Annotated in this window: 85 protein-coding genes, 2 pseudogenes and 1 riboswitch; of the genes and pseudogenes, 43 read left to right on the top strand and 44 right to left on the bottom strand. The window is 61.9% G+C overall.

The window, feature by feature from the left end; all coding sequences use genetic code 11:
- A partial coding sequence (locus tag BFP93_RS00785) for a DUF2868 domain-containing protein (RefSeq protein WP_065891598.1) occupies nucleotides 1-1,192 on the bottom strand: 1,192 nt, incomplete at its 3' end.
- Between the two features lie 69 nt (nucleotides 1,193-1,261).
- On the opposite strand from BFP93_RS00785, the gene BFP93_RS00780 reads away from it, so the two are divergent.
- A complete protein-coding gene (locus BFP93_RS00780) occupies nucleotides 1,262-1,774 on the top strand; it encodes a dihydrofolate reductase (RefSeq protein WP_065891597.1) in 513 nt (170 codons plus the stop codon).
- 95 nt (nucleotides 1,775-1,869) lie between these two features.
- On the opposite strand, the gene BFP93_RS00775 is transcribed toward BFP93_RS00780, so the two are convergent.
- The gene (locus BFP93_RS00775) at nucleotides 1,870-3,261 is read right to left on the bottom strand and encodes an L-cystine transporter (protein WP_065891596.1); all 1,392 of its coding nucleotides are present in this window, start codon (nucleotides 3,259-3,261) and stop codon (nucleotides 1,870-1,872) included.
- Between the two features lie 241 nt (nucleotides 3,262-3,502).
- Between BFP93_RS00775 and BFP93_RS00770 the strand changes: the two genes are divergently transcribed.
- Nucleotides 3,503-4,561, top strand: a complete 1,059-nt coding sequence (locus BFP93_RS00770; protein WP_065891595.1) for a phosphorylcholine phosphatase — start codon at nucleotides 3,503-3,505, stop codon at nucleotides 4,559-4,561.
- Between the two features lie 236 nt (nucleotides 4,562-4,797).
- On the opposite strand, the gene BFP93_RS00765 is transcribed toward BFP93_RS00770, so the two are convergent.
- Together BFP93_RS00765 and ilvD are read right to left on the bottom strand one after the other, a co-directional pair.
- Nucleotides 4,798-6,258 (bottom strand): hypothetical protein, encoded by a 1,461-nt coding sequence (locus BFP93_RS00765; RefSeq protein WP_141687920.1) that lies wholly within the window; start codon nucleotides 6,256-6,258, stop codon nucleotides 4,798-4,800.
- Nucleotides 6,259-6,420: 162 nt separating this feature from the next.
- On the bottom strand, nucleotides 6,421-8,262 hold the full coding sequence (ilvD, locus tag BFP93_RS00760) for a dihydroxy-acid dehydratase (protein WP_065891593.1): 1,842 nt from the start codon (nucleotides 8,260-8,262) through the stop codon (nucleotides 6,421-6,423).
- Between the two features lie 406 nt (nucleotides 8,263-8,668).
- Here ilvD and BFP93_RS00755 point away from each other — a divergent pair, with 406 nt between their 5' ends.
- A complete protein-coding gene (locus tag BFP93_RS00755; protein WP_065891592.1) occupies nucleotides 8,669-9,127 on the top strand; it encodes an REP-associated tyrosine transposase in 459 nt (152 codons plus the stop codon).
- A gap of 124 nt (nucleotides 9,128-9,251) precedes the next feature.
- Here BFP93_RS00755 and BFP93_RS00750 read toward each other — a convergent pair whose 3' ends face one another.
- Both BFP93_RS00750 and BFP93_RS00745 read right to left on the bottom strand, forming a co-directional pair.
- Nucleotides 9,252-10,412: an MFS transporter gene (locus tag BFP93_RS00750; RefSeq protein WP_065891591.1), complete on the bottom strand. Its 1,161-nt coding sequence runs from the start codon at nucleotides 10,410-10,412 to the stop codon at nucleotides 9,252-9,254.
- Nucleotides 10,413-10,630: 218 nt separating this feature from the next.
- Nucleotides 10,631-11,827 carry a class I SAM-dependent rRNA methyltransferase gene (locus BFP93_RS00745; RefSeq protein WP_015886370.1) on the bottom strand — a complete coding sequence of 399 codons (1,197 nt, stop codon included), beginning with the start codon at nucleotides 11,825-11,827 and terminating at the stop codon, nucleotides 10,631-10,633.
- Nucleotides 11,828-12,067: 240 nt separating this feature from the next.
- On the opposite strand from BFP93_RS00745, the gene BFP93_RS00740 reads away from it, so the two are divergent.
- Nucleotides 12,068-12,934, top strand: coding sequence for an HDOD domain-containing protein (locus BFP93_RS00740; RefSeq protein WP_065885330.1), 867 nt, complete (start codon nucleotides 12,068-12,070; stop codon nucleotides 12,932-12,934).
- A gap of 21 nt (nucleotides 12,935-12,955) precedes the next feature.
- Nucleotides 12,956-13,768: a bifunctional DNA-formamidopyrimidine glycosylase/DNA-(apurinic or apyrimidinic site) lyase gene (gene mutM / locus BFP93_RS00735; protein ID WP_065891590.1), complete on the top strand. Its 813-nt coding sequence runs from the start codon at nucleotides 12,956-12,958 to the stop codon at nucleotides 13,766-13,768.
- Between the two features lie 139 nt (nucleotides 13,769-13,907).
- Here mutM and BFP93_RS00730 read toward each other — a convergent pair whose 3' ends face one another.
- The 5 genes and pseudogenes from BFP93_RS00730 to BFP93_RS00710 all read right to left on the bottom strand — a co-directional run.
- Entirely contained in the window at nucleotides 13,908-14,159 is a 252-nt protein-coding gene (locus BFP93_RS00730) for a YfhL family 4Fe-4S dicluster ferredoxin (RefSeq protein WP_065885332.1), read from the bottom strand.
- A 101-nt stretch (nucleotides 14,160-14,260) separates the two neighbouring features.
- Nucleotides 14,261-14,740 carry a pantetheine-phosphate adenylyltransferase gene (gene coaD, locus BFP93_RS00725; protein ID WP_003234650.1) on the bottom strand — a complete coding sequence of 160 codons (480 nt, stop codon included), beginning with the start codon at nucleotides 14,738-14,740 and terminating at the stop codon, nucleotides 14,261-14,263.
- A gap of 103 nt (nucleotides 14,741-14,843) precedes the next feature.
- Nucleotides 14,844-16,439 (bottom strand): GMC family oxidoreductase, encoded by a 1,596-nt coding sequence (locus tag BFP93_RS00720; RefSeq protein WP_065891589.1) that lies wholly within the window; start codon nucleotides 16,437-16,439, stop codon nucleotides 14,844-14,846.
- 35 nt (nucleotides 16,440-16,474) lie between these two features.
- Complete coding sequence (locus tag BFP93_RS00715; protein WP_065891588.1) at nucleotides 16,475-17,020, bottom strand: twin-arginine translocation pathway signal protein; 546 nt, start codon at nucleotides 17,018-17,020, stop codon at nucleotides 16,475-16,477.
- A gap of 28 nt (nucleotides 17,021-17,048) precedes the next feature.
- A pseudogene (locus BFP93_RS00710) lies at nucleotides 17,049-18,488 on the bottom strand (coniferyl aldehyde dehydrogenase); the annotation flags it as partial.
- Between the two features lie 133 nt (nucleotides 18,489-18,621).
- Here BFP93_RS00710 and BFP93_RS00705 point away from each other — a divergent pair.
- Together BFP93_RS00705 and BFP93_RS00700 are read left to right on the top strand one after the other, a co-directional pair.
- On the top strand, nucleotides 18,622-19,293 hold the full coding sequence (locus tag BFP93_RS00705) for a TetR/AcrR family transcriptional regulator (RefSeq protein WP_065891586.1): 672 nt from the start codon (nucleotides 18,622-18,624) through the stop codon (nucleotides 19,291-19,293).
- Nucleotides 19,294-19,326: 33 nt separating this feature from the next.
- Nucleotides 19,327-20,181, top strand: coding sequence for a sulfurtransferase (locus tag BFP93_RS00700; RefSeq protein WP_065891585.1), 855 nt, complete (start codon nucleotides 19,327-19,329; stop codon nucleotides 20,179-20,181).
- A 119-nt stretch (nucleotides 20,182-20,300) separates the two neighbouring features.
- Here BFP93_RS00700 and BFP93_RS00695 read toward each other — a convergent pair whose 3' ends face one another.
- The 4 genes from BFP93_RS00695 to BFP93_RS00680 all read right to left on the bottom strand — a co-directional run bounded on the left by BFP93_RS00695 (nucleotide 20,301) and on the right by BFP93_RS00680 (nucleotide 24,872).
- Nucleotides 20,301-21,296 carry a hydrolase gene (locus BFP93_RS00695; RefSeq protein ID WP_065891584.1) on the bottom strand — a complete coding sequence of 332 codons (996 nt, stop codon included), beginning with the start codon at nucleotides 21,294-21,296 and terminating at the stop codon, nucleotides 20,301-20,303.
- Between the two features lie 132 nt (nucleotides 21,297-21,428).
- Nucleotides 21,429-22,034: a 16S rRNA (guanine(966)-N(2))-methyltransferase RsmD gene (gene rsmD / locus BFP93_RS00690; protein ID WP_057723500.1), complete on the bottom strand. Its 606-nt coding sequence runs from the start codon at nucleotides 22,032-22,034 to the stop codon at nucleotides 21,429-21,431.
- Complete coding sequence (locus BFP93_RS00685; RefSeq protein WP_065891583.1) at nucleotides 22,034-23,524, bottom strand: M16 family metallopeptidase; 1,491 nt, start codon at nucleotides 23,522-23,524, stop codon at nucleotides 22,034-22,036. The genes rsmD and BFP93_RS00685 overlap by 1 nt, the downstream gene beginning before the upstream one ends.
- Complete coding sequence (locus tag BFP93_RS00680) at nucleotides 23,517-24,872, bottom strand: M16 family metallopeptidase (protein ID WP_065885340.1); 1,356 nt, start codon at nucleotides 24,870-24,872, stop codon at nucleotides 23,517-23,519. Before BFP93_RS00680 ends, BFP93_RS00685 begins: the two co-directional genes overlap by 8 nt.
- A gap of 231 nt (nucleotides 24,873-25,103) precedes the next feature.
- Here BFP93_RS00680 and ftsY point away from each other — a divergent pair, with 231 nt between their 5' ends.
- From ftsY to rpoH, 4 genes are all read left to right on the top strand, one after another.
- Nucleotides 25,104-26,510, top strand: coding sequence for a signal recognition particle-docking protein FtsY (gene ftsY / locus BFP93_RS00675; protein WP_065891582.1), 1,407 nt, complete (start codon nucleotides 25,104-25,106; stop codon nucleotides 26,508-26,510).
- Entirely contained in the window at nucleotides 26,507-27,178 is a 672-nt protein-coding gene (gene ftsE / locus BFP93_RS00670) for a cell division ATP-binding protein FtsE (RefSeq protein WP_003234627.1), read from the top strand. Before ftsY ends, ftsE begins: the two co-directional genes overlap by 4 nt.
- Nucleotides 27,175-28,197 carry a permease-like cell division protein FtsX gene (ftsX, locus tag BFP93_RS00665; protein WP_065885342.1) on the top strand — a complete coding sequence of 341 codons (1,023 nt, stop codon included), beginning with the start codon at nucleotides 27,175-27,177 and terminating at the stop codon, nucleotides 28,195-28,197. Before ftsE ends, ftsX begins: the two co-directional genes overlap by 4 nt.
- A 130-nt stretch (nucleotides 28,198-28,327) precedes the next feature.
- The gene (rpoH, locus tag BFP93_RS00660) at nucleotides 28,328-29,182 is read left to right on the top strand and encodes an RNA polymerase sigma factor RpoH (RefSeq protein WP_003176698.1); all 855 of its coding nucleotides are present in this window, start codon (nucleotides 28,328-28,330) and stop codon (nucleotides 29,180-29,182) included.
- Nucleotides 29,183-29,313: 131 nt separating this feature from the next.
- Here the strand turns inward: rpoH and mtgA are convergent, their stop codons facing one another.
- On the bottom strand, nucleotides 29,314-30,036 hold the full coding sequence (mtgA, locus tag BFP93_RS00655; protein ID WP_065891581.1) for a monofunctional biosynthetic peptidoglycan transglycosylase: 723 nt from the start codon (nucleotides 30,034-30,036) through the stop codon (nucleotides 29,314-29,316).
- Between the two features lie 74 nt (nucleotides 30,037-30,110).
- On the opposite strand from mtgA, the gene BFP93_RS00650 reads away from it, so the two are divergent.
- The 4 genes from BFP93_RS00650 to trmB all read left to right on the top strand — a co-directional run bounded on the left by BFP93_RS00650 (nucleotide 30,111) and on the right by trmB (nucleotide 32,349).
- Nucleotides 30,111-30,485, top strand: coding sequence for a DUF423 domain-containing protein (locus BFP93_RS00650; protein ID WP_065891580.1), 375 nt, complete (start codon nucleotides 30,111-30,113; stop codon nucleotides 30,483-30,485).
- Nucleotides 30,486-30,564: 79 nt separating this feature from the next.
- Nucleotides 30,565-30,765 carry a sulfur carrier protein ThiS gene (thiS, locus tag BFP93_RS00645; protein WP_065885539.1) on the top strand — a complete coding sequence of 67 codons (201 nt, stop codon included), beginning with the start codon at nucleotides 30,565-30,567 and terminating at the stop codon, nucleotides 30,763-30,765.
- A gap of 54 nt (nucleotides 30,766-30,819) precedes the next feature.
- Nucleotides 30,820-31,614 carry a thiazole synthase gene (locus BFP93_RS00640; protein ID WP_065891579.1) on the top strand — a complete coding sequence of 265 codons (795 nt, stop codon included), beginning with the start codon at nucleotides 30,820-30,822 and terminating at the stop codon, nucleotides 31,612-31,614.
- Between the two features lie 9 nt (nucleotides 31,615-31,623).
- Nucleotides 31,624-32,349 (top strand): tRNA (guanosine(46)-N7)-methyltransferase TrmB, encoded by a 726-nt coding sequence (trmB, locus tag BFP93_RS00635; RefSeq protein ID WP_065885346.1) that lies wholly within the window; start codon nucleotides 31,624-31,626, stop codon nucleotides 32,347-32,349.
- A 141-nt stretch (nucleotides 32,350-32,490) separates the two neighbouring features.
- Here trmB and BFP93_RS00630 read toward each other — a convergent pair whose 3' ends face one another.
- The 9 genes from BFP93_RS00630 to BFP93_RS00590 all read right to left on the bottom strand — a co-directional run bounded on the left by BFP93_RS00630 (nucleotide 32,491) and on the right by BFP93_RS00590 (nucleotide 39,219).
- On the bottom strand, nucleotides 32,491-32,814 hold the full coding sequence (locus BFP93_RS00630; protein WP_003176691.1) for a DUF3392 domain-containing protein: 324 nt from the start codon (nucleotides 32,812-32,814) through the stop codon (nucleotides 32,491-32,493).
- Nucleotides 32,815-32,833: 19 nt separating this feature from the next.
- Nucleotides 32,834-34,036, bottom strand: coding sequence for a radical SAM family heme chaperone HemW (gene hemW, locus BFP93_RS00625; protein WP_065891578.1), 1,203 nt, complete (start codon nucleotides 34,034-34,036; stop codon nucleotides 32,834-32,836).
- Nucleotides 34,033-34,629: an RdgB/HAM1 family non-canonical purine NTP pyrophosphatase gene (gene rdgB / locus BFP93_RS00620; protein WP_065891577.1), complete on the bottom strand. Its 597-nt coding sequence runs from the start codon at nucleotides 34,627-34,629 to the stop codon at nucleotides 34,033-34,035. Before rdgB ends, hemW begins: the two co-directional genes overlap by 4 nt.
- Nucleotides 34,626-35,060 (bottom strand): DUF4426 domain-containing protein, encoded by a 435-nt coding sequence (locus BFP93_RS00615; protein ID WP_065891576.1) that lies wholly within the window; start codon nucleotides 35,058-35,060, stop codon nucleotides 34,626-34,628. Before BFP93_RS00615 ends, rdgB begins: the two co-directional genes overlap by 4 nt.
- Before the next feature lie 21 nt (nucleotides 35,061-35,081).
- Nucleotides 35,082-35,702 (bottom strand): methionine biosynthesis protein MetW, encoded by a 621-nt coding sequence (metW, locus tag BFP93_RS00610; RefSeq protein WP_016972957.1) that lies wholly within the window; start codon nucleotides 35,700-35,702, stop codon nucleotides 35,082-35,084.
- A gap of 25 nt (nucleotides 35,703-35,727) precedes the next feature.
- Entirely contained in the window at nucleotides 35,728-36,870 is a 1,143-nt protein-coding gene (locus BFP93_RS00605; protein WP_065891575.1) for a homoserine O-succinyltransferase MetX, read from the bottom strand.
- A gap of 197 nt (nucleotides 36,871-37,067) precedes the next feature.
- A complete protein-coding gene (locus BFP93_RS00600) occupies nucleotides 37,068-37,655 on the bottom strand; it encodes a YggT family protein (protein WP_057723513.1) in 588 nt (195 codons plus the stop codon).
- Nucleotides 37,656-37,680: 25 nt separating this feature from the next.
- On the bottom strand, nucleotides 37,681-38,499 hold the full coding sequence (gene proC, locus BFP93_RS00595) for a pyrroline-5-carboxylate reductase (RefSeq protein ID WP_065885350.1): 819 nt from the start codon (nucleotides 38,497-38,499) through the stop codon (nucleotides 37,681-37,683).
- Between the two features lie 33 nt (nucleotides 38,500-38,532).
- Nucleotides 38,533-39,219: a YggS family pyridoxal phosphate-dependent enzyme gene (locus BFP93_RS00590; RefSeq protein ID WP_065891574.1), complete on the bottom strand. Its 687-nt coding sequence runs from the start codon at nucleotides 39,217-39,219 to the stop codon at nucleotides 38,533-38,535.
- Nucleotides 39,220-39,276: 57 nt separating this feature from the next.
- Here BFP93_RS00590 and BFP93_RS00585 point away from each other — a divergent pair, with 57 nt between their 5' ends.
- Nucleotides 39,277-40,311, top strand: coding sequence for a type IV pilus twitching motility protein PilT (locus tag BFP93_RS00585; RefSeq protein ID WP_065891573.1), 1,035 nt, complete (start codon nucleotides 39,277-39,279; stop codon nucleotides 40,309-40,311).
- 150 nt (nucleotides 40,312-40,461) lie between these two features.
- Here BFP93_RS00585 and BFP93_RS00580 read toward each other — a convergent pair whose 3' ends face one another.
- Complete coding sequence (locus BFP93_RS00580) at nucleotides 40,462-41,100, bottom strand: C40 family peptidase (RefSeq protein ID WP_065885353.1); 639 nt, start codon at nucleotides 41,098-41,100, stop codon at nucleotides 40,462-40,464.
- 249 nt (nucleotides 41,101-41,349) lie between these two features.
- Here BFP93_RS00580 and BFP93_RS00575 point away from each other — a divergent pair, with 249 nt between their 5' ends.
- Nucleotides 41,350-41,778, top strand: a complete 429-nt coding sequence (locus tag BFP93_RS00575; RefSeq protein ID WP_065885354.1) for an NINE protein — start codon at nucleotides 41,350-41,352, stop codon at nucleotides 41,776-41,778.
- A gap of 141 nt (nucleotides 41,779-41,919) precedes the next feature.
- Here BFP93_RS00575 and BFP93_RS00570 read toward each other — a convergent pair whose 3' ends face one another.
- The 7 genes from BFP93_RS00570 to gshB all read right to left on the bottom strand — a co-directional run bounded on the left by BFP93_RS00570 (nucleotide 41,920) and on the right by gshB (nucleotide 48,007).
- Nucleotides 41,920-43,191, bottom strand: coding sequence for a dihydroorotase (locus tag BFP93_RS00570; RefSeq protein ID WP_065891572.1), 1,272 nt, complete (start codon nucleotides 43,189-43,191; stop codon nucleotides 41,920-41,922).
- Nucleotides 43,188-44,192 (bottom strand): aspartate carbamoyltransferase catalytic subunit, encoded by a 1,005-nt coding sequence (locus BFP93_RS00565; protein WP_057723520.1) that lies wholly within the window; start codon nucleotides 44,190-44,192, stop codon nucleotides 43,188-43,190. Before BFP93_RS00565 ends, BFP93_RS00570 begins: the two co-directional genes overlap by 4 nt.
- Nucleotides 44,193-44,216: 24 nt before the next feature.
- Entirely contained in the window at nucleotides 44,217-44,723 is a 507-nt protein-coding gene (gene pyrR, locus BFP93_RS00560; RefSeq protein WP_065891571.1) for a bifunctional pyr operon transcriptional regulator/uracil phosphoribosyltransferase PyrR, read from the bottom strand.
- Between the two features lie 147 nt (nucleotides 44,724-44,870).
- On the bottom strand, nucleotides 44,871-45,308 hold the full coding sequence (ruvX, locus tag BFP93_RS00555; protein ID WP_003195067.1) for a Holliday junction resolvase RuvX: 438 nt from the start codon (nucleotides 45,306-45,308) through the stop codon (nucleotides 44,871-44,873).
- Nucleotides 45,308-45,877, bottom strand: coding sequence for a YqgE/AlgH family protein (locus tag BFP93_RS00550; protein WP_065891570.1), 570 nt, complete (start codon nucleotides 45,875-45,877; stop codon nucleotides 45,308-45,310). The genes ruvX and BFP93_RS00550 overlap by 1 nt, the downstream gene beginning before the upstream one ends.
- Nucleotides 45,878-46,070: 193 nt before the next feature.
- Nucleotides 46,071-46,976, bottom strand: coding sequence for an energy transducer TonB (locus BFP93_RS00545; protein ID WP_065885359.1), 906 nt, complete (start codon nucleotides 46,974-46,976; stop codon nucleotides 46,071-46,073).
- A 77-nt stretch (nucleotides 46,977-47,053) separates the two neighbouring features.
- Entirely contained in the window at nucleotides 47,054-48,007 is a 954-nt protein-coding gene (gene gshB, locus BFP93_RS00540; RefSeq protein ID WP_065885360.1) for a glutathione synthase, read from the bottom strand.
- A gap of 238 nt (nucleotides 48,008-48,245) precedes the next feature.
- On the opposite strand from gshB, the gene pilG reads away from it, so the two are divergent.
- The 16 genes from pilG to madM all read left to right on the top strand — a co-directional run bounded on the left by pilG (nucleotide 48,246) and on the right by madM (nucleotide 66,193).
- The gene (pilG, locus tag BFP93_RS00535; protein ID WP_065885361.1) at nucleotides 48,246-48,653 is read left to right on the top strand and encodes a twitching motility response regulator PilG; all 408 of its coding nucleotides are present in this window, start codon (nucleotides 48,246-48,248) and stop codon (nucleotides 48,651-48,653) included.
- Between the two features lie 45 nt (nucleotides 48,654-48,698).
- Complete coding sequence (pilH, locus tag BFP93_RS00530; RefSeq protein ID WP_065891569.1) at nucleotides 48,699-49,064, top strand: twitching motility response regulator PilH; 366 nt, start codon at nucleotides 48,699-48,701, stop codon at nucleotides 49,062-49,064.
- Nucleotides 49,065-49,076: 12 nt separating this feature from the next.
- Nucleotides 49,077-49,601 carry a chemotaxis protein CheW gene (locus BFP93_RS00525; protein ID WP_065885362.1) on the top strand — a complete coding sequence of 175 codons (525 nt, stop codon included), beginning with the start codon at nucleotides 49,077-49,079 and terminating at the stop codon, nucleotides 49,599-49,601.
- Entirely contained in the window at nucleotides 49,598-51,649 is a 2,052-nt protein-coding gene (locus tag BFP93_RS00520) for a methyl-accepting chemotaxis protein (RefSeq protein WP_065891568.1), read from the top strand. The genes BFP93_RS00525 and BFP93_RS00520 overlap by 4 nt, the downstream gene beginning before the upstream one ends.
- A gap of 178 nt (nucleotides 51,650-51,827) precedes the next feature.
- The gene (locus BFP93_RS00515; RefSeq protein WP_065891567.1) at nucleotides 51,828-57,641 is read left to right on the top strand and encodes an Hpt domain-containing protein; all 5,814 of its coding nucleotides are present in this window, start codon (nucleotides 51,828-51,830) and stop codon (nucleotides 57,639-57,641) included.
- Nucleotides 57,634-58,089 (top strand): chemotaxis protein CheW, encoded by a 456-nt coding sequence (locus BFP93_RS00510; RefSeq protein ID WP_065891566.1) that lies wholly within the window; start codon nucleotides 57,634-57,636, stop codon nucleotides 58,087-58,089. Before BFP93_RS00515 ends, BFP93_RS00510 begins: the two co-directional genes overlap by 8 nt.
- A gap of 466 nt (nucleotides 58,090-58,555) precedes the next feature.
- Complete coding sequence (locus tag BFP93_RS00505; RefSeq protein ID WP_065885367.1) at nucleotides 58,556-58,795, top strand: DUF6124 family protein; 240 nt, start codon at nucleotides 58,556-58,558, stop codon at nucleotides 58,793-58,795.
- Nucleotides 58,796-59,063: 268 nt separating this feature from the next.
- Entirely contained in the window at nucleotides 59,064-60,734 is a 1,671-nt protein-coding gene (mdcA, locus tag BFP93_RS00500; protein ID WP_065885368.1) for a malonate decarboxylase subunit alpha, read from the top strand.
- On the top strand, nucleotides 60,735-61,568 hold the full coding sequence (locus BFP93_RS00495; protein WP_065891565.1) for a triphosphoribosyl-dephospho-CoA synthase: 834 nt from the start codon (nucleotides 60,735-60,737) through the stop codon (nucleotides 61,566-61,568). It begins immediately after the preceding gene.
- Nucleotides 61,568-61,867 (top strand): malonate decarboxylase subunit delta, encoded by a 300-nt coding sequence (locus BFP93_RS00490; protein ID WP_065891564.1) that lies wholly within the window; start codon nucleotides 61,568-61,570, stop codon nucleotides 61,865-61,867. The genes BFP93_RS00495 and BFP93_RS00490 overlap by 1 nt, the downstream gene beginning before the upstream one ends.
- Entirely contained in the window at nucleotides 61,860-62,702 is an 843-nt protein-coding gene (locus BFP93_RS00485; protein ID WP_065891563.1) for a biotin-independent malonate decarboxylase subunit beta, read from the top strand. The genes BFP93_RS00490 and BFP93_RS00485 overlap by 8 nt, the downstream gene beginning before the upstream one ends.
- A complete protein-coding gene (mdcE, locus tag BFP93_RS00480) occupies nucleotides 62,699-63,469 on the top strand; it encodes a biotin-independent malonate decarboxylase subunit gamma (RefSeq protein ID WP_065891562.1) in 771 nt (256 codons plus the stop codon). The genes BFP93_RS00485 and mdcE overlap by 4 nt, the downstream gene beginning before the upstream one ends.
- On the top strand, nucleotides 63,463-64,059 hold the full coding sequence (locus tag BFP93_RS00475) for a malonate decarboxylase holo-ACP synthase (protein ID WP_065891561.1): 597 nt from the start codon (nucleotides 63,463-63,465) through the stop codon (nucleotides 64,057-64,059). Before mdcE ends, BFP93_RS00475 begins: the two co-directional genes overlap by 7 nt.
- Nucleotides 64,056-64,955 (top strand): malonate decarboxylase subunit epsilon, encoded by a 900-nt coding sequence (gene mdcH, locus BFP93_RS00470; protein ID WP_065891560.1) that lies wholly within the window; start codon nucleotides 64,056-64,058, stop codon nucleotides 64,953-64,955. Before BFP93_RS00475 ends, mdcH begins: the two co-directional genes overlap by 4 nt.
- 67 nt (nucleotides 64,956-65,022) lie before the next feature.
- Entirely contained in the window at nucleotides 65,023-65,427 is a 405-nt protein-coding gene (madL, locus tag BFP93_RS00465) for a malonate transporter subunit MadL (protein WP_065891559.1), read from the top strand.
- Nucleotide 65,428: 1 nt separating this feature from the next.
- Nucleotides 65,429-66,193 (top strand): malonate transporter subunit MadM, encoded by a 765-nt coding sequence (gene madM, locus BFP93_RS00460; RefSeq protein WP_065891558.1) that lies wholly within the window; start codon nucleotides 65,429-65,431, stop codon nucleotides 66,191-66,193.
- Between the two features lie 121 nt (nucleotides 66,194-66,314).
- Here the strand turns inward: madM and BFP93_RS00455 are convergent, their stop codons facing one another.
- Entirely contained in the window at nucleotides 66,315-67,229 is a 915-nt protein-coding gene (locus BFP93_RS00455; protein ID WP_065891557.1) for a LysR family transcriptional regulator, read from the bottom strand.
- Nucleotides 67,230-67,370: 141 nt separating this feature from the next.
- On the opposite strand from BFP93_RS00455, the gene BFP93_RS00450 reads away from it, so the two are divergent.
- Nucleotides 67,371-67,988, top strand: coding sequence for a PAQR family membrane homeostasis protein TrhA (locus BFP93_RS00450; protein WP_065891556.1), 618 nt, complete (start codon nucleotides 67,371-67,373; stop codon nucleotides 67,986-67,988).
- A 46-nt stretch (nucleotides 67,989-68,034) separates the two neighbouring features.
- Here the strand turns inward: BFP93_RS00450 and BFP93_RS00445 are convergent, their stop codons facing one another.
- The gene (locus tag BFP93_RS00445; protein WP_065891555.1) at nucleotides 68,035-68,937 is read right to left on the bottom strand and encodes a LysR family transcriptional regulator; all 903 of its coding nucleotides are present in this window, start codon (nucleotides 68,935-68,937) and stop codon (nucleotides 68,035-68,037) included.
- A 108-nt stretch (nucleotides 68,938-69,045) separates the two neighbouring features.
- Here BFP93_RS00445 and BFP93_RS00440 point away from each other — a divergent pair, with 108 nt between their 5' ends.
- The 3 genes from BFP93_RS00440 to BFP93_RS00430 are packed head-to-tail and all read left to right on the top strand — an operon-like array spanning nucleotide 69,046 to nucleotide 71,557.
- Nucleotides 69,046-70,269, top strand: coding sequence for a D-amino acid dehydrogenase (locus BFP93_RS00440; RefSeq protein ID WP_065891554.1), 1,224 nt, complete (start codon nucleotides 69,046-69,048; stop codon nucleotides 70,267-70,269).
- 10 nt (nucleotides 70,270-70,279) lie between these two features.
- Nucleotides 70,280-70,630: a RidA family protein gene (locus BFP93_RS00435; protein WP_065891553.1), complete on the top strand. Its 351-nt coding sequence runs from the start codon at nucleotides 70,280-70,282 to the stop codon at nucleotides 70,628-70,630.
- Nucleotides 70,631-70,654: 24 nt separating this feature from the next.
- Nucleotides 70,655-71,557: a transporter substrate-binding domain-containing protein gene (locus BFP93_RS00430; RefSeq protein WP_065891552.1), complete on the top strand. Its 903-nt coding sequence runs from the start codon at nucleotides 70,655-70,657 to the stop codon at nucleotides 71,555-71,557.
- Nucleotides 71,558-71,694: 137 nt separating this feature from the next.
- On the opposite strand, the gene BFP93_RS00425 is transcribed toward BFP93_RS00430, so the two are convergent.
- Complete coding sequence (locus BFP93_RS00425) at nucleotides 71,695-72,414, bottom strand: 16S rRNA (uracil(1498)-N(3))-methyltransferase (protein ID WP_065891551.1); 720 nt, start codon at nucleotides 72,412-72,414, stop codon at nucleotides 71,695-71,697.
- Nucleotides 72,415-72,556: 142 nt separating this feature from the next.
- Nucleotides 72,557-73,963, bottom strand: coding sequence for an adenosylmethionine--8-amino-7-oxononanoate transaminase (locus BFP93_RS00420; protein WP_065891550.1), 1,407 nt, complete (start codon nucleotides 73,961-73,963; stop codon nucleotides 72,557-72,559).
- A gap of 272 nt (nucleotides 73,964-74,235) precedes the next feature.
- Here BFP93_RS00420 and BFP93_RS00415 point away from each other — a divergent pair, with 272 nt between their 5' ends.
- Both BFP93_RS00415 and BFP93_RS00410 read left to right on the top strand, forming a co-directional pair.
- Nucleotides 74,236-74,787: a cytochrome b gene (locus BFP93_RS00415; protein WP_065891549.1), complete on the top strand. Its 552-nt coding sequence runs from the start codon at nucleotides 74,236-74,238 to the stop codon at nucleotides 74,785-74,787.
- 32 nt (nucleotides 74,788-74,819) lie between these two features.
- Entirely contained in the window at nucleotides 74,820-75,398 is a 579-nt protein-coding gene (locus tag BFP93_RS00410; protein ID WP_065885385.1) for a YceI family protein, read from the top strand.
- A gap of 172 nt (nucleotides 75,399-75,570) precedes the next feature.
- On the opposite strand, the gene BFP93_RS00405 is transcribed toward BFP93_RS00410, so the two are convergent.
- From BFP93_RS00405 to ahcY, 6 genes and pseudogenes are all read right to left on the bottom strand, one after another.
- Complete coding sequence (locus BFP93_RS00405; RefSeq protein WP_065885386.1) at nucleotides 75,571-77,454, bottom strand: DEAD/DEAH box helicase; 1,884 nt, start codon at nucleotides 77,452-77,454, stop codon at nucleotides 75,571-75,573.
- 222 nt (nucleotides 77,455-77,676) lie between these two features.
- The gene (locus BFP93_RS00400; RefSeq protein ID WP_065891548.1) at nucleotides 77,677-78,480 is read right to left on the bottom strand and encodes a substrate-binding periplasmic protein; all 804 of its coding nucleotides are present in this window, start codon (nucleotides 78,478-78,480) and stop codon (nucleotides 77,677-77,679) included.
- 63 nt (nucleotides 78,481-78,543) lie between these two features.
- Nucleotides 78,544-79,626 (bottom strand): hypothetical protein, encoded by a 1,083-nt coding sequence (locus BFP93_RS00395; protein ID WP_065891547.1) that lies wholly within the window; start codon nucleotides 79,624-79,626, stop codon nucleotides 78,544-78,546.
- 93 nt (nucleotides 79,627-79,719) lie between these two features.
- Nucleotides 79,720-80,565 (bottom strand): methylenetetrahydrofolate reductase [NAD(P)H], encoded by an 846-nt coding sequence (gene metF / locus BFP93_RS00390; RefSeq protein WP_065891546.1) that lies wholly within the window; start codon nucleotides 80,563-80,565, stop codon nucleotides 79,720-79,722.
- A gap of 45 nt (nucleotides 80,566-80,610) precedes the next feature.
- Nucleotides 80,611-80,700: pseudogene (locus BFP93_RS29515) on the bottom strand (outer membrane lipoprotein carrier protein LolA); the annotation flags it as partial.
- Nucleotides 80,701-80,737: 37 nt separating this feature from the next.
- Nucleotides 80,738-82,147 carry an adenosylhomocysteinase gene (ahcY, locus tag BFP93_RS00385; protein ID WP_065885390.1) on the bottom strand — a complete coding sequence of 470 codons (1,410 nt, stop codon included), beginning with the start codon at nucleotides 82,145-82,147 and terminating at the stop codon, nucleotides 80,738-80,740.
- A 21-nt stretch (nucleotides 82,148-82,168) separates the two neighbouring features.
- Nucleotides 82,169-82,274, bottom strand: a riboswitch (S-adenosyl-L-homocysteine riboswitch).
- A 198-nt stretch (nucleotides 82,275-82,472) separates the two neighbouring features.
- Between ahcY and BFP93_RS00380 the strand changes: the two genes are divergently transcribed.
- The 3 genes from BFP93_RS00380 to BFP93_RS00370 all read left to right on the top strand — a co-directional run bounded on the left by BFP93_RS00380 (nucleotide 82,473) and on the right by BFP93_RS00370 (nucleotide 85,865).
- Nucleotides 82,473-82,877, top strand: a complete 405-nt coding sequence (locus tag BFP93_RS00380; RefSeq protein WP_065885391.1) for an acyl-CoA thioesterase — start codon at nucleotides 82,473-82,475, stop codon at nucleotides 82,875-82,877.
- Between the two features lie 178 nt (nucleotides 82,878-83,055).
- On the top strand, nucleotides 83,056-84,906 hold the full coding sequence (locus BFP93_RS00375; protein WP_370737766.1) for a patatin-like phospholipase family protein: 1,851 nt from the start codon (nucleotides 83,056-83,058) through the stop codon (nucleotides 84,904-84,906).
- Between the two features lie 71 nt (nucleotides 84,907-84,977).
- Nucleotides 84,978-85,865, top strand: coding sequence for a formate/nitrite transporter family protein (locus tag BFP93_RS00370; protein WP_065891544.1), 888 nt, complete (start codon nucleotides 84,978-84,980; stop codon nucleotides 85,863-85,865).
- Here BFP93_RS00370 and BFP93_RS00365 read toward each other — a convergent pair.
- Nucleotides 85,859-87,121: a cation:proton antiporter gene (locus tag BFP93_RS00365; RefSeq protein WP_065885394.1), complete on the bottom strand. Its 1,263-nt coding sequence runs from the start codon at nucleotides 87,119-87,121 to the stop codon at nucleotides 85,859-85,861. The two genes, BFP93_RS00370 and BFP93_RS00365, sit on opposite strands and share 7 nt — an antisense overlap.
- 203 nt (nucleotides 87,122-87,324) lie before the next feature.
- Here BFP93_RS00365 and BFP93_RS00360 point away from each other — a divergent pair, with 203 nt between their 5' ends.
- Nucleotides 87,325-87,711, top strand: coding sequence for an MAPEG family protein (locus BFP93_RS00360; protein WP_065891543.1), 387 nt, complete (start codon nucleotides 87,325-87,327; stop codon nucleotides 87,709-87,711).
- Nucleotides 87,712-88,010 lie beyond the last annotated feature (299 nt).

The following is an 88,010-nucleotide window of genomic DNA, read 5'->3' as shown; positions in this document are numbered from 1 at the left end:
CACGGTCGGGCGAGCGGCGCGGGTCGCAGACGATGGCCAGGCGCGCGGGCGGGAATCGGCTGAGTTGTTCCAACAGTTTGTTGCGCGATTCGCGGCTGTCGAGGATGCCGGCGTTCTTCACATTGGCGGGCAGTTTGGGCGGCCAAGGGTGCTGATCATCGAGTTCGACGGCCACCAGCAAGGCTCCATCGCTTTGCATCTCGCTGACGCCGCCGCTGACGTGATGCAACTGTTCGGGGGCGGCATCGTTGACCCCAAGCCGTTCGCTGCTGGGCATCAGGCGTTCGCGCAGTTGGGCGTAGCCGGGCAGGTTGAGGTCCAGGCGCAGAGCCGCACGTCCGATATTCCATCGCCACAGGCAGAACAGGGCAAGGACCGCACGGGGCAACAGGCCGTAGACCAGCAGCACGCCCACCAGCCAGGCGGCCCAGGCTTGGCGGGCGCTTTCGATATTCAGGGCGGAGTCGCCGCTGGCGCGGATCATGTCGACGGTCGGCACGTTGAAACCGAGCAAAGCGGGCAGGGTGCCGAGGGCCTGGGTGACAGCGATGAAGGTGTCGGCACCGAGGATGGTGGTTTCCCACACAAAGCCGTAACGCCGGGTGGCGAGCAGCATCAGCAACATCAGCATGGCGCTGAGCAACGCCAGTGACCACAGGCTGTTGACCAGGACGCCGACGGCCCAGCGATTGAGCTTCTGGCGCTGTAGCAACAGCAGCAGCGCCGGCGCCAGTTGTGCGGCCTTGGCGTCGCGGGCGAGTTTTTCACTGAGCCACAGCCACAAGCGCCCGAGGCTGGCGCTGTGTTCGCCGGCAAACACCAGGCCCAGGGCCCAGCTGAGCAGCAGGATCAGGTTCAGGCCGAGCAGGCTGCCCAGGGCCCAGAACACATTCACTGGGGTCAGGCCATTGCCCAAGGCGGCAAACGCCAGGCCGGCGCCGCTGAAAATCGCGACGATCGCCAGCAGCACCAGGGCCAGGCGTGCGCCTTGCTGCCAGCGTGTGAGGGCGCCGGTCAGGCCATCGCGTTCGGCCAGGTGCAGCGCGCGATGCACGATGCGCGTCGGCAGGTCGCCACCGGCCGTGCGGGCCAGGCGGTTGGCTTCGAGATCTTCCAGAGGGCCTGCGTGTTCTTCGCGCAGGCGCACGGTTTCGGTCAACCAGAGGTTGTGCAGCGGGTTTAGTGCAGTCACGCGCCATCCTGTTGTGTTCGTGAGGTTGGAGCATAACTGCTGACTCGCAGCTCTGGTATTCTCGTGACCATGAAAAAAACTCTCCCTTTAAGCCTGATCGCAGCCCTCGGTGAAAACCGCGTGATCGGCGTCGACAACAGCATGCCCTGGCATTTGCCGGGGGATTTCAAGTATTTCAAGGCCACCACCCTGGGCAAGCCGATCATCATGGGGCGCAAGACCTGGGATTCCCTGGGCCGACCGTTGCCGGGGCGGCTGAACATTGTGGTCAGTCGTCAGACCGACCTGGTGCTCGAAGGTGCGCAAGTGTTTGCGTCACTGGAGGCGGCGATAGCGCGCGCGGAGGAATGGGCCAAGGCCCAGGGCGCGGACGAGCTGATGCTGATCGGCGGCGCGCAGTTGTATGCCCAGGGGCTGGAGCAGGCGGATCGCCTGTATCTGACGCGGGTGGCGTTGAGCCCTGAAGGGGATGCGTGGTTTCCGGCGTTTGATGCGAACCAGTGGAAGCTGGTGTCGAATGTGGAGAACCCGGCCGAAGGGGATAAACCGGCTTACAACTTTGAAGTCTGGGAGAAAGCTTAAAAGCATCGGGGGCAAGCCCCCTCCCACATTGGACCGCATTCTTCTGTTGGAACTCGGTCAACTGTGGGAGGGGGCTTGCCCCCGATAGCGCTCTATCAGACCTGCGCTAACTCAGCATGCTCATCGGCATCGAGCAACGCCTTGTCCGTCTGCCCCATGATCTGGCTGGTAATCGCCCCCGCCGTCATCGAGCCATTCACGTTCAGCGCCGTACGGCCCATGTCGATCAGCGGCTCCACGGAAATCAGCAGCGCCACCAGTGACACCGGCAAGCCCATGGCCGGCAGCACGATCAATGCCGCGAAGGTCGCACCACCGCCCACGCCCGCCACACCGGCCGAGCTCAGGGTCACAATCGCTACCAGCGTCGCGATCCACAGCGGGTCCAGCGGGTTGATGCCGACGGTCGGCGCGACCATCACCGCCAACATCGCCGGATAGAGGCCTGCGCAGCCGTTCTGGCCAATGGTCGCCCCAAACGAAGCGGCGAAACCGGCAATGGACTGCGGGATTCCCAGGCGGCGTGTCTGCGCTTCAATGCTCAAGGGGATCGAGGCGGCGCTGGAGCGGCTGGTGAAGGCAAAGGTCAGTACCGGCCACACCTTGCGGAAGAAGCGCAGCGGATTGACCCCGGCCAGCGACAGCAACAGGCCATGCACCACAAACATCAGGCCCAGGGCCAGGTACGACACCACGACAAAGCTGCCGAGCTTGATGATGTCCTGCAGGTTGGAGCTGGCAACCACCTTGGTCATCAGCGCCAGAACACCGTACGGGGTCAGCTTCATGACCAGGCGCACCAGGCGCATCACCCAGGCTTGCAGGGTGTCGATGGCGTTGAGCACCTTCTGGCCTTTTTCCACGTCGTCCTTGAGCAGTTGCAGCGCGGCAACCCCCAGGAACGCGGCGAAAATCACCACGCTGATGATCGACGTCGGCTTGGCCCGGGCCAGGTCGGCGAACGGGTTGGCCGGCACGAACGACAGCAGCAATTGCGGGATATTCAGGTCGGCGACCTTGCCCGCGTAATCGTTCTGGATCACTTGCAGGCGCGCCATTTCCTGGGTGCCGGCGACCAGCCCTTCGGCGGTGAGGCCGAACAGGTTGGTCAGGCCGATACCGATCAGCGCCGCGATCGCGGTGGTGAACAGCAAAGTGCCGATGGTCAGGAAGCTGATCTTGCCCAGGGACGAGGCGTTGTGCAGGCGCGCCACGGCACTGAGGATCGAGGCGAACACCAGCGGGATCACGATCATTTGCAGCAGTTGCACATAGCCGTTGCCGACCAGGTCAAACCAGCCGATGGAGGCCTTGAGTACCGGGTGACCGGCCCCGTAGATGGCGTGCAGCACCACACCGAACACCACGCCAAGCACCAGGGCGAACAGGACCTTCTTGGCCAGGCTCCAGTTCGTACGGCCGGTTTGTGCCAGGCCCAGCAACAGGGCCACGAACACCAGTAAGTTGAGAATCAGGGGAAGATTCATTGAAGCTCCGTTGAGAAGGCAGCCAATCGCGTGAGCCTGCGATTGCGAACCGGGAAGCCTAACAGCTTGAAATATATTGATTTAATACCGATATGGAATGGTGACTGTCGTTTTTGGAATAAGCGCTTGACGCTCTGGCGTACGACCCTGGCGCGATCAGGATGCACACGGTCGGGCTCGACACGGGAACTGTCACAGGGATTTGTTAGCGTCGATGTTTTTCACTCAGGAAGAAACGCTTATGAAGCTCGCGCCGAAATTGCTTGCCGCCGCGCTTTGCCTCGGACTCGCCAGCCAGGTATTTGCCGCCACCGAGTTGAAACACTGGCCGGCGCCTGCCGCCAAACAGTTGAACGAGATGATCGCCGCCAACGCCAACAAGGGTAACTTCGCGGTGTTCGACATGGACAACACCAGCTACCGCTACGACCTTGAAGAGTCCTTGCTGCCGTACATGGAAAACAAGGGCCTGATCACCCGCGACAGCCTCGATCCGTCGCTCAAGCTGATGCCGTTCAAGGACACCGCCGATCATAAGGAAAGCCTGTTCAGTTACTACTATCGCCTCTGCGAAGTGGACGACATGGTGTGTTACCCGTGGGTGGCCCAGGTGTTTGCCGGGTTTACGCTCAAGGAACTCAAGGTCCAGGTCGACGAGTTGATGGCCTCCGGCAAACCCGTTCCCGTCAGCTATTTCGAAGGCGATACGGTGAAAAAGTCCGAGGTGCAGCCACCGAAAGTCTTCACCGGCCAGGCCGAGCTGTACAACAAGCTGATGGAAAACGGCATCGAGGTGTACGTGATGACCGCCGCCTCCGAGGAACTGGTGCGCATGGTCGCCGCCGATCCGAAGTACGGCTACAACGTCAAACCCGAGAATGTGATCGGCGTGACCACCCTGCTCAAGGACCGCAACACAGGCGAACTGACCACCGCGCGCAAACAGATTGCCGCCGGCAAGTATGACGAGAAGGCCAACCTCGGCCTGGAACTGACCCCGTATCTGTGGACCCCGGCCACCTGGATGGCCGGCAAGCACGCGGCGATCCTTACCTATATCGACGAATGGAAAAAACCGGTGATCGTCGGCGGCGACACGCCAACCAGCGATGGCTACATGCTGTTTCATGACGTGGATGTGGCCAAGGGCGGCATTCACTTGTGGATCAACCGCAAGGACAAATACATGACCCAGCTTAATGGCATGATCGCCAAGCACGCGGCGGCGCAGGCCAAGGAAGGGTTGCCGGTAACGGCGGACAAGAACTGGGTGATCGTCAAGCCGGAAGACATTCAGTAACAGGCTGGATGCAGTAAAAATGTGAGAGGGAGCTTGCGCTAATAACGCTTTTTGTAGGAACGAGGGGGGCGCCTAGCTCTTGCTCGCGAAAAACTCATAGGCACCGCGTTCATTCAGGAAGCGCGCGTTATCGTTGACGTTTTTCGCGAGCAAGCTCGCTCCTACAGACGGCGGTTTACGCCCTTTCCTGATTTTTCAGGCAATTCAGTGTTGGGTATTGAAAAGTACCTATAAAATCAATGCCCAGAGCGTGAAGTGTTCAACAATTTGCAGGCATCAAGCACTCTTTGATAAGCGTATTCTACTGCGTCGGCGTTATGTTGGTCCGCACCTGCCAGTTGATTGAATAATAAAGGCGTGAAGTTTTTTTGATCGTTATACGAAAACACCGTATAGGCTTCGTTAAGCGAGTGGCCTCCGCTGAAGGTGAGATAGGCCGCCGTCAGGGTTTTCGCATGCTCCATGGAAAATACCTTGCCTTCCTCGATCAGACTTTTAAATAAGTAGTTCAACACGTTGGTGCTGCCGGACATGCCGGTGCCTATTGCACGCTCAGCGTGCAGCGCGGCTCGATTGTGTGGAGTTATTTTCTGTGTGGTAAGTTGGTAGCAGTCAATCGGCCTGATGCCCTTGGTGCCCAGCAGGCGGGTCGGTTGCTGTGGTGCTGACTGATAAGGTAGCAATAGCCCGTATCTGTCGCTGCGAAAGTTGCTGTTTTCAAGAGATTCAATCCGCTCTCGCTGGTTCTCGATGACATCGATATAGTGCTGCGTTGCCACCTCCGCCAGTGGCCGTAAATTGGGGGCCACCAACATATATTTCACTGCCAGCGACAAGGTCAATGGAATCGCATAAGGGTCGCGACTTTGCAGCATGGCGGTAAATTTTTGCGTATCGAAGGCTCGCAGGAATTCTTGAGTTTCCTTGATCTGTTCGCGCCATCCGGGTGGGTCGTCGCGCATCCTCTGATGGATTTCCGCGCACAGCGCGAGTTGCATGGCAGGTGGATAACTATTGAAGTCCGTTAGAAGTTTTTGCGTCAGCAATTCGTTGATGTGGTGCGATTGTGCCGTGGGATTATTAATTACATATTCTGAAAACGCAGTGTCGAAAAGCCGTCCATAGTAATTGTCATTGCGTTTGGTAATATAAAATTCCTTTTCCAGGGTATTTGATATCTCCTCTATTCTCGACAGCAACGCCTGGTTTTTTTCCGGTTCGAATGACAGGTCGCGCTGAAGCTGCGTTATAAGGTTTTGCGTAATGTCTCTTGAACTCCTGTTATCCAGCCAGCTTACTTTAAGGTGCTCGATGATGGGCGTTTTGATCGAGGTATCCAGTTCCGACTCTGCAATCGCAAGGGTCAACGCCAACAGCACTTCCTTGGGCGTCCTTATCAGCTCTTGCGCAGGCTGTGGGCGCTGAGTCAGTGGCGCAGTGATTGAATTGGAGATGTCTGTAAAGTTGCTGTTGGACAAGTGCCTGGGTTGAACTTTAGTGATCATGCCTCGGCTGTCCACCGTGACCATTTCCCTCATCCGAAACGCAGTTTCAGGGCTTATGGTTTTGCCGAGCAAGGTGTTGGCCATTTCGTCAGGACGTAAACGCCTGGTGCTGTTTTCAGAGCGCTGAGGTGCATAGGGGGCGTAGTCCTGGGCCCGAAATTCTGCTGGAGGAACGCCGTCCGATATTTTCATCGCACACCCTTTGGTTAATCGATCGTCTCGCTTGGTGGACGATTCGGTAAAAGGGTTCCAGATGGCAGTGCAAGGGACGCGGCGCGTCAGGCGGGGTAAAAAAATGCCCCGTGGGTACGGGGCATTTTTCAGGGGCAGCGATAGAGCGAAGGCAGATTAGACTTACAGCCCATCCAGCATCGCCTTGTTACGCACGGCGCCCTTGTCGGCGCTGGTCGCCAGCAGGGCATACGCCTTCAACGCGGTGGTCACCTTGCGTGGACGTTTCTCCACCGGTTTCCAGCCCTTCTTGTCCTGCTCGACCCGGCGCGCCGCCAGTTCTTCATCGCTGACCAACAGGTTGATCGAGCGGTTCGGGATGTCGATCAGCACCTTGTCGCCATCCTGCACCAGGCCAATCGCGCCACCGGCAGCGGCTTCCGGCGAAGCGTGGCCGATGGACAGGCCCGAAGTACCGCCGGAGAAACGGCCGTCGGTCAGCAACGCGCAGGCTTTGCCCAGGCCTTTGGATTTCAGGTAGGACGTCGGGTAGAGCATCTCCTGCATACCCGGGCCGCCTTTGGGGCCTTCGTAGCGGATGATCACGATGTCGCCTTCTTTCACTTCGTCGGCGAGGATGCCGCGAACCGAGCTGTCCTGGCTTTCGTAGATCTTGGCGCGCCCTTCGAAGACGTGGATGGATTCATCCACACCGGCGGTTTTCACCACGCAACCGTCGAGGGCGATGTTGCCGTACAGCACGGCCAGGCCGCCTTCTTGCGAGTAGGCGTGCTCGACGCTGCGGATGCAGCCGTTTTCACGGTCGTCGTCCAGGGTGTCCCAACGGGTCGACTGGCTGAACGCGGTCTGGGTCGGGATACCCGCCGGGCCGGCCTTGAAGAAGTGATGCACCGCTTCGTCGTCAGTCTGGGTGATGTCCCACTTGGCGATGCCTTCGGCCAGGGATTTGCTGTGCACGGTCGGCAGGTCAGTGTGCAACAGGCCGCCACGGGCCAGGGAGCCGAGGATCGAGAAGATCCCGCCCGCACGGTGCACGTCTTCCATGTGGTACTTCTGGATGTTCGGCGCGACCTTGCACAGCTGCGGCACGTGGCGTGACAGGCGGTCGATGTCGCGCAGGTCGAAGTCGATCTCGGCTTCCTGGGCGGCGGCCAGCAAATGCAGGATGGTGTTGGTGGAACCGCCCATGGCGATGTCCAGGGTCATGGCGTTTTCGAACGCCCTGAAGTTGGCGATATTGCGCGGCAACACCGACTCATCGTTCTCGGTGTAGTAACGCTTGCACAGCTCGACGATGGTGCGGCCGGCCTGCAGGAACAGCTGCTCGCGGTCGCTGTGGGTGGCCAGTGTGGAACCGTTGCCCGGCAACGCCAGGCCCAGGGCTTCCACCAGGCAGTTCATCGAGTTGGCGGTGAACATGCCGGAGCACGAACCGCAGGTCGGGCAGGCGCTGCGCTCGTATTCGGCGACTTTCTCGTCAGACGCGCTGGAATCGGCGGCGATGACCATGGCGTCAACCAGGTCCAGGCCATGGGAGGCAAGCTTGGTCTTGCCGGCTTCCATCGGGCCGCCGGAGACGAAGATCACCGGGATGTTCAGGCGCAGGGCGGCCATCAGCATGCCGGGGGTGATCTTGTCGCAGTTGGAGATGCACACAATGGCGTCGGCGCAGTGGGCGTTGACCATGTACTCCACGGAGTCGGCGATGATCTCGCGGCTCGGCAGAGAATACAGCATGCCGTCATGGCCCATGGCAATGCCGTCATCCACGGCGATGGTATTGAATTCCTTGGCCACGCCGCCGGCGCGTTCGATCTCGCGGGCGACCAGTTGACCCAGGTCCTTGAGGTGGACGTGGCCGGGTACGAACTGGGTAAACGAGTTGGCAATCGCGATGATCGGCTTCTTGAAGTCGTCATCTTTCATCCCCGTGGCACGCCACAATGCGCGCGCGCCGGCCATGTTGCGGCCGTGGGTGGATGTTTTCGAGCGGTAATCAGGCATTGGAGCACTCCGGGCGGCTAATCGGTATCAAAGGGGAGTGAGCTTCTATTGACGTCTGGAACACTCAGAAAATGGCCGTGTGTCCGGAAGTTGCCACTCGCGTCGCGGGATCGCCGCGTGCTTGGGCCTCGAGCTCATAAACCCGCCGGGGGATGACTGGCGATGAATAGGGCCGATTCTACACCGCTGGCGGCTGGAGGGAATGGGCGTCTACCTGTAGGAGCGAGCTTGCTCGTGAAGATCGTCAACGATAACGCGGCGCTATCAGGTAGCCGGTGGCGTCTATTTGTTTTTCGCGAGCAAGCTCGCTCCTACAAGGACGGACATATCCAGAACAATTGTTTGAGGGCTGATTGGCGCTTCAGCTCCTACCGTTTCTCTTCCAATCACAGAAGAGGACGAAGGAATGTCCACTCAGCAAAATGCTTATCGGCTGCGCAAGGCGCGCTATTCAGAGTCGGGCCGTATCTACTTGCTAACGGCTGTCACCCATCAACGGCAACGCATTTTTCAAGACTGGCTTATCGGTCGCTTGCTGGTCCGCGAATTTAGAAAGGCTCAGGAAGATGGAGATGCAACGTCACTGGCCTGGGTGGTCATGCCCGACCATTTCCACTGGCTGGTGGAATTGCACAACGGCGATTTGCCCAGGCTCATGCAGCGAACCAAATCGCGAAGTGCCCGTGCAGTCAATAAGGCAAGACAGTCCTTCGGAGTGCTTTGGCAAAAAGGCTATTTCGACAGGGCGCTGCGTCGTGAGGAGGACTTGAAGGCAATGGCTCGCTACATCGTCGCAAACCCACTGCGCACGGGCTTGGTCGAGCACATTGGCCAATACCCGCTATGGGACGCCATCTGGCTATAAGGCACCTCTACCTGTAGGAGCGAGCTTGCTCGCGAAGAACGTCAACGATAACGCAGCGCTATCAGGTAGCCCGTGGCGTCTATTCGTTCTTCGCGAGCAAGCTCGCTCCTACAAGGGGAAGGCGTCAGCGACGGATCCTGGCATTCGTCAACCAACCCCACAGGCTCAAAACAATGAAGCTGACAGCAATGGTCATCAGTAAATGGGCACCGGTTTGCGCGAGGGCGGCGCTGCTGACGGCGGCGGTGAGGAACATGATGCTGTTACCCGCTGATGCCGCCGTCCCCGCGCTGCTTGAAAACAGCAACATCGCCGCCGAAATGGCGGCCGGGCGCACCAAGGTCACGGCCAGGGCGCTGATCAGCATCGGTATCAGCAGGGTCACGCTGGTGATGGCTTGCAGGCTGACGATCAGCGTCAACAACACACCGGCGCCGAGCAACAAGCCGAGGCCGATATTGATCTGCCGTGACAGCGGGATGCGTTTCTGCAGGTAGGAAGCCACCAGGCCACCCAGCAGATAGGCGACGCCGTACACCATTAACACGAGCGCGTACTCGTATTCAGAGAGTTTCAGCGCATCCATGAAGATCAGCGGTGTCACACTGATCAAGGCGAAGTAGCAGGCGAACACCAACGCTGCAATCCACCAGTAGCGCAGGAAATCGTGGTTGGCGGCGACGGCCTTGAGTGTGCCGACGATGGACACCGGTGCTCGATGCGTACTGGCGGATTTGGTGGGCAGGATGCACTGCGCATGGATCAACATGCCCGTAGCCATCAGCGCGAAGCCGTAGAAGCTGCCTTGCCAGTCGAACGTGGTTTGCAGCCAGGAGCCGATCAGCGGCGACAGCGCGACGAACGAGCCACTCAAGGTCATGTAATACAGACGAACGCGGGCGCGGTCTTGCTCGTCGAACAGGTCTTCCACCAGCGCATGGCCCAGCACAAAGAAACCACAGCCCATGGCCTGCACTGTGCGAAACAATAGGAACGTCAGGTAGTCCGGTGCCCATGCACAGCCTATCGCGCCGAGGATGGAAAGCAGGATGCACCCGAGCAGGACTTCCTTGCGCCCCCATTTATCCGACAATGGGCCGGCGATCAGTTGCGAGATCGAAAACACCAGGGTGAACAGGCTGATGGACAGCGCGATGTCTGCGCTGGGCGTGTCGAATTGGGCAGACAGGGCAGGGAACGACGGGAGCAGGATATTGATCGGGAAGAAGCTAATCAGGGAAATGCAGGTGATGAGGGTTAAGCGGGAGAGCGTGGGCCCAGACATTGTTTTTGTTTTCCGGAGTAAAACCAGAAACCGATACTAGCCTGCGAAAAATGGAATTCAATCAGAAGTGCTGTGAGCCATTTCCTTTAATGGTGTGAGCCATCACTGTAGGAGCGAGCTTGCTCGCGAAGAACGTCAACGATAACGCGGGGTATTTGATACTCCGCGGCGTTCTCGGGTTTTTCGCGAGCAAGCTCGCTCCTACAAGGTGGTCGGCGTTAGCTATTGGGCAACAACCGGCACGTAATGCTCTTGATATACCGCGTTTCGACAATCGCCGGGTGCACCGGGTGGTCCGGGCCCTGGCCGCCGCGTTCGAGCATCTGGATGTTGCGGTCCAGGTGGCGGGCGCTGGTGAGCAGGATGTTCTGCAGGTCGTCTTCGGGCAGGTGCATGGAGCACGAGGCGCTGACGAGGATGCCGTCCTTGCTGAGCAGGCGCATGGCTTGCTCGTTCAGGCGGCGGTAGGCGCCTTCGCCGTTTTTCATGTCTTTTTTGCGTTTGATGAAGGCCGGTGGGTCGGCGACGATCACGTCGAAACGTTCTTCGCTGGCTTTCAGTTCTTTCAACGCTTCGAAGACGTCGCCTTCGATGCAGGTCATCTTCTCGGCCACGCCGTTGAGCGCGGCGTTGCGCTCCACGCCGTCGAGGGCGAAGGCGGACGCGTCGACGCAGAACACTTCACTGGCGCCGAAAGCGGCGGCTTGCACGCCCCAGCCGCCGATGTAGCTGTACAGGTCGAGCACGCGCTTGCCTTTGGCATACGGCGCCAGGCGTGCGCGGTTCATGCGGTGGTCGTAGAACCAGCCGGTTTTCTGGCCCTGGATCACCGGGGCTTCGAATTTCACGCCGTTTTCTTCCAGCGCCACCCATTCCGGCACCAGGCCGAACACGGTTTCGACGTAGCGGTTGAGGCCTTCGGCGTCGCGCGCGGCGGAGTCGTTCTTGAACAGGATGCCGCTGGGCTTGAGCACCTGGGTCAGGGCAGCGATCACGTCTTCTTTATGGGCTTCCATGGTCGCCGAGGCGATCTGCACGACCAGGATGTCGCCGAAACGGTCGACCACCAGGCCCGGCAGCAGGTCGGAATCGCCATAGACCAGGCGGTAGAACGGCTTGTCGAACAGGCGATCGCGCAGGGACAGGGCGACGTTCAGGCGGTGCACCAGCAGCGACTTGTCCAACGGCAACTTGATGTCACGCGACAGCAGGCGGGCGCAGATCAGGTTGTTCGGGCTCATGGCCACGATGCCCAGGGTCTTGCCGCCGGCCGCTTCCAGGATAGCCTGGTCGCCTGCCTGGAAGCCGTGGAGTGGGGTGGCGGCCACGTCGATTTCGTTGCTGTAGACCCACAGGTGGCCGTTGCGCAAACGACGATCGGCGTTGGCTTTGAGACGCAGGCTTGGCAGGGACATGACGTCGCTCCGGAAAAAAGAGCGGGAGTATACCGTGTTGTGCATTGCTTGGCGGCGCCGCCGGACATGTGGGAGGGGGCTTGCCCCGATAGCGGTGGGTCAGTCAGCTCATCTTTCATTGATATACCGCAATCGGGGGCAAGCCCCCTCCCGCATTTGATCGAGTTTCAATCGGGCATTTGGGTGTCGGCCCGGTCTGCTTAAAGGGTAGAATCCACACCTAGCCCAGAGTGTGTACTTATGTCCCAAGAGCTTTCCGCCGAACAGATCCAGCAGGTCCTGCAAGGCATCAGCGTACCGCCCCAGCCGCAAATCATGGTGGATTTGCAGATGGAGCAGTACATGCCCGACCCGGACCTGGAAGTGATCGCCCGGTTGATCGCCCAGGACCCGGGCCTGTCCGGCGCATTACTGAAGATCGTCAACTCGCCGTATTACGGCCTGAGCAACAAGATCGCCTCGATTCAGCGCGCGGTGAACCTGTTGGGCAGCCGCTCGGTCATCAACCTGATCAATGCGCTGTCGATCAAGGGCGAGATGAGCGACGACACCATTGTCACGCTCAACCGCTTCTGGGACACGGCCCAGGATGTGGCCATGACGTGCCTGAGCCTGGCCAAGCGCACCGGCTCCCAGACGGTTGACGAAGCCTATGCCCTGGGCCTGTTCCACGACTGCGGCGTGCCGCTGATGCTCAAGCGGTTCCCGAACTACATGACGGTGCTGGAGCAGGCCTACGCCAATGCCGGTCCGGATTGCCGCGTGGTCGACACCGAGAACAACGCGTTCAACACTAACCATGCCGTGGTGGGTTACTACACCGCCAAGTCCTGGCGCCTGCCGGAGCATGTCACTGACGCCATCGCCAATCACCACAACGCCCTGGCGATTTTCAGCGATGAGTCGTCGCGCAACCCCGTCCTCAAGAACCTGCTGGCGATCCTGAAAATGGCCGAGCACATCTGTTCGTCCTATCGCGTGCTGGGCAACCAGGCCGTTGACCATGAGTGGGATGCGATCAGCCCTCTGGTGCTCGATTACGTGGGCCTGTCGGACTACGACTTCGAAAGCATGAAGTTGTCGATCCGCGAACTGGGCGCGCACTGAGCCTTTCTTCCCGAGGTACACATGCCTGAGTTACCAGAAGTCGAAACCACCCGGCGCGGGATTGCCCCTCACCTGGAGGGCCAGCGCGTCAGTCGCGTGGTGGTGCGTGAGCGTCGCCTGCGCTGGCCGATCCCCGAAGACCTTGATGTGCGCCTGTCCGGGCAGCGCATCGTGCTGGTGGAACGGCGCGCCAAGTACCTGTTGATCAACGCCGAAGTGGGCACCTTGATCAGCCACCTGGGCATGTCGGGCAACCTGCGCCTGGTGGAAGTGGGCATGCCTGCGGCCAAGCATGAACATGTGGACATCGAGCTGGAATCCGGCCTGGCCCTGCGCTACACCGACCCCCGGCGTTTTGGCGCAATGCTCTGGAGCCAGGACCCGCACAACCACGAGCTGCTGATCCGCCTGGGGCCCGAGCCGTTGACCGCGCTGTTTGATGGCGAACGCTTGTTCCAGCAGTCCCGTGGACGGTCGATGGCAGTGAAGCCGTTCATCATGGATAACGCCGTGGTGGTGGGCGTGGGCAATATCTATGCGACCGAAGCGCTGTTTGCGGCGGGGATCGATCCGCGTCGTGCGGCGGGCGGTATATCGCGGGCGCGTTACCTGAGGCTGGCGATCGAAATCAAGCGCGTGCTGGCTGCAGCGATCGAGCGGGGCGGTACCACCTTGCGCGATTTTATCGGCGGCGACGGGCAGCCGGGGTATTTCCAGCAGGAACTGTTCGTGTATGGCCGAGGCGGCGAGGCGTGCAAGGTATGCGGGACCGAGTTGCGCAATGTGGTGCTGGGGCAGCGGGCGAGTGTGTTTTGTCCCAAGTGTCAGAGCTGATTGCTGTGTGATGGCTGATATCGCCATCGGGGGCAAGTCGAATCGTCGCACCGCCCCTCCCACATTCTGAATGTATTCACAAATCAAAGTGTGGGAGGGGGCTTGCCCCCGATGAGGCCTTTACAGGCGCTAAAGAACCTCAATCCTTACCGGTAATCTTCCGATACTTCTCCATCAACTGCTCTTCAGTCTCCGGATGCGCCTCATCCAGCGGAATGCAATCCACCGGGCACACCTGCTGGCACTGGGGTTCGTCGTAGTGGCCGACACATTGCGTGCACAGGTTGGGATCGATCACATAGATCTCTTCACCCTGGGAAATCGCAGCGTTCGGGCACTCGGGTTCGCAGACGTCGCAATTGATGCAATCGTCGGTGATGATCAGGGACATGAAAACTCCTGCCAGGGCTGTCAGCCAGGGCATTGAAAACGAATGCGCGCAATTGTGCCGCATTGGCGCCCGCAGTGCGAGCGGGCGCCGAGTGAGCGGTCTTACTTCTTGAAGCGCAGGGTGAGCGCATCCGCGACGGCCGGGTGCACGAACTTGGTGATATCTCCGCCTAAAGCGGCGATTTCGCGCACCAACGTCGAGGAAATGAACGAATAACGTTCCGACGGCGTGAGGAACAGGCTTTCCACGTCCGGCGCCAATTGGCGGTTCATGTTGGCCAGCTGGAATTCATATTCGAAATCCGACACCGCGCGCAGGCCACGCAGGAACACATTGGCGTTCTGCTCCTTGGCAAAGTGCGCCAGCAGTGTCGAAAAGCCCACCACTTCCACATTAGGCAGGTGCCGGGTGACTTCACGTGCCAGCTCCACGCGTTGCTCCAGGGGAAACAACGGGTTTTTCTTGGGGCTGGCGGCAACCGCGATGATCACATGGTCGAACAGGCGAGAGGCGCGTTCGACCAGATCGCCATGGCCTTTGGTAATCGGGTCGAAGGTACCTGGGTACAACACTCGGTTCATCGCGTCGTCCTGGCGGAGTCCGTTGGGGAATCGGATGGTATCGCAGCCATCCCGGTCGGCCAAGTCGACTTATGGAGATAAATGCCGTGAATCGAACGGTTTTTCACGCTGTTTTCAGACGTTCGGCCAAGGCTGACGCCAGTTGGGCGCTCAATCCATACACCGACAACTGGGGATTTGCCCCAATGCTGGTGGGAAACAGCGAGCCGTCGTGAATCGACAGGTTGCGCAATTGGTGGTGGCGCCCAAGGCTGTCGGCCACCGCGTTTTTCGGGTCTTCGCCCATGGCGCAACCGCCCATCACATGGGCGCTGCCCAGGGTGGTCCGATGCAATTGGAGGTTCAACCCGTCAATTACGCTGCGCGCCTCGGCCAAGGTGTTCACGTAGCGGGCGTCGTGATGCAGGGGCTTGACCGAGTTGGCGCCCGCCGCGAACTGAATCTCGGCCATGCTGTGAAAGGCCCGGCGCAGGCCGTCCCAGGCATAGGGCGAGACTTGATAGTCGAGCACCGGCGTACCGTCACCGCGCAGTTCTACTGCGCCGCCGGGGCTGTCGGGGTGAAACCCGTCGCGCAACAGCGCGAGCATGGCGTGGGTATGGGGCAATCGGCTCATGTCCAAGGCATTCTGCGCCCCGTAGCCGCCAAACAAGGTACTCGCCAGCCCTGGATGTAAGGGCGGTGCTTCTAGCTTGTAGGACATTTTACCGGTAGTGCCGTCCTGCCACTGGAAGTGGTCGGAATAGATCGACTGCGGCGCCCCGTAGAACGGATTGATCACCTCGTCGAACAACCCGGCGGAGAAATTCACCAGGTGCAGGAAGGTGCGCTTGCCCAGCCGTGAATGCGGGTCGGGCGCGTCCGAGCGCATCAGCAGTGCCGGGCTGTTGATGCCGCCGCCCGAGAGTACGTAATGCTTGGCTTTCACGCTGATCGTGCGCCCGGTAGGGGCTACGCAGCGTGCGTCCATGGCCACGCATTCCAGGCTGCTGATCGTGTCGCCGCTGTAGTTGAGGCGCTCGGCTCGGGCCAGGTAGAGCAGCTCGCCGCCTTTGTCCAGGGTGGCGGGGATGGTGGTCACCAGCATCGACTGCTTGGCGTTGACCGGGCAACCCATGCCGCAATAACCCAGGTTGAAGCAGCCGCGCACATTGCGCGGGATCACGTGCCAGCTGTAGCCGAGCTTTTCGCAGCCTTTGCGGATCACGTCGTTGTTGGCGTTCGGCGGCAGGGCCCACGGCGCAATACCCAGGCGCTGTTCCATGGTCTCGAACCACGGCGCCATTTCGGCGCTGCTATGGCCCTTCACCGCGTATTCGCTGGCCCAGTGGGCGAGGGTGGCATCGGGGGTACGGAAGCTGGAGGTCCAGTTGATCAGCGTGGTGCCGCCCACTGCCCGGCCCTGCAGGATGGTAATCGCACCGTCCTTGCTCATGCGCCCGATCCCTTCCTGGTACAGGCTGGCATAGGCTTCGTCTTCCAGCAGCTTGAAATCGCTGCTGGTCTTGAGTGGGCCTTCTTCGATCAACAGCACCTTGTAGCCGGCGGCGCTGAGAATTTCCGCGGTGGTGCCGCCACCGGCGCCGCTGCCGATGATGGCCACGTCGGCTTCCAGGGTCAGGTCGCTGTCGAGGGCGGCGCCATTGTGGGTTTTCCAGCCGCGGGCCAGGCCGTCGCGGAACAGATCGGGTACGGGCATCAGGGTCGTCTCTTTTTTATTGTGAGGGATGCAGATCAGATCTTCGGCGGGCCGGGGTAGCCGCAATGGGCCCAGGACTCGGGCCGGAAGTACCAGGCCATGATCACCAGCTTGAGCAGCGAGCCCTGGCCCATGCGCAGCAGGTTCAGGTAGCTGTTTTCCCAGCGGTGCAGGAAGTTGCGGATCTGCTCGCTGCCGGCGTTTTCCCAACTGCCCCAGATGCCGGTCAACGGTCCTCGGGTAATGCCCAGGCTCAACACGTCGAACAGCTGTTGGGTGAGCTTGAACATCTCCGGCGACAGGTGCTGAAGGCTGTAGTCGAGCTTTTTCAGGGTGTCTTCCAACCCGGCGCTGACGGACTGCGCGCTGGCGGCGCCTTCCAGCAGCACCGGGATGACCGCGCGCAGGAACGGCAAGTCACTGGCGCGCAACATTGCAAAACCGCTGGCCGGCGTGCTGCTCGAGCAACCGCTGAGGCTGGCGCCCAGCCCGGCGGTCGCCAGGAAGGCGCTGGCGCACAGGCCAATTTTCAAGACGCCGCGCCGCGACAGCGCAGGTGTTTCAGTCAGGCTGGGATTCATTGTCTTTATTGTCCCGGTGGTGGCGGTTTCAGCGGATAAACAGCTTCTGGATCAACGTCTGGATGGATTTCCCGTAGGGCGGGTAGATCAACTTCGCCGCGTTCAGACGCTGTTTGACCAGTACGCCCTTGGCCTTGCTGAATGTCAGGAAACCTTCGCGACCGTGGTAATGACCCATGCCGGAGGGGCCGATGCCCCCAAACGGCAGGTCGTCCTGGGCCACCTGCAGCAGGGTGTCGTTCAGGCACACGCCGCCGGAGTGGGTCTCGTGGAGTACGCGGTTCTGTTCGGTCTTGTTGTAGCCGAAGTAATACAGGGCCAGTGGACGCGGGCGCTGGTTGATGTAGGCGAAGGCCTCATCAATGCCGCGATAGGGCACGATCGGCAACAGCGGACCAAAGATCTCATCCTGCATCACCTTCATCTCGTCACTCACATTCAGCAGCAGGCTGTGAGGCATGCGCCGTGCCTGGCCCTGGTCGTACAGCGCAATCAGGGTGGCGCCTTTGTCAGTGGCGTCCTTGGCGTAGGCATTGAGCCTGGCCAGTTGCCGCTCGTTGATGATGGCCGTGTAGTCCGGGTTGTCGGTCAGGGTCGGATAGAACCCGCGAATCGCATCGGAGTAAGCCTCGACGAAGCCGTCCACACGATCCTCCGGTACCAGCACATAGTCGGGTGCCACGCAGGTTTGCCCAGCGTTCAACGCCTTGCCGAAGGCGATACGCTCGGCAGCATCCTTGAGCGGCACATCGGCGGAAACGATGGCTGGCGATTTGCCGCCCAGCTCCAGGGTGACCGGCGTGAGGTGTTCGGCGGCCGCACGCATCACATGTCTGCCGATGCTGGTGGCCCCGGTGAACAGCAAATGATCGAAGCGCAACGTGGAAAACGCCATGCCGACTTCGGCTTCGCCGAGCACCACGCACACCAGGTCCTCGGGGAAGATTTTCGCCAGCAATGCCTTGAGCAGTTCACCGGTGGCCGGCGTGGACTCGCTGAGCTTGAGCATCACCCGGTTGCCGGCGGCCAAGGCGCCGACCAGCGGGCCGACGGCCAGGTACAGCGGGTAGTTCCAAGGCACGATGACGCCCACTACACCCAGCGGCTGGTAGATGACTTTGGCCGACGCGGGTTGAAAGGCAATGCCTACAGCGCGGCGGGAAGGTTTCATCCAACCTTTGAGGTGCTTGCTGGCGTAGTGAATGCCCTGCAGGCTGGGCATCAGCTCGGCGAACAGGGTTTCGTCCGCGCTGCGATGGCTGAAGTCCTGGCTGATTGCGTTGATCAGCGCCTGGCGTTCGTTGCTGAGCACATCGCGCAGGGCCTTGAGCCATTGACGGCGTTGTGCGGCCGGCGGCATCGGGTTGGCGGCGTAGGCGCGACGTTGCGCTTCGAACAGGTCCTGGAGATGATCCAGCGCCTGGGATTCTGGCAGGTAGGCAACGTTGGCAGACATGGCGCGATCCCGATTGTTATAGGTCTGTCTGGATTTTTAGAGTCATTGCTCTAAATTGTCAAATAAACATTGCAGTAACATCTGGATTTAACCTGACCGGCATAGGCCGTAAGATGCCCCATCCCGTGTTTGGAAGCTGATCCCTATGGCACCACGAGTAAAGACCAGCGAGCGCATTGTGCAAACCAGCCTGGAGCTTTTTAACCAGCAGGGCGAGCGCAGTGTCAGCACGAACCATATCGCCGCCCATATGGAAATTTCCCCGGGCAACCTGTACTACCACTTCCCCAATAAGCAGGCGATCATCGCCGTGCTGTTCCGCGAATACGAAGCGTTGGTGGACAGTTTCCTACGCCCGCCCCAAGGGCGCGCGATGAGGGTGGAAGACAAGCGTTTCTACCTGCAGGCCGTACTGGCCGGCATGTGGCGCTACCGCTTCCTGCACCGCGACCTTGAACACTTATTGGAAAGCGACCCGGAGCTGGCCACTGGCTACCGACGGTTTTCCCAGCGCTGTCTGATTCAGGGCGGAGCGATCTACCAGGGCTTTGTCGACGCAGGCATTCTCACAATGGACCCGGTGCAAACCGAAGCCCTGACCCTTAATGCCTGGATTATCCTCACCTCCTGGGTACGGTTCCTGTGCACCACCAATGAAAACTCCACTCATTTGAGCGCCGAAGCGATAAAGCGTGGGGTATACCAGGTGCTGGTGTTGGAGGCGGGTTTCGTCACGCCCCAGGCCAAAGCCGCGGTGGATGCGTTGTTCAAAGAGTTTTACGTGCCATTGAACCAGGCACTGGAAGAAGTGAAGTAGGACCTTTCCCCTTTGTATGCACAGGAGTCAGTCATGCCGCTTGCCCAATTGATCAGCCCCCAGGCGTTGGCCGAGCGCCAGCAGTCGGCCGGGCTGGTGATCCTCGATTGCCGCTTTGCCCTGGAAGACCCGGATTACGGGCTGTGCAGCTATGCCGAAGGGCATATCGAAGGGGCGCAATATGCCGACCTGGAGCGCCACCTCAGCGGCAAGGTGATCAAGGGTGTGACCGGCCGTCATCCGTTGCCTGCGGCGGACACCTTCGCCGAACAGCTGCGAGCTTGGGGCATCAGTGCCGACACCGACGTGGTGCTGTATGACGACGGCGCCGGTGCCTATGCCGCCCGTGCCTGGTGGCTGCTGACCTGGCTGGGCAAGCGTGATGGCGTGTTTATTCTCGATGGTGGCCTCAAGGCCTGGCACAGCGCCGGTTTCCCCTTGAGCCTGGATGCGCCAGTGACTGAGCCGGGCACCTTCACCGGTATGCCGGATAATCGGCTGGTGCTGGATGCCGAGCATGTGCAAAAACGCCTGGGTCAGCCCGGCCTGACCTTGATCGACGCCCGCGCCCAGCCGCGTTTTCGTGGTGAAGTAGAGCCCATCGACTCGATTGCCGGGCATATTCCCGGTGCGCAGTGCGCGGCCTTCAATGAGAACCTGGGCAGTGATGGTCGTTTCTTGCCGGCCGAGCAACTCAAGCAACGCTTTGCCGCACAATTGCAGGGGCGCCCGCCGGAAGAATTGGTGGCGTATTGCGGTTCGGGGGTAACGGCGTGCCATAACCTGTTTGCGCTGAGCTTGGCGGGGTATCCGTTGGGCAAGTTGTATGCGGGGTCTTGGAGTGAGTGGATTACGGATCCCAAGCGGGAAGTGGCAACAGGCGACTGAGCAATTGGCCTGTGAACTCAATCAAAATGTGGGAGGGGGCTTGCCCCCGATGGCGGTGGATCAGTAACAGATGTACTGACTGACACACCGCAATCGGGGGCAAGCCCCCTCCCATATTTTTACCTATGTTGTGCCAGTAGCCATTGGGGGATGCGGCGTTCCAGATAGTAGCCGGGGCGCTTCAGCGAACCCTCTACAAACCCCACATGCCCACCCTTGGCCAACAGCTCAAACTCCGTACAGTCTGATAGCTCACTGGCTTCGGGCAGGCTGTGGGCAAACACAAACGGGTCATCGGCGGCCTGGATAATCAGGGTTGGTGTGCGGATAGCGCCCAGGTAGTAGCGACTGGAGGCGCGGCGATAGTAATCCTCAGCACTCAAGAAACCATGCAACGGCGCAGTCACTCGCCCATCGAAGTCCCAGAACGTGCGCATCTTCTCCAGGGAGCCCAGTGCCTCCAGGGTTTTCAGCCCTTCCTCACGGCCATCCTGCAAAAACTGGCGTTGCTTGACGCGGATATACGCCAGCATCTCGCGCATGAAGTGCTTCTGGTAGATCCGCGAAAACCCCAGCCCGATACGATCCGCGCATTGGTCCAGGCGAAACGGCACCGACACCGCCGCCGCGCCTTGCAGCCCCGAAGCCGCACCGGTTTCGCCCAAATGCTTGAGCAACACGTTGCCGCCCAGGGAATAACCCACCGCATAGAGGGGCGCCAAAGGTCGCTTGGTGCGCAGATGGGCAATCGCTGCGGCCAGGTCTTCGCTGGCTCCGGAGTGATAGCTGCGAGCCAACAGGTTCGGCTCGCCCGAACAACCGCGCCAGTTCAATGCCGCGCTGGCCCAGCCTTGCGCGGCGAGGACTTTTTGCAGGCCGGCGACGTAAGGCGAATTGGACGAACCGGTCAGCCCGTGCAACACCAGCACCAGCGGCGCTTGCACGTCGTGGGGGCCGTGCCAGTCGAGGTCAAGAAAGTCGCCGTCTTCCAGCCACAGACGTTCGCGTTGGCGCTCGATGTGGGTGGTCGGGCGCCACAGCGGCCCCCACAGTGTTTGCAGGTGGGGGTTGCCGAGGCCGAAGGCGGGTTTGAAGCGGTCCACAGAGGGAGTCATGAAGTACTCGCTGCCGGACGAGCTTGCCACGCCCCCCGTAGGAGCGAGCTTGCTCGCGAAAAACGTTAACGATGACGCAGCGCTATCAGGCAGCCTGTGCCGCCTGTTCGACCTTGGCGAGCAAGCTCGCTCCTACAGGGCGCGGTGCCACAGCGCGTAATACACCCGCCCGGATTTCTGCTCCCGGTGCAGGCGCCAGCTGCCCGGCAGGCCGAGCGTCGACGGCGCGGTCTCGCTTTCAGTGTAGATCCACGCATCCGGCGCCAGCCACTGGCGTTCTTCCAGCAACGCACACACGGTCGGCAGCAGGTTCTGGTTGAACGGTGGGTCGAGGAACACCACGTCGTATTCGCTGGCGGCCTGGGTTTCCAGGTAGCGCAAGGCGTCGGCGGTCTGGACCTGGCCATTGGTGCAGCGCAAGGTACCCAAGTGTTCCTTCAGGCTGGACACCGCCACATTGCTCGCATCCAGCGCCTGTGCCTGGGCTGCGCCACGGGACAGCGCCTCCAGGAACAACGCGCCACTGCCGGCAAACGGGTCGAGTACCTTGGCGCCGCCGATGTACGGCGCCAGCCAGTTGAACAGGGTTTCGCGCACGCGATCCGGGGTCGGACGCAGGCCCACGACATCGGGGAAGCTCAGCTTGCGGCTGCCCCATTCACCGCCAATGATGCGCAGTTGGCCCACACCGTTATGCACGTTGTGGACAGGTTTTTTCGGGCGAGATGAACTGGCCATTAATGCTCCGGAACCCCGAGCGGCTGCTCGGCGGGTTTATCAGTGGGGGGCGGTAGTGGCTTTTGCGCAATCGTCGGGCCGGCGGTCACGATGACCATCTTGTCGGCGCTCAAGTGTTTGTTCATTGCAGCCTTGACCTGCTCTACGGTCAGGGCCTGGGATTGTTTCATGAAATCTTCCAGATAGCTCAGCGGCAGGTTGTAGAAACCCATGGCCCCCAACTGCCCGACAATATCGGCGTTGCTGGCGGTGGACAGCGGAAAGCTGCCGGCCAGTTCGCGCTTGGCGTCATCCAGTTCTTTCTGGGTGGGGCCGTTTTTGAGGTAGTCAGCCACCACGTCTTCGACCAGGCGCAGGGTGCCGCCGCTCATTTCGGCGCGGGTCTGCAGGTTGATCATGAACGGGCCGCGCACCTGCATCGGCGAGAAACCGGAGTACACGCCGTAGGTCAGGCCGCGCTTTTCGCGCACTTCGCTCATCAAGCGGGTGCCGAAGCCACCGCCGCCGAGAATCTGGTTGCCCAGCGACAAGGCTGCGTAATCCGGGTCTGCACGGTCGATGCCCAACTGGGCGAACAGCAGGTGGGTTTGCTTGGAGGGGAACTCGATGCGGCTCAGGCCGGCCTTGGGCTCCCTCGGCTGGGCAATCTTCGCCAGGGCCGGGCCCTTGGGCAGCGCGGCAGAGACCTTGGCGGTCATGGCTTCGGCTTCGGCACGGGTCAGGTCGCCGACCACCGCGATCACCGCATTGCCCGCCGCGTAGGCCTTGGCGTGGAATGCCTGCATCTGTTGCACGGTAATCGCCGGAACGCTTTCAGGCGTGCCTTCGCTTGGGTGTGCGTACGGGTGGTCGCCGTACAGGCGCTTGAACAGCTCGATGCTCGCCAGCTTGGCGGGGTTCTGTTTCTGGTATTCGAAGCCGGCCAGGATCTGGTTCTTGATGCGCGCCAGTGAATCGGCGGGAAACGTCGGCTTGCCGATTACGTCATCGAACAGCGCCAGTGCGGCCTCGCGCTTGTCGCTGTCGCTCAGGCTGCGCAGGGACACCAGGGCCATGTCGCGGTAGGCGCCATTGCCAAAATCGGCGCCCAGGCCTTCAAAGCCGCTGGCGATCTGGCTGACGTCCTTGCCCGGCACGCCTTCGTTGAGCATGGCATTGGTCATCAAGGCCAGCCCCGGCACGTTGCCGTCCTGGCTGCTGCCGGCGGCGAACAGGATGCGCACGTCGAACATCGGCAATTCATGGGCTTCGACGAACAGCACCTTGGCGCCTTCGGCGGTGGTCCAGGTCTGCACATCGAGCTTGCGGTTGGTCGGTGCTTTACCGTCCAGCTCAGCCAGCGATTGCAGCTTGCTGGCCGATTGAGCCTTGTCCAGCGCCGGGCTGGCAACCGATTCGCTCGGGCGCAGGAAGTACACGGCACTGGCCGCGCAGAGGGTAACGGCGATCAGGCCGGGCAGAATCAGGCGGCTGCTTTTGCGGTCACTCATGAGCGGTCTCCTCGGGCAAAACATGGGCGACGCTCAGACGTTCGCGGGTGAAATAGGTGCGCGCAGCCTTTTGGATATCTTCCGGGGTCACGCTTTGCAGGTCGGCAAGCTCAGTGTCCATCAGCTTCCACGACAGACCGACGGTCTCCAGCGAGCCAATGGCCGTGGCCTGGCTGGTGATGGAGTCGCGCTGGTAGACCACGCCCGCTATCACCTGGGCGCGGATGCGCTCGAGTTCTTCGGCGGTGGGCGGCTTGGCCTTGAGCTCTTCCAACAGGCGCCACAGGCCGGCTTCGGCTTGGGCGACGGTCTTTTTCTTCTGCTGGTTAGGCGTGGCGCTCAGCATGAACAGGGTATCGCCGCGGGTATAGGCGTCGTAATTGGTGGAGGCGGCGGAGACCAGTTCTTCACCGCGCTCCAGCTGCTCGGAGATCCGCGCGCTGTAGCCGCCGTCGAGCAGGGCCGAGATCAGGCGCAGGGCTTGTACCGAGCGCTTGTCCTCGGCAGTCGCAAGGCCCGGCACGTTGAAACCGAGCATGACGCTTGGCAACTGGGTTTGCACGTGCAGGGTCAGCAGGCGCTCGCCGGGCTCGGCCAGCTCCAGCGGAATCTTGGCGGGCGGGACGTCGCGCTTGGGGATCGGGCCGAAGTAGCGCTGGGCCAGGGTTTTCACCTCGTCCGGCGTGACATCGCCGACCACCACCAGGGTCGCGTTGTTCGGTACGTACCAGGCCTGGTACCAGTGGCGCAGTTCCTCGACCTTCATGCGTTCCAGGTCGGCCATCCAGCCGATGGTCGGCGTGTGATAGCCGCTGGCCGGGAAGGCCATGGCCTTGAAACGTTCAAAGGCCTTGGACATCGGGTTGTCGTCGGTGCGCAGGCGGCGCTCTTCCTTGATCACCTCGATTTCGCGGCTGAACTCATCGGCCGGCAGGCGCAGGCTGGCCATGCGGTCGGCTTCCAGCTCGAAGGCCACGCCCAGGCGGTCACGGGCCAGCACCTGGTAGTAAGCGGTGTAGTCGTCACTGGTGAACGCGTTTTCTTCGGCGCCCAGGTCGCGCAGGATCAGCGAGGCTTCGCCGGGGCCGACCTTGGCGCTGCCCTTGAACATCATGTGTTCCAAGGCGTGGGACAAACCGGTCTGGCCCGGGGTTTCGTAGCTCGAGCCCACTTTGTACCAGACCTGGGAAACCACCACCGGCGCACGATGATCTTCGCGCACGACGACCTTGAGGCCGTTGTCGAGGGTGAATTCGTGGGTGGGTTGTGGATCGGCAGCCAAAGCTGAAAGGGGCAGACAAACTGTGCTGAGCAGCAGGCCTGCGGCGCGGCGGGCTAGAGCATTCATTCGTTTTTTAACCTGTTGGACTGCCCGCTTGGTCTTAGCGTCGGCGGGCGAGGAGGTGCTAGGATACTGATCCGACTCAGGGACGGCCACTGTGGCTGTCCTGTTAAGGCTCTATTTAGGCCTTCAAAATGTTGCGCATGAACGAGCTGGCTAAAAAACAGTCTGTTACGCATCGAATTTTATTTACCGAAGCGCCCCTTGGCGCGTCGCTACCTTGAGATAGCCGTCTCCATGTTTGGTTCCAACGACGACAAGAAGACCCCAGCTGCGGCTGGCGAGAAGAAAGGCCTGTTCGGATGGCTGCGCAAAAAACCGCAGGAAACCGTCGTCGAACAGCCGCAGGTTCAACCCGAACCTACCCCTGAGCCTATAGTAGAAGCCGAACCGGTTGCCGAAACGCCGGCACCGGTGGTGTTGCCTATCGCGGAGCCGGTGTTGCAGCCGGTGGTCGAGGCAGAACCTGCGCCTGAACCTGAACCCGAGCACAAACCGTGGCTGGAGCTGCCGGTAGCCGAGGAGCCGGTGGCACTGGTTGAGGATGTGCAGGCTGAACACGTGACGCCGCCCATTCCTGTGGCGCCGCCGGTAGAGGTTGTCGTCACGGCGCCCCCAGCAGTCGAAATGCCTGCTGAAATCCCTGCTCAAGTGCCAGCTGTAGCTGCCGTGCCTGCGGTCATCGAAGAGCCCGCCGCACCCGCCGAAACCAGTAAAACCGGCTTCTTCGCCCGCCTCAAGCAGGGCCTGAGCAAAACCAGCGCCAGTATCGGCGAAGGCATGGCCAGCCTGTTCCTCGGCAAAAAGACCATCGATGACGAGCTGCTGGAAGACATTGAAACCCGCCTGCTTACCGCAGACGTGGGCGTCGAAGCCACCGCCGTGATCATCCAGAGCCTGACCCAGAAAGTCGCGCGCAAGCAGTTGACCGACGCCGACGCGTTGTACAAGTCTCTGCAGGCCGAGCTGGCCGCCATGCTTAAACCGGTTGAAGCGCCGCTGGTGATTACGCCGAAGAAGCCTTTCGTGATCCTGGTCGTGGGCGTCAACGGCGCCGGCAAGACCACCACCATCGGCAAGCTGGCCAAAAAGCTGCAGGGTGAGGGCAAGAAAGTCATGCTCGCCGCCGGCGACACCTTCCGTGCCGCTGCCGTCGAGCAGCTGCAAGTGTGGGGTGAGCGCAACAAGATCCCGGTGATCGCCCAGCACACGGGGGCCGACTCCGCTTCGGTGATCTTCGATGCCGTGCAGGCCGCCAAGGCCCGTAACATCGATGTGTTGATCGCCGACACCGCCGGTCGCCTGCACACCAAAGACAACTTGATGGAAGAGCTGAAGAAAGTCCGCCGCGTGATCGGCAAGCTCGACGCCGATGCCCCCCATGAAGTGCTGCTGGTGCTCGACGCCGGTACCGGCCAGAACGCCATCAGCCAGGCCAAGCAATTCAACCAGACGGTGCAACTGACCGGCCTGGCCTTGACCAAGCTGGACGGCACGGCCAAGGGCGGTGTGATTTTCGCCCTGGCCAAACAGTTCGGGTTGCCGATTCGTTACATCGGCGTCGGTGAAGGCATCGACGACCTGCGCACCTTTGAAGCCGAACCCTTTGTACAGGCACTGTTTGCCGAGCGGGAGCGTTCATGATTCGATTCGAACAGGTCGGTAAACGCTACGCCAACGGGCATGTGGGCTTGCATGAGCTGAGCTTTCGAGTACGGCGGGGCGAGTTTTTGTTCGTCACCGGTCACTCCGGCGCCGGTAAGAGCACCTTGTTGCGTCTGCTGCTGGCGATGGAGCGTCCCACCACCGGCAAGCTGTTGCTGGCGGGCCAGGACCTGGCCACCATCAGCAATGCGCAGATCCCGTTCCTGCGCCGCCAGATCGGCGTGGTGTTCCAGAACCACCAGTTGCTGTTCGATCGCACGGTGTTCAACAACGTCGCCTTGCCCCTGCAGATTCTCGGGCTGTCCAAGGCCGAGATCGTCAAGCGGGTGGATTCGGCCCTGGAGCGCGTGGCGTTGTCGGACAAGACCGACCTCTACCCCGGCGACCTGTCCACCGGCCAGCAACAGCGCGTGGGTATCGCCCGCGCCATCGTCCACCGCCCGGCCTTGCTGCTGGCGGACGAACCCACCGGTAACCTCGACCCGCGCCTGGCAGCCGAGATCATGGGGGTGTTCGAAGACATCAATCGCCTGGGCACCAGCGTATTGATCGCCAGCCACGACCTGGCCCTGATTGCCCGTATGCGTCACCGCATGCTGACCCTGCAACGCGGCCGCCTGATCGGCGACGGGGAGGCCGGCGTATGAGTGCGACACGCAGTCCTAAAGTATCCGAACGCGTGGCGCCGAAACCGGCCGACCCGCAACCGAAAAAGAAAAAACGCGACGATGACGACGGTCCGGACTTCGGCACCCTGTTGCGTGCCTGGATCGAAAGTCACCGCGCCAGCCTGCTCGACAGTCTGCGCCGCCTGGGCAAGCAGCCGATCGGCAGCTTTTTCACCTGCCTGGTGATGGCCGTGGCCCTGAGCCTGCCGATGGGCTTGTCGTTGCTGCTCAACAATGTCGAGCGCCTGGGCGGTTCCTGGCAGCGCGCAGCGCAGATTTCGCTGTACCTGAACCTGGATGCCAGCACCCAGCAAGGCGAAGCGCTGCGCGACGAAATCAAGAACATGCCGGGCGTGGCGGAGGCCGAATACATCAGCCGCGACCAGGCACTTGAGGAGTTCCAGCAACAATCCGGCCTGGGCGAGGCGCTCAAGGAGCTGCCGCAGAACCCGTTGCCGGGCGTGGTGCTGGTGACGCCGGATGAAGTGGACAAACCGGCCCTGGAAGCCCTGCGCCAGAAACTTGCAGAGATGCCCAAGGTGCAACAGGCGCAACTTGATCTAGTCTGGGTAGAGCGCCTGGCCGCGATCCTCAAGCTGGGCGACCGCTTCGTGTTCGGTTTGACGGTGTTGCTGGTGTCTGCATTACTTTTGGTGATAGGTAATACCATTCGTCTTCATATTGAAAACCGACGCACCGAGATAGAAGTGATTAAACTGGTCGGCGGCACGGACAGCTATGTGCGTCGTCCTTTTCTGTACATGGGCGCGCTTTATGGCTTCGGTGCCGGGGTTTTGTCCTGGGGATTGCTGGCTTTTGGCCTGGACTGGCTGAACGATGCGGTTATCGGGCTGGCCGGCTTGTACGGCAGCGATTTTGCCCTGGCCGGCGTGCCGGTGGCCGATGGCCTGAGCCTCTTGCTTGGCGCGGTGCTGTTGGGGTATATCGGTGCGTGGATTGCGGTCGCACGGCATTTACGTGAGCTTGCACCGAAGTAGTTAATGTCAGGGTAATGTAGTTTCGTTTGTATTGACCTTGTCAGCAGTTTAGGGAACTTGTCCTACGGTTCCCCGGTCAATTTTCGCAGTGCTGAACTGCACGAGTTATGTGAGTCGGAGGTTTTTTCGTATGACCACTTCTTTGCAACCTGCTTATGCCTTGGTCCCGGGTGCGAACCTGGAAGCCTATGTGCACACGGTAAACAGCATTCCGTTGCTGACGCCCGAGCAGGAGCGTGAACTGGCCGAGAGTCTCTACTATGAGCAGGATTTGGGGGCGGCTCGGCAGATGGTGCTCGCCCACCTGCGTTTTGTCGTACATATCGCCCGTAGCTATAGCGGCTACGGTCTGGCCCAGGCTGACCTGATCCAGGAAGGCAACGTCGGCCTGATGAAGGCGGTCAAGCGCTTCAACCCGGAAATGGGTGTGCGCCTGGTGTCGTTTGCCGTGCACTGGATCAAGGCGGAAATCCACGAGTTCATCCTGCGCAACTGGCGCATCGTGAAAGTGGCGACCACCAAGGCCCAGCGCAAGCTGTTCTTCAACCTGCGCAGCCAGAAGAAACGCCTGGCGTGGCTGAACAACGAGGAAGTCCACCGCGTGGCCGAAAGCCTCGGCGTGGAGCCCCGTGAAGTGCGCGAGATGGAAAGTCGCCTGACCGGCCATGACATGGCCTTCGACCCGGCTGCCGAGGCAGACGACGACAGCGCCTTCCAATCGCCGGCCAACTATCTGGAAGACCACCGGTACGACCCGGCGCGTCAACTGGAAGATGCCGACTGGAGCGACAACTCCAATCACAACCTGCACGAAGCGCTGGAAGTGCTGGACGACCGCAGCCGTGACATTCTCTACCAGCGCTGGCTGGCGGAAGAAAAAGCCACGCTGCACGACCTGGCGCAGAAGTACAACGTGTCGGCCGAGCGGATTCGTCAGCTTGAGAAAAGCGCGATGAACAAGCTGAAGTTGTCGATCGCTGCCTAACGCTACTGGCAGCACTGGGTAAAAATGTGGGAGGGGGCTTGCCCCCGATAGCAGAGTGTCAGTCATTACATACAGTGACTGGTCCATCGCTATCGGGGGCAAGCCCCCTCCCACAGTTGTTTTGTATTGTGTCAGTTGGACCAGGGGGCCTTGCGGGCGTTGTTCAGCTCAAGCAGGTAGCCATCGCCACCCAACTGACTCATCTGCTGGCGAATCCACGCCGCCCGCCGCGCTACATAGGCGGTCGGGTGGCTGGCACTCCAGACTCGCGGGTTAGGCAACACCGCTGCCAGATAGCTGGCCTGTTGCCGTGACAGCCCCTTGGCGCTCACGCCAAAGTGATGCCGCGCCGCCGCCTCTGCGCCAAACACGCCCTCATCCCACTCCACGCTGTTGAGGTACACCTCAAGAATGCGCTGCTTGGGCCATAGCACTTCGATCAACCCGGTAAACCAGGCCTCCAGGCCCTTGCGCAGATAGCTGCGGCCGGCCCACAGGAACAGGTTCTTCGACACCTGCTGGCTCAATGTACTGGCGCCCCGGATCGAACCGCCACGTTCGTTGTGCACGATCGCTGCCTGGATGGCGCCAAAGTCAAAGCCCCAGTGCTGCGGGAAACGCTGGTCTTCACCGGCCATCACCGCCACTTTGAGGTCATCGGAAATCTCGTCCCACGGCACCCAGCTGCGCTGCAGGTCAATGGGCTCGCCGTCGATCCAGGATTCGATCTTGCGTTCCACCATCAGCGCGGTGAACGGCGGCGGTACGACGCGAAACAGCAGCACCAGCAGCACACTGCCGATGGCGAACCATTTCACCACGTTGAGAAAGCGTTTGAAGAAGATACGCAGCATAGAGATGGCTTGGCCGAACCCGTTGAGCGGGCCATTATACAGACCCTGCCCGATGAGTCTGACTGGAGTTCCTCATGCTGCGTAGCTTTCTGATGCTGGCTGCCTTTTTCGGTTTCACCGGTGTCGCCCTGGGCGCCTTCGCCGCCCACGGCCTGAAGAACCGCCTGAGCGCCGATTACCTGGCGATCTTCCACACCGGCGTGACCTATCAACTGGTGCACGCCCTGGCCTTGTTTGGGGTGGCCCTGCTGGCCGCGCATATTCCCGGCCGACTGGTCACCTGGGCGGGCATTTCGTTTGTCGTCGGTATTTTGCTGTTCTCCGGCAGCCTGTATGTGTTGACCATGACCGGCATCAGCAAACTGGGCATCATCACCCCATTTGGCGGCCTGGCCTTCCTGCTCGGCTGGTTCTTCCTGGGCTTGACGGCGTGGCGCTTGCAGGTTTGACCGCTTGACGCCTGGAGCTGACCTTCAGGTGCCAATCGCGTTAGAATGCCGGCCCCTAAAAACGATGGCGGCCCGTGGCATGCGCATTCAGTTGAACGGCGAACCCCTTGAACTGCCCGACGGTGAAACCGTTGCGGCCCTGCTGACCCGCCTGGATTTGACCGGGCGTCGTGTCGCAGTGGAGCTCAACCTGGATATCGTCCCGCGCAGCCAGCACGAAGGCACCGCGCTCAGCGAGGGTGACCAGGTCGAAGTGGTCCACGCCATCGGCGGCGGCTAGTCGCGCCGGCGGTAACGCATTCTGCAGAACCTCACCCCATTACGAGGATTTCCCATGAGCATCGTTCGTAGCGACAAGCCCTTTGTCCTGGCCGGTCGTACCTACCAGTCCCGTCTGCTGGTTGGCACCGGCAAGTACCGCGACATGGAAGAAACCCGTCTGGCCATCGAAGCCTCGGGCGCCGAAATCGTTACCTTCGCCGTGCGCCGTACCAACCTCGGCCAGATCGCGGGCGAGCCGAACCTGCTTGAAGTGCTGTCGCCGGACCGTTACACCTTTTTGCCGAACACCGCCGGGTGCTATGACGCCATCGAGGCCGTGCGCACCTGTCGCCTGGCCCGCGAGCTGCTCGACGGTCACAACCTGGTGAAGCTGGAAGTGCTGGCCGACCAGAAAACCCTGTTCCCGAATGTGATCGAAACCCTCAAGGCTGCCGAGACTCTGGTCAAGGAAGGCTTTGACGTGATGGTCTACACCAGCGATGACCCGATCATCGCGCGCCAGCTGGCGGAAATCGGCTGTATCGCGGTGATGCCGCTGGCCGGCCTGATCGGCTCCGGCCTGGGTATCTGCAATCCGTACAACCTGCAGATCATCCTTGAAGAAGCCAGGATCCCGGTGCTGGTGGACGCGGGGGTGGGCACGGCCTCCGACGCCACCATCGCCATGGAGCTGGGCTGCGACGCGGTGCTGATGAACTCGGCCATCGCCCATGCCCAGCAACCGATCATGATGGCCCAGGCCATGCACCATGCAATCGTCGCGGGCCGCCTGGCCTATCTCGCCGGGCGCATGCCGAAAAAACTCTATGCCAGCGCCTCTTCGCCGCTGGATGGTCTGATCAAGTAAGAGCTATTGATGACTGAATCAAACGAAACGCCGAACACCCTGGAAGCAGGCGATGAGTCCAAGCACCGCCGCATCAAGAGCTTCGTGATGCGCGCCGGCCGCATGACCGAAGGCCAGCAAAAGGGCCTGGAGCAAGGCACGCCGCTGTTCGTATTGCCGTTGGCCGACGCGCCGGTGGATTACGACCAGGTATTCGGCCGTTCGGCCCCGCGTTCCCTGGAAATCGGCTTTGGCATGGGGCACTCCCTGCTGGAAATGGCGGCGGCCGCGCCGGATCAGGATTTCATCGGTGTGGAAGTGCACCGCCCAGGCGTCGGTGCGTTGCTTAACGGCGTGCTGACCCAGGGCCTGACCAATCTGCGCGTCTACGATTGCGACGCGATTGAAGTGCTCAACCGCTGCATCGCCGATAACAGCCTCGACCGGCTGATGCTGTTCTTCCCCGACCCCTGGCACAAGGCCCGTCACCACAAGCGTCGCATCGTCCAGGCTTCCTTCGCGGAACTGGTGCGCAGCAAGCTGAAAGTGGGCGGCATCCTGCACATGGCCACCGACTGGGAACCCTATGCCGACTACATGCTGGAAGTGATGAACGTCGCCCCCGGCTACCGCAACCTGGCCGAAGACGGCAAATGCGTACCGCGCCCTGCGGAGCGCCCGATCACCAAGTTCGAACGCCGTGGCGAGCGGTTGGGGCATGGGGTGTGGGATTTGAAGTTCGAGAAGCTGGCTTAACTCACCCCTGACTTGAAATGCAATCAAATGTGGGAGGGGGCTTGCCCCCGATAGCGGTGTATCAGCCAAAGATTTGGTGACTGATCCACTGCAATCGGGGGCAAGCCCCCTCCCACATTGGTATCTGTGTTGGGCTTGAGGTCAGCGGCGGTCGGCGACTACGCCAATCAACACCAGCACCACCACCAACACCGGCGCCAGGCTGTAGTTATTGAACTGGCTCAGCCCCCGCACAATCCACGGTGTGGCATAGATCAGCGCCGCGCCGCTGCCGATCATGCACAGCAGGGCCATCAACGGCACGCGCAACGCACCGGCGATGCTGCCCAGGCGAGCTTCGACCCAGCCCTTGATATCGGCGCCGAACAGCACCAGCAGACAGCCGACCAGGGCCAGGGAGATTTCCGACAGGTTGCTACGGCTCCAGCGGGACACGGTGGCGAGCAGGTCGAGTACCAGATCCATTTGATTTCCTTAAAAAGCGTCAGCTCAAAAACGTCTGCAACAGGTCATTGAGAAAGAGTTGCCCGCGGTCGGTCGCCGCCAGGCGTGACGGTTCGACCTGCATTAAGCCACTTTGTTCTGCCTCGCGGCGGCCTTCGTCGAGGCTCGCCAGCTCAAGGCCGGTGCGCTCGGCATAGAGCCTGGCATCCACCCCTTCGGTGAGGCGCAGGGCGTTCATCAGGAATTCGAACGGCAGCTCTTCGTTGGTCAGCTCTTTCGCCCCGGCCTGGAAGCTTTTGGCCGGGTTGAGGTAGTCCTTCGGTGCGCGGGTTTTCCAGGTGCGCACGATGCGCCCGTCGGGGTGGCTGAGCTTGCCATGGGCACCGGCGCCGATACCGATGAAATCGCCAAAGCTCCAGTAATTGAGGTTATGTCGCGCCGGGCGACCCTGTTGGGCGTAGGCCGACACTTCGTATTGCGCGTAACCGTGTTCGGCAAGCAGCGCCTGGCCGGCTTCCTGGATATCCCACAGCGTATCGTCTTCGGGCAGCGCGGGCGGCTGGTTCCAGAAGACGGTATTGGGTTCCAGGGTCAGTTGATACCAGGACAGGTGCGTCGGCTTGAGCGCAATGGCCTGGCGCAGGTCGCTCAACGCATCGTCCAGGGATTGGTTGGGCAAGCCGTGCATCAGGTCCAGGTTGAAGTTATCGAACCCGGCCTGGCGTGCCATATCCGCTGCACGTACGGCTTCGTCGCCATTATGAATGCGGCCCAGCGCCTCGAGTTTTTCCTGCTGGAAGCTCTGGATGCCGATGGACAGGCGATTGATCCCCAGCTTGCGATAAGCGACGAACTTCTCTTGTTCAAAGGTGCCCGGGTTGGCTTCCAGGGTGATCTCGATATCGCCGGCAAACGGGATGCGCGCTTGCACGCCTTCGAGCAGGCGCCCCAAGGCTGCGGCGCTGAACAGGCTGGGGGTGCCGCCGCCAAAGAAGATCGAACTCAGCGCTCGGCCGTAAACGGCGTGCAGGTCCTGGTCCAGGTCCGCCAGCAAGGCGTCCACGTACTCTTCTTCCGGCAGCACGTTGCTTGCGGTATGGGAGTTGAAGTCGCAATACGGGCATTTGCGCACGCACCACGGAATGTGAATGTACAGCGCCAGGGGCGGCAGCACCGGCAGAGCCGCCCGGGGTGTTTGCGCGCCACCGTGGATCAGCGGCTGCGCAGAGGTGTTCTGGGTCATTTCAGGCCCAGACGCTGGCGCAGCAATGCCATGGCGCGGGCGCGGTGGCTGATCTGGTTCTTGTCGGCCGGGCTCAGTTCGGCGCTGGAGACGTTGCGCTCCGGTACCCAGAACAGCGGGTCATAGCCAAAGCCATGCTCACCGCTGGCCGCATGCAGAATGCGACCGTGCCACAAGCCTTCGCACAGGATCGGCAGCGGGTCATCGGCGTGCCGCACCAGCGCCAGCACGCAGACGAACTGCGCGCCACGGTCGGCATCGGGCACGTCCTTGAGGGCGTCGAGCAGCTTGGCGTTGTTAGCCGCGTCGCCCTTGCCATCGGCGTAGCGTGCGGAATAGATGCCCGGCGCGCCGCCGAGGAAATCCACCGCCAGGCCCGAATCATCCGCCAAAGCCGGCAGGCCGGAGATCCGTGCAGCGTTGCGTGCCTTGAGGATGGCGTTCTCGACGAACGACAGGCCGGTTTCCTCCGGCTCTACCTGGCTGAACTCGCCAATGGAGCGCAGTTGCACGGACTCACCGAGCATGGCCTGCAGTTCCTTGAGTTTGCCGGCGTTGTGGCTGGCCAGTACGAGTTGGGTAAGGTTCATCATTCGGCCGGGAACAGTTCTTGGTTGAATTGGAAACCATGGGCCTTGCCACCGGTTTCAACGTTGATGGTGAACGTCTTGTATTCCCGTTGCGTCACCGAGTAGGGCGCGAGGTAGCTGATGCCGCCTTTCTCTTCGATTTGCTTGAAGGTGAGGATTTCGCTCTTGCCGCCCAGGTCCTTGATGGTACCGGTTACCTGGGCTGCGACCGGGGTGACGCCCTTGATCACGGTCACATTGATCAAGCCCTTTTCCTTGCTGCGCACGATGCCGACGTTCTGGGCGGTCTCGGGTGGCAGGAAGCTGGAGGTGAAGGTGTTGTAATGAACGGTGATATCGCCGAAGTCTTTTTTGCGGTTAGCGTCGATAGCGTCCGCAGCCATGGCGTTGGCGCCCAGGCAGGCGGTCAGTAGAAAAACAGCCAGACGATTCATGAGCGTCCCTCTTGATAATGATTAGACGGCAATCTTGTGGTCGGTCAGGCCAGGACTGCTGACCCGGTAGATACCAATTTCGCCCAACAGGTTGGGCCATAGCTTACTCGCCCAGCCGTGGCGGTGCTGTTGATCGACGGCAAGGCGGTTGATGACCTTGGCTTCACGCTCGCCACACAGGGCTTCGAAGTCTTCGAAGGTGCAAAAGTGGATGTTCGGCGTGTTGTACCAGGTGTACGGCAGGAAGTCCGACACCGGCATGCGGCCCTTGGTGGCCAGGTACCAGCGGCAGCGCCAGTGACCGAAGTTGGGGAAGGTGATGATGCACTGGCGGCCGACCCGCAGCATTTCATCGAGGATACGGTCCGGGTAGTGCACCGCTTGCAGGGCCTGGGTCATCACCACGATGTCGAAGCTGTTGCTGGCAAAGTTGCCCAGGCCCTTGTCCAGGTCCTGCTCGATCACGTTGATGCCCTTGGCCACGCATTGGGCGATGTTGTCCGGGTCGTTTTCCAGGCCGTAGCCGGTGACTTGCTTGTTGTCGCGCAGCCAGCTCAGCAACTCGCCATCACCGCAGCCCAGGTCGAGCACGCGGCTGCCGGCGGGGATCCAGTCTTGGATGATTTCCAGGTCGGCTCTCATGGCGTTCTCCAAAAGCGTAAGCAATTCATATAAGCGCGATTCGGTTCATGTAATTGCTGAACGCCTGCAGATAACGGGGGATCGGAATCAGGAAGGCGTCGTGGCCCTGCGGCGCATCGATCTCCAGGTAGCAGACGTCTTTCTTGGCGGCCATCAGGGCGTCCACCAGCTCACGGGAGCGCGCCGGTGAGAAGCGCCAGTCGGTGGTGAATGACATCACGCAGAACTTGGCCGTGGCGTGCTCGAAGGTTTTCGCCAGGTCGTCGTCATGGTTCGCGGCCGGGTCGAAGTAGTCCAGCGCCTTGGTCATCAGCAAGTAGGTGTTGGCGTCGAAACGCCCGGAGAACTCCTCGCCCTGATAACGCAGGTAGCTTTCCACCTGGAACTCGACGCTGTGGAAGTCGTAGTTGAGCTTTTCGCTCTTGAGCCCACGGCCGAATTTTTCGCCCATGGAATCATCGGACAGGTAGGTAATGTGCCCGACCATCCGTGCCAGCATCAGGCCGCGCTTGGGGATCACGCCGGCTTCCTGGAACGAACCACCGTGGAACTCGGGGTCGGTGAGGATGGCCTGGCGCGCCACTTCGTTGAAGGCAATGTTCTGCGCCGACAACTTGGGGGCCGAGGCGATAGCCAGGCAATGACGCACGCGATCCGGGTAGGTGATGGTCCATTGCAGGGCTTGCATGCCGCCCAGGCTGCCGCCGATCACGGCCGCCCACTGGTTGATGCCGAGCAGGTCCGCCAGACGCGCCTGGCTGTGCACCCAGTCTTCCACGGTCAGCACCGGGAAGTCGGCGCCGAACGGCTTGCCGGTTTCCGGGTTGAGGCTGCTGGGGCCGGTGGAGCCGTTGCAGCCGCCGAGGTTGTTCAGGCTGACTACAAAGAACTTATGGGTGTCGATAGGTTTGCCGGGACCGATGCAGCTGTCCCACCAGCCGGGCTTGCGCTCGTCGACGCTGTGGAAGCCTGCGGCGTGATGATGGCCGGACAAGGCGTGGCAGATCAGCACGGCGTTGCTCGCCGTGGCGTTCAATTGGCCGTAGGTTTCGTAGATCAGGTCGTAGGCTGGCAGCGAGCGGCCACAGGCCAGGGCCAGCGGTTCGCTGAAGTGCGCCACTTGGGGCACGACCAGTCCAACGGAATCGGGGGGGAAGGCAGTTGGCATCGACCCTGCTCTCGTTTAAATGAGGCGTAAGTCTAAAGAGCGGGGGACCCAGCGGCAAGCAATGGTCTGCGCGCATTGATCGTTCCCACGCTCCGCGTGGGAATGCAGCCGATGACGCTCCGCGTCGCACCCCGCATGGGGGGACGCAGAGCGTCCCAAGAGGCATTCCCACGCAGAGCGTGGGAACGATCATGCGGTCAGATCAGGCCGAACAGCTCTTTAGGCATGAACGCATAGAACGCCAGACGCGGAATCACCCAGCTCTGAATCAGCTGGATCGCGATAAACGCGAAGATCGGCGAGATATCCAGCCCGCCCAGGTTCGGGATCAGGCGACGGAATGGCGCCAATACGGGCTCGGTGATCTGATATACCAGCTCGGCACCCGGGCTGCGGCTGCCCGGTGCGACCCAGGAGAGGATCACGCTGATGATCATCGACCAGAAGATGATCTTCAAAAACAGCGAGAAAATGCCGATCAGCGCCCATGGCAGCAGCAGCACCGTAAAGGCCTGGTAGCCGTTGAGCATCAGGATCACCACAAACAGCAGAATCTGCAGCAGCAGTGCCAGTACCAGCGACGACATGTCCAGCCCGAACAGGCTCGGGATCACGCGGCGCAGCGGCTTGAGCAGGGGTTGGGTGGCCTTGACCACGAACTGGCACAGCGGGTTGTAGAAGTTCGCCCGCACCAGTTGCAGGATAAAGCGCATCAGCACGATCAGCAGGTACAGGCTGCCCAGGGTCTGGATGATGAAGACGGCAGCGTCATTGATTCCGAGCATGTTTGATTACCTTGGTAAGGGACGACTATTTGCCCAGTTGTTCGGCCATCTCGGCTGAACGATGTGCCGCGGCACCCAGTGCTTTTTCCACCAGGGCTTCAAAGCCCCCGGCCTGGAACGATTCGATGGCGGCTTGCGTGGTGCCGCCCGGGGACGTTACGCGACGGCGCAGCTCGGCCGCATCCACCTCGCTGGACACCGCCATCTTCGCGGCGCCCAGGGCGGTCTGCTCGGCCAGTTGTTCGGCAACGTCGGCGGGCAGGCCCAGTTTCACCCCGGCGGCGGTCATGGCTTCGATCAACAGGAAGAAGTACGCCGGGCCACTGCCGGAAACGGCGGTGACCGCGTCCAGTTGCTGCTCCTGTTCGAGCCACAGGGCGATGCCCACGGCGGATAACAGTTGCTGGGCTTGATCACGCTGCGCGGCGCTGACTTCGGCGGTGGCGTACAAACCGCTCACGCCCTGGCGCAATAACGACGGGGTATTCGGCATGCAGCGAACGATCGGTTGGGCGCCGAGCCAGTTGTTCATGCTGGCGCAGGTGATGCCGGCCGCGATGGACACCACCAGTTGATGGGCCTGCAGGCTCGGGCGCAGGCTTTCGCACACGGCTTTCATGGCCTGGGGCTTGACCGCCAGCAGGATCACGTCGACGCCTTCGATGGCCTCGGCGTTGTCGGCAAAGGTTTCAATGCCGTGTTCGGCGCTGACACGGGCGCGGGTCTCGGCGCCCGGGTCGCTGGCGCGAATCTGCGCAGCGTCCAGGCCCTTGGCCCGCAGGCCGCCGATCAGGCTGGCCGCCATGTTACCGGCGCCGATAAAGGCAATACGCATGTCTTTCATGACAGGTCCTTAGCTAAATGAACGTCAGCCATTTCACGGCTGGCCGTAGTCGCGGGCGCCAAACAGCGCGGTACCGATCCGCACCCAGGTGGCGCCTTGAGCGATGGCCGACTCAAGGTCATGGCTCATCCCCATGGAAAGTGTGTCCAGTGGCAGGTTCAGGCTGCCTTGCAGCTCGCGCACCGTGGCGAACGCGGCATCTTGCGCAGCGCGATCTTCAGTCGGTTCGGGGATCGCCATCAAGCCCCGCAGCTTCAGGCGCGGCAGGGCGCTGATGGCGTTGGCCAGGGCCGGCAGGTCGGCGGGCGTACAGCCGGACTTGCTGGCTTCGCCACTGACGTTGACCTGGATGCAGATATTCAGCGCAGGCAGGTCGGCAGGGCGTTGTTCGGACAGGCGTTGTGCGATTTTCAGGCGGTCCACGGAATGCACCCAGGCGAAGTTCTCGGCGATCGCGCGAGTCTTGTTCGATTGAATGGGGCCGATGAAGTGCCAACTCAAGGGCAGGTCGGATAATTGCGCCTGTTTGCCCAGGGCTTCCTGCAGGTAGTTTTCACCAAAATCATGCATCCCTGCGGCATAGGCTTCACGTACCGCTAGCGCCGGTTTGGTCTTGCTCACGGCCAGCAGGTGGATGCCGCTTGCGTCACGCTGCACGGCGTCGGCGGCGGCGCGGATGCGCTGGCTAACCAGGCCGATGTTGTCTGCTATCGTCGACATTCAAGTTGCGCCCGTGGATATGGAGTCCGCGGCATTCTACTGGAAATGGAAAGCCCTATGGATATCACTGAATTACTGACGGCCAGCGTGCGCCGTGGCGCCTCCGACCTGCACCTGTCGGCCGGCCTGGCGCCGATGTTGCGCATCGATGGCGAGGTCTGGCCGCTGGATGGCCCGGTGCTGGCCGGGTCGCAGGTAGCGGATTTATTGAGCCCTTTGCTCAACCAGCACCAACAAAAGGATTTCGAAACATCTCTTGAAACAGACTTTGCCTTCGAACTGCCCGGCTTGGCGCGCTTTCGCGTGAATGTGTTCCAGCAGGCGCGGGGCGTGGGGGCGGTGTTTCGCACCATCCCCAGCGACATCCAGAGCCTGGAAAGCCTTGGCCTGGGTGAGGTGTTCCAGCGTATCGCGCAGCTGCCGCGCGGCCTGGTGCTGGTGACCGGGCCCACCGGCTCGGGCAAGTCCACTACTTTGGCGGCGCTGATCGATTATCTGAATCGGCATCGACGCCAGCACATCCTCACGCTGGAAGACCCCATCGAATTTATCCACCGGCCGAAAATGGCGCTGATCAACCAGCGCCAGGTGCATCGCGATACCCACAGCTTCTCGGTGGCGCTGCGCTCGGCATTGCGCGAAGACCCGGACGTCATCCTGGTGGGCGAGCTACGTGACCTGGAAACCATCCGCCTGGCGCTGACGGCCGCTGAGACGGGGCATCTGGTATTCGGCACCCTGCACACCACTTCGGCGGCAAAGACGGTAGACCGGCTGGTGGACGTGTTCCCGGGCGGGGAAAAGGCCATGGTCCGCTCGATGCTGTCGGAGTCGCTGCAGGCGGTGGTGTCCCAGGTGCTGGTCAGGAAGATCGGCGGCGGACGTGTCGCGGCTCACGAAATCATGCTGGGCACGCCGGCCATTCGTAATCTCATCCGCGAAGACAAAGTGGCGCAGATGGTCTCGGCGATCCAGACCGGCGGGGCGCTGGGGATGAAAACGCTGGATATGAGCTTGAAGGCGCTGGTGAGCGAGGGGCTGATCAGCGCAGAGGAGGCGCGAGGGAAGGCGAGGGTGCCGGCAGACATTTGAGATTTAGCCAACAATGAAACCAAATGTGGGAGGGGGCTTGCCCCCGATTGCAGTGGGTCAGCCACAACTAAACTGACTGATCCACCGCCATCGGGGGCAAGTCGAATCGTCGCACCGCCCCTCCCACATTTACTGCATTTCAGCCTGGGATCAGCGCTGCACGATCCGCAGGGTGTTGTTCTGCTCTTTGGGCAGCACCCGCTTGGCGATCACGTAGTTCTTGTCCCAGAACGGCTTTTTCAGTGTATCGATGCTCACCGACTTGCCACGACGCGGCGCGTGGATAAAGCGATCGTTACCCAGGTAGATGGCAACGTGGTTGACCTGGCGGCTCTTGAGCTTGAAGAACAGCAAATCGCCCGGCTTCAGGTCTTTGCGATCAACTTTCAAGCCGTGGCCGGCCGCCATGGCGTTGGACGTACGCGGTAAATCCACCGCCTTGACGTCGTTGAACGCATATTTTACCAGGCCGCTGCAGTCGAACCCTTTACTTGGGCTGCTGCCGCCCCAACGATAAGGAGTACCGAGCACGTTCACGGCGCGGCTGAGGACATTGCTGCTCTGCTTGGTGTTCACGGCCAACTGGGTGGAAAGCACTTTGCCGTGGGCCTTGCTCAGTTGAGTCGGGCGGCTGACGGTGGGCTTTGCCGATTTGGCGGTGCTGGGTGTGCTATGGACTTTAGGGGTAAAACCGTTAACGTTTGGAAGACGTTGCTCACGATTGGTGGCGTGGGCGGCCAGTGGCATTAATAGGCAAATGGTTAGCCATGTCTTGATAAATGGTCGCATTAGGCGTGGCTCATATGGGTTTGCGCGCAACTTTATAACAGCTTTTTGTGCTGTTCTCAGGCCGTTTGTCGACTGAACCTTGGGGTCAAATTCGGAAAAAACGCGACGATTAGCCGCAATTGTCCGACACAAGTCAGGTGGCATAAGGGTTTGAGGGCAGAACGATACCATTTACCGTGCGTCGGGCGCCCGTAAAAAAGTCACAAAAAAAATGAACAAATTTATCTATTGAGTGAAAAGAGGTCCTTCATGAACACCTATCAACAGGTTGCTTCGCAGCAAGACACCCACAGCAAGGTGATCGGTTACCTGCTATGGATTTTCGGTTTCACCGGCGCGCATCGCTTCTATTACGGCAAGCCGGTCACCGGGACGATCTGGTTTTTCACCTTCGGCCTGCTGGGTATTGGCTGGCTGATCGACCTGTTCCTGATCCCGGCCATGGACCGTGAAGCCGACCTGCGTTTTACCGCCGGGCCGATCGAATACAACGTGGCCTGGATTCTGTTGGCGTTTCTGGGCGTGTTCGGCGTGCACCGCATGTACCAGGGCAAATGGATCACCGGCCTGATCTACTTGCTGACCGGCGGTTTGTTCCTGATTGGGGTGCTGTATGACTTCTGGACATTGAACAGCCAGGTTTCGATCCGTAATGCCGAGCGTAATGGCGGGCGCTGATCTCCCGGCCAAATAGAGAACCACATGTGGGAGGGGGCTTGCCCCCGATTGCAGTGTGTCAGCCAATAGATTTGGTAGCTGACACTCCGCCATCGGGGGCAAGCCCCCTCCCACATTTACTGAGCCCACTTGAAATTTGTTTCAAGCCTGGTAGCTGATCCGCCCATCCATCAAGGTGTAGCGCACCGTGGCCGGCAGGCTGTGACCAATGAACGGGCAGTTTTCGCCCCTGGACAGCCAGTGTTCCCCGGCAACCGTGGAGCTGGCCGGGTCGAACAGCACCAGATCCGCCGCCGAACCCACCGCCAACTTACCCGCCGGCAGGCGCAAGGCCTCGGCCGGGCCGGCGCTCAGGCGTGCCAGCAGCGTAGGCAGGTCCAGCAGGCCATCCTCCACCAGGGTCATTGCCAGCGGCAGCAGCAACTCGACGCTGCTGATACCGGGCTCGGTGGCACCGAACGGCGCCAGCTTGGCATCGCGCTCGTGGGGCTGGTGATGGCTGGAGATCGCCGAGACCACGCCTGACTTCACCGCCGCACGCAAACCTTCACGGTCGGCCAGGGTACGCAGCGGCGGTTGCACGTGGTACAGGCTGGAGAAGTCAATCAGCGCCTCATCGGTCAGGATCAACTGGTACAACGCCACGTCCGCCGTCACCGGCAAGCCACGGGCCTGGGCCTGGGCGATCAGCGCGACGCCGCGGGCACTGGTCAACTGGCTGAAATGCGCGCGTACGCCGCTTTGTTCCACCAGCAACAGGTCACGGGCCAGGGCCACGGTTTCTGCGGTTTCCGGGATGCCCGGCAAGCCGAGGAAGCTGGCCACCGCGCCTTCATGGGCCAGGCCGCCTTCAGCCAGGTCGCGGTCCTGGGAATGAAAGATCACCGTCAGGTCGAACGTGGCCGCGTATTCCAGGGCCCGGCACAGGGTGCGCGTGCTGCGAAAGCTCTCCAGGCCGTTGCTGAACGCCACGCAACCGGCGTCGCGCAAGGCGATCAGCTCAGCCAACTGCTCGCCCTCCAGGCCTTTGCTCAGCGCGCCCACAGGGAACACTTTGCAGTTGCCCGCTTCACGGGCGCGGTCGAGGATCAGCTCGGTGACCGCCGAGGTGTCCAGGACTGGCTTGGTGTTCGGCGGGCAGCACAGGCTGGTCACGCCACCGGCGGCGGCGGCGCGGGTTTCGCTGGTGATGTTGCCTTTGCGACTGTAGCCCGGCTCGCGCAGGGCGACGTTGAGGTCCACCAGCCCAGGCGCGGCGACCAGGCCTTTGGCGTCGATGCTTTCGACTGCGCTGAAGCCTGCGGGCGCGGCACCGATGGCGATAATCTTGCCGGCGTCCAGGTGAAGGTCGGTGACTTGATCCAGGCCGCTGGCCGGATCGATGACTCGGGCGCCGAGAATGCTGAGCTTCACTGGGCGTTCTCCTGCTCGAATTGACGTTGCGCGGTTTGCCCGCTCATGGCCATGGACAGCACGGCCATGCGGATGGCGATGCCGTAGGTCACCTGATTGAGAATCACCGATTGCGGGCCGTCGGCGACCGCCGATTCGATTTCCACCCCTCGGTTGATCGGGCCCGGGTGCATCACGATGGCATCCGGCTTGGCGCCGGCCAGGCGCGCGGTGGTCAGGCCGAACAGGCGATAGAATTCGCCCTCGCTCGGCAGCAGGCCGCCGGCCATGCGTTCGCGTTGCAGGCGCAGCATGATCACCACGTCCACATCCTTGAGGCCTTCTGCCATGTTGGTGTAGACCTTCACGCCGTACTGCTCGATGCCGATGGGCAGCAGGGTTTTCGGGGCGATCACGCGGATGTCCGGGCAGCCCAGGGCTTTGAGGGCCAGCATGTTCGAGCGCGCAACCCGCGAGTGCAGGATGTCACCGACGATGGCCACCGAGAGGTTTTCAAAGCCGCCCTTGTGCCGACGGATGGTGAGCATGTCGAGCATGCCCTGGGTCGGGTGGGCGTGGCGACCGTCGCCGCCGTTGATGATTGCCACATTCGGGCACACGTGTTCGGCGATGAAGTGCGCGGCGCCGGAGTCACCGTGGCGCACCACGAACATGTCGGCGGCCATGGCTTCCAGGTTGCGCAGGGTGTCGAGCAGGGTTTCGCCTTTGCTGGCCGACGAGGTGGACACGTTCAGCGTGATCACGTCAGCCGACAGCCGCTGGGCCGCCAGTTCAAAGGTGGTGCGGGTGCGCGTGGAGTTCTCGAAGAACACGTTGCAGATGGTCTTGCCGCGCAGCAGCGGGACCTTCTTCACCGCCCGGCCACCGACTTCGAGGAACGAGTCGGCGGTGTCGAGGATTTCGGTGAGCAGTTCGCGGGGCAAACCATCGAGGGACAGGAAGTGTTGCAACTGGCCCTGAGCATTGAGCTGCAGCGGGCGCTTGGCATCTAGAGGCGTCATCGCGGGGACTCTGTACAAGGCGGTTTAAAGGGCAAGGTCTTGCAGTTCGAGTTCGAGCGGCGTGGGACCGGACAATTTTACCCGCTGGTGGGCTTCCAGGGACAGTGTCGCGCCGACCACATCCGGGCTGATCGGCAATTCGCCGGCGTCCAGGTCCAGCAGGCATACCAGCGTGATACTGGCCGGGCGGCCGTAGTCGAACAGCTCATTCATGGCCGCGCGGATGGTACGACCGCTCATCAGCACGTCGTCGATCAGCACCAGGTGCTGGCCTTCGACCTCGAACGGCAGCGCCGAGGGTTGCACTTGCGGGTGCAGGCCGTTCTGGCTGAAATCGTCACGGTAGAAGGACACATCCAGCGTACCCAGGGGCGAATCACTGCCCAGCGCTTCCAGCAAGGCCTGGGCCACCCACACACCGCCGGTGCGGATGCCAATGAAGCGCGGCTCGCTGATGCCACGGTGTTCCAGGTGCGCGTTGAGGCGTAACGCCATCTGACTGATCAGTTCGGCGGGATTGGGCAGGCTCATGGTGGCTCCTCATTAAGTGTGCAGGAGCGAGCTTGCTCGCGAAAAACCTCAACGATAACGCGTGAAGCCTGGATATACGCGGTGCCTGTGAGTTCTTCGCGAGCAAGCTCGCTCCTACAAAAGCGGCATAGCAACAAGCCGCGTCAGTCAGGATTCAAATAAAGCGGTGTTTTCATCCAGCCAGCCCTGCAACAACAGGGCGGCGGCGATGGCATCCACAGGGTTGTCGCGGTAGCTGCCTTTCTGTCCGCCACGGTCGCGTCGCTCGCCCTTGGCTTCAAAGGTGGTCAGGCGTTCATCGTGGGTATAGAAGGGCAGGTTGTAGCGGCCGTTGAGGCGGCGGGCGAATTTTTCGGCGCGCAAGCACATGTCGCTGGGGGTGCCGTCCATGTTCAAGGGCAGGCCGACCACCACTGCATCGGGCTTCCATTCCTTGATCAGCGCTTCGACCTGGTTCCAGTCCGGCACGCCGTTCTGGGCCTTCAATGTGCACAGCTCGCGGGCCTGGCCGGTGATGACCTGGCCGACCGCCACGCCGATCTGCTTGGTGCCGTAGTCAAAGCCGAGGATCAGACGCAAGGCCATCAGGCGTGCCCCGCCTGGCTGGTCAACAGGCTGAGGTTGACCCGCAGCTTGGCGGCGGCGGCTTCCAGGCGCAGTTCGCTGGCGGTGTTGAACAGGATGTCGGCGTCGAAAGGGCAGGTCAGCCAGGCATTGCTGGCCAGTTCGGCCTCCAGTTGCCCGGCTTCCCAACCGGCGTATCCCAGGGTGATCACACTTTGTTCAGGGCCGACGCCGTCGGCAATCGCGAACAACACGTCCTGGGATGTGGACAGGGATACGCCCTCAAGGTCCACCGTGGCCTGGAATTTCGGCCCGGTGGGGTGCAACACGAAACCGCGATCGGTCTGCACCGGCCCGCCGATATAGATCGGCACGCCCTGGCAACTGGCGGGAGGGTCGATTTCCGGGCGCAGTTGCTCGAGGATATCGGCCAGGTTCAGCTCCTGCGGGCGGTTCACCACCAACCCCATGGCACCATTGGCCGTGTGCTCGACGATGTAGGTCAAGGTCTGCGCAAAGTTCGGGTCGGCCATGTGGGGCATGGCGATCAGGAAATGGTGCTTGAGGTAGGTCGGGCTGACATTTTTCATGTCCGCTAGTGTGGCGTTGGAGGGGCGAACTGACAAGCTGAGCGTGACCCGAATAGAGCGCCGTCTGCTTTTCTGTAGGAGCGAGCTTGCTCGCGAAGGTCGTTAACGATGACGCAGTGCTATCAGGTAGTCCGCGCCGCCTATGCGTTTTTCGCGAGCAAGCTAGCTCCTACAGTGAAGGAAAGTGCCAGAGTCAGTTGCTGGACAGCCGATCGCCCCTGGCGAATTTCCAGGTACGGATGATTTCCAGGCGGTCCACGTCGTTCAAGTCGCCGGTAAAGGGCGCAAAGGGTGCGGCCAGGCGCACGATGCGCTGGGCGGCCTGATCCAGCAGGGGCTGGCCGGATGACTCCAGCACCTGCACTTCATAGAGCGAACCGTCGCGGTTGATCGACACCAGCAGGCGCAAATTGCCGTAGATCTGCTGGCGGCGTGCCTCTTCCGGATAGTTGAGGTTGCCGATGCGCTCGACCTTCTTGCGCCATTCATCCTTATACCAGGCACCTTTGTCGCGCATGGTCGAGGCGGCGTTCAAGCGGTAGATGCGCGGGCGTTTGGCGTAGAGCTGTTGTTCGTGGGCCAGTTCGGCTTCCAGGCTGGAAATTTCGTCGGACAGCGTCGAGCTGTCGAATGTCGGCGCAGGCTTGACGGGCTCGGGGTTGGGCTCGGTTTTGGTCTTTTCGCGCTGGGTCGGGGCTTTTTGCGGCTTGGGCGCGACGGTGGTCACGGCAGCCTTGGGCGTCGCCTGTTTGACTTCCGGCCTGGCGGCCGGTGGCGGGGTGACTTTGTTGACCTTGTTGTCCTGGAACGGCGCCACTTCGGTGGTCTTGGGCACGGCTTTCTTGTCGAGGGTGCCGCTGCCTTGCTGGTTTTCCTGGGCGAGAAAGTCGGCCTTCTCGGGCTTTTTATCGCTCTTGAAGGTGGCGAGCGTGATTTCCAGGGTCTTGGTGATCTGTTTGGGTTCGACCAAGGTGAAACCCACGCCGAGAATCAGTGCAAGGTGAACCAGCGCCGCCAGGAACAGGGTAAATCCGAGCCGATCAGCCGGGCGCACGCCGCTGTGGGAGAGTTCGGGGGGCAGATCGGACGGGAGCGTCATGACAAAAAAACCAACATCGCGCGTTTCACAGGTGGCGCATGATAACGCAATGTTGGTGTGTGTCCGGCTGTTCTATGTCACTTGGCTTGTAGCTTGCGCTCAATGGCCGCCATCAGCATTTCGCCGATGTTCGTGCCAAATGCGTGATCAATCTCGCGAATACAGGTCGGACTGGTGACGTTGATTTCGGTGAGGTTCTCACCGATTACGTCAAGTCCTACAAACAGCAGGCCTTTTTCGCGAAGGGTCGGGCCGACTTGGGCGGCGATCCAGCGATCCTTGTCCGACAGCGGTCGCGCTTCACCACGGCCACCGGCGGCCAGGTTGCCACGGGTCTCGCCGGCCGCCGGGATGCGCGCCAGGCAGTAATCCACCGGCTCGCCGTCGATCATCAGGATGCGCTTGTCGCCGTCCTTGATCGCCGGCAGGTAGGCCTGGCCCATGATCTGCTGGGTGCCCAGCGCGGTCAGGGTTTCCAGGATCACCGACAGGTTCGGATCGCCCGCGCGGTGACGGAAGATCGAGGTGCCGCCCATGCCGTCCAGCGGCTTGAGGATCACATCGCCATGTTTGGCAGCGAATTCACGCAGCACGTCGGCGCGGCGGCTGACCACGGTCGGCGGCGTGCACTGCGGGAAGAGGGTGGCGAACAGTTTTTCATTGCAGTCGCGCAGGCTTTGCGGCTTGTTGACGATCAACACCCCGGCGCGCTCGGCCTGCTCCAGCAGGTAGGTGGAATACACGAATTCCATGTCGAACGGCGGGTCCTTGCGCATCAGGATCACGTCCAGATCGCTCAGGGGGCTGTCGATTTCATCCTGCAGCTCGAACCACTTCTCGGGGTTGGCGAATACCTGCAACGGACGCATCCGCGCACGGGCCTCGCCGTCGCCCTGGTAAAGGTCGCGCTGTTCCATATAGAACAGGCTCCAGCCGCGGGCCTGGGCGGCCAGGAGCATGGCCAGCGAGCTGTCCTTTTTATAGGAGATGCTGGCAATAGGGTCCATGACAATGCCGACGCGAACGCTCATGGGTTATTTCCTCTGGCAAATAGGGCGCATAAAAGTGGCGTCAGAGTGGCGCTGCGGCTGTTGCGGGTCAAGGAAAAACCACCAGGCGAGTGCCTCGATAGATTGCGCCCGGAGACTGTGCTAAAAAGACTGCCACAGCGCAGCAGCCCTTGAATTCCAAGGCCTGCGGGGCTCATCCTGTGACACATCAGGCAGTACACACCGAAAACCGATTCGCTGTGGCGATGGTAGAGCAACTATGGAACAGCATTCCAACGCCTTGAGAGTGATGGTGATCGACGATTCGAAAACGATCCGCCGCACCGCCGAGACGCTGTTGAAGAACGTGGGGTGCGAGGTCATCACGGCCATCGACGGTTTCGATGCCCTGGCGCGAATCGTGGATCATCACCCGCACATTATCTTTGTCGACATCATGATGCCGCGCCTGGATGGCTACCAGACCTGTGCGCTGGTGAAGAACAACCCGGCGTTCAAGTCGATCCCGGTGATCATGCTGTCCTCCAGAGACGGCCTGTTCGACAAGGCCAAGGGGCGTACCGTGGGGGTCGATCAGTTTTTGACCAAGCCTTTCAGCAAGGAAGAACTGCTGGGTGCGATCAAGGCCTATGTGCCTGCCTTCGCCGCAGTAGAACAAGCACACTGACGCCGCCCCCGAGGGCCGGCGCCGACCAATGTAGTGGGGAAAACCATGGCACGTGTTCTGATCGTCGACGATTCGCCGACTGAAATGTACAAACTGACCGGCATGCTGGAAAAGCATGGCCACCAGGTCTTGAAGGCCGAAAATGGCGCGGACGGCGTGGCCCTGGCCCGCCAGGAAAAGCCCGACGCAGTGTTGATGGACATCGTGATGCCGGGCCTCAATGGCTTCCAGGCCACGCGCCAGTTGTCCAAGGAGCCGGAAACCAACGGCATCCCGATCATCATCATCACCACCAAGGACCAGGAAACCGACAAGATCTGGGGCGCGCGCCAGGGTGCCAAGGATTACCTGACCAAGCCGGTGGACGAAGAAACCCTGATCTCCACGCTGAACAAGGTGCTGGCCGGTTGACGGCACGCCATCATGACCGAGTCGCAAACCGCCTTTGAGCTGCTGCTGGACATTGACCGCCGCTGCCGCCTGCTGGCCGCCGACCTGCCGTCCCAGGAAACCCGCCTGCAACGCTGGAGCGGGATCGGCTTTCGCCTGGGGCAGCACTGGTATGTGGCGCCCATGGGCGAAGTCGCCGAGGTGTTGCATGAGCCGCGCTGCACCCTGATGCCTGGAGTAAAGCCTTGGGTCAAGGGCGTGGCCAACCTGCGCGGGCGCTTGTTGCCGGTGATGGACTTGGGCGGGTTTCTCGGCCGGGAACTGTCCAAGGCGCGCAAGCAGCGGCGGGTGCTGGTGGTGGAATACAACGATCTGTTTGTCGGGTTGCTGGTGGACGAGGTGGTGGGCATGCAACATTTTGCACTCGACGCGTGGATGGCGAGTACCGCCTCCGGCGCGCCGTTTATCCAGGGCCAGTTCGATGGCGACCCGCAGTGGCAGGTCTTCAGCCCCTTCGCCCTGGCCCAGGCTCCAGGCTTCATGGATGTGGCCGCATGAGCACCGTGACCCCGCCCAAGCCCCAGGCGGCCTCGCGCAGCCGCTCGCAGATCATCGTGCTGTTTATCGCACTGATCGTGTTCATCATGCTGTTGTTCGCCAACTTCGCGTACCTCAACACCCAGTCCACCTACGACAAACAGTACATCGGCCACGCGGGCGAACTGCGGGTGCTGTCCCAGCGCATCGCCAAGAACGCCACCGAAGCCGCCGCCGGCAAGGCGGCCGCGTTCAAGCTGCTGGGCGAGGCGCGCAACGACTTTGCCCAGCGCTGGGGCTACCTGAAAAAAGGCGACCCGCAAACCGGCCTGCCGGCCGCGCCCACTGCCGTACGCGCCGAGATGCGCGCGGTGCAGACCGACTGGGAAGCCCTGCTGAAAAACACCGACGCCATTTTGGCCAGCGAACAGACCGTCCTGTCGTTGCACCAGGTGGCCGCCACCCTCGCCGAAACCGTGCCGCAGTTGCAGATAGAGTCGGAAAAAGTCGTCGACATCCTGCTCCAGCGCGGCGCCCCCGCGAGCCAGGTGGCGCTGGCCCAGCGCCAGTCACTGCTGGCCGAGCGCATCCTGGGTGCGGTCAATACCGTGCTCGCCGGCGACGAAACCGCCGTGCAGGCCGCCGATGCCTTTGGTCGCGACGCCAATCGTTTTGGCGTGGTGCTCAATGGCATGCTCAACGGCAACCCCGGCCTGCGCATCACCCAGGTCGAAGACCCTGACGCCCGCGCGCGGCTGGGGGAAATTGCCGAACTGTTCGAATTCGTCTCGGGCTCCGTGGATGAAATCCTCGAAACCTCGCCGCAGTTGTTTCAGGTACGCGCGTCGGCGAGCAATATTTTCAACCTGTCGCAAACCCTGCTCGATGAAGCCTCGCACCTGGCCACCGGTTTCGAGAACCTGGCCGGCGGGCGCAGCCTGGATACCCTCGGCGGCTATGCGCTGGGGCTGCTGGCGCTGGCCTCGATCATCCTGATCGGCCTGGTAATGGTGCGCGAGACCAACCGCCAGCTGCGCGAAACCGCCGAAAAGAACGAGCGCAACCAGAACGCGATCATGCGCCTGCTGGACGAAATCGAAGACCTGGCCGACGGCGACCTGACCGTCACGGCCTCGGTCACCGAAGACTTCACCGGCACCATTGCCGACTCGATCAACTATTCGGTGGACCAACTGCGCGACCTGGTGGCCACGATCAACCTCACCGCCGGGCAAGTCGCCGGCGCAGTGCAGGACACCCAGGCCACCGCCATGCACCTGGCCCAGGCCTCGGAGCATCAGGCCCAGCAGATCGCCGAAGCCTCCACCGCGATCAACCAGATGGCCCAGTCCATCGACCAGGTGTCGGCCAACGCCGCCGAGTCCTCGGCGGTGGCGGAGCGTTCGGTAGAGATTGCCAACAAGGGCAACGAGGTGGTGCACAACACCATCCACGGCATGGACAACATCCGCGAGCAGATCCAGGACACCGCCAAGCGCATCAAGCGCCTGGGTGAATCGTCCCAGGAGATTGGCGACATCGTCAGCCTGATCGACGACATCGCCGACCAGACCAACATCCTTGCCCTGAACGCGGCAATCCAGGCGAGCATGGCCGGCGATGCCGGGCGCGGTTTTGCGGTGGTGGCTGATGAAGTGCAACGGCTGGCCGAGCGCTCCTCGGCTGCCACCCGGCAGATCGAAACCCTGGTGCGGGCGATCCAGGCCGACACCAACGAAGCGGTCATCTCCATGGAGCAGACCACCACCGAAGTGGTGCGCGGTGCGCGGCTGGCCCAGGACGCCGGGGTGGCGCTGGAAGAGATCGAGGGCGTGTCGAAAACCCTGGCGGCGCTGATCCAGAGCATTTCCAATGCGGCGCAGCAACAGACCTCGTCGGCGGGGCAGATTTCGCTGACGATGAATGTGATTCAGCAGATCACCACGCAGACGTCGTCGGGTTCCACGGCGACCGCCGAAAGCATTGGTAACCTGGCGAAAATGGCCAGCCAGTTGCGTCGGTCGGTGTCGGGGTTCACGCTCCCGCCGCCCAAGCAGGTCGAAGAGTGAAATGAGCTCCAAAAATCACCACAGTCCAAATGTGGGAGGGGGCTTGCCCCCGATAACGGTCTGACAGTCAATAAGTGGGTCGCCTGACACACCGCTATCGGGGGCAAGCCCCCTCCCACACTTAATCTCCATGTGTTTCAAGAACACCAGCAACCCATGAATTCCAAGCGGAGCAGTTATGGTTGATCGGCACGACTACGTGGCCCTCGAATGGGTCAAGGGCGATATTGCCGAAACCCTGAAGCAGGCCCGTTCGGCGCTGGACGTTTACGTTGAAACCGGCGACGCCATTGAGGCGTGCCTGGCCGGTATCCACCAGGTACATGGCGCGCTGCAGATGGTCGAGTTCTACGGCGCGGCGCTGCTGGCTGAAGAGATCGAAGCCCTGGCCCTGGCGCTGCAGGCCGGGCACGTCGGCCAGCGCGACGAAGGTATCCGCCTGCTGCAACAGGCCCTCGGCCAATTGCCGCTGTACCTGGACCGCGTGCACAGCGCCCGTCGCGACCTGCCGCTGGTGGTGTTGCCGCTGCTCAACGACCTGCGCAGCGCCCGCGGTGAAAGCCTGCTGTCGGAGACCAGCCTGTTCAGCCCGCAGTTGTTGACCATCGCGGCGCTGCCCGACGAGGCACTGGCCCAACGCACACCGCCGGACCTTCACCCGCAACTGCGCCAATGGCACGCGCTGCTGCAACAGGCCCTGGCCGGGTTGCTGCGCGAGGACCACGGGCCGAGCAACCTGGAAGACATGGCGCGGGTCTTCGCGCGCCTGGAAGCGCTGTGCCAGGGCGCGCCGTTGTTGCCGCTGTGGCAGGTCGCCTCGGCGCTGGTCGAAGGCATGCTGACGGGTGTGATCGCCAACAGCCCGGCACTGCGCAGCCTGCTCAAGGCCAGCGGCAAGCAACTCAAGCGCCTGCTGGCGCAGGGCATCGGCGGGATCAACCAGCCGGCGCCGGATGAATTGCTCAAGAGCCTGCTGTTCTACGTCGCCAAAGTCACTCGGCCGACGCCGCGCATGCAAAGTCTCAAGGAACGCTACGGTCTGGATGAGGCCTTGCCCGACAGTGCCGTGGTCGATGCCGAGCGCGCGCGCCTGGCCGGGCCGGACCGCAACGCCATGGGCTCGGTACTCGGCGCATTGTGCGAAGAGCTGGTACGGGTCAAGGAGCGCCTCGATCTGTTCGTGCGCAGCGACCGCCAGCATTCCCAGGACCTTGACCCGCTGCTGGCACCGCTGCGGCAGATCGCCGACACCCTGGCGGTGCTCGGTTTCGGCCAGCCGCGCAAAGTCATCATCGACCAGCTTGCCGTGGTATTGAGCCTGGTCCAGGGGCAACGCGAACCCAGTGACGCCGTATTGATGGACGTCGCCGGGGCGTTGCTCTACGTCGAGGCCACGCTGGCCGGAATGGTCGGCACCGTCGAACCGCAAAGCCGTGAAGACAGCCGCCTGCCGACCACCGACCTGACCCAGATCCACCAATTGGTGATCCGCGAATCCTGTCAGTGCCTGCGCCAGGCCAAGGAATTGGTGATCGACTGCATCGAGGCCGACTGGGACCGCCAGCGCCTGGAATCCCTGCCTGAGCTGTTGAGCCAGGTGCGCGGCGCCCTGGCGATGATTCCACTGCCCCGCGCGGCGAGCTTGATGCGCGGGTGTACCGATTATGTTGATGAGCAGTTGATGGTCAATGACACCGCGCCCGCTGAGGCGCAGTTGGCGCGCTTTGCCGACGTGATCAGCAGCCTTGAGTACTACCTGGAACGCATGCTCCAGGACCCCGACGCTGCGGGCGAAAAAGTCCTGGAACTGGCCACTCAGGCCCTGAGCGAGCTGGGCTACCTGCCGCAGGAAAAACCCTGGCGTCAGGCATTGGCTGCACCCGAGGGTGTCTTGTCCGGCGACACCGCGCCAAGCCAATCCCGGTTCGATGCGCTGGCCAGCCCCACCTCGCGTCTCAATCCGCCGGCGCTGCAACGTCCGGGCAGTCTGCTGCCGCCTCCCCGCGATGAAGCGCCGATTGACGACGAGTTGCGTGAAGTCTTCCTCGAAGAGACCGATGAAGTCCTTCAGGTGCTGCACCGTTACTTGCCCGACTGCGCGGACAAAACCGCCCAGGGCGAAATGCGCCGTGCCTTCCACACCTTGAAAGGCAGCGGTCGCATGGTCCGCGCCCTGGTCGTGGCCGAACTGGCCTGGGCCGTGGAAAACCTGCTCAACCGCGTGCTGGAGCGCAGCGTGGCGATCGGTCCCGAGGTGCGGCAGGTGCTGGATGAGGCGGTGGCGCTGCTGCCGGAGCTGATCGCCGACTTCGCCACCGGCCAACAGCGTCAGCGCGATGAGGTCGACGCCCTCGCTGCCCGCGCCCACGGGTGCGCCAGCGGCGCCCAGGTAGCGGTTGTCGAGCCGCACGACCCGATGCTGCTGGAGATTTTCCGCAACGAAGCCCAGAGCCATCTGGACAGCCTCAACCACTTCCTGCAACAGGCCGCCGAACACATGCCGTTGCAGGTCAGTGATGAACTGCAACGCGCCCTGCACACCCTCAAGGGCAGCGCCTACATGGCCGGCGTGTTGCCGATGGCCGAACTGGCGCGTCCCCTCGACCACCTGACCCGCGAATACAAGGCCCATCGCCTGCCGCTGGACCTGGATGAAGTCGAGTTGCTGCTGGAAGCCGAAAGCGTGTTCCAGCGCGGGCTGCGTGAACTGGACAGCCATCCCCTGGCGCCAATCAAGGGCGCGGCGGACTTGATCAAGCGCACCCAAAGCCTGTTGGACCAACAGCTTGAAGCACTGCTCAACGGCCCCAGCACCGGCCCGCACGTCAAGCGCGATCCGCACCTGATCACCAACTTCCTGGCCCGGGGCATGGACATCCTGCTCGACGCCGAAAGCCTGCTGCGTCGCTGGCAGCAACACCCCGGCGAGCGCCAGGAGCTCACCGCGCTGCTGGACGAACTGACCACCCTGGGCGAGGGCGCGCACCTCGCCGACCTGCACCCTATCGATCAACTGTGCGAAGCCTTGCTCGACCTGTATGGCGCGGTGGAAGAGAGCAGCCTGGCGGTCAGCGAACGGTTTTTCCATGAGGCCGAGCAGGCCCATGAAGCGTTGATCACCATGCTCGACCAACTGGCAGCCGGGCAGGAAATCAGCCCGGCGCCGGCACGGGTCCAGGCCCTGCGCGAATTGCTCGATGACGCCCTCGATCCGTCCGCCACCGGCCTGATCACACGTGACGGCAACCGCGCCCCGAGCATCGCCGAGCTGGGCGCCGCGACCGAGCAACTGAGCCGGCACACCGCGATGGACGACGAGATCGTCGACATCTTCCTTGAAGAGGCCGTGGATATCCTCGACAGCGCCGGGCAGTCCCTCAAGCGCTGGTTGCTGGAGCCCGAGGGCATGGCGCCGTTGTCCTCGTTGCAGCGCGACTTGCACACCCTCAAGGGCGGCGCGCGCATGGCCGAAATCGACGCGGTGGGCGATCTGGCCCAGGAGCTGGAATGCGTTTATGAAGGCCTGGTGGACCGTCGCTACAGCTACTCCACCGAGCTGTCCCAGGCACTGATGGCCAGTCATGAACGCCTGGCCTTGCAACTGGACGAGCTGCACGGGCAGCAGCCTTTAAGCGACAGTGTCGAGCTGGTCGCCAGGTTGCGCGAACTGCGCCAGAGCAGTCTGCCGACGGCCCCGGTTGCAGCGCCGCAACCCTCGGGCGCCGACCCCGAGCTGCTGGATATTTTCCTCGAGGAAGCTGCCGATATTCTCGACAGTTCAGGCAGTGCATTGCTGCGCTGGCAGGCCGAGCCCGGCAACCGCCAGGAGGTCGAAACCCTGCTGCGTGACCTGCACACCCTCAAGGGTGGCGCACGCATGGTCGAGATCGGCCCGATTGGCGACCTGGCCCACGAGCTGGAGTTTCTCTACGAAGGGCTGTCCGCCGGGCTGCTGGCGCCGTCGCCCGAACTGTTCGCGCTGTTGCAGGGTTGCCATGACCGCCTGGCGCAGATGATCGACGCCGTGGCGGGCGGCTTGCCGGTGGGCTCGGTGGACAAGCTGATCGAGCGCATCAAGAGCCTGGTGCACCCGGGCGAAGAGCTGGTGGTACCGGTGGCGTTGCCGGCGGGTAAGGCGGAGACGGTGGTCGATCCGGCTGCCGACATGGTGAAGATCTCCGCCGAACTGCTCGACGACCTGGTCAACCTGGCCGGCGAAACCTCGATCTTCCGTGGCCGTATCGAGCAGCAGGTCAACGATGCGCGCACCGCGCTCACAGAGGTGGAAACCACCATCGAGCGCATGCGCGATCAACTGCGCCGCCTCGACAGCGAAACCCAGAGCGGTCTTTTCAGTCGCCAGCAGGCCGAGGCCGAGCGCCTGGGCTACGAAGAGTTCGACCCGCTGGAAATGGACCGCCATTCGCAATTGCAGCAATTGTCCCGCGCGCTGTCCGAATCCGCCTCCGACTTGCTCGACCTCAAGGAAACCCTCGAGCGCCGCAACCAGGACGCCCACGACCTGTTGCAGCAACAGGCGCGCATCAACACCCAATTGCAGGAAGGCCTGATGCGCACGCGCATGGTGCCGTTCGAGCGCATGCTGCCGCGCCTCAAGCGCATCGTGCGCCAGGTGGCCGATGAGCTGGGCAAGGACGTGGAATTCGTGATCGGCAATGCCGAGGGCGAGATGGACCGCAACGTGCTGGAGCGTATGGCGGCGCCGTTGGAACACATGCTGCGCAACGCCGTCGACCATGGTCTTGAGTCCCGCGAGGTGCGCCTGCAGGCGGGCAAGCCAGAGAAGGGCCGCATCACCTTGGACCTGACCCACGAAGGCGGCGATATCGTCTTCGACATGCGCGACGACGGCGCCGGTGTGCCCCTTGAAGCCGTGCGCCGCAAGGCGATCAAGCGCGGCCTGCTCGACCCCGATCAAGAGATCAGCGACCGCGACGTGCTGCAGTTCATCCTGCAACCGGGGTTTTCCACGGCGGAAAAGATCACCCAGATTTCCGGACGCGGCGTGGGCATGGACGTGGTGCATGAGGAAGTGCGCCAGCTCGGTGGCTCGATGGTGATCGACTCGATCCCGGGCGTGGGCGTGCATTTCAGGATTCGTCTGCCGTTTACCGTGTCGGTCAATCGGGCCCTGATGGTGCAATGCGCGGACGATCAATACGCGATTGCGCTCAATACCATTGAGGGCCTGGTGCGTGTGCTGCCCCATGAATTGGCCGGGCACTACCAGCAGGACCCGCCGCGCTATGAATACGCCGGCCAACGCTACGAACTGTTTTACCTCGGCGACCTGTTGCACACCGTCAGTCGTCCCAAGCTGCTCGGCCAGTACCAGCCGGTGCCGGTGTTGCTGATGCAGTGCAACGAGCGGCATGTGGCGGTGCATGTGGATGCCATGGCAGGGACGCGCGAGATCGTGGTCAAGGGCCTGGGGCCGCAGTTTGCCGGGGTGCAGGGCTTGTCCGGCGCGACGATCCTGGGCGATGGGCGCGTGGTGCTGATTATCGACCTGTTGGCGCACATCCGCGCGCGACCACCGGCGTTGCCGGCGCAGTCGGTGGACACGCCACTGACCCTCAACGACCCGCTGAAAAAGCGCCCGCTGCTGGTGCTGGTGGTGGACGATTCGGTCACCGTGCGCAAAGTCACCAGCCGCCTGCTGGAGCGCAACGGCATGAACGTGCTGACCGCCAAGGACGGCATCGACGCCCTCGCCCTGCTCGAAGAACACACCCCGGACCTGATGCTGCTCGACATCGAAATGCCGCGCATGGACGGTTTTGAAGTGGCGATCCAGGTGCGCAACGACCCGCGCCTGATGCGCCTGCCGATCATCATGATCACCTCGCGCACCGGCCAGAAACACCGCGACCGCGCCATGGCCATCGGCGTCAACGACTACCTCGGCAAGCCGTACCAGGAGTCGGTATTGCTCGAGAGCATCGCTTACTGGAGCAAGTCCCATGCTTGACCACCGCGCGAGCCAACTCACCGGGCTGTTGCTGCCGTTGGCTGATCGTCACCTGATCCTGCCGAATGTCGCGGTGGCCGAACTGATCGACTTCCAGCGCGGCGAACCGGCCAGCGATGCACCGCCGTGGTACCTGCGCCAAGTCACCTGGCGGGATCGGCACATACCCTTGATCAGCTTCGAAGCCGTGTGCGGCGAAGCCAGCGTGACCGGCGAACGCTCCAGGATCGTGGTGTTGAACGCCTTGGGCGGGCGGCCGACGCTTAAGTTCATCGCAGTGGTGATCCAGGGCATTCCGCGCTCGTACAAACTCGACAGCGAATTGAGCTACGTGGACGTACCGCTGTGCCCGCTGGAACTGGCGGCGGTGCAGGTGGGCGAGCATGTGGCGAAGGTGCCGGACCTGATGGGGCTTGAAGCGCTGCTGGCCGAGTCCGGCCTGGCCTGAGCCCTACGAAGACCGATCGTTCCCACGCTCCGCGTGGGAATGCATCCCGTGACGCTCTGCGTCGCCCGTATGCTGACTGGCGGGACGCGGAGCGTCCCAGGCGGCATTCCCACGCAGAGCGTGGGAACGATCAGTGTGGCTGGGGCTTCGGATTTTTCCTGCAAGATTTTGGGCCATGCATGAACTTGTCGTGAGAAGTCCCCACGCCTAGTCTTCGTCCCGTCATCGCAAAAAACGGTGACACGGACGTGCAAGTCCGGTTACATGTCGGCGCACCAACGCCCATAGCCATTCAACGGGCGTTTTTTATGCCTGCTGTACTCGTTATGGCGGCTGTGCGTGGGAGATTCTTCGGGATCTGCCGGGGTCCGATATGCCCGGTCTTGCACACCTGCGCACAGCTGCCACCTTCATTCGCGTGCAAGCGGAAGAGGGCAGTTTCCATCACATATCGGAGCTGTCAATCATGATCAAACCTACCCCCAATCCACCCCTCTTCACCGTAAACCCTCACCAAAACACCGAAACCCTGCTGGTCAACGCCAGCGAAACCCTGTCCTCCCTCAACGCGCTTACCTGCACCCTGGCCTTCGATCTGGACACCTCCCAGCGCGCCATCATGCTTGGAATTCAGCAGATGGCAGAGTTGGGTCAGTTGCTGGTCGATAGAGCGCTGGAGCAAGTCAGTCCTTCGCCGGAATTTTAAAGCGGTCCCAAATAGGGACTGATCGGTCTTTGATTGGGACCGCTATCTAACAGGCGCCACTGAGCAAATGTGGGAGGGGGCTTGCCCCCGATAGCGCTGTATCAGCCACATATCTATTAGCTGACCCACCGCAATCGGGGGCAAGCCCCCTCCCACATTTTGAGTTTCATTACTCCCACCGTAATGATCCGTCGTCGGGCTTGATTGATGGCCTTCCGAATCACTCCTAAGGTAAAGCCCCACGACAGCAACCCCCCGTGGAGCAACCATGACAACAACCATCACCCCCGACTCGCGCTGGACGCGGCGGCGCGACGAGAAGCAGCGGCGGCTCGGGCTGGTCAAACAGTATGCAGACGGGGCGGTGTTGCCCAGTGACAAGATCGTCGAGGCCCTTGAAGCCTTGATCCTTCCCGGCGACCGCGTGGTACTGGAAGGCAACAACCAGAAGCAGGCCGACTTCCTCTCGCGTTCCCTGGCCAAGGCCGACCCGGCCAAGCTCCACGATTTGCACATGATCATGCCCAGTGTCGGCCGTTCCGAGCACCTGGATCTGTTTGAAAAAGGCATCGCACGCAAGCTGGATTTCTCCTTCGCCGGCACCCAATCCCTGCGCATCAGCCAGTTGCTGGAAGACGGCCTGCTGGAAATCGGCGCGATCCATACCTACATCGAACTCTATGCGCGCCTGGTGGTGGACCTGATTCCCAACGTGGTGCTCTCGGCCGGCTTCATGGCCGACCGCGCCGGCAACATTTACACCGGCGCCAGCACCGAAGACACCCCCGCGCTGATCGAACCCGCTGCCTTCAGCGATGGCATCGTGATCGTGCAGGTCAACCAATTGGTGGACGACGTCACCGACTTGCCGCGCGTGGACATCCCCGCCAGTTGGGTGGATTTCGTGGTGGTGGCCGACAAGCCGTTCTATATCGAGCCGCTGTTCACCCGTGATCCGCGTCACATCAAGCCGGTACACGTGCTGATGGCGATGATGGCGATCCGTGGCATCTACGAAAAACACAATGTGCAATCGCTCAACCACGGCATCGGCTTCAACACCGCCGCCATCGAACTGATCCTGCCCACCTACGGCGAATCCCTGGGCCTGAAGGGCAAGATCTGCCGCAACTGGACCCTCAACCCGCACCCCACGCTGATCCCGGCGATTGAAAGCGGCTGGGTGCAAAGCGTGCATTGCTTCGGCACTGAACTGGGCATGGAAAACTACATCGCCGCACGCCCGGATGTGTTCTTCACCGGCCGCGACGGCTCGATGCGCTCCAACCGCATGTTCTGCCAACTGGCCGGCCAGTACGCGGTGGACCTGTTTATCGGCGCCACCCTGCAAGTGGATGGCGATGGCCATTCCAGCACCGTGACCCGTGGCCGCCTCGCCGGTTTCGGCGGCGCGCCGAACATGGGCCACGACCCACGCGGTCGCCGCCACGGCACACCGGCCTGGCTGGACATGCGCCACGATGATGCGCCCGAAGCCTTGCTCGAACGTGGCAAAAAACTCGTCGTGCAAATGGTCGAGACCTTCCAGGAAGGCGGCAAACCCACCTTCGTCGACACCCTCGACGCGGTGGAAGTGGCGCGCAAAAGCGGCATGCCCCTGGCGCCGATCATGATCTACGGCGACGACGTCACCCACCTGCTCACCGAAGAAGGCATCGCCTACCTGTACAAGGCCCGTTCCCTGGAAGAACGCCAGGCAATGATCGCTGCCGTCGCCGGAGTCACCGCCATCGGTATGCGCCACAACCCCAAGGACACCGCCCGCATGCGCCGCGAAGGCTTGATTGCGCTGCCCGAAGACCTGGGCATTCGTCGCACCGATGCCACCCGCGAGCTGTTGGCCGCCAAGAGCGTGGCCGACCTGGTGGACTGGTCCGGCGGCCTGTACAACCCACCCGCCAAATTCAGGAGTTGGTAGATGCGCGCCCTCAAACTGCATGAAGTGAGCCTGGCCGATCGCCTGGCGGATAGGGCGGTCGATGCGCTGATCGACGAAGCGGATTTGTCGCCCAAGCCCGCCCTGGTAGACCGGCGAGGCAACGGCGCCCACACCGATCTGCACCTGGGCTTGATGCACGCCTCGGCGCTGTCGCTGTGGCCGATGTTCAAGGAAATGGCCGAGGCCGCGCTTGAAATCGGCGAAATCGGCCTGCCTCTGCGCGAAGCCCTCGGCCGTATTGGCCGCGAAGGCGAGCAAGCGATGCTCATTACCACCAATGGCGTAAATACTCATCGCGGTGCGATCTGGGCGCTCGGTCTGCTCACCGCCGCAGCGGCCCTGGACCCTGGCGCCGTTACGCTGAATGCGGCCAGATTAGCCTTGCTCAACGACCGACATGCGCCACAAACCCTGAGCCACGGCGCCCTGGTCGCCCAACGTTACGGCGCTCGCGGTGCCCGCGAAGAAGCGCAGTTGGGCTTCCCCTCGGTGACGCAGCGTGGCCTGCCGCAATTGCACAAGAGCCGCCGGCAAAATGCCGGAGAACAGAACGCGCGCCTGGATGCCTTGCTCGCGATCATGACCGAACTGGCCGACACCTGCGTGCTCTACCGCGCCGGCTACGCAGGCCTGACCACCCTGCAACAGGGCGCCCAGGCCGTGCTGGACGCCGGCGGCAGCGCAACCCTGGCCGGCCGCCGCCAACTGCACGCGCTGGACCAACAACTGCTGGCCCTGAATGCCTCCCCCGGCGGCGCCGCCGACCTGTTGGCCGCCTGCCTGTTTATCGACCGCCTCGACGGAGCGTTGTGATGGAGACTTTATCCTTTGAATTCCCCGCCGGGCAGCCGCCAAAAGGCCGTGCGCTGGTGGGGTGCGTCGGCTCCGGCGACCTTGAAGTGCTGCTGGAACCGGGCACCGCCGGCACGCTGACCATCCAGGTACAAACCTCGGTCAATGGCGCCGAGCAACGTTGGCAGCACCTGTTCGAACGCATCTTCCAGGAGCAGATGCCACCGGCCTTGAACATTGATATCCACGATTTTGGCGCCACACCCGGTGTGGTGCGTTTGCGCCTGGAGCAAGGCTTCGAGGAGATCGGCCATGACTGATTGGCTCAACAAACACAGCTTCGTTGAACTCGGTGCTCGGCAGCGCGCCAAGGCGTTGCTGGATGCCGGCACCTTTCGCGAGCTGATCGACCCCTTTCAACGTGTCATGTCGCCGTGGCTCAGCCGCCAGGGCGTGGTGCCCCAGGCGGATGACGGGGTGGTCATCGCCAAAGGCAGCGTTGCCGGTCTGCCGGTAGTGATTGCCGCCATCGAAGGTAACTTCCAGGGCGGCAGCCTCGGTGAAGTCGGCGGCGCGAAAATCGCCGGAGCGCTGGAACTGGCCGCTGAAGATAACCGCAACGGCATCCCGACCCGCGCCGTGCTGCTGCTGGAAACCGGCGGCGTACGCCTGCAGGAAGCCAACCTGGGTCTGGCCGCCATTGCCGATATCCACGCGGCGATTGTCGACCTGCGCCAGTACCAGCCGGTAATCGGCGTGGTGGCGGGCAGTGTCGGCTGCTTCGGCGGCATGTCCATCGCCGCAGGGTTGTGCAGCTATCTGGTGGTCACCCGTGAAGCGCGCCTGGGCTTGAATGGCCCGCAGGTGATCGAGCAGGAAGCCGGGTTGGACGAATACGACTCCCGCGACCGGCCGTTTATCTGGAGCCTTACGGGCGGCGAACAGCGCTTCAACAGTGGGTTGGCCGACCGTTATGTGGCGGACGATGTGGCGCAGATCCAGCAGACCGTCAGCGCGCTGTTGCAGCAAGGCGCGCCCGAACAACAGCGTAGCCGCCGCGCTGATTTTTATCTGGCGCGCCTGGCCGAACTGGATACGACAGCGCAAATCGAGCCGGCGACGGTGCGCGCGCTGTATCAGGGAGAACGCCCATGAGAGGTTTGCAGTGGTTTAACGCGCTAAGCGCCGGCGCGACGCGGGTGCAAGGCTTGCCTGACTCGCTCAGGATCGCCGATGGCCAGTTGAACGGCCAGAGCGTGCGTTTTCTCGCCGTGGTCACCGACCCGAACAACCGCTTCCCGCGCGCGCGCAATGGCGAAGTCGGTTTGCTGGAGGGCTGGGGGCTCGCCAAGGCCGTCGACGACGCTATCGCCAGGGGTGACAAACGCCCGCTGATCGCCATCGTCGATGTACCCAGCCAAGCCTACGGTCGTCGCGAAGAAGCCCTCGGCATCCATCAAGCCCTGGCCGCTGCCGCCGACAGCTACGCCCGTGCCCGTCTCGCCGGTCACCCGGTGATTGCGCTGCTGGTGGGCAAGGCCATGTCCGGCGCGTTCCTCGCTCACGGTTACCAGGCCAATCGCCTGATTGCCCTGCGCGACCCTGGCGTGATGGTGCATGCCATGGGCAAGGCCTCGGCGGCGCGGGTCACCCTGCGCAGCGTCGAAGAACTCGAGGCCCTGGCCGCCAGCGTGCCGCCGATGGCGTATGACATCGACAGTTATGCCAGCCTTGGGCTGCTCTGGGAGACGCTGACGGTCAGCCAGATTGAACAACCCACGGCAGACGACGTGGCGCAGGTCAGCGATTGCCTGGTGAATGCGATCAAGGATATCGATACCGCCGATCTGAGCGGGCGCCTGGGGGCGTCCAATCGTGCGGCGTCCAGCCACGTGCGTCAGCTGCTGCGGGAGCAATGGTGAACGCTCACGACTTGCTCTGGGGCATGACCCCGGCCCATCTGCCCGCCGATGCGCCCGGCTGGGTGGTGGATGCGCTCAGCGCCGGCCACCCGGTGGTGGTGCGCCGCGCCGTCATCGCGCCGGGCCATGTGGCGGTCGGTGTACGGGGACGTTTACGTGAGCAGCGGTTTGCCGCGCAGATGCCGATTGCTGCGGTACAACGGCGTGTGGCCCCCGAAGCCCTGCGGGACGTGACCTCGCCAAGGGATGTGCCGGCGCTGCGGGCACTTGATCAACTGCGGCCGCTGTTGGCGCATAACGACTGGGGCGTCAGCGGCAGTGCCGGATTCGAATTGGCCAGCGGCATCGAAGCGTTGCATGCCGCGAGCGATCTGGATTTGATCCTGCGCACCCCCGAGCCGCTCGAGCGTGACCAGGCGCACGCGTTACTGGCGATGCTCGATAGCGCACCGTGCGCCGTCGACCTGCAACTGCAAACCCCCGTCGGCGCTGTCGCCTTGCGTGAATGGGCGGGCGCGTCACGCCGGGTGCTGCTGAAAACGGCCAACGGGGCGCACCTTGTCGTCGACCCCTGGCAGGCGGTGGCATGAGCAGCTTGCTGGTCTTTCCGGGGCAGGGCGCCCAGCGAGTCGGGATGCTCCAGTCGCTGCCCGTCGACGTCCTTGACGAGGCCAGCGCTGCCCTCGGTGAAGACGTGCGCCGGCTCGATTCGGCACAGGCCCTTGAATCGACGCGCGCCGTCCAGCTTTGCCTGTTGATGGCTGGCGTGGCGCATGCGCGACTGTTGAATCACACACCGGACTATGTGGCGGGCCTGTCCATCGGCGCCTATCCCGCTGCTGTTATCGCCGGCGCAATGGACTTTGCCGATGCCATCAAACTCGTCAGCCTGCGCGGCGAACTGATGCAAAGCGCTTATCCACAGGGCTACGGGATGACCGCGATCATCGGCCCGCAGTTATCCACAGTGGAAACATTGCTCGCCGAAATCCACAGCCCACAGACCCCGGTGTACCTGGCCAATATCAATGCCGATAACCAGACGGTCATTGCCGGCAGCGACGCGGCGATGCAGCGTGTCGCAGAACGCATCAAGGGCAACGGCATCGCCAGGCGCCTGGCGGTCAGCGTGCCGTCCCATTGCGCCTTGCTGGACGCACCGGCCAGGGTCCTCGCCCAGGCCTTCGTCCCGCTCAAGGCGCCGCGCATCACTTACCTGAGCAGCACCCGCGCGCGGCCTATCCACAACCCTGAGCACCTGCGCGATGACCTGGCCTTCAACATGTGCCGCGTCGTCGACTGGCGCGGCACCGTGCAAAGCGCCTACGAGCGTGGTGTGCGTCTGCAGATCGAACTGCCACCGGGCGCGGTGCTCACCGGCCTTTCCCGCCGCGTCTTCGAACAAGGCACGGTGATCGCCTGCGAGGGCGCGCGCCTGGATACCTTGCAGGCCCTGCTGCAAGAGGAGGAGCGCCGCCACCGATAAAGCACGACCCAAGGCTTTCGAAGCACAACAACAACAATTTCGATCGAGCACTTTGAGGACAACAACAATGATTATTTACGGTGTGGCATTGCTGGCGATCTGCACGCTCGCGGGCGTGATCATGGGCGACATGCTCGGCGTGTTGCTGGGGGTCAAATCCAATGTGGGCGGCGTGGGCATCGCGATGATCCTGCTGATCTGCGCGCGGTTGTGGATGCAAAAGCGCGGCGGCATGACCAAGGACTGCGAGATGGGCGTGGGCTTCTGGGGCGCCATGTACATCCCCGTGGTGGTGGCGATGGCCGCGCAGCAGAACGTGGTCACCGCCTTGCATGGCGGCCCGGTGGCGGTGCTGGCGGCCATCGGTTCGGTGGTGGTGTGTGGTTGCACCATTGCCTTGATCAGCCGCACGCACAGGGGCGAGCCTTTGCCGCCCGAAGAGCCGCTGATCCTCGCTGCAGGAGGTCGCTGATATGTGGGACCTCATCGAAAAAGGTTTGGAGCACAATGGCCTGATCACCGCGTTCGCCTTTGTGGGCGTGGTGATGTGGATTTCGGTGGTGCTGTCCAAGCGCCTGACGTTCGGGCGCATCCATGGCTCGGCGATTGCCATCGTCATCGGCCTGGTGCTGGCCTGGGTCGGCGGCACCATTACGGGCGGGCAGAAGGGCCTGGCGGACCTGGCACTGTTCTCCGGTATCGGCCTGATGGGCGGCGCGATGTTGCGGGATTTCGCCATCGTTGCCACGGCGTTTGAAGTGCAGGCCACCGAGGCGCGCAAAGCCGGGATGATCGGGGTGATTGCCCTGCTGCTGGGCACGATCCTGCCGTTCATCGTCGGTGCGAGCATGGCCTGGGCCTTCGGCTATCGCGATGCGGTCAGCATGACCACCATCGGCGCGGGCGCCGTGACCTACATCGTCGGCCCGGTGACCGGCGCGGCGATTGGCGCGACCTCGGATGTGATGGCGCTGTCGATTGCCACCGGGTTGATCAAGGCGATCCTGGTGATGGTCGGCACGCCGGTGGCGGCGCGCTGGATGGGCCTGGACAACCCGCGCTCGGCGATGGTGTTCGGGGGCCTGGCCGGCACCGTGAGCGGGGTGACGGCGGGGCTGGCGGCGACGGATCGGCGGTTGGTGCCGTATGGCGCGCTGACGGCGACGTTTCATACCGGGTTGGGCTGCCTGCTTGGGCCTTCGTTGCTGTACTTCATTGTGCGGGGGTTGGTCGGTTAGTTTTGGAGATGGTGGTGTTTGGTCGGGCGCCATCGGGGGCAAGCCCCCTCCCACATGTTGACCGCATTCTCATGGTGGAACTCGGTCAACTGTGGGAGGGGGCTTGCCCCCGATAGCGATCTCAAGCCTGGCGATTGGCATACATCCGACACTCCGCCAACAACGCCAGCAAGTTCGGATCGCGCTCCTTGGCCTTCAGGAACACCACGCCGATATGCTGCTGCAACCGATACCTGGGCTGCAGCGGTATCAGCTTCACGCGGTTCTCGTACACCGCCGCGATCCGCCCCGGCAACAGCGCATAACCCACCCCCGAGCTGACCATGCTCAGCAGCGTGAAGATGTCATTGACCTGCATCGCCACCTTGGGCTCGAACCCCGCCTGCTTGAATACCCGGTTGCCATCCTGATGGGTGGCGAAGCCCTGGGTGAGGGTGATGAAGGTGGCGTCGCGCACGTCGGCCAGGTCAATTTCCTGTTCGCGGTCGAACGGTGATTCGGCCGGAGTGGCGAGGAAAATGTCGTCGGTAAACAGCGCGATCTGTTCGCAGTCGGGGTCGTTGGCGTGCTCATCCAGGGAGATAAGGATCGCGTCCACTTCCATGTTTTTGAGCTTGTAGAGCAGGTCGAAATTGGAGCCCAGGATCAGGTCGATATTCAGTTCGCTGCGACGGATTTTCAGGCCCATGATCAGTTGCGGCACGGTCTTGACCGTCAGCGAGTACAGCGAGCCGAGCTTGAAGCGTTCGGCGGAGAAACCTGCGGCCTCGCGGGTCAGGCGCACGCTGTCGACCACGTCGGCCACCAGCTTCTGCGCGCGCTCTTCGAGTACGTAGGCGCTTTCCAGCGGCGTCAGGTTGCGACCCTCGTGTTTGAACAGCGGGCAGCGCAGTGCATTTTCCAGCGAATGAATGGCGCGGTGCACGCTGACGTTGCTGGTCTGCAATTCGGCGGCGGCGCGGGCCAGGTTGCCGGTGCGCATGAATGCCAGGAAGATTTCCAGCTTTTTGAGGGTGAATTCTTCGTCGATCAACATGGCCGTGGCTCTGGTTCACATGCCCTCGATTGTGCCCGCAAAACGGCGCGGCGTCGTCGGAACGTCATAACGCGCTTGCACTCTGATGCGCAAGGCTGGACGCTTGTCCGCGTGCGCTTGGAGTTAGGAGGTCGGTGACAGATGTACCACGGAGAACGATTCAACGCCTGGAGCCATTTGCTCGGTGCTGTCGCGGCGTGCATGGGCGCTGTGTGGATGTTGGTGGTGGCGAGCCTGGATGGCAGCCCCTGGAAGATCGTCAGCGTGGCGATTTATGGCTTTACGCTGATCGTGCTGTACAGCGCCTCGACGGTGTACCACAGCGTGCGGGGGCGGCGAAAAGAGATCATGCAGAAGGTCGATCACTTTTCGATCTACCTGTTGATCGCCGGCAGCTACACCCCGTTTTGCCTGGTGACGCTGCACGGGCCGTGGGGCTGGACGCTGTTCGGGATTGTGTGGGGGCTGGCGGTGATCGGCATTTTGCAGGAGATCAAGCCGCGCTCCGAGGCGCGGATTCTATCCATCGTAATCTATGCGGTGATGGGCTGGATCGTGCTGGTGGCGGTCAAGCCGCTGCTCGCCGCGCTGGGCACCGCAGGGTTTATCTGGCTGGCGTCGGGCGGGGTGTTGTACACCGTCGGCATCATCTTTTTTGCCTTGGAGGAACGCCTGCGGCACTCCCATGGGATCTGGCATTTGTTTGTGATTGGCGGCAGCCTGCTGCATTTTGTGGCGATCATGCATTACGTGCTTTGAATGTGGGAGGGGGCAAGCCCCCTCCCACATTGGACCCAGGGTGTTCTTAGAGACGTGCCAACAGTTCACAGGCTCGACTGCCGAAAATCTCCAGCAGCTTGGCCAGCATATGCGGCGGTGGCTCGTTGGCGCGGGTCAGGGCGTAGAGGGTGATGGGCAGCGGTGGGGTGAGCGTGCGGATCTGGGTGGTGGCCGTTGAGGCACCCAGCGCGGTGAACGGATCGATCACGGTCAGGCCCGCGCCGGATTCGACCATCGCACGCGCCAGGGAATAGGTTTGCACCGAGATCGTCACCCGTGGCGGCGGGTCGATATTTTCCAGGTAGCTGCCCAGCTTCGCCGCCAGCGGGTCGGCGCTGGACAGGCCGATCAACGGCGCTCCGGCCAGCTCGGCCAACGGCAAGGGCTGATGCCGTTCGGCATCCGGCCAATAGCCTTTGGACGCCAGCGCCACCAGTACACCGTTGGCCAGCACTTGGGTAGTCAGCCCGGGATGGCCGGAGAAGTTGAGCGTCAGCGCCAGGTCGATCTCGCGCATCAACAGCTTTTGCACCAACTCGCGGCTATGGTCGCTGGACAGTTCGCAGGCCATGTCCGGGTAATCGCGCGTCCATTCCAGAATTGCCGGTGGCAGCAGGGACAGGGCCAGCGCCGGGATTGCGCCAATCCGTATGCTTTGTCCCGGCATGTGGCGCAAACTTTTGGCCAGGCGCCGCACGCCTTGCAGGCTTGCGGTGACTTTCTCGACTTCACTCTCCAGCGCCAGCGCTTCCGGCGTGGGCTGCAATTTGCCGCGCACGCGCAGGAACAGCGCAAAGCCCAACTGCAATTCGGCGTGCTGCAACACCTTGGTCACCGCCGGTTGCGAGACATGCAACAACTGCGCGGCGGCGCTGATGGAGCCGGTCTGGCGGATGGCCTGGAAGATTTCGATATGACGCAAGCGCATGGCAAGTCCATAACCTTTGTTTATAGGTGACCCATCTTTATTCATTGTCGGTGGCCTGTCACCTGCCCCTAGGCTTGAGGCCTCTTGATTCAGCGGCGGGCGGCGGGAATGGTGCACATCATTGGGGGTGGGGTGATTGGTCTGGCGAGCGCGTATGCGCTGGTGCGTGCGGGCCACGAGGTGACGGTGATCGACGCGCGCGAGACCCTGGGCAGTGAAACCAGCTTTGCCAATGGCGGGCAGTTGTCCTATCGCTACGTGGCGCCGCTGGCCGATGCCGGCGTGCCGCTTCAGGCCATCGGTTGGCTGTTGCGCGGTGACTCGCCGTTAAAGCTGCGCCCACGCCTCGACCCTCAGCAATGGCGCTGGATGGCCGCGTTCCTCGGTGCATGCCGTAGCTCGGTGAACACACGCAATGCCGCCCACCTGCTGCGACTTGCCTCCCTGAGCCAGCACACGTTGCAGCAATGGCGCGAGGATGATCACCTGGACGGCTTCGATTGGCGGCGCAACGGCAAACTGGTCACCTTCCGCAACGCCAGCTCATTTGCGCATGCTCGCAGCAAGGTCACCGATATCCTTCAACAGCAGGTGCTGTCGGCCGCCGATTGCGCACGCCTGGAGCCGGCGCTGGCGGGCGGTGGTTTTGTCGGCGGGATCTACACGCCGAATGAGGAGGTGGCTGATTGTCATGCTTTCTGCCAGCGCTTGGCGGCGCGGCTTGAAGCGTCCGGGCGCTGCCGCTTTTTGCTGGGGCGCAAGGTCACCGGCATTCGCCACGCTGACGGTGCGGTGCAGGCTATCGAATTGGGCGCTGAGGTGGTGCCGGTCGAGCATCTGGTACTGGCGGCCGGTTATCGCAGCGCCGAGTTGGGTGTGCCGCTGCCGCTTTACCCGCTCAAGGGTTACAGCCTCAGTGTGCCGATTGGCGCGCAGCACCAGGCGCCGAACGTGAGCATTACCGACTACGACCGCAAGATCGTCTATGCGCGCATCGGCGAACAACTGCGGGTGGCGGCCATGGTGGATATCGTCGGCTTCGACGCCAGCCTTGAACCCAAGCGCCTGGCGCTGATGAAACGCCAGGCACTGGAGACATTTGCGCAGGCTGGCGATTACGCCCATGCGTTGGAGTGGGCGGGTATGCGCCCGGCCACCCCCACTGGCGTGCCGCTGATTGGTGCCAGTGTGTATCGCAACCTGTGGCTGAACCTGGGCCACGGCGCCCTTGGTTTTACCCTGGCCTGCGGCAGCGGCCAGTTGCTGGCTGAGTTGATCGGGCAACACGCGCCTTCCATTGATATGCAGGGCCTTGCGCCCCGCGCCGCATGAGGATGTATGGATGACCATCACCCGAATCTGCAGCAATGAGCGCCTCTCGGGCGCAGTGACCTTCAAGGACCTGGTTTTCCTCTCGGGCCAAGTGCCCGGTGATGGCCAGGACGTGGCGACACAAACCCAGGAGGTGCTGACCAGGATCGATGCGCTGCTGGCCCAGGCGGGCAGCGATAAGGATCATCTGCTCAACGCAACGATCTATTTGAAAGATATCGGCAGCGGTTTTGCACCGATGAACGAGGTGTGGTCCGCCTGGCTTTCACCGGGCATGGCGCCGACGCGCACGACCCTTCAAGCGGAACTGGCGCGGCCGAGTGTGCTGGTGGAAATCAGCGTGATTGCTGTACGTAAATAATCGAAAAACCAACGGAGAATAACAATGAAAAAAATCCTGTTGACCGGCTGCACCCTGGCGCTTTTGCTGGGCGCACAAGCCCATGCGAACCAAGCGCCGTTGGACGGCACGCTGGGCAAGATCGCTAACGCCAAGTCCATCACATTGGGCTATCGCGATGCGTCGGTGCCGTTTTCCTACGTGGGGGATAACAGTGGCAAACCCATGGGTTACTCGGTGGAGCTGGCAGATAAGATCGTCGAGCGCATCCAGCAGAAAATCGGGGTGGGCACGCTCAATGTGAAGTACAACTTAGTGACCTCCCAAACCCGTATCCCGCTGGTGCAAAACGGCACTGTCGACCTGGAATGCGGTTCTACCGGGGTGACCGCCGAACGGCAGAAGCAGGTGGCGTTTTCCTACGGGTTTATCTACGTGAAGGGGCAATTGCTGACGGCCAGGGACAGTGGTATCCAAGGCTTTGCTGATCTTGCGGGCAAGAACGTGGTGACCACCGCGGGTACCACCAACGAGCGTTTCCTCAAAAGCTACAACGCCGAGCACAAGGCCAATATGTTCGTGATCAGCGCCAAGGACCATGGCGAAGCCTTCAAGATGCTCGAGACCGGCCGTGCAGCGGCGTTCTATATGGATGACGCGTTGCTTTACGGCGAGCGCGCCAAGGCCAAGGATCCGCACAATTGGGTGGTGGTGGGGGAGGAGCAGTCGCGGGAAATCTACAGCTGCATGGTGCGCAAGGACGATCCGCAGTTTCTTGCGGTAGTCAACGAGACACTTGGCGACCTTTATCGCAGTGGGGAGATCAACGGGATTTACCGGCGCTGGTTTGAGTCACCCATTCCGCCCAAGGGCCTGAACCTGGAATTCCCGATGACCAGTGAGTTGAAAGCGATTATCGCCAAGCCGGTCAGCGACCCGGTGGAGTAAGAAGTGCTACCCAAGATCGTTCCCACGCTCCGTGTGGGAATGCATCCCTGGACGCTCCGCGTCCGCATTTAACGTCGTAACGCAGAGCGTTACAGGCGGCATTCCCACGCAGAGCGTGGGAACGATCACTGGGAGTGTTAGAAGTCGCCCCACAGTTGCTGAGCCACGGCCAGCGCCACCACCGGGGCGGTTTCAGTGCGCAGAACCCGTGGGCCGAGGCGGGCGGCGTGGAAGCCGGCGCCTTGGGCGGTGTCGACTTCGCCGTCGGTCAAACCGCCTTCAGGGCCGATCAGAAAGGCCAGGTTTGAAGGCTTGGCATGGCTGACCATCGGCTCGGCCACCGGGTGCAGCACCAGCTTCAAATCCGCCTCGGTCTGTTTCAACCAGTCCGCCAGCAACAGCGGCGGGTGAATCACCGGCACCGTTGAACGCCCGCATTGCTCACAGGCGCTGATCGCCACCTGGCGCCAGTGCAGCAGGCGTTTGTCGGCGCGTTCGTCCTTGAGGCGCACTTCGCAGCGCTCGCTGAAAATCGGGGTGATGGCGTTGACCCCCAGTTCGGTGGCTTTCTGGATCGCCCAGTCCATGCGTTCGCCTCGGGAAAGGCCTTGCCCCAGGTGGATGTGCAGCGGCGATTCGGCCTGGCCGTTGAAGCGTTGCGTCAGTTGCACGGTGACGCGTTTTTTACCGACTTCCAGCAGGGTGCCGAGAAACTCCTGGCAGGAGCCGTCGAACAGTTGCACGGCGTCGCCTTCGACCATGCGCAACACACGGCTGATGTAATGCGCCTGGGCTTCGGGCAGCTCAAGGTCGCCGAGGCTCAGCGGGGTGTCGGTGAAAAAGCGGGACAGTCTCATGTCTGTTCTCTGGAAAAATTATGCATACACACGTTCTGTCTTTCTGTAGGAGCGAGCTTGCTCGCGAAAAACGTATACCCGACGCCGTAATGTGCCTGGAATACCTTCGCGAGCAAGCTCGCTCCTATAGGGATTTTGGACACTATCCCGGATCACGGAAACTTGGGTGAAAATCCTTCGGCACGGCAACGCTGACCTTGCTGTTGGTGGCGATATCGATGCCTTCACTCGCAACCTCGGCAAGGAAATCAATCTGTTCCGGCGTAATCACATACGGCGGCAGGAAATACACCACGCTGCCCAGCGGTCGCAACAACGCGCCACGCTCCAGGGCATGCTCGAACACCTTCAGGCCTCGGCGTTCCTGCCAGGGGTAGGGGGTCTTCGTCGCTTTGTCCTGCACCATCTCGATGGCCAGCACCATGCCGGTCTGGCGCACTTCCGACACGTGCGGGTGGTCCACCAGATGGGCCGTGGCGCTGCCCATGCGCTGGGCCAGGGCCTTGTTGTTTTCGATCACGTTGTCTTCTTCGAAGATATCCAGGGTCGCCAACGCTGCCGCGCACGCCAGCGGGTTGCCGGTGTAGCTGTGGGAGTGCAGGAAGGCGCGCAGGGTCGGGTAGTCGTCGTAGAAGGCGTCGTACACGTCATCGGTGGTGACCACGGCGGCCAGCGGCAGGTAGCCGCCGGTCAGGGCCTTGGACAGGCACAGGAAGTCCGGGCGGATGCCGGCCTGTTCGCAGGCGAACATGCTGCCGGTGCGACCAAAGCCCACGGCGATTTCGTCGTGGATCAGGTGCACGCCATAACGGTCGCAGGCTTCGCGCAGCAGTTTGAGGTACACCGGGTGATACATGCGCATGCCACCGGCGCCCTGGATCAACGGCTCGACGATCACGGCAGCGACGCTGTCGTGGTGTTCGGCCAGGGTCTGTTCCATCGCCAGGAACATCGTGCGCGAGTGTTCTTCCCAGCTCATGCCCTCGGGGCGCAGGTAGCAGTCGGGGCTCGGCACCTTGAGGGTGTCGAGCAGCAGCGCCTTGTAGGTTTCGGTGAACAGCGGCACGTCACCCACCGACATCGCGGCGATGGTTTCGCCGTGGTAGCTGTTGGTCAGGGTGACGAAGCGCTTTTTGTTCGGCAGGCCACGGTTGAGCCAGTAGTGGAAGCTCATCTTCAGCGCGACTTCGATGCACGACGAGCCATTGTCGGCGTAGAAGCAGCGGGTCAGGCCTGCGGGCGTCATGGCCACCAGGCGTTCGGACAGCTCGATCACCGGCTGGTGGCTGAAACCGGCGAGGATCACATGCTCCAGCTGGTCGACCTGGTCCTTGATGCGCTGGTTGATGCGCGGGTTGGCGTGGCCGAACACGTTGACCCACCAGGAACTGACGGCATCGAGGTAGCGCTTGCCTTCGAAGTCTTCCAGCCATACGCCTTCACCGCGCTTGATCGGCACAACGGGCAGTTGCTGGTGGTCTTTCATCTGGGTGCAGGGATGCCACAGCACCGCGAGGTCGCGTTGCATCCACTGGTTATTCAAGCCCATCGGTCATCTCCTCGAAGCGGTCCTGCAACCTGTGCAGGCGAAACAATCGCGCAAGCCTATGCAATGGTGGCGTGGGTCACAAGCCATTGTGGGGAAATTCGCGGTAAATGCAGGACGGTCTGTCACGTTTGTTGGGAATAGTCTTAATCCCTTGTTAATTTATGATGCATAGCCTTCAGATCGTATTTCTCGATATTTCAAAGCGAAATTTTCCGCTTTAATTCGATAGGTAAAACGCTAGTCTTGGGCACAGTTCTTACGGGATTAAGTACATGCAGCTACGCAACTCACCGGCCCGCTATGGCTGGGTCAGCATGGTTTTGCACTGGGGCGTGGCCCTGGTGGTGTTTGGAATGTTCGCCCTGGGCCTGTGGATGGTCGGCCTCGATTACTACAGCGCCTGGCGCAAAGACGCGCCGGACCTGCACAAGAGCATTGGCATCACGCTGTTCGCCATCATGCTGGTACGCATTGTCTGGCGCCTGGTCAGCCCGCCGCCGCCGCCGTTGGCCAGCTACAGTCGCCTGACCCGCATCGGCGCCGCGTTTGGTCACGCGTTCCTGTATCTCGGGTTGTTTGCCGTGATGATTGCCGGTTACCTGATTTCCACCGCAGACGGTGTCGGTATTCCGGTGTTTGGCCTGTTTGAAATTCCTGCCGTGGTTTCCGGTCTACCGGACCAGGCAGATACCGCCGGCTGGGTGCATTTGTACCTGGCCTGGGTGCTGGTGGTGTTCGCCGGCTTGCACGGCGTGGCGGCACTGAAACACCATTTTATCGATCGTGATGCGACCCTGACGCGAATGCTGGGGCGCAAAGCCTGATGTTCAACCTCGACTCACAAGGAATAGAAAACATGTTGAAGAAGACACTCGCCGCTTTGGCAATCGGTACCGCCCTGCTGTCCGCCGGCCAGGTAATGGCTGCTGACTACAAGATCGACAAGGAAGGCCAGCACGCCTTCATCGATTGGAAAATCAGCCACCTGGGCTACAGCTACATTTACGGTACCTTCAAGGACTGGGATGGCACTTTCAGCTGGGACGCAGCCAAGCCTGAAGCCAGCAAAATCGCCGTCGACGTGAAAACCGCCAGCCTGTGGTCCAACCACGCTGAACGTGACAAGCACATCGCCAGCAAAGACTTCATCGACGTGGCCAAGTTTGCCGACGCCAAGTTCGTGTCCACCGCCGTTAAACCCACCGGCGAAAAGACCGCTGACGTGACCGGCGACCTGACCTTCCACGGCGTGACCAAGCCGGTGACCTTCAAGGCCACCTTCAACGGTGAAGGCAAGGATCCATGGGGCGGCGAACGTGCCGGCTTCAACGCCAAGACCACGATCGACCTGAACGACTTCGGCGTGAAAGGCCCAGGCCCGACTTCGCAGACTGTCGACCTGGACATCACGCTGGAAGGCGTGAAGCAGAAGTAATGCTTGGTATGTAGGAGCGAGCTTGCTCGCGAAAACGTCAACGATGACGCGTGAAACCTGGATGTACGCGGTGTCTGTGAGTTCTTCGCGAGCAAGCTCGCTCCTACAGTTTAAAAGCAAAAAAATGCCCCGTCTCGAAAGAGGCGGGGCATTTTTTATGGCGCTTTGAAACTCAGCGGTTGCGGGTCAGCAGCGCTGGTTTCTCACCACGAGGACGGCCAGGCAATTGATCCAACTGCTCGGGTGTCGGGAAGCGATCCGCTTTCGACTCCTTGTGGATAATTTTCGGCGCCGGGCCGCCACGCGGGTTTTGCACTGCTGGCTCGGACGAACGTGGCTGCTCGTCACGGGCCGGGCGGCGGTTGTTGCTGCGCGAGTCTTCGCGACGGGCCTGACCGTCACGCGGTGCACCGTTACGCGGGCCGCTGCGCTTGGCCGGCGGCGTACCGGTGGTGCCGCCGCTGCTGTTGCGTGGGCCATTCTGACGAGCGCCCTGTGGCTGGCCGCCACGTGGAGCGGCTGCGCCTGCGCCTTGTGCCGGTGCACCTGGGCGACGGCCGCGACCCTGTGCAGGCTTGGCCTGTGGCACGTAGTCGACGCGGTTACCGAAGTTATCCACATCGTCGTCGAGGAATTCGTCCGGAGCACGATCGGCGGCAGCACGTGGCGGCTGGCTCGGCTGGCGCTGTTCGCGGGCCGGGGTGCCTTCACGTGGCTTCTGCTCGCGGGCCGGGCGTTCGCCACGGCTGCTGGTCGCGGTTTTTTCCTTGCCCTTGTCCTTGCCCTTGTCGCGACGACCACCGCCACCACCGCCGCCGTTCGGGCCATCGCCCTTCGGACCACGTGGGTTGCGTGGGTTACGCACGTCCGGACGCTCGCGCGCTTCTGGCTTTTCGGCCTCCACGGTGCTGGCATCGAAGCCCATCAGGTCGCCGTCGGCGATTTTCTGCTTGGTCATGCGCTCGATGCTTTTGAGCAGTTTTTCTTCGTCCGGCGCGACCAGGGAAATGGCCTCGCCCGAACGACCGGCACGGCCTGTGCGGCCGATACGGTGCACGTAGTCTTCATCGACGTTGGGCAGCTCGAAGTTGACCACGTGCGGCAGTTGGTCGATGTCCAGGCCGCGGGCGGCGATATCGGTGGCGACCAGGATGCGTACGGAACCGGCCTTGAAGTCAGCCAGGGCCTTGGTGCGTGCGTTCTGGCTCTTGTTACCGTGGATGGCAACGGCGGTGAGGCCATGCTTGTCCAGGTACTCGGCCAGGCGGTTGGCGCCGTGCTTGGTGCGGGTGAACACCAGCACCTGTTCCCACGCGCCGTGGGTGATCAGGTGCGCCAGCAGCGAGCGCTTGTGGCTGGCGGCCAGGCGGAAGACCCGTTGTTCGATACGCTCGACCGTGGTGTTGGGCGGCGTGACTTCGATGCGCTCCGGGTTGTGCAGCAACTTGCCGGCCAGGGCAGTGATGTCCTGGGAGAACGTTGCCGAGAACAGCAGGTTCTGACGTTTGGCCGGCAGGCGGGCGAGCACTTTTTTCACGTCATGGACAAAGCCCATGTCGAGCATGCGGTCGGCTTCGTCCAGCACGAGGATTTCCACGTGGGACAAATCGACGCTGCCCTGGCCGCACAGGTCGAGCAAACGACCCGGGCATGCCACCAGCACGTCGACACCACGGGACATGGCCTGAACCTGAGGGTTCATGCCGACGCCGCCGAAGATGCAGGCGCTGACGAACTTCAAGTCGCGGGCATACAGCTTGAAGCTGTCGTGCACTTGGGCGGCGAGTTCGCGGGTGGGGGTCAGGACCAGTACGCGCGGTTGGCGCGGGCCGTGACGCTGGGATTTGTCCGGGTGACCGTTGGGGAACAACCGCTCCAGAATCGGGAGGGCGAAACCACCGGTTTTACCGGTACCTGTCTGCGCCGCAACCATCAGGTCGCGACCTTGCAACACGGCGGGAATGGCCCGCTGTTGCACCGGAGTAGGCTCGGTATAGCCCGCTGCCTCGATGGCGCGGACTAAAGCCTCGGAGAGACCGAGGGAAGCAAAGGACATGAGTAATCCTGTTTTAGTTAGGGCTTGGCCCAAAGGGATAATCTTGCCGGGCGTGAATGGCGCTTAGGGGAGCGTAATCCCGTCCGGTCCTGCTGTGTCTGGCGGGCACTCCACCGGCTCGCGCGGGCTGCAAAGCTGCGCTGTAGCGGGGTTGGGTGCCTTTTTCAAGACCCGAGCGGCCGGGCGTAAGCCTGGCGGAAAGGCCGGAGTATAACAGAGCAATCACTGCGCGCTGCTTTCCTGCTGCTCAACGGTGTAATCGAACGCGTTGATCGGGGTCGTTTGTGCCTGGATACCGCCGTATTTGGCGCTCAACGCGGCATAGGCCGGCTCTTGCTTGAAGCGCCTGAGCTCGGCGGCGAAGCGCTGGACCAGCAAATCCATGCCCGCGCCACGGCGTACGGCAAGAAACTGCGGCTGGCGGCTGACCACCACGGACGCCTGGCTGACCTTGCCCTCCAGGCCCAATTGTTTGATCAAGTGCTGCCCCACGCGACGGTCAGTGACCACCATGTCGATGCGCCCCAGCATGAGCTTGCCGAAGTTGGCTTCATGGCTGGGGGCCGGTTCACGCGCGAACGCGTTGGAGGCACTGAATGCCTCGCCATACAGGTAACCGGGCGAGACGCCGACGGTCAGGCCGCGCAGGTCGTCGAGGGTTTCGGCGGGGTGAGGGCGCTCGTTGGCATAGAACAGCACGAACTCGACCGCCGACAACGGTTCGCTGGGGTAGAGCAGCAAGGCGTCGCGCTCGTGGCTGTGGAAAATATCCAGCGCGCCGTCGGCGTGGCCCTGGTCGAGCATGGCCAGGCAACGCTTCCAGGGCAGGAACTGCCATTGCACATCCACACCGAGGCGCTGGAACACGACCACCGTGGTTTCATAGTCCAGGCCACGCATGGTGCCGTTGTCGTCGTAGACGTAGGGCGCCCATGGCTCGGTGACAATGCGCAATTTCTCGCCATGGGCCGCCAGGCTCAGGCAAGTGAAAAGCGCAGCGATCAACAACTTGAAAGTGACGGGCATACCCGGAGGTTACGACGCTCCCGGCATAAAGAGAAGCTCTGGCACGCGCTTTGGCGGGCGGGCTTATTTTGCCGGTGCGTCCATCAGGTGGGCATGGATCGCGGCACGGCGCTCGCCGAGAATCAGGCGCACCACCGGGTTGGCGAACCAGTGTTCGAGCTGGTGCGCGTCAATCGGACGCTGCTGGCGCTCTTCCTGGTTTTGTCGCGCCTTGTCCCACCAAACCGGGCCACAGGCCTGGTCGAACTCGTTTTCGTGTTCATAGCAACCGTAGAGAATCTCGCGGATGAACTGCTGCTGGTGCCTGGGCAACAACAGGGTAATCAGCTTGTACAGCGTGCGCTGCAAACGCGGCGGGCGCGGCAGGTGGGCGGAGACCTGGCGCGTGTCGGCCAGGGCCAGCGCACTGGTGGGCGCGGCGGCGTGCTTGGCGATCCAGGCCTTGACCTTGGCGCGAAACAGCTGCTTGCGGCTCCAGTAATGGTGGATCAGGTCCGGACACTCGCGCACGTTGAGCGTGCGATAGGCGGCGATGGACAGGCAGAACTCTTCCAGGGTGTAGGCGCCCTGGGCATGGGGGAACAGTTCATCCATCAACTCGATGGAACGGTCGAGGATGTGCGCGTCCTGTTGGGTCAGGCCCATCACGCCGGAGTTGAGGGTCATCATGTCGTCATCGGCCACGCCCATGTCGAGCAGGCGCTGGTGAAGCGCGGTGTAGAGAATGCTTTCGTGGTTGTCGCCGTACCGGGTGTAGAAGGCGTTGCACAGCAGCGTGCCCGGCTGCACGCGCTCGAACAAGGCCAGGGGGGAGCGGTGAAAAAACGTGTCGGTGTCGATCAGCAGCGCCACCGGCGATTCCTGCAGCACCTGGCGCAGCACCACGTGCTTGGTGCGAAAGTGATAACCGTGGGGTTCGCTCCAGCGTTTGCGGGTGGCTTCGTCCAGGGGGCGCACGCTTACCGGCAGCAGGCGATAGGGTTCGGGGTTGTCGCTGAATACCTGGATGTCCACGGCCGCATCGGGGTCGTCTTGCAGGAAGGCCAACGCGCTGGCGATGCTGAATACCGCTTCCTGGTGGTAGGTCTCGGCGCCGAAGACCAGGTAGACCAGCTGCGGGCGGGAAGTGGAAGGCACTGTATTCATGGACTGCGGGGTTCCCCTTGGATACCTGAAACGACAACGTAAAACGACAAAGGCCCTCGTCTGAACGAGGGCCTTGGCACCATCGGACAAGCCTTAGCGTGGCAGCTTGAGGTTGTTCCAGACGGCCAGGCTGGGTTCAGCCTGGTTCAGGGTATAGAAGTGCAACCCTGGCGCGCCACCTTGCAACAATTGCTCACACATCTCGGTGATGACCTGCTCACCGAACGCCTGGATGCTTTTGACGTCGTCGCCATAGGCTTCCAGCTGCTTGCGCACCCAGCGTGGGATCTCGGCACCGCAGGCGTCGGAGAAGCGCGCCAGCTTGCTGTAGTTGGTGATCGGCATGATGCCCGGCACGATCGGGATGTTCACCCCCATGGCCTGTACACGTTCGACGAAGTAGAAGTAGCTGTCGGCGTTGAAGAAGTACTGGGTGATCGCACTGTTGGCGCCGGCATTGGCCTTGCGCACGAAGTTCTTGAGATCGTCTTCGAAATTGCGCGCCTGGGGATGCATCTCCGGGTATGCGGCCACTTCGACATGGAAGTGATCGCCGCTTTCTTCGCGGATGAAGCTCACCAGGTCGTTGGCGTAGCGCAGCTCACCGCTGGCCATGCCCATGCCGGACGGCAGGTCGCCACGCAGGGCCACGATGCGCTTGATGCCGCTGGCCTTGTATTGGGTCAGCAGGCCGCGCAGGTCGGCTTTGCTGTCGCCCACGCACGACAAGTGCGGAGCGGCGGGAACGTTGACTTCACTTTCCAGCTGCAGCACGGTATTGATCGTGCGGTCACGGGTCGAACCGCCGGCGCCGTAAGTGCAGGAGAAGAAATCGGGGTTGTAGCTGGCCAGCACCTTGGCGGTGGCCATCAGTTTTTCATGCCCAGCATCGGTCTTGGTCGGGAAGAACTCGAAGCTGTAGCGACGGTCTTGGGACATGGTAATACCCTTTGAAACTCGGAAGCCGACTGTGCAACCCACCTGCACTGTAGGAGCGAGCTTGCTCGCGAAGAACCTGAGAGCGCCGCTGTAAACCAGAAGCGCTGCGTCATCGTTGGCGTTCTTCGCGAGCAAGCTCGCTCCTACAGGTAGAGCAGGTGGAGCTGATTACTTAGTAGCGATAAGCGTGCGGCTTGAACGGACCTTCAACGGTCACGCCGATGTAGTCGGCCTGGGTCTTGGTCAGTTGGGTCACAACGCCGCCGAAACCGCGAACCATTTCCAGGGCCACTTCTTCGTCGAGTTTCTTCGGCAGTACTTCCACGGTCAGGCGCTCGGCTTTCTGGGCGGGCGACAGGTCGGCGTACTTCTGCTGGAACAGGAAGATCTGCGCCAGTACCTGGTTGGCGAACGAGCCATCCATGATGCGGCTTGGGTGACCGGTGGCGTTGCCCAGGTTAACCAGGCGGCCTTCGGCCAGCAGGATCAGGTAGTCATCGTTCTGCGGGTCGAAATCACCGGCGCCGGTACGGTGAACCTTGTGGACCTGCGGCTTCACTTCTTCCCATGCCCAGTGCTTGCGCATGAAAGCGGTGTCGATTTCGTTGTCGAAGTGACCGATGTTGCAGACCACTGCGCGTTTCTTCAGGGCCTTGAGCATGTTCGCGTCACAGACATTGACGTTACCGGTGGTGGTGACGATCAGGTCGATCTTGCCCAGCAGGGCCTTGTCGATGCTCGCTTCGGTACCGTCGTTGATGCCGTCGATGAACGGCGACACCAGTTCGAAACCGTCCATGCAGGCTTGCATGGCGCAGATTGGGTCAACTTCGGACACCTTGACGATCATGCCTTCCTGGCGCAGGGACTGGGACGAACCCTTGCCCACGTCGCCGTAGCCGATGACCAGGGCTTGCTTGCCCGACAGCAGGTGGTCGGTGCCGCGCTTGATGGCATCGTTCAGGCTGTGACGGCAGCCGTACTTGTTGTCGTTCTTGCTCTTGGTCACCGAGTCATTGACGTTGATGGCCGGGATTTTCAGCTCGCCCTTGGCCAGCATGTCCAGCAGACGGTGCACGCCGGTGGTGGTCTCTTCGGTCACGCCGTGGACGCGGTCGAGAATCTGCGGGTACTTCTTGTGCAGCAGCTCGGTCAGGTCGCCGCCGTCGTCTAGGATCATGTTGGCATCCCAAGGCGCGCCATCCTTGAGGATGGTTTGCTCCAGGCACCACTCGTACTCTTCTTCGGTCTCGCCTTTCCAGGCGAATACCGGGATACCGGCGGCGGCGATAGCGGCAGCGGCCTGGTCCTGGGTCGAGAAGATGTTGCACGACGACCAACGCACTTCGGCACCCAGGGCAACCAGGGTTTCGATCAGCACGGCGGTTTGGATGGTCATGTGGATGCAGCCGAGAATCTTCGCGCCCTTGAGCGGCTGCTCAGCGGCGTACTTGCGACGCAGGCCCATCAGGGCTGGCATTTCGGATTCGGCGATAAAGGTTTCGCGACGGCCCCAGGCGGCGAGGGACATGTCGGCGACTTTGTAGTCGGTGAAATCTGCAGGCGTGTTGACAGCGCTCATGAAGAGCCTCCATTCGTAGTGTGCGAATGGGCGCCGTTGTGCGTTTAGTATCCAGCTGCAAGACCAGGCCGGACAACGCCCCATCCGAGCCTGACAGGCCAAGCCTGCTGCAGCGCCCCTCGGACAGGTGGCGGGAGAACGGTATCAACTGAAGATGACCGTTTTGAAACGGGGGCGATTATAGCCGTGTATGCGGCACTTCCCAAGCCTTTCCGTCGGCGGCATGAAGATCGCTCATGGGGGTGATAGCCAATGGCTCATAGAGCTTGGCTCCGGGCTCTGCCATGATGTTACCCATCATTTCGCAAGACGCTTTGGAGTGACCATGAACTTCCACACCCGCAAATGGGTAAAACCCGAAGACCTCAACCCCAACGGCACCCTGTTCGGTGGCAGCCTGCTGCGCTGGATCGACGAAGAAGCGGCTATCTACGCGATCGTGCAATTGGGTAACCAGCGCGTCGTGACCAAGTACATTTCCGAAATCAACTTTGTCAGCGCCTCGCGCCAGGGCGACATCATCGAGCTGGGCATCACCGCCACCGAGTTCGGGCGTACCTCCATCACCCTCACCTGTGAAGTGCGCAACAAGATCACCCGCAAGAGCATCCTGACCGTGGAGAAAATGGTCTTCGTGAACCTCGGTGAAGATGGCCTGCCGGCGCCCCATGGTCGCACTGAAATCAGATACGTGAAGGATCAGTTCAAGGAAGACAGTCTGTCCGAGTGACGACGTAGCGGTGTGATTTGCTTTACCAAATCATTCCGTACGGATCGTCACGAGACGCTTTCATCACTCAGGCTCACACCCTATGGAGAGCCTGTGTATGCAAGTGTTCAGTTCAAGTGCCCGGATTCAGCACTCATTGGATAACGAGGTCAAGTCGGCGGCCACGCCCGGCGCCAAGATGCCTCTGCTGGAGGGGGTGGGCGAGCGCAATGTGACGCTGCTGCGTGATGACCGGGGACGGGTCGAAGTGATTTTGTCGGCGGCGCCAGCCACCAGCCTGGTGCTCAGCGGCGGAGGAGCCAAGGGCATCGCTTTTTCGGGGGTGGTGCAGGCCCTTGAGCAGGCGGGAAAGCTGCAAGGCATCCAATTGGCTTGCGGCTCATCCGCCGGCGCGATTTCGGCGGCGTTGATCGCCAGTGGCTTGGGGGCGGCAGCCTTCGACAGGTTATGCGATAGCATTGATCTGCCGAGCCTGCTCAACAGCACGGATACCGTGACGGCGTGGATGCAGGACGCCAGTAGCACACTCGGCACGCTCATCGGCCGCTTGCCCGGTCCCGTCGGCCATGTGTCTCAGTTATTGGTGACATTGTTGCCGCGCCTGCAAACTGAAGCCTGTCCTCTGGAGGAGATGATCCGAAATGAGTCGCGCCGGTCGCTGCTTGCGCATATCGCGCAAAGCCCTCGGGACACCCGGCCCGCGCAAGTGATGAAGATTGCCGACAAGTTGAGTGCCGGCAGCGCACCGACGTTCGGTGACCTTGAGGTGTTGAACCGGTATATCCCCGCGATCAAGCAGCTGAGTATCACCGGCACCGGTATGTTTGCCGAGCGCCCGCAGTTGGTGGTGTTCAATGCCGATCTGACCCCACAGATGGACATCGCTCGGGCGGCGCATATTTCCGGTTCCTTGCCGGTGGTGTTCAAAAGCCCCGTGGAACAAGGTCATGGCTTTCAGGCCTCAGGTGAAATCACCGCGTTCAAGGACGGTGGCTTATTGCTCAATACCCCGGCGCCGGGTGTGGTGCACAGGTCATTTCCCGATAGTCCCTTGAACAAGCCTGAAGCGTTGATCGTCAAGTTTGAGCCCAGCACCAGCGAGACACCGGCGCGAAGCGGCAGCTTTCTCAGCAGTGTGGCCGATCGCGTCACCGGTGTTGCGCATTCGGCCGCTGAAGCCTTCCAGGAGAAAAAGCTCGAAGCGTTTGCCGATCAAGTCGTCACACTGCCGCTGAAGACCGAAGAAGGTGATTTTCGCGGCCTGCTCGGCGGCACCGTCAACTTCATTATGCAGGATGAGCACAAGCAACATTTGCAGGCCAAGGCGCGTCAAGCGGTGGAGATGCATTTGGAGCGCCGCTCCACAGCCCTTGAGCATCATGGGTTTCAAAGCCTGCATGACGCCGTGCTGGCCATGGATGATCGACTGCTCGCCAGCGTTCAGTCGGCGCTGCAAAAAGACGCGGACGCTGCGGATGTACTGACGTTCAGAAGCAACGCGCAGCAGGCGTTGCAAGCCTTGGATCAGGCGATCACCGAAGCGAATCAGGCCCACGATACGTTGATGTTTACGCCGCAAATCTCATCAGCGCTGCGCAACCTGGATGCCCTTGTACAACGGCCTGAGCAAATCGACTGGTTGGCAGGGCGACTCAATGGCGCCGATCAGCGCAACTTTCAGCAATTGCTGCAAATGGCGGCCAGGCAGGTCGCAGGCAGTGCGCCGCCGGTGTCCAAAGTCCTGGTCGGCGCTGTCGACCAGATGGGTGTGCGCGATATTGCGATCAAGGCAGACAACTTCACACGGGAGGTGATCTACCCTTCGTTGTTTCGGCCCGGCCAACCCGAGGCCAATGTCGAACTGCTCCATCTTACGGCTCAAGACTTGGGGTGGGCTACCACGCCCAACGAGTTCAATCGTGTGCTCGACACCCTCGGCGAGCGCTATAGCGCACGTAATAAACCATGGGATAAAGCGTCCGGTTCGACCACGGTGCAAATGGCCAGGGCGTGGAGGATTCCGGTTTAGTTGCGGGGCCACTGAACAGGTACGGTGGCCGCGTGTCGTAGCTACACGCCCCCCTTGGACTCCGGATAATCATGGCCACCGACGAAGCAGGTAAAACCCCCAATCTGTCGCAGGAAGAACAGCAGGACGTAGACGAAAACCAGCCGCCCCGCGCGGCGGTGCTGCACGAAATCATCCGTACCCAGGGCGACCAGGAACTGGAGCGCAGCGTCGCGGCGTTGTGGTGGTCTGCGCTGGCTGCCGGCCTGACCATGGGCCTGTCGCTGATGGCCATGGGATTGCTCAATTCGCGCCTGCCGGACGGCGAAGCGTTCAAGGTCATCGCCAGCTTTGGTTATTGCGCCGGTTTCCTCGCGGTGATCCTTGCGCGCCAGCAACTGTTTACCGAAAACACCCTCACCGCCGTGTTGCCGGTGATGAGCAAGCCGACCCTGGCCAATGCCGGGCGCCTGTTGCGCCTGTGGGCGGTGGTGCTGGTGGGCAACCTGTGTGGCACCCTGCTGGTGGCCTACGTGATGCTGCACCTGCCGATATTCGACACCAAGACCGACATGGCCTTCCTCGAAATCGGGCGCAAGATCATGGAAAACGACGCCGGCCAGATGTTCGCCAAAGGCATCGTCTCCGGCTGGATGATCGCCACCATGGTGTGGATGATTCCGTCGATGGAAAGCGCCAAGATGTGGATCATCATCCTGATCACCTACCTGATGGCGTTGGGCGATTTCACCCACATCGTGGTGGGCTCGGCGGAAGTGTCATACCTGGTGTTTGCCGGTGAACTGTCGTGGCATGACTTCTGGCTGGTATTTGCCGGCCCCACCCTGGCCGGCAATATCATCGGTGGCAGCTTTATCTTTGCATTGATCAGCCATGCACAGATTCGCAGTGAGGGCAGGTTGCCGGGCAAGAAGGCTGCGGACCCGAGGCATCCGCAGCAGGTCGACAAGGATCAGTGATGTTCTTCGGCCGTGGCCTCGGGTTCGCCCCGGGTCACGCGCTTGACCAGTTTGCCGATGCTCAGGCCCTGGAGCAGGATCGACGACAGCACCACGATATACGTGATGCTCAGCAGCAGGTCGCGTTCCGGGCCCAGCGGCAATGCCAGGGCCAGCGCTACCGAGACGCCGCCGCGCAACCCGCCCCAGGTGAGGATGCGGATAGTGCCGCGCGGGACCGTGCGCCAGCGTCGCAGCAGGAGGATCGCCGGGGCCACGGTCAGCAGGCGTGACAGCAGGATCGCCACCGCCAGCAAGCTGGCCGCCAATACGTGCAGCCAGTTGAAGGGCAGCAGCAGCAGTTCCATGCCGATCAGTGCGAACAGCAAGGCGTTGAGCATGTCGTCAAGCAACTCCCAGAAACCATCCAGATAGCGCCGCGTCATGTCGTTCATCGCCAGCTTGCGCCCCAGGTTGCCGATGATCAGGCCGGCCACCACCATCGCAATCGGTGCCGAGACGTGCAACTCGGTGGCCATCGCCGAGCCGCCGATCACCAGCGCCAGGGTCAGCATGACTTCGATCTGGTGTTGTTCGATGCTCTTGATCATCAGGTACACGAGGTAACCGATCAGCCCGCCGAATACCACGCCGCCAATCGCCTCATGGGCGAACAGCATTGCGGTGGCGCCCAGGGTCGGTGTTTCACCCAACTGCGCGATGCCCAGCAGTACGGTAAACACCACCACCGCTGTGCCGTCGTTGAATAGCGATTCGCCGACGATAGTGGTTTTCAGCGGCTTCGACGCATTGGCGGTACGCAGCACACCCAGCACCGCAATCGGGTCGGTGGGGGAGATCAGCGCGCCGAACAACAGGCAATACAGGAAGCTCACGTGCCAGCCGAACAGGGCAAAAATGTAGTACGCCAGGCTGCCGATCACGACGGTGGCGATCAAGACGCCAAAGGTCGCCAACAGTCCGATGGGCCAGCGGTAGCTGCGCAGGTCGCTCAAGTTGACGTGCAACGCGCCGGCGAACAGCAGGAACGAGAGCATCCAGTTCATCAGCAAATCGCCGAAGTCGATCTGGCCGATCAGTTGCTGGATGCGTTCCTCCAGGCCCGGGTAGCCGATGAAACTGAGGCCTTGCAGGAGCAACGAAAACAGCAGCGCAGTGACCATCACGCCGATGGTCGGCGGCAGGCCGATAAAACGGAAGTTCACATAAGTGAGCAGGGTGGTGAGGCAAATGAAGGCGGCAACAAGTTCAAGCATCCGGGGTCCTTGGGGCGGGGACGTAGAGGCGCACAGCGTGCGTCGCGAAGTCGTTTGGTATAAGAAGTCGTTTAGTATAAACAGGTGCAATTACCTGAAAGAACCTTTCGGCCGGTCACGGCTCATAGCTTGTGGGTGGGGCTGATTGGCACATGGGTGATGAAGCTTTGACTGCCTTGATAAATCTTAAAAGGGAATGACTGATGACAGTGGCTTTCTGGTGTGTGTTGATTGCGATATTTCTGCCGTACCTGTGTACGGGTGTGGCCAAGTTCAGTGAGGGCAAGTTTGAGCTGCGGCATAACCGCGACCCGCGCGCGTTTCTGGACACGGTCGGAGGCGTTGCCAAGCGTGCCCACAATGCGCAGCTCAATAGCTTTGAAGTGACCCCGGCCTTTGCGGCGGCGGTGATTATTGCCCATCTGGCCGGTACGGCCGAGTTGGTGACGATCAATGTGTTGGCGGTGCTGTTCATCACCAGCCGCCTGCTGTACATCATTTGCTACCTGGCGGACTGGGCGATGTTGCGTTCGCTGGTGTGGATTGTGGGGATGGCGCTGATTGCGAGTTTCTTCTTTGTTTCGATCTGAAGCCTGACGCGGAATCTTGCGGGAGGGGGCTGGCCGCAATGCCAGTCGGTTAAGCGCAGATCCCTGTGGTAGGGGGCTTGCCCCAATGCCGGTCGGTTGGCGCAGATCCCCTGTGGGAGGGGGCTGGCCCCAATGCCAGTCGGTTGGCGCAGATCCCCTGTGGGAGGGGGCTTGCCCCAATGCCAGTCGGTTAGCGCAGATCCCTTGTGGGAGGGGGCTTGCCCCCGATGGCGGCCTCTGGGCCGACCAGGATGCTGGATCAGACTGAGTACATATCCGTTTCTGCGGTAACGGCTGCT

Source organism: Pseudomonas sp. 44 R 15 (assembly GCF_900004965.1).
GTDB classification, from domain to species: Bacteria; Pseudomonadota; Gammaproteobacteria; order Pseudomonadales; family Pseudomonadaceae; genus Aquipseudomonas; species Aquipseudomonas orientalis_A.
The sequence above is the reverse complement of the archived record's forward strand: the minus strand, read 5'-3'. Positions and strand labels throughout refer to the sequence as shown.

Coding starts and splice junctions, on each gene's coding strand:
- BFP93_RS00550 (WP_065891570.1), bottom strand. CDS start 45,877: ATGAAAAATGTCAGCCCGACCTACCTCAAGCACCATTTCCTGATCGCC.
- mtgA (WP_065891581.1), bottom strand. CDS start 30,036: ATGCTGCGTATCTTCTTCAAACGCTTTCTCAACGTGGTGAAATGGTTC.
- BFP93_RS00705 (WP_065891586.1), top strand. CDS start 18,622: ATGGCACCACGAGTAAAGACCAGCGAGCGCATTGTGCAAACCAGCCTG.
- BFP93_RS00450 (WP_065891556.1), top strand. CDS start 67,371: ATGTACCACGGAGAACGATTCAACGCCTGGAGCCATTTGCTCGGTGCT.
- BFP93_RS00780 (WP_065891597.1), top strand. CDS start 1,262: ATGAAAAAAACTCTCCCTTTAAGCCTGATCGCAGCCCTCGGTGAAAAC.
- BFP93_RS00445 (WP_065891555.1), bottom strand. CDS start 68,937: ATGCGCTTGCGTCATATCGAAATCTTCCAGGCCATCCGCCAGACCGGC.
- BFP93_RS00695 (WP_065891584.1), bottom strand. CDS start 21,296: ATGACTCCCTCTGTGGACCGCTTCAAACCCGCCTTCGGCCTCGGCAAC.
- mutM (WP_065891590.1), top strand. CDS start 12,956: ATGCCTGAGTTACCAGAAGTCGAAACCACCCGGCGCGGGATTGCCCCT.
- ilvD (WP_065891593.1), bottom strand. CDS start 8,262: ATGCCTGATTACCGCTCGAAAACATCCACCCACGGCCGCAACATGGCC.
- BFP93_RS00370 (WP_065891544.1), top strand. CDS start 84,978: ATGGCCACCGACGAAGCAGGTAAAACCCCCAATCTGTCGCAGGAAGAA.
- BFP93_RS00405 (WP_065885386.1), bottom strand. CDS start 77,454: ATGTCCTTTGCTTCCCTCGGTCTCTCCGAGGCTTTAGTCCGCGCCATC.
- BFP93_RS00565 (WP_057723520.1), bottom strand. CDS start 44,192: ATGACGCCTCTAGATGCCAAGCGCCCGCTGCAGCTCAATGCTCAGGGC.
- BFP93_RS00495 (WP_065891565.1), top strand. CDS start 60,735: ATGCGCGCCCTCAAACTGCATGAAGTGAGCCTGGCCGATCGCCTGGCG.
- BFP93_RS00435 (WP_065891553.1), top strand. CDS start 70,280: ATGACCATCACCCGAATCTGCAGCAATGAGCGCCTCTCGGGCGCAGTG.
- thiS (WP_065885539.1), top strand. CDS start 30,565: ATGCGCATTCAGTTGAACGGCGAACCCCTTGAACTGCCCGACGGTGAA.
- BFP93_RS00770 (WP_065891595.1), top strand. CDS start 3,503: ATGAAGCTCGCGCCGAAATTGCTTGCCGCCGCGCTTTGCCTCGGACTC.
- ftsE (WP_003234627.1), top strand. CDS start 26,507: ATGATTCGATTCGAACAGGTCGGTAAACGCTACGCCAACGGGCATGTG.
- BFP93_RS00575 (WP_065885354.1), top strand. CDS start 41,350: ATGAACACCTATCAACAGGTTGCTTCGCAGCAAGACACCCACAGCAAG.
- BFP93_RS00455 (WP_065891557.1), bottom strand. CDS start 67,229: ATGTTGATCGACGAAGAATTCACCCTCAAAAAGCTGGAAATCTTCCTG.
- BFP93_RS00395 (WP_065891547.1), bottom strand. CDS start 79,626: ATGAATACAGTGCCTTCCACTTCCCGCCCGCAGCTGGTCTACCTGGTC.
- ftsX (WP_065885342.1), top strand. CDS start 27,175: ATGAGTGCGACACGCAGTCCTAAAGTATCCGAACGCGTGGCGCCGAAA.
- ruvX (WP_003195067.1), bottom strand. CDS start 45,308: ATGGCCTTGCGTCTGATCCTCGGCTTTGACTACGGCACCAAGCAGATC.
- madL (WP_065891559.1), top strand. CDS start 65,023: ATGATTATTTACGGTGTGGCATTGCTGGCGATCTGCACGCTCGCGGGC.
- BFP93_RS00755 (WP_065891592.1), top strand. CDS start 8,669: ATGTCCACTCAGCAAAATGCTTATCGGCTGCGCAAGGCGCGCTATTCA.
- BFP93_RS00515 (WP_065891567.1), top strand. CDS start 51,828: ATGGTTGATCGGCACGACTACGTGGCCCTCGAATGGGTCAAGGGCGAT.
- BFP93_RS00680 (WP_065885340.1), bottom strand. CDS start 24,872: ATGAATGCTCTAGCCCGCCGCGCCGCAGGCCTGCTGCTCAGCACAGTT.
- gshB (WP_065885360.1), bottom strand. CDS start 48,007: ATGAGCGTTCGCGTCGGCATTGTCATGGACCCTATTGCCAGCATCTCC.
- BFP93_RS00510 (WP_065891566.1), top strand. CDS start 57,634: ATGCTTGACCACCGCGCGAGCCAACTCACCGGGCTGTTGCTGCCGTTG.
- BFP93_RS00775 (WP_065891596.1), bottom strand. CDS start 3,261: ATGAATCTTCCCCTGATTCTCAACTTACTGGTGTTCGTGGCCCTGTTG.
- rsmD (WP_057723500.1), bottom strand. CDS start 22,034: ATGGCCAGTTCATCTCGCCCGAAAAAACCTGTCCACAACGTGCATAAC.
- BFP93_RS00360 (WP_065891543.1), top strand. CDS start 87,325: ATGACAGTGGCTTTCTGGTGTGTGTTGATTGCGATATTTCTGCCGTAC.
- pilG (WP_065885361.1), top strand. CDS start 48,246: ATGGAACAGCATTCCAACGCCTTGAGAGTGATGGTGATCGACGATTCG.
- BFP93_RS00740 (WP_065885330.1), top strand. CDS start 12,068: ATGTCCCAAGAGCTTTCCGCCGAACAGATCCAGCAGGTCCTGCAAGGC.
- BFP93_RS00475 (WP_065891561.1), top strand. CDS start 63,463: ATGGTGAACGCTCACGACTTGCTCTGGGGCATGACCCCGGCCCATCTG.
- BFP93_RS00685 (WP_065891583.1), bottom strand. CDS start 23,524: ATGAGTGACCGCAAAAGCAGCCGCCTGATTCTGCCCGGCCTGATCGCC.
- rpoH (WP_003176698.1), top strand. CDS start 28,328: ATGACCACTTCTTTGCAACCTGCTTATGCCTTGGTCCCGGGTGCGAAC.
- ftsY (WP_065891582.1), top strand. CDS start 25,104: ATGTTTGGTTCCAACGACGACAAGAAGACCCCAGCTGCGGCTGGCGAG.
- BFP93_RS00585 (WP_065891573.1), top strand. CDS start 39,277: ATGGATATCACTGAATTACTGACGGCCAGCGTGCGCCGTGGCGCCTCC.
- BFP93_RS00400 (WP_065891548.1), bottom strand. CDS start 78,480: ATGCCCGTCACTTTCAAGTTGTTGATCGCTGCGCTTTTCACTTGCCTG.
- trmB (WP_065885346.1), top strand. CDS start 31,624: ATGACTGAATCAAACGAAACGCCGAACACCCTGGAAGCAGGCGATGAG.
- pyrR (WP_065891571.1), bottom strand. CDS start 44,723: ATGAGCCTGCCCAATCCCGCCGAACTGATCAGTCAGATGGCGTTACGC.
- metW (WP_016972957.1), bottom strand. CDS start 35,702: ATGAGAGCCGACCTGGAAATCATCCAAGACTGGATCCCCGCCGGCAGC.
- rdgB (WP_065891577.1), bottom strand. CDS start 34,629: ATGATGAACCTTACCCAACTCGTACTGGCCAGCCACAACGCCGGCAAA.
- BFP93_RS00650 (WP_065891580.1), top strand. CDS start 30,111: ATGCTGCGTAGCTTTCTGATGCTGGCTGCCTTTTTCGGTTTCACCGGT.
- BFP93_RS00765 (WP_141687920.1), bottom strand. CDS start 6,258: ATGAAAATATCGGACGGCGTTCCTCCAGCAGAATTTCGGGCCCAGGAC.
- BFP93_RS00410 (WP_065885385.1), top strand. CDS start 74,820: ATGTTGAAGAAGACACTCGCCGCTTTGGCAATCGGTACCGCCCTGCTG.
- coaD (WP_003234650.1), bottom strand. CDS start 14,740: ATGAACCGAGTGTTGTACCCAGGTACCTTCGACCCGATTACCAAAGGC.
- proC (WP_065885350.1), bottom strand. CDS start 38,499: ATGAAAGACATGCGTATTGCCTTTATCGGCGCCGGTAACATGGCGGCC.
- BFP93_RS00365 (WP_065885394.1), bottom strand. CDS start 87,121: ATGCTTGAACTTGTTGCCGCCTTCATTTGCCTCACCACCCTGCTCACT.
- BFP93_RS00750 (WP_065891591.1), bottom strand. CDS start 10,412: ATGTCTGGGCCCACGCTCTCCCGCTTAACCCTCATCACCTGCATTTCC.
- BFP93_RS00730 (WP_065885332.1), bottom strand. CDS start 14,159: ATGTCCCTGATCATCACCGACGATTGCATCAATTGCGACGTCTGCGAA.
- BFP93_RS00605 (WP_065891575.1), bottom strand. CDS start 36,870: ATGCCAACTGCCTTCCCCCCCGATTCCGTTGGACTGGTCGTGCCCCAA.
- BFP93_RS00490 (WP_065891564.1), top strand. CDS start 61,568: ATGGAGACTTTATCCTTTGAATTCCCCGCCGGGCAGCCGCCAAAAGGC.
- mdcE (WP_065891562.1), top strand. CDS start 62,699: ATGAGAGGTTTGCAGTGGTTTAACGCGCTAAGCGCCGGCGCGACGCGG.
- BFP93_RS00580 (WP_065885353.1), bottom strand. CDS start 41,100: ATGCGACCATTTATCAAGACATGGCTAACCATTTGCCTATTAATGCCA.
- BFP93_RS00440 (WP_065891554.1), top strand. CDS start 69,046: ATGGTGCACATCATTGGGGGTGGGGTGATTGGTCTGGCGAGCGCGTAT.
- BFP93_RS00600 (WP_057723513.1), bottom strand. CDS start 37,655: ATGCTCGGAATCAATGACGCTGCCGTCTTCATCATCCAGACCCTGGGC.
- BFP93_RS00425 (WP_065891551.1), bottom strand. CDS start 72,414: ATGAGACTGTCCCGCTTTTTCACCGACACCCCGCTGAGCCTCGGCGAC.
- BFP93_RS00545 (WP_065885359.1), bottom strand. CDS start 46,976: ATGACGCTCCCGTCCGATCTGCCCCCCGAACTCTCCCACAGCGGCGTG.
- BFP93_RS00630 (WP_003176691.1), bottom strand. CDS start 32,814: ATGGATCTGGTACTCGACCTGCTCGCCACCGTGTCCCGCTGGAGCCGT.
- BFP93_RS00615 (WP_065891576.1), bottom strand. CDS start 35,060: ATGAATCGTCTGGCTGTTTTTCTACTGACCGCCTGCCTGGGCGCCAAC.
- BFP93_RS00415 (WP_065891549.1), top strand. CDS start 74,236: ATGCAGCTACGCAACTCACCGGCCCGCTATGGCTGGGTCAGCATGGTT.
- BFP93_RS00715 (WP_065891588.1), bottom strand. CDS start 17,020: ATGAATCCCAGCCTGACTGAAACACCTGCGCTGTCGCGGCGCGGCGTC.
- BFP93_RS00745 (WP_015886370.1), bottom strand. CDS start 11,827: ATGTCCCTGCCAAGCCTGCGTCTCAAAGCCAACGCCGATCGTCGTTTG.
- mdcA (WP_065885368.1), top strand. CDS start 59,064: ATGACAACAACCATCACCCCCGACTCGCGCTGGACGCGGCGGCGCGAC.
- BFP93_RS00380 (WP_065885391.1), top strand. CDS start 82,473: ATGAACTTCCACACCCGCAAATGGGTAAAACCCGAAGACCTCAACCCC.
- BFP93_RS00720 (WP_065891589.1), bottom strand. CDS start 16,439: ATGCCCGTACCCGATCTGTTCCGCGACGGCCTGGCCCGCGGCTGGAAA.
- BFP93_RS00375 (WP_370737766.1), top strand. CDS start 83,056: ATGCCTCTGCTGGAGGGGGTGGGCGAGCGCAATGTGACGCTGCTGCGT.
- BFP93_RS00430 (WP_065891552.1), top strand. CDS start 70,655: ATGAAAAAAATCCTGTTGACCGGCTGCACCCTGGCGCTTTTGCTGGGC.
- BFP93_RS00525 (WP_065885362.1), top strand. CDS start 49,077: ATGACCGAGTCGCAAACCGCCTTTGAGCTGCTGCTGGACATTGACCGC.
- BFP93_RS00520 (WP_065891568.1), top strand. CDS start 49,598: ATGAGCACCGTGACCCCGCCCAAGCCCCAGGCGGCCTCGCGCAGCCGC.
- metF (WP_065891546.1), bottom strand. CDS start 80,565: ATGTCCCAAGACCGTCGCTACAGCTTCGAGTTCTTCCCGACCAAGACC.
- mdcH (WP_065891560.1), top strand. CDS start 64,056: ATGAGCAGCTTGCTGGTCTTTCCGGGGCAGGGCGCCCAGCGAGTCGGG.
- BFP93_RS00700 (WP_065891585.1), top strand. CDS start 19,327: ATGCCGCTTGCCCAATTGATCAGCCCCCAGGCGTTGGCCGAGCGCCAG.
- BFP93_RS00420 (WP_065891550.1), bottom strand. CDS start 73,963: ATGGGCTTGAATAACCAGTGGATGCAACGCGACCTCGCGGTGCTGTGG.
- hemW (WP_065891578.1), bottom strand. CDS start 34,036: ATGACCCAGAACACCTCTGCGCAGCCGCTGATCCACGGTGGCGCGCAA.
- BFP93_RS00590 (WP_065891574.1), bottom strand. CDS start 39,219: ATGTCGACGATAGCAGACAACATCGGCCTGGTTAGCCAGCGCATCCGC.
- BFP93_RS00485 (WP_065891563.1), top strand. CDS start 61,860: ATGACTGATTGGCTCAACAAACACAGCTTCGTTGAACTCGGTGCTCGG.
- BFP93_RS00505 (WP_065885367.1), top strand. CDS start 58,556: ATGATCAAACCTACCCCCAATCCACCCCTCTTCACCGTAAACCCTCAC.
- pilH (WP_065891569.1), top strand. CDS start 48,699: ATGGCACGTGTTCTGATCGTCGACGATTCGCCGACTGAAATGTACAAA.
- ahcY (WP_065885390.1), bottom strand. CDS start 82,147: ATGAGCGCTGTCAACACGCCTGCAGATTTCACCGACTACAAAGTCGCC.
- madM (WP_065891558.1), top strand. CDS start 65,429: ATGTGGGACCTCATCGAAAAAGGTTTGGAGCACAATGGCCTGATCACC.
- BFP93_RS00640 (WP_065891579.1), top strand. CDS start 30,820: ATGAGCATCGTTCGTAGCGACAAGCCCTTTGTCCTGGCCGGTCGTACC.